Annotated in this window: 101 protein-coding genes and 1 pseudogene (1 of these 102 running past the window's edge); 64 read left to right on the top strand and 38 right to left on the bottom strand. The window is 68.0% G+C overall.

Annotated features, from left to right (window positions below; translation table 11 throughout):
• Window positions 1-50 precede the first annotated feature (50 nt).
• The 4 genes from IAI53_RS04850 (at window position 51) to IAI53_RS04865 (ending at window position 2744) form a co-directional block, all read left to right on the top strand.
• The gene (locus IAI53_RS04850; protein WP_187716997.1) at window positions 51-413 is read left to right on the top strand and encodes a NifB/NifX family molybdenum-iron cluster-binding protein; all 363 of its coding nucleotides are present in this window, start codon (window positions 51-53) and stop codon (window positions 411-413) included.
• Between the two features lie 78 nt (window positions 414-491).
• The gene (locus IAI53_RS04855) at window positions 492-923 is read left to right on the top strand and encodes a DUF2141 domain-containing protein (protein ID WP_187716998.1); all 432 of its coding nucleotides are present in this window, start codon (window positions 492-494) and stop codon (window positions 921-923) included.
• Window positions 924-973: 50 nt separating this feature from the next.
• The gene (locus IAI53_RS04860; RefSeq protein WP_187716999.1) at window positions 974-1834 is read left to right on the top strand and encodes an MBL fold metallo-hydrolase; all 861 of its coding nucleotides are present in this window, start codon (window positions 974-976) and stop codon (window positions 1832-1834) included.
• A 103-nt stretch (window positions 1835-1937) separates the two neighbouring features.
• A complete protein-coding gene (locus IAI53_RS04865; protein ID WP_187717000.1) occupies window positions 1938-2744 on the top strand; it encodes an alpha/beta fold hydrolase in 807 nt (268 codons plus the stop codon).
• Between the two features lie 125 nt (window positions 2745-2869).
• Here IAI53_RS04865 and IAI53_RS04870 read toward each other — a convergent pair whose 3' ends face one another.
• From IAI53_RS04870 to IAI53_RS04895, 6 genes are all read right to left on the bottom strand, one after another.
• Window positions 2870-3301, bottom strand: a complete 432-nt coding sequence (locus IAI53_RS04870; RefSeq protein WP_187717001.1) for a hypothetical protein — start codon at window positions 3299-3301, stop codon at window positions 2870-2872.
• A 69-nt stretch (window positions 3302-3370) separates the two neighbouring features.
• Window positions 3371-3823, bottom strand: coding sequence for a Spy/CpxP family protein refolding chaperone (locus tag IAI53_RS04875; RefSeq protein ID WP_187717002.1), 453 nt, complete (start codon window positions 3821-3823; stop codon window positions 3371-3373).
• Window positions 3820-4323, bottom strand: coding sequence for an anti-sigma factor family protein (locus IAI53_RS04880; RefSeq protein ID WP_187717003.1), 504 nt, complete (start codon window positions 4321-4323; stop codon window positions 3820-3822). Before IAI53_RS04880 ends, IAI53_RS04875 begins: the two co-directional genes overlap by 4 nt.
• Window positions 4316-4882 carry an RNA polymerase sigma factor gene (locus IAI53_RS04885; RefSeq protein ID WP_187717004.1) on the bottom strand — a complete coding sequence of 189 codons (567 nt, stop codon included), beginning with the start codon at window positions 4880-4882 and terminating at the stop codon, window positions 4316-4318. Before IAI53_RS04885 ends, IAI53_RS04880 begins: the two co-directional genes overlap by 8 nt.
• Window positions 4883-4928: 46 nt before the next feature.
• Complete coding sequence (locus IAI53_RS04890; RefSeq protein ID WP_187717005.1) at window positions 4929-5426, bottom strand: hypothetical protein; 498 nt, start codon at window positions 5424-5426, stop codon at window positions 4929-4931.
• 169 nt (window positions 5427-5595) lie between these two features.
• Entirely contained in the window at window positions 5596-5901 is a 306-nt protein-coding gene (locus IAI53_RS04895) for a PepSY domain-containing protein (protein ID WP_187717006.1), read from the bottom strand.
• A gap of 200 nt (window positions 5902-6101) precedes the next feature.
• On the opposite strand from IAI53_RS04895, the gene IAI53_RS04900 reads away from it, so the two are divergent.
• Window positions 6102-6593: a flavodoxin family protein gene (locus IAI53_RS04900; protein WP_187717007.1), complete on the top strand. Its 492-nt coding sequence runs from the start codon at window positions 6102-6104 to the stop codon at window positions 6591-6593.
• Window positions 6594-6659: 66 nt separating this feature from the next.
• Here the strand turns inward: IAI53_RS04900 and IAI53_RS04905 are convergent, their stop codons facing one another.
• Both IAI53_RS04905 and IAI53_RS04910 read right to left on the bottom strand, forming a co-directional pair.
• On the bottom strand, window positions 6660-7862 hold the full coding sequence (locus tag IAI53_RS04905) for an ammonium transporter (RefSeq protein WP_187717008.1): 1203 nt from the start codon (window positions 7860-7862) through the stop codon (window positions 6660-6662).
• Between the two features lie 346 nt (window positions 7863-8208).
• A complete protein-coding gene (locus IAI53_RS04910) occupies window positions 8209-9012 on the bottom strand; it encodes a DODA-type extradiol aromatic ring-opening family dioxygenase (protein WP_187717009.1) in 804 nt (267 codons plus the stop codon).
• Between the two features lie 117 nt (window positions 9013-9129).
• Here IAI53_RS04910 and IAI53_RS04915 point away from each other — a divergent pair, with 117 nt between their 5' ends.
• The 3 genes from IAI53_RS04915 to IAI53_RS04925 all read left to right on the top strand — a co-directional run bounded on the left by IAI53_RS04915 (window position 9130) and on the right by IAI53_RS04925 (window position 12587).
• Entirely contained in the window at window positions 9130-10029 is a 900-nt protein-coding gene (locus IAI53_RS04915) for a LysR family transcriptional regulator (protein WP_187717010.1), read from the top strand.
• 230 nt (window positions 10030-10259) lie between these two features.
• Window positions 10260-11780 (top strand): class I adenylate-forming enzyme family protein, encoded by a 1521-nt coding sequence (locus IAI53_RS04920; protein ID WP_187717011.1) that lies wholly within the window; start codon window positions 10260-10262, stop codon window positions 11778-11780.
• A gap of 21 nt (window positions 11781-11801) precedes the next feature.
• The gene (locus tag IAI53_RS04925) at window positions 11802-12587 is read left to right on the top strand and encodes a 3-hydroxybutyrate dehydrogenase (RefSeq protein ID WP_187717012.1); all 786 of its coding nucleotides are present in this window, start codon (window positions 11802-11804) and stop codon (window positions 12585-12587) included.
• A 36-nt stretch (window positions 12588-12623) separates the two neighbouring features.
• On the opposite strand, the gene IAI53_RS04930 is transcribed toward IAI53_RS04925, so the two are convergent.
• Window positions 12624-14750, bottom strand: coding sequence for a putative bifunctional diguanylate cyclase/phosphodiesterase (locus IAI53_RS04930; RefSeq protein ID WP_187717013.1), 2127 nt, complete (start codon window positions 14748-14750; stop codon window positions 12624-12626).
• Between the two features lie 69 nt (window positions 14751-14819).
• Window positions 14820-16472, bottom strand: a complete 1653-nt coding sequence (locus IAI53_RS04935) for a HAMP domain-containing methyl-accepting chemotaxis protein (protein WP_187717014.1) — start codon at window positions 16470-16472, stop codon at window positions 14820-14822.
• Window positions 16473-16867: 395 nt separating this feature from the next.
• On the opposite strand from IAI53_RS04935, the gene IAI53_RS04940 reads away from it, so the two are divergent.
• Window positions 16868-18352, top strand: a complete 1485-nt coding sequence (locus tag IAI53_RS04940) for an AAA family ATPase (protein WP_187717015.1) — start codon at window positions 16868-16870, stop codon at window positions 18350-18352.
• A 155-nt stretch (window positions 18353-18507) separates the two neighbouring features.
• Window positions 18508-20582 (top strand): annotated as a pseudogene (locus IAI53_RS18435) (methyl-accepting chemotaxis protein).
• A gap of 235 nt (window positions 20583-20817) precedes the next feature.
• Here IAI53_RS18435 and IAI53_RS04960 read toward each other — a convergent pair.
• Window positions 20818-22698, bottom strand: coding sequence for a methyl-accepting chemotaxis protein (locus IAI53_RS04960; protein ID WP_187717016.1), 1881 nt, complete (start codon window positions 22696-22698; stop codon window positions 20818-20820).
• A gap of 98 nt (window positions 22699-22796) precedes the next feature.
• Window positions 22797-24434: a methyl-accepting chemotaxis protein gene (locus tag IAI53_RS04965; protein WP_187717017.1), complete on the bottom strand. Its 1638-nt coding sequence runs from the start codon at window positions 24432-24434 to the stop codon at window positions 22797-22799.
• Between the two features lie 335 nt (window positions 24435-24769).
• Here IAI53_RS04965 and IAI53_RS04970 point away from each other — a divergent pair, with 335 nt between their 5' ends.
• From IAI53_RS04970 to IAI53_RS04980, 3 genes are read left to right on the top strand one after another with little or no spacing between them, the layout of a single operon-like run.
• Window positions 24770-26983: a putative bifunctional diguanylate cyclase/phosphodiesterase gene (locus tag IAI53_RS04970; protein ID WP_222948164.1), complete on the top strand. Its 2214-nt coding sequence runs from the start codon at window positions 24770-24772 to the stop codon at window positions 26981-26983.
• Window positions 26962-28083 (top strand): ABC transporter substrate-binding protein, encoded by a 1122-nt coding sequence (locus IAI53_RS04975; RefSeq protein ID WP_187717019.1) that lies wholly within the window; start codon window positions 26962-26964, stop codon window positions 28081-28083. Before IAI53_RS04970 ends, IAI53_RS04975 begins: the two co-directional genes overlap by 22 nt.
• Window positions 28080-30776, top strand: coding sequence for a PAS domain S-box protein (locus IAI53_RS04980; RefSeq protein WP_187717020.1), 2697 nt, complete (start codon window positions 28080-28082; stop codon window positions 30774-30776). Before IAI53_RS04975 ends, IAI53_RS04980 begins: the two co-directional genes overlap by 4 nt.
• Window positions 30777-30783: 7 nt before the next feature.
• Here the strand turns inward: IAI53_RS04980 and guaD are convergent, their stop codons facing one another.
• The 7 genes from guaD to IAI53_RS05015 all read right to left on the bottom strand — a co-directional run bounded on the left by guaD (window position 30784) and on the right by IAI53_RS05015 (window position 38366).
• Window positions 30784-32103 carry a guanine deaminase gene (gene guaD, locus IAI53_RS04985; protein ID WP_187717021.1) on the bottom strand — a complete coding sequence of 440 codons (1320 nt, stop codon included), beginning with the start codon at window positions 32101-32103 and terminating at the stop codon, window positions 30784-30786.
• A gap of 67 nt (window positions 32104-32170) precedes the next feature.
• Window positions 32171-33259 carry a BMP family ABC transporter substrate-binding protein gene (locus IAI53_RS04990; RefSeq protein WP_187717022.1) on the bottom strand — a complete coding sequence of 363 codons (1089 nt, stop codon included), beginning with the start codon at window positions 33257-33259 and terminating at the stop codon, window positions 32171-32173.
• Window positions 33260-33304: 45 nt separating this feature from the next.
• Window positions 33305-34237, bottom strand: a complete 933-nt coding sequence (locus IAI53_RS04995) for an ABC transporter permease (protein ID WP_187717023.1) — start codon at window positions 34235-34237, stop codon at window positions 33305-33307.
• Between the two features lie 11 nt (window positions 34238-34248).
• Window positions 34249-35313, bottom strand: coding sequence for an ABC transporter permease (locus tag IAI53_RS05000; protein ID WP_187717024.1), 1065 nt, complete (start codon window positions 35311-35313; stop codon window positions 34249-34251).
• The gene (locus IAI53_RS05005; protein ID WP_187717025.1) at window positions 35300-36871 is read right to left on the bottom strand and encodes an ABC transporter ATP-binding protein; all 1572 of its coding nucleotides are present in this window, start codon (window positions 36869-36871) and stop codon (window positions 35300-35302) included. Before IAI53_RS05005 ends, IAI53_RS05000 begins: the two co-directional genes overlap by 14 nt.
• A gap of 156 nt (window positions 36872-37027) precedes the next feature.
• A complete protein-coding gene (locus tag IAI53_RS05010; protein ID WP_432813912.1) occupies window positions 37028-37663 on the bottom strand; it encodes an HNH endonuclease in 636 nt (211 codons plus the stop codon).
• Between the two features lie 151 nt (window positions 37664-37814).
• Complete coding sequence (locus IAI53_RS05015; RefSeq protein WP_187717960.1) at window positions 37815-38366, bottom strand: NUDIX hydrolase; 552 nt, start codon at window positions 38364-38366, stop codon at window positions 37815-37817.
• A gap of 224 nt (window positions 38367-38590) precedes the next feature.
• Here IAI53_RS05015 and IAI53_RS05020 point away from each other — a divergent pair, with 224 nt between their 5' ends.
• The 20 genes from IAI53_RS05020 to IAI53_RS05115 all read left to right on the top strand — a co-directional run bounded on the left by IAI53_RS05020 (window position 38591) and on the right by IAI53_RS05115 (window position 63009).
• The gene (locus IAI53_RS05020; RefSeq protein ID WP_187717026.1) at window positions 38591-40561 is read left to right on the top strand and encodes a diguanylate cyclase; all 1971 of its coding nucleotides are present in this window, start codon (window positions 38591-38593) and stop codon (window positions 40559-40561) included.
• A 31-nt stretch (window positions 40562-40592) separates the two neighbouring features.
• Window positions 40593-42308 (top strand): putative bifunctional diguanylate cyclase/phosphodiesterase, encoded by a 1716-nt coding sequence (locus IAI53_RS05025; RefSeq protein WP_225433136.1) that lies wholly within the window; start codon window positions 40593-40595, stop codon window positions 42306-42308.
• 260 nt (window positions 42309-42568) lie between these two features.
• Entirely contained in the window at window positions 42569-42901 is a 333-nt protein-coding gene (flhD, locus tag IAI53_RS05030) for a flagellar transcriptional regulator FlhD (RefSeq protein ID WP_187717028.1), read from the top strand.
• The gene (flhC, locus tag IAI53_RS05035) at window positions 42898-43443 is read left to right on the top strand and encodes a flagellar transcriptional regulator FlhC (RefSeq protein WP_187717029.1); all 546 of its coding nucleotides are present in this window, start codon (window positions 42898-42900) and stop codon (window positions 43441-43443) included. The genes flhD and flhC overlap by 4 nt, the downstream gene beginning before the upstream one ends.
• A 171-nt stretch (window positions 43444-43614) precedes the next feature.
• Window positions 43615-44469 (top strand): flagellar motor stator protein MotA, encoded by an 855-nt coding sequence (gene motA, locus IAI53_RS05040; RefSeq protein WP_187717030.1) that lies wholly within the window; start codon window positions 43615-43617, stop codon window positions 44467-44469.
• A 78-nt stretch (window positions 44470-44547) separates the two neighbouring features.
• Window positions 44548-45576, top strand: a complete 1029-nt coding sequence (gene motB, locus IAI53_RS05045; protein ID WP_187717031.1) for a flagellar motor protein MotB — start codon at window positions 44548-44550, stop codon at window positions 45574-45576.
• Window positions 45577-45718: 142 nt separating this feature from the next.
• Complete coding sequence (locus tag IAI53_RS05050; protein WP_187717032.1) at window positions 45719-46084, top strand: response regulator; 366 nt, start codon at window positions 45719-45721, stop codon at window positions 46082-46084.
• Window positions 46085-46102: 18 nt separating this feature from the next.
• On the top strand, window positions 46103-48193 hold the full coding sequence (locus IAI53_RS05055; RefSeq protein WP_187717033.1) for a chemotaxis protein CheA: 2091 nt from the start codon (window positions 46103-46105) through the stop codon (window positions 48191-48193).
• Window positions 48194-48280: 87 nt separating this feature from the next.
• Window positions 48281-48784: a chemotaxis protein CheW gene (locus tag IAI53_RS05060; protein ID WP_187717034.1), complete on the top strand. Its 504-nt coding sequence runs from the start codon at window positions 48281-48283 to the stop codon at window positions 48782-48784.
• 39 nt (window positions 48785-48823) lie between these two features.
• The gene (locus IAI53_RS05065) at window positions 48824-50617 is read left to right on the top strand and encodes a methyl-accepting chemotaxis protein (protein WP_187717035.1); all 1794 of its coding nucleotides are present in this window, start codon (window positions 48824-48826) and stop codon (window positions 50615-50617) included.
• A 31-nt stretch (window positions 50618-50648) separates the two neighbouring features.
• Window positions 50649-53150, top strand: coding sequence for a methyl-accepting chemotaxis protein (locus tag IAI53_RS05070; protein WP_187717036.1), 2502 nt, complete (start codon window positions 50649-50651; stop codon window positions 53148-53150).
• A 170-nt stretch (window positions 53151-53320) separates the two neighbouring features.
• The gene (locus IAI53_RS05075) at window positions 53321-54169 is read left to right on the top strand and encodes a CheR family methyltransferase (protein ID WP_187717037.1); all 849 of its coding nucleotides are present in this window, start codon (window positions 53321-53323) and stop codon (window positions 54167-54169) included.
• 22 nt (window positions 54170-54191) lie between these two features.
• Window positions 54192-55274, top strand: coding sequence for a protein-glutamate methylesterase/protein-glutamine glutaminase (locus IAI53_RS05080; protein ID WP_187717038.1), 1083 nt, complete (start codon window positions 54192-54194; stop codon window positions 55272-55274).
• Between the two features lie 208 nt (window positions 55275-55482).
• Window positions 55483-57159, top strand: a complete 1677-nt coding sequence (locus IAI53_RS05085; protein WP_187717039.1) for a methyl-accepting chemotaxis protein — start codon at window positions 55483-55485, stop codon at window positions 57157-57159.
• 133 nt (window positions 57160-57292) lie between these two features.
• Window positions 57293-58261: a chemotaxis protein gene (locus tag IAI53_RS05090; protein ID WP_187717040.1), complete on the top strand. Its 969-nt coding sequence runs from the start codon at window positions 57293-57295 to the stop codon at window positions 58259-58261.
• Window positions 58262-58275: 14 nt separating this feature from the next.
• Window positions 58276-59223: a chemotaxis protein gene (locus IAI53_RS05095; RefSeq protein ID WP_187717041.1), complete on the top strand. Its 948-nt coding sequence runs from the start codon at window positions 58276-58278 to the stop codon at window positions 59221-59223.
• Window positions 59224-59260: 37 nt separating this feature from the next.
• The gene (gene cheY, locus IAI53_RS05100) at window positions 59261-59662 is read left to right on the top strand and encodes a chemotaxis response regulator CheY (RefSeq protein WP_187717042.1); all 402 of its coding nucleotides are present in this window, start codon (window positions 59261-59263) and stop codon (window positions 59660-59662) included.
• Window positions 59663-59696: 34 nt separating this feature from the next.
• Window positions 59697-60563, top strand: coding sequence for a protein phosphatase CheZ (gene cheZ, locus IAI53_RS05105; RefSeq protein WP_187717043.1), 867 nt, complete (start codon window positions 59697-59699; stop codon window positions 60561-60563).
• 92 nt (window positions 60564-60655) lie between these two features.
• A complete protein-coding gene (locus IAI53_RS05110) occupies window positions 60656-62554 on the top strand; it encodes a chemotaxis protein CheA (RefSeq protein WP_187717044.1) in 1899 nt (632 codons plus the stop codon).
• A gap of 134 nt (window positions 62555-62688) precedes the next feature.
• Complete coding sequence (locus IAI53_RS05115) at window positions 62689-63009, top strand: DUF3135 domain-containing protein (protein WP_187717045.1); 321 nt, start codon at window positions 62689-62691, stop codon at window positions 63007-63009.
• 22 nt (window positions 63010-63031) lie between these two features.
• Here the strand turns inward: IAI53_RS05115 and tal are convergent, their stop codons facing one another.
• Entirely contained in the window at window positions 63032-64108 is a 1077-nt protein-coding gene (tal, locus tag IAI53_RS05120; RefSeq protein ID WP_187717046.1) for a transaldolase, read from the bottom strand.
• Between the two features lie 43 nt (window positions 64109-64151).
• Window positions 64152-64904 (bottom strand): pseudouridine synthase, encoded by a 753-nt coding sequence (locus IAI53_RS05125; protein ID WP_187717047.1) that lies wholly within the window; start codon window positions 64902-64904, stop codon window positions 64152-64154.
• A gap of 135 nt (window positions 64905-65039) precedes the next feature.
• On the opposite strand from IAI53_RS05125, the gene rpsT reads away from it, so the two are divergent.
• The gene (gene rpsT / locus IAI53_RS05130) at window positions 65040-65306 is read left to right on the top strand and encodes a 30S ribosomal protein S20 (protein WP_187717048.1); all 267 of its coding nucleotides are present in this window, start codon (window positions 65040-65042) and stop codon (window positions 65304-65306) included.
• Window positions 65307-65408: 102 nt separating this feature from the next.
• Here rpsT and IAI53_RS05135 read toward each other — a convergent pair whose 3' ends face one another.
• Window positions 65409-65705 carry a DUF3579 domain-containing protein gene (locus IAI53_RS05135; RefSeq protein WP_187717049.1) on the bottom strand — a complete coding sequence of 99 codons (297 nt, stop codon included), beginning with the start codon at window positions 65703-65705 and terminating at the stop codon, window positions 65409-65411.
• A 248-nt stretch (window positions 65706-65953) separates the two neighbouring features.
• On the opposite strand from IAI53_RS05135, the gene IAI53_RS05140 reads away from it, so the two are divergent.
• The 6 genes from IAI53_RS05140 (at window position 65954) to IAI53_RS05165 (ending at window position 70517) form a co-directional block, all read left to right on the top strand.
• Window positions 65954-67126 (top strand): aspartate aminotransferase family protein, encoded by a 1173-nt coding sequence (locus IAI53_RS05140; RefSeq protein ID WP_187717050.1) that lies wholly within the window; start codon window positions 65954-65956, stop codon window positions 67124-67126.
• A gap of 16 nt (window positions 67127-67142) precedes the next feature.
• Window positions 67143-68069: an ornithine carbamoyltransferase gene (gene argF, locus IAI53_RS05145; RefSeq protein WP_187717051.1), complete on the top strand. Its 927-nt coding sequence runs from the start codon at window positions 67143-67145 to the stop codon at window positions 68067-68069.
• A gap of 133 nt (window positions 68070-68202) precedes the next feature.
• Window positions 68203-69432, top strand: coding sequence for an argininosuccinate synthase (locus tag IAI53_RS05150; RefSeq protein WP_187717052.1), 1230 nt, complete (start codon window positions 68203-68205; stop codon window positions 69430-69432).
• Window positions 69433-69445: 13 nt separating this feature from the next.
• The gene (locus IAI53_RS05155; RefSeq protein WP_187717053.1) at window positions 69446-69676 is read left to right on the top strand and encodes a DUF2788 domain-containing protein; all 231 of its coding nucleotides are present in this window, start codon (window positions 69446-69448) and stop codon (window positions 69674-69676) included.
• A 12-nt stretch (window positions 69677-69688) separates the two neighbouring features.
• Window positions 69689-70012: a pyrimidine/purine nucleoside phosphorylase gene (ppnP, locus tag IAI53_RS05160; protein WP_187717054.1), complete on the top strand. Its 324-nt coding sequence runs from the start codon at window positions 69689-69691 to the stop codon at window positions 70010-70012.
• A gap of 19 nt (window positions 70013-70031) precedes the next feature.
• The gene (locus IAI53_RS05165) at window positions 70032-70517 is read left to right on the top strand and encodes a YajQ family cyclic di-GMP-binding protein (protein ID WP_187717055.1); all 486 of its coding nucleotides are present in this window, start codon (window positions 70032-70034) and stop codon (window positions 70515-70517) included.
• 108 nt (window positions 70518-70625) lie between these two features.
• On the opposite strand, the gene IAI53_RS05170 is transcribed toward IAI53_RS05165, so the two are convergent.
• Window positions 70626-71675 (bottom strand): 2Fe-2S iron-sulfur cluster-binding protein, encoded by a 1050-nt coding sequence (locus IAI53_RS05170; protein WP_187717056.1) that lies wholly within the window; start codon window positions 71673-71675, stop codon window positions 70626-70628.
• Window positions 71676-71764: 89 nt separating this feature from the next.
• Entirely contained in the window at window positions 71765-72790 is a 1026-nt protein-coding gene (locus tag IAI53_RS05175; protein WP_187717057.1) for a diiron oxygenase, read from the bottom strand.
• A 254-nt stretch (window positions 72791-73044) separates the two neighbouring features.
• Here IAI53_RS05175 and IAI53_RS05180 point away from each other — a divergent pair, with 254 nt between their 5' ends.
• The 4 genes from IAI53_RS05180 to IAI53_RS05195 all read left to right on the top strand — a co-directional run bounded on the left by IAI53_RS05180 (window position 73045) and on the right by IAI53_RS05195 (window position 77813).
• Window positions 73045-73971, top strand: a complete 927-nt coding sequence (locus IAI53_RS05180; RefSeq protein WP_187717058.1) for a CobD/CbiB family protein — start codon at window positions 73045-73047, stop codon at window positions 73969-73971.
• A gap of 21 nt (window positions 73972-73992) precedes the next feature.
• The gene (locus tag IAI53_RS05185) at window positions 73993-75174 is read left to right on the top strand and encodes an acetyl-CoA C-acyltransferase family protein (protein WP_187717059.1); all 1182 of its coding nucleotides are present in this window, start codon (window positions 73993-73995) and stop codon (window positions 75172-75174) included.
• A gap of 238 nt (window positions 75175-75412) precedes the next feature.
• Window positions 75413-76834, top strand: coding sequence for a circularly permuted type 2 ATP-grasp protein (locus IAI53_RS05190; RefSeq protein WP_187717060.1), 1422 nt, complete (start codon window positions 75413-75415; stop codon window positions 76832-76834).
• A gap of 34 nt (window positions 76835-76868) precedes the next feature.
• Window positions 76869-77813: an alpha-E domain-containing protein gene (locus tag IAI53_RS05195; RefSeq protein ID WP_187717061.1), complete on the top strand. Its 945-nt coding sequence runs from the start codon at window positions 76869-76871 to the stop codon at window positions 77811-77813.
• Between the two features lie 14 nt (window positions 77814-77827).
• Here IAI53_RS05195 and rsgA read toward each other — a convergent pair whose 3' ends face one another.
• The 3 genes from rsgA to IAI53_RS05210 are packed head-to-tail and all read right to left on the bottom strand — an operon-like array spanning window position 77828 to window position 80316.
• Window positions 77828-78742 (bottom strand): ribosome small subunit-dependent GTPase A, encoded by a 915-nt coding sequence (gene rsgA / locus IAI53_RS05200; RefSeq protein WP_432813913.1) that lies wholly within the window; start codon window positions 78740-78742, stop codon window positions 77828-77830.
• Entirely contained in the window at window positions 78739-79056 is a 318-nt protein-coding gene (locus IAI53_RS05205; protein ID WP_187717062.1) for a cytochrome c, read from the bottom strand. The genes rsgA and IAI53_RS05205 overlap by 4 nt, the downstream gene beginning before the upstream one ends.
• Window positions 79057-79065: 9 nt before the next feature.
• Entirely contained in the window at window positions 79066-80316 is a 1251-nt protein-coding gene (locus IAI53_RS05210; RefSeq protein ID WP_187717063.1) for a M48 family metallopeptidase, read from the bottom strand.
• Between the two features lie 104 nt (window positions 80317-80420).
• Between IAI53_RS05210 and orn the strand changes: the two genes are divergently transcribed.
• Window positions 80421-80969, top strand: coding sequence for an oligoribonuclease (gene orn / locus IAI53_RS05215; RefSeq protein WP_187717064.1), 549 nt, complete (start codon window positions 80421-80423; stop codon window positions 80967-80969).
• An 8-nt stretch (window positions 80970-80977) separates the two neighbouring features.
• The gene (locus tag IAI53_RS05220; protein WP_187718017.1) at window positions 80978-81139 is read left to right on the top strand and encodes a hypothetical protein; all 162 of its coding nucleotides are present in this window, start codon (window positions 80978-80980) and stop codon (window positions 81137-81139) included.
• Here IAI53_RS05220 and pgi read toward each other — a convergent pair.
• The 3 genes from pgi to rpmE form a co-directional block, all read right to left on the bottom strand.
• Window positions 81130-82767: a glucose-6-phosphate isomerase gene (pgi, locus tag IAI53_RS05225; RefSeq protein ID WP_187717065.1), complete on the bottom strand. Its 1638-nt coding sequence runs from the start codon at window positions 82765-82767 to the stop codon at window positions 81130-81132. The genes IAI53_RS05220 and pgi overlap by 10 nt on opposite strands.
• Window positions 82760-84400: an ArnT family glycosyltransferase gene (locus tag IAI53_RS05230; protein WP_187717066.1), complete on the bottom strand. Its 1641-nt coding sequence runs from the start codon at window positions 84398-84400 to the stop codon at window positions 82760-82762. The genes pgi and IAI53_RS05230 overlap by 8 nt, the downstream gene beginning before the upstream one ends.
• A gap of 150 nt (window positions 84401-84550) precedes the next feature.
• The gene (gene rpmE, locus IAI53_RS05235) at window positions 84551-84769 is read right to left on the bottom strand and encodes a 50S ribosomal protein L31 (RefSeq protein ID WP_187717067.1); all 219 of its coding nucleotides are present in this window, start codon (window positions 84767-84769) and stop codon (window positions 84551-84553) included.
• Window positions 84770-85029: 260 nt separating this feature from the next.
• Between rpmE and IAI53_RS05240 the strand changes: the two genes are divergently transcribed.
• The 6 genes from IAI53_RS05240 to IAI53_RS05265 all read left to right on the top strand — a co-directional run bounded on the left by IAI53_RS05240 (window position 85030) and on the right by IAI53_RS05265 (window position 89780).
• On the top strand, window positions 85030-86268 hold the full coding sequence (locus IAI53_RS05240) for an ABC transporter substrate-binding protein (RefSeq protein WP_187717068.1): 1239 nt from the start codon (window positions 85030-85032) through the stop codon (window positions 86266-86268).
• An 85-nt stretch (window positions 86269-86353) separates the two neighbouring features.
• The gene (locus tag IAI53_RS05245; protein ID WP_187717069.1) at window positions 86354-87346 is read left to right on the top strand and encodes a tRNA dihydrouridine synthase; all 993 of its coding nucleotides are present in this window, start codon (window positions 86354-86356) and stop codon (window positions 87344-87346) included.
• A gap of 40 nt (window positions 87347-87386) precedes the next feature.
• The gene (gene trmB, locus IAI53_RS05250) at window positions 87387-88118 is read left to right on the top strand and encodes a tRNA (guanine(46)-N(7))-methyltransferase TrmB (protein ID WP_187717070.1); all 732 of its coding nucleotides are present in this window, start codon (window positions 87387-87389) and stop codon (window positions 88116-88118) included.
• Entirely contained in the window at window positions 88115-88825 is a 711-nt protein-coding gene (locus IAI53_RS05255) for a UPF0149 family protein (RefSeq protein ID WP_187717071.1), read from the top strand. The genes trmB and IAI53_RS05255 overlap by 4 nt, the downstream gene beginning before the upstream one ends.
• On the top strand, window positions 88822-89163 hold the full coding sequence (locus IAI53_RS05260; RefSeq protein ID WP_187717072.1) for a YkgJ family cysteine cluster protein: 342 nt from the start codon (window positions 88822-88824) through the stop codon (window positions 89161-89163). The genes IAI53_RS05255 and IAI53_RS05260 overlap by 4 nt, the downstream gene beginning before the upstream one ends.
• A gap of 257 nt (window positions 89164-89420) precedes the next feature.
• Entirely contained in the window at window positions 89421-89780 is a 360-nt protein-coding gene (locus IAI53_RS05265) for a YkgJ family cysteine cluster protein (protein WP_187717073.1), read from the top strand.
• Here IAI53_RS05265 and IAI53_RS05270 read toward each other — a convergent pair whose 3' ends face one another.
• Window positions 89781-90689, bottom strand: a complete 909-nt coding sequence (locus IAI53_RS05270) for an ATP adenylyltransferase family protein (RefSeq protein ID WP_187717074.1) — start codon at window positions 90687-90689, stop codon at window positions 89781-89783.
• A gap of 79 nt (window positions 90690-90768) precedes the next feature.
• On the opposite strand from IAI53_RS05270, the gene IAI53_RS05275 reads away from it, so the two are divergent.
• The gene (locus IAI53_RS05275; protein ID WP_187717075.1) at window positions 90769-90993 is read left to right on the top strand and encodes an RNA-binding S4 domain-containing protein; all 225 of its coding nucleotides are present in this window, start codon (window positions 90769-90771) and stop codon (window positions 90991-90993) included.
• A 418-nt stretch (window positions 90994-91411) separates the two neighbouring features.
• On the opposite strand, the gene IAI53_RS05280 is transcribed toward IAI53_RS05275, so the two are convergent.
• Both IAI53_RS05280 and IAI53_RS05285 read right to left on the bottom strand, forming a co-directional pair.
• Complete coding sequence (locus IAI53_RS05280; protein ID WP_187717076.1) at window positions 91412-93151, bottom strand: potassium channel family protein; 1740 nt, start codon at window positions 93149-93151, stop codon at window positions 91412-91414.
• A gap of 19 nt (window positions 93152-93170) precedes the next feature.
• The gene (locus IAI53_RS05285; RefSeq protein WP_187717077.1) at window positions 93171-93554 is read right to left on the bottom strand and encodes a DUF6394 family protein; all 384 of its coding nucleotides are present in this window, start codon (window positions 93552-93554) and stop codon (window positions 93171-93173) included.
• A 127-nt stretch (window positions 93555-93681) separates the two neighbouring features.
• On the opposite strand from IAI53_RS05285, the gene IAI53_RS05290 reads away from it, so the two are divergent.
• Complete coding sequence (locus tag IAI53_RS05290; protein ID WP_187717078.1) at window positions 93682-94848, top strand: glutaredoxin family protein; 1167 nt, start codon at window positions 93682-93684, stop codon at window positions 94846-94848.
• Window positions 94849-94858: 10 nt separating this feature from the next.
• On the opposite strand, the gene IAI53_RS05295 is transcribed toward IAI53_RS05290, so the two are convergent.
• Window positions 94859-95263 (bottom strand): YchJ family protein, encoded by a 405-nt coding sequence (locus IAI53_RS05295; RefSeq protein WP_187717079.1) that lies wholly within the window; start codon window positions 95261-95263, stop codon window positions 94859-94861.
• A 101-nt stretch (window positions 95264-95364) separates the two neighbouring features.
• On the opposite strand from IAI53_RS05295, the gene IAI53_RS05300 reads away from it, so the two are divergent.
• Window positions 95365-96087 (top strand): DUF502 domain-containing protein, encoded by a 723-nt coding sequence (locus IAI53_RS05300; protein WP_187717080.1) that lies wholly within the window; start codon window positions 95365-95367, stop codon window positions 96085-96087.
• Window positions 96088-96618: 531 nt separating this feature from the next.
• Here the strand turns inward: IAI53_RS05300 and acnA are convergent.
• Window positions 96619-99327 (bottom strand): aconitate hydratase AcnA, encoded by a 2709-nt coding sequence (gene acnA, locus IAI53_RS05305; RefSeq protein WP_187717081.1) that lies wholly within the window; start codon window positions 99325-99327, stop codon window positions 96619-96621.
• A gap of 324 nt (window positions 99328-99651) precedes the next feature.
• Here acnA and acnB point away from each other — a divergent pair, with 324 nt between their 5' ends.
• Window positions 99652-102249 carry a bifunctional aconitate hydratase 2/2-methylisocitrate dehydratase gene (gene acnB / locus IAI53_RS05310; protein ID WP_187717082.1) on the top strand — a complete coding sequence of 866 codons (2598 nt, stop codon included), beginning with the start codon at window positions 99652-99654 and terminating at the stop codon, window positions 102247-102249.
• 270 nt (window positions 102250-102519) lie between these two features.
• Window positions 102520-104271: an AAA family ATPase gene (locus tag IAI53_RS05315; RefSeq protein ID WP_187717083.1), complete on the top strand. Its 1752-nt coding sequence runs from the start codon at window positions 102520-102522 to the stop codon at window positions 104269-104271.
• 312 nt (window positions 104272-104583) lie between these two features.
• Here the strand turns inward: IAI53_RS05315 and IAI53_RS05320 are convergent, their stop codons facing one another.
• From IAI53_RS05320 to IAI53_RS05330, 3 genes are all read right to left on the bottom strand, one after another.
• Window positions 104584-105249, bottom strand: a complete 666-nt coding sequence (locus tag IAI53_RS05320) for a DUF2026 family protein (protein ID WP_187717084.1) — start codon at window positions 105247-105249, stop codon at window positions 104584-104586.
• Between the two features lie 36 nt (window positions 105250-105285).
• Window positions 105286-105513, bottom strand: coding sequence for a hypothetical protein (locus IAI53_RS05325; RefSeq protein WP_187717085.1), 228 nt, complete (start codon window positions 105511-105513; stop codon window positions 105286-105288).
• Window positions 105514-105709: 196 nt separating this feature from the next.
• Entirely contained in the window at window positions 105710-106699 is a 990-nt protein-coding gene (locus IAI53_RS05330; RefSeq protein WP_187717086.1) for an MBL fold metallo-hydrolase, read from the bottom strand.
• Window positions 106700-106811: 112 nt separating this feature from the next.
• Between IAI53_RS05330 and IAI53_RS05335 the strand changes: the two genes are divergently transcribed.
• The 7 genes from IAI53_RS05335 to IAI53_RS05365 all read left to right on the top strand — a co-directional run.
• Window positions 106812-107036, top strand: coding sequence for an oxidoreductase-like domain-containing protein (locus IAI53_RS05335; protein WP_187717087.1), 225 nt, complete (start codon window positions 106812-106814; stop codon window positions 107034-107036).
• A gap of 81 nt (window positions 107037-107117) precedes the next feature.
• Window positions 107118-107966 (top strand): DUF3014 domain-containing protein, encoded by an 849-nt coding sequence (locus tag IAI53_RS05340; RefSeq protein WP_187717088.1) that lies wholly within the window; start codon window positions 107118-107120, stop codon window positions 107964-107966.
• 236 nt (window positions 107967-108202) lie between these two features.
• Window positions 108203-108649: a cytochrome C gene (locus IAI53_RS05345; RefSeq protein WP_187717089.1), complete on the top strand. Its 447-nt coding sequence runs from the start codon at window positions 108203-108205 to the stop codon at window positions 108647-108649.
• Between the two features lie 79 nt (window positions 108650-108728).
• On the top strand, window positions 108729-109226 hold the full coding sequence (locus IAI53_RS05350) for a hypothetical protein (protein ID WP_187717090.1): 498 nt from the start codon (window positions 108729-108731) through the stop codon (window positions 109224-109226).
• Window positions 109223-110560: a GAF domain-containing protein gene (locus IAI53_RS05355; protein WP_187717091.1), complete on the top strand. Its 1338-nt coding sequence runs from the start codon at window positions 109223-109225 to the stop codon at window positions 110558-110560. The genes IAI53_RS05350 and IAI53_RS05355 overlap by 4 nt, the downstream gene beginning before the upstream one ends.
• Window positions 110561-110685: 125 nt before the next feature.
• Complete coding sequence (locus tag IAI53_RS05360) at window positions 110686-111648, top strand: thiamine pyrophosphate-dependent dehydrogenase E1 component subunit alpha (RefSeq protein ID WP_187717092.1); 963 nt, start codon at window positions 110686-110688, stop codon at window positions 111646-111648.
• A 13-nt stretch (window positions 111649-111661) separates the two neighbouring features.
• A protein-coding gene (locus tag IAI53_RS05365; protein WP_187717093.1) for an alpha-ketoacid dehydrogenase subunit beta crosses the window boundary here: on the top strand, window positions 111662-112493 show its 5' portion. Its footprint extends 149 nt past the window's final position; the window shows 832 of its 981 coding nt (coding positions 1-832); it begins with the start codon at window positions 111662-111664; the stop codon falls past the right edge of the window.

Consider the following 112493-nt stretch of genomic DNA (forward strand, 5'->3'; position numbering starts at 1 on the left):
CGACGCGAGCGCCGCAAGCGCAAGGCCCGAACAAGAGGAATGAACCGATCATGAAGATTGCCGTCACCAGTCAGAACTTCCGAACCGTGACCGCGCACGCAGGTCGTGCGCGGCGGTTCCTGATCTTCGACATCGCCTGCCCGTGCAGCCCGCGTGAGGTCGACCGCCTGGATCTGCCTGCGGACATGGCCTTTCACGACTTCCGTGGCAGCGCGCATCCGCTCGATGGCGTCGATGCGCTGATCACCGGCAGCGCCGGGGAAGGGCTGCAGGCGCGCTTGCTTCAGCGCGGGATCGAGCTGGTGGTATCCGGCGAGCCGGACCCGCGGCAGGCTGTGGCCGACTACATCCGGGGCTTCACCAGGCCGCCCGCGACCCGCGGGCATACGCATCATGGCGAGCGCTCTGCCTGAACTGAGCGGCCTGCAGGTCCGCCGCGTGCGAGGCCCTTGCTGACCGCATACTTGTGTGGTGAATACACTGGGGACAACATGACCGATCACATTATTGCTTTCCTGATCCTGAGCGCCGGAACGCTTGCCGCCCTGGCCCAGACGGGAGACCTGGAGGTGCACCTGCAAGGTGTCGAGCACGCGCGCGGCAGTGTCCGGGTCGGCCTGTACTCAGACCCCTCCAGTTTCCGGAAGGAGGAGCGGGCGGTGTCGGTTCTGCAGGCGCAGGCCGCGCCGGGAACGGTCGTGGTGCGCTTCCGGGGGGTGGCAGCGGGACGTTATGCGATCATGGCTTACCATGACGAGGACGGAAACGGTGAACTCAACCGTCGCTTCGGGATGGTCCCGACCGAGGGCTACGGCCTGTCCAACAACCCAAGTGTGTCGGGGCCGCCGGCCTTCGAGGACAGTGCGTTCGAAGTGGATGCCGGTCCCGCGGCGACGGTGATCGGTATCGACGTCCGCTATTGATCACCGCTTCGGCCCAGGCACACGTCAACCCGGCAGCAGGAATCAAGACCATGCAGCGAGCGCACATCCAGTCCTTCTTCGATCCGGCCACCTTCACCGTAACCCACGTGGTGTCCGACCCGGCCACGCGCAAGGCGGCGGTCATCGACAGCGTGCTCGATTACGACCCCAAGGCCGGGCGCAGTTCGCACGAGAGCGCCGACCGGGTCGTCGCCTACGTGCGCGAGTCAGGCCTGTCGGTGGAGTGGCTGCTGGAGACCCATGCGCACGCGGATCATCTCTCGGCCGCGCAGTATCTCAGGCAGCAACTGGGCGGGCGGTTGGGCATAGGTGCGCATATCCGCGAGGTGCAGGCCACCTTCCGCAAGGTCTTCAACGCCCTGGACATGAACGAGGAGGGCGCGGAGTTCGACTGCCTGTTCGAGGACGGCGAACGCTTCCGCGTCGGCGAACTGGAGGTCGAGGTCATCCACACCCCCGGCCATACCCCGGCCTGCCTGACCTACCTGATCGGTGGCGACGCCTTCGTGGGCGACACGCTGTTCATGCCGGACTACGGCACCGCGCGCTGCGACTTTCCGGGCGGCAGCGCGGCGACGCTGTTCCGTTCGATCCGCAAACTGCTGGCGCTGCCGCCGCACACCCGCCTGCACCTGTGCCACGACTACCCGCCGGAAGGGCGCGAGCCGGCCTGGGAATGCACCGTGGCGGAGCAGCGCGAGCGCAACATCCATGTCCACGATGGCGTCACCGAGGCGGAGTTCGTCGCCATGCGCAGTGCGCGCGACAAGACCCTGGCCATGCCGACCCTGCTGCTGCCCGCGGTACAGGTGAACGCGCGTGGCGGGCTGTTTCCGCCGCCCGAGGACAACGGCGTGCGTTACCTGAAGATTCCGGTGGATCTGCTTTAGAGGGCGTTGCTGCGGTTTGCGTCTGAAAACGGGGGTGTTGTTGACGTTGACGTCAACGTGGCAAAGAATCCTCCCCGCACAAGATCCCGAGAAGAAGCCCGCTATGTCCGATCCCGGCAGTCCCGACATCCGTTCCCGCGACCTGTGGGTCGAGCACCCGCAGGGGCGCATCTTCGTGCGCGAGTGGACACCGCCCGGCGCGGAGGGCGCGAGCCCCATCGTGCTGTTCCACGATTCGCTCGGCAGCGTGGAGTTGTGGCGGGACTTTCCCGCAGCGCTGTGCGCGGCCACCGGGCGCCGGGTGATCGCCTACGACCGGCCCGGTTTCGGCCGCTCGGATGCGCGCAGCGGACGGCCGGCGCTGAGCTTCGTGGCCGACGAGGCGGGCGAGGTCTTTCCGCTGCTGCGCGAGCAGCTAGGCTTCACCCGTTTCATCGCTTTCGGCCACAGCGTGGGTGGTGGCATGGCGGTGCATTGCGCCGCGGCCTTCGCGGACGATTGCGAGGCCTTGATCACCGAGTCCGCCCAGGCCTTTCTGGAAGAGCGCACGGTGCGGGGCATCGAGGCGGCCAAGGAAGCCTTCAGGGACGAGGAACAGGTGCGGCGCCTGGGCAGGTACCACGGTGACAAGGCGCGCTGGGTGCTGGAGGCATGGACCGAGAGCTGGCTGCATCCCGATTTTGCCGACTGGTCGCTGGCCGAGGTGCTGCCGCGCGTGCGCTGCCCGCTGCTGGCCGTCCACGGCGCTGAGGACGAATACGGCTCGGTCCGCCATCCGCAGACGATCGCTGAGCTGTGCAGCGGCCCCGCGCGGTTGGAGATCATGGAGGACACCTTCCATGTGCCGCACCGTGAGCAGCCCGCGCGCGTGCTCCAGATGGTCGCCGGATTCCTCCGCGGGCTGGCGTAGCGGCGTGCTTGCGCTGGCAGCTTGCCGGACCTTGCGCCGCTCGATGCCGCAGCAGGTGTAGGAGCGGCCTTGGCCGCGATTCGCCCGACGATCTGACGACGCCGCAATCGCGGCCAAGGCCGCTCCTACAGGTTCTTCCGCGCGGGCGGACAGCTCAGCCGCGCGCTGGCGGCGGTCAGCAGTTCGATGTCGCGCGCGACCTTGAGCAGACCGACGTGGCGGGCCGCCGGATGCGAGGCGGTGCGCATGAGGATGAGCCCGTCGCGCGTGTCGCTCAGGAGGAGGCTGGCAGCCGGGCCGATGAGCCGGATCACCGCTTCGTCGGCCTGGATGGTGTCGATCTGGCTGCCGATGCGCTCGCTCAGGGAGGCGTACTCGGCATCGCCGAGCCTGCCCTGCGGACGGACCGGGCCGACCGCGGCGAGCGTGCCGCCGAGCCGCTCGACCTGGGCGCCCATTCTGGCCAGTGCCCCCTGGCAGTCGGAGAGGCCGTCAGCCGTCGCGCACCCCGCCGCGACCGACAGGAGCAGCGCGGCGGCAAGGGAGAATCGATTCATCGCGTCTTCTCGAAGATCATCGGAACGCCGAGCTTGGCCTGCCGGCCCTGAATGCAGGGTGAACAGTCATCAGCGCCCATGCAGATGTTCGATCTGCGAGGGAGGCGGCGTTTGCGACAGCAGAATCTCCGCCAGGCGGGCTTGCTGCTCGGGGCTGAGGATCTTGCGTTCGGCGAGCAGCTGGTCGATCAGCAGGCCTTGCTGCTGCTGCTGCAGCGTGGCGATTGCGCCACGTTCGGCCTCGACCCTGGCCATGTCGAGCGGATCGGCGAACAGTGCGCGAATCAGTGCGGCGCGATGCGTGTCGAGCTGGCGGGCGGCGGCTCCGAACTGCTCCAGGAAGGGGCGTTCGGCTGCCTCCCAGGCCGTGCGCTGGGCTGCATCGAGTTGCAGGGTTTCGTGCACCGGGGCGATGGCGGCCGGTTCCGCGGGGCCGTGCCGGTCGAGCGCGATCGCCCCCAGGACGCCAAGGTTCACGGCGACGGACAGCAGCAGGGCCAGGCGTAGGGCGGTGGGCTTCATTGCGGGTTTCCGGTTGGGTTGCAGGCGTCCGGGCGGGGACAGAGGTTGCCGGGCGGCATGCTGCCGAACAGGCTCATGGCGCTCAGCATGACGGGCTGAGCCACGGGCTGCGGGGTGGGCGGGGCCAGCAGGATGGCGCCCAGTTGCAGCCCCAGGCCGAGGGCTGCGGCACTGGCGGCGGAGGGGACCAGGATGGCGCGCAGGAAATCCTTCCATCCCGCAAGGCGCGTCACGGGCCCGCGAGCCGGCGGGCGGGGCATCTCGTCCGGGGTGTGCGCCGTCGCGATCAGGCGCGGGAGGAGAACCGTGGCCAGGTCGGTGCCCAGCGGGGTCGGCGGCAGGCTGCCGAAGGCGGCACGCAGCGCGCGTAGATCTTCCAGCTTCGCCGAACAGCATGGGCAGGCGCTCACATGGGCGAGCACGTCCTCGCGGATGCCGGGCGTCAGCGCATCGTCGGCCAGCGCCGACAGGGTGTCGAGGGGCGGGCAGGACCTAGTCATTGCGTTCTCCGGTGCAGGGACGGAAGTGCTGCAGCACTGCGGACCGCGCCCGGGTCAGACGCGATTTCACCGTGCCTTCGGGGATGCCCAGAATGGTCGCGATGTCGCCGTAGGACAAGGCTTCGACTTCGCGCAGCAGGAGTATCTCGCGGTGTTCGGCGGCGATCCGCTGCAGGGCGGCCAGCAGGCGCTCGTGCTGTTGCAGGCTGGCGTAGCGCGCTTCGGGGCCGGGCGCGGGGTCGGGCAGGTCGATACCGTCGTCCAGCGGCGCGAACGACACCGTCCGGCGGCGCAGGTGGTCGATCGTCGCATTGCGTGCGATCTGCAGCAGCCAGGTCGAGAACCGCGCCTCGGGCCGCCAGGCGGGCAAAGCCTGCCATGCCTTCAGGAAGACGTCCTGGGTCAGTTCCATCGCCTCTTCGCGGGTATCGATCATGCGCAGGATGAAGCCGAAGACACGGTCCTGATACCTGCGCACGAGCGCGGCAAACGCGGCGGTGTCGCCCGTGCGAGCACGGGCGAGGTCCGCATCGTCGGTGGTCTGCGGTGCGTCAGGCATGGATCGGGCGCACGTCCTCGGCCTCGGGTGGTGTCGGTTTGACGGGTCAGTGGCCGGTCTCGATGTGCTCCCAGCCCGGGTGCGCAAAGTAGGTGCCGTAGTCGTCGAGTGCGCGAACCAGATGCACCACCCCGCGACTGCGGTCGTCGATGGCCTTCCTGCCGGCCACGACATCCACGCCCTTGCCGATCTCGGCGATCACGCCGTGCAGTACTTCGTCCGCCTCGGGCGTGAGCTTGCAGTTCTGCACGATGTAGGCAAGCTGCTGCTCAACTGCCTGGCCGAGGGCTTCGTACTGTGCCGCAGCGTAGCGCTTGGCATGAACGGCGGGCAGGGCCTGGGCGATTTCGCTGCGGATGGCCTCCATTCCCGAGCGCAGCGCGTCGTCGGTTTCCCACTTGGCACCATTGTTCAGCTTCAGCATGGCCGCGGCCGAGCCGTGGTCATGGCTGCCGGCGGCCACGGCGGCACCGGTGTAGGAGAATGCGCCGAGCGTGGCCAGGAGGCAGCCGGTGGCGATGCGCGTTGCGATGGCAGGTTTCATGGGGTCGGTGTCCTTTGACGGGGTTGTGGAATGCGGACGATCACGTCGTCCTGACCAATGAAACGTGCGGCGCGCAGAAATGTTCCATCGGAATCAAAAAAAGAGCGGTTCATTCCCTTGCATCAGGCGTGCCGGGGCCTGGCGTTGCCGGGCTCCGGCGGCGTCCTGATCACTTGCTGCGCTTGATCTCGGTCTTGAGGATCTCGCCGGTCATCGGATCGACGTCGAGTTCCACGCGCTGGCCCTGCATGTCGGTGGCCTTGACCTCGTACTTGTCCTTCTCGCGCTCGATCTTCTCGAAGTCGCGATAGCCGCCCGCTTCGAGTTTGACCTGCACCTCCTGCAGGCTCATCCAGCCGGCCTGGGTCGTGGTCGTTGCCGCCGAACTCTGGGCGAAGGCAGGAAGCACGCTGGCGCCAGCGGCGATGATGCCGCCCGAAACGAGCAAGGTGGCGATAAGGGTAGTGGCACGCATGATGGCATCTCCTTTGAGTCGGGTTGGCGGATTCGCTGCAACCGCAGGGCCATACTGCGAGCCGCCGCCTGAACGAGGACTGAAGGGGATGTTCACGAAGCGTTCACCGCGCGGGCGAGGGGCGTTCGCTGGCCCGGCGGATTGACGCGACCGGCGCGGCGCGGCATGGTGGGGCATCGCCCACCGGCAAGGCGCTGCACATGAAAACCCTGCTCATCGTCTATCACAGCATGACCGGCGGCACGCTGCAGATGGCGCAGGCCGCGGCGCAGGGTGCCGAGGCCGAGGATGCGGTGACGGTGCGCCTGCTGCATGCCGGCGAGGCAGGGGGAGAGGACGTGCTCGCCGCGGACGGCTACCTCTTCGCCACCCCCGAGAACCTCGCCGCCATCTCGGGACAGCTCAAGGATTTCTTCGACCGCAGCTATTACCCGGTGCTCGACCGCATCAATGGCCGGCCCTACGGCGTGCTGGTGTGTGCCGGCAGTGACGGCAGCAATGCCGCCCGCCAGATCGAACGCATCGCCACCGGCTGGCGGCTGCGGCAGGTGGCGCCGCCGCTGATCGTGTGCACCCGCGCGCAGACGCCGGAAGAGATCCTGCGCCCCAAGCAGATCGGCGCCACCGACCGCGAGCGCTGCGAGGAACTCGGTGCGGCGCTGGCAAGCGGGCTGGCGATGGGCGTGTTCTGACGCGCATAACGCGGAACGGCGCACCGCCGGGGTGCGCCGTCCGTGCAATTTCCTGACGGGGCTGCCTTACCAGTTCGGATCGCGCTCCGGCGTGGAGGTGATGCGGTGGATGGACAGGTCCGCGCCCTGGTATTCCTGTTCCTGGTCCAGCCGCAGCCCGCTGATCGCGCGGATGGTGCCGTACACCACGAAGCCGCCGATCAGCGCCACGGCGATGCCCATCAGCGTCATCAGCAGCTGCGGCATGAAGGCCACGCCGCCCAGGCCGCCGAGCGCGGTGCTGCCGAAGATGCCGGCGGCGATGCCGCCCCAGGCGCCGCACAGGCCGTGCAAGGGCCACACGCCGAGCACGTCGTCGATCTTCCAGCGGTTCTGGGTAAGGGTGAACAGCTGCACGAAGAGCACGCCGGCCACCGCACCGACCACCAGCGCACCGACCGGGTGCATCAGGTCGGAGCCGGCGCATACCGCCACCAGACCGGCGAGCGGGCCGTTATGCACGAAGCCCGGGTCGTTCTTGCCGACCACCAGCGCGGCCAGCGTGCCGCCGACCATGGCCATCAGCGAATTCACCGCCACCAGGCCGGAGATGTTCTCCAGGGTCTGTGCGCTCATCACGTTGAAGCCGAACCAGCCCACGGTGAGGATCCAGGCGCCCAGCGCGAGAAAGGGGATCGAGGAGGGCGGATGCGCGGCGATGGCGCCATTCTTGGAATAGCGCCCGTGGCGCGGTCCGAGCAGCAGCACCGCGGGCAGCGCCAGCCAGCCGCCCATCGCATGCACCACCACCGAGCCGGCGAAGTCGTGGAAGGGCACGCCGTAGGTGGCCTCCAGCCAGGCCTGGATGCCCAGGCCGCCGTTCCAGGCGATGCCCTCGAAGAAGGGGTATACCAGGCCGACGATCAGGAAGGTCGCGGCCAGTTGCGGGTTGAACCTGGCGCGCTCGGCGATGCCGCCCGAGATGATCGCCGGAATGGCCGCGGCAAAGGTGAGCAGGAAGAAGAACTTGGTCAGCTCGTAGCCGTTTTTCGCCATCAGCGATTCCGCGCCCGAGAGGAAACTCACCCCGTAGGCCACGCCGTAACCGATGAAGAAATAGGCGATGGTCGACATGGCGAAATCGCACAGGATCTTCACCAGCGCATTGACCTGGTTTTTCTTGCGCACCGTGCCCACTTCGAGAAAGGCGAAACCCGCATGCATGGCGAGCACCATGATGGCGCCGAGCAGGATGAACAACACGTCGCTACCGGACTTGAACGCTTCCATCACACCTCCTGAGCAAAAGACCGGGTGGAGAAAGCAAGCACCGTTCCAGTGCGCGGATGGGCGTCAAATCAATGGTTTGGCACAAATGCTGGGAGCGGCAACGCACCGTGCAGGTGCAATGCACCGCAACGATGCCCGTACGTGGTGCGCTGCGCCCCGCAATGGTTCGCGGCGCATGCGTTCCAGTCCAGAACCGTGCGCGGGTGGGGTGGGGACGGTGAATCGCGGGCAAGCCCGCTCCTACCGCGCTGTCGGTGGCCGCGGTCGATTGTTCGCCTGTAGGAGCGGCCTTGGCCGCGATGCGGCGGCGGTTTCGCAAAGGCCGCAATCGCAGGCAAGCCCGCTCCTACCCGACCGATGCGCCCTGCAGGTCCGTGCCGAACAGGTAGGACTCCATCGACAGCACGCCATGCACGATGCCGCCGGCCAGCACGGTGACCGGCAGGGGGGGACGGGCCGCTCCCCAGGCCACCAGCAGGGGCAGGAAGTGCTCCGCCGTGGGGTGGGCACGCCGGGCATGCGGCGCGATGTCGAGGGTGGCGGCCAGGCGGTCGCCATCGCCGGCGGTGACCGCGGCGCGCACCCAGTCCTGGAACTCGCGTGCATAGGCGGCCTCCTGCGCCTCGCCCATGCGGAATTCGTAGAGGTTGTGGGTGAGGCTCCCTGAGCCGACGATCAGCACGCCTTCATCGGCCAGCGGTGCGAGCGCGGCTCCGTAGTCCCGCGCCTCCGCCGCGGTGAGCGAGGCGGGCAGGGAGACCTGGAAGACCGGAACCTCGGCCTGCGGATAGAGATGGCGCAGCGGCACCCAGGCGCCGTGGTCCAGCCCGTGCCGTGGGTCGGCCTGTGCCGCCCAGCCCGCTGCCTGCAGCAGGTCGAGGGCCCGTTCGGCCAGTTCCGGGTGGCCGGGGGCGGGGTAACTGAGTTCGTATAAGGCGGGGTCGAATCCGCCGAAGTCGTGAATGGTCTGCGGCTGCGCGGTCGTGGCGACGCGCGGCTGCGCCGTCATCCAGTGGGGCGACACCACCAGCACCGCCTCGGGGCGCGGCAGGCGGGCGGCCGCCGCCGCCAGCTGGGCGCCGGCCAGGCCGGGCTCGAGTGCGTAGGTCGGGGCGCCGTGCGAGACGAACAGGGTGGGCAGGCGGTTCATGGGGCGGGCTCCTTGTGTCCGGTCGTGCCGCTGCGGGCGGTGAGGGACACTATAGGAAGTGAGGTGTCAGAGATAAACTCGTAAAAATCTCATTCACTGTTTCGCTGAGCGATACAAATGAACAAGCTCCTCGAGATGCGCAGCTTCGTCACGGTGGTCGACGCCGGCAGTTTCGTCGGCGCCGCCGAGGCGCTGGGCCTGTCCAAGCCCGCGGTGTCCCGCCATGTCGCCGAACTGGAGGCGCGGCTCGGGGTGCGCCTGCTGCACCGGACCACGCGCAAGCTGTCGCTGACCGCCGAGGGCGAGATCTTCGACGCCCGCTGCCGGGAACTGCTGGCCGGCGTGGATGAAGCCGAGGCCGAGATCACCGCACGTGCGGGTGAGGCGGTGGGCGTGCTGAAGATCAACGCCCCGGTCACCTTCGGTGTCCGCCACCTGGCCCCGCTGTGGGGCGGCTTCATCGCGCGCCATCCGCGGGTGTCGCTGGACGTGAGCCTGTCGGACCGGGTGGTGGACCTGGTGGAAGAGGGCTATGACCTGGCGATACGCATCGCCAGCCTGCCGCCTTCCAGCCTGATCGGCCGCCAGCTCGCGCGTACCCGCGTGATCCTCTGCGCCTCGCCGGCCTATCTGCGCGAGGCCGGCACGCCGGTCCATCCGTCCGAACTGGCGCGGCATCGCGTGCTTGCCTACAGCTACTGGGCCCTGGGCGATGAGTGGCGTTTCGACGGCCCCGAGGGCGAACTGCGGGTGCACACCCGGCCCTGTCTGCGCAGCAACAACGGCGATACCTGCCTGGCCGGCGCGCTCGCCGGGCAGGGGCTGATCCTGCAGCCCAGCTTCCTGGTGCACGAGGCCTTGCGCGACGGCTCCCTGGTGGAGGTGCTGCCGCAGTATCGCGCCATCGAGCTGGGCATCCACGCGCTGTATCCGACGCGCAGGTTCGTCGCGCCCAAGGTCCGCCTGATGATCGACTACCTGGTCGAAGCCTTCCGTCAGCCGCCCTGGCAGGACTGAGCGGGTTCAGCGCACGCCGGCAAGTCTCGGGATCGTCTCGCCGGCGAGCGGGGTGTCCTCGTGCATGCAGGTGCGTGGCCGGTACGGGGAAGCCCTTACGTAGTCCTACGCTAGGGTAGCCCTGCGACTGTGCTCGCGTCGCCGGCGTTCTTAGAATGTCGCCCTCGCAGACAACAATCGAGGAGACCTGCGATGGGTGCCTGCATCGTCAGCTTCCCGGAGTGTGTCCGATGAACATTGCCGAGTTCCTGGCCCGTACTGCGCGTGTTTCCCCCGAGCGCCCGGCCTTGTTCCATGGCGAAACATGCCTGTGCGACTACCGTGAATTCGCCTCCCGCGCGGCGCGCATCGCCGGCGCGCTGACCCGTCGCCACGGCCTGGCCGAAGGCGAGCGGGTGGTGGTGTTCATGGGCAACTGTGCGGAATACCTCGAAGTGCTCTATGGCATCTGGTGGGCCGGGCTGGTGGCGGTACCGGTGAATGCCAAGCTGCATCCGCGCGAAGTGGCGTGGATCGTCGAGGACGCGCAGGCTGCGGCGATCTTCCTGTGCCCCGAGCGCGCGCCGGGCATGCTGGCGCTGCTGCCGGATCTGCCGGGCGTGCGCCAGACCTTCACCGCGGGGTCGTCCGCCTACACCGGTCTGCTCGCCAGCGAGCCGCTGCCGCTGTGCCATCGTGCGCCGGACGACCTCGCCTGGCTGTTCTACACCTCCGGCACCACCGGGCGGCCCAAGGGCGTGATGCTGACGCATCGCAACCTCGCCAACATGGTGGCCTGCTACTTCATGGATGTGGACGAAGTCAGCCCGGACGACGCCATCGTCTACGCCGCGCCGATGTCGCACGGCGCCGGACTGTACAACTTCATGCACGTCATCAAGGGCGCGCGCCACGTGGTGCCGCGCTCGGGCGGCTTCGACGAGGCCGAGCTGGTGGAGCTGGCCGCGTGCGTCGGCCGCCTGTCGATGTTCGCAGCGCCCACCATGGTCAAGCGCCTGGTCGAGCATGTGGCGGCCAGCGGCGCGGACGTCTCCGGCTTCAAGACCATCGTCTATGGCGGCGGGCCGATGTACGTGGCCGACATCCGCCGCGCGCTCGCCGTGATGGGCGACCGCTTCGTGCAGATCTACGGCCAGGGCGAATCGCCGATGACCATCACCGCGCTGTCGCGCGCGCAGCTGGCCGGGCGCGATCACCCGCGTTGGGCCGAGCGCATCGCCTCGGTCGGGGCGGCGCAGTCGCTGGTGGAGGTCCGTGTCGCCGGCCCGGACGGCGAGCCCCTGCCCGCGGGCGAAGTGGGCGAGGTACTGGTGCGCGGCGACGTGGTCATGAGGGGCTACTGGCGCAACGAGGCGGCCACCACCAGGGCGCTGCGCGAGGGCTGGTTGTGGACCGGCGACATGGGCAGCCTGGACGAGGACGGCTTCCTCTCCCTGCGCGACCGCTCCAAGGACGTGATCATCTCCGGCGGTTCCAACATCTACCCGCGCGAAGTCGAGGAGGTGCTGCTGCGCCACCCCGGCGTGCGCGAGGTCTCGGTGGTCGGCAAGCCGGACCCGGAGTGGGGCGAGGTTGTCGTGGCCTTCCTGGTCGCCGGCGCGGACGTGGACGAGCGCGCGCTCGACGCCCTGTGCCTGGCCGAGATCGCCCGCTTCAAGCGTCCCAAGGAATACCGCTTCGTCGACGCGCTACCCAAGAACAACTACGGCAAGGTGCTGAAGACCGAACTGCGCCGGCAACTGCAGGCATAAAACTCGAAAGGGAGACGAACCATGAGCTTGAACAACCGAATCGCGCTGGTCACCGGCTCGAACCAGGGCATCGGCCTGGCGATCGCCGAAGTGCTGGCGCGCCACGGCGCGGACATCGTGCTGCACGGCCTGTGCGCGGTGGAGGAGGGTGAGCGCCAGGCGAGGGAACTGACCGAAGCCTGGGGAACGGGGGTGAGCTTCCTGCCCGCCGACCTCGGCGTGCCCGACGAGGCCGCCGGCCTGGTCGAGGCAGCGGTCGCCCGCCACGGCCGGCTGGACATTCTGGTGAACAACGCCGGCATCCAGTACACCGCGCCGCTGGACGAATACCCGCTGGCGCGCTGGGACGCCATCCAGGCCATCAACCTGCGCGCGCCCTTCCTGCTCACCCAGGCGGCGCTGCCGCACATGCGCCGGCAGGGCTGGGGGCGCATCGTCAACATCGCCTCGGTGCACGGCCTGGTGGCCTCGGTGAACAAGTCCGCCTACTGCGCGGCCAAGCACGGCCTGGTGGGGCTGACCAAGGTGGCCGCGCTGGAAACCGCCACCGACGGCATCACCGTGAACGCCATCTGCCCGGGCTGGACCGAAACCCCGATCCTCGAACCGCAGATCGCCGCGCGTGCCGCCCAGCTCGGCACCGGCCGCGATGCCGCGATCCGCAGCCTGGTGGCGGAGAAGCAGCCCAACCAGACCCTGATGCCGCCCGCCTGGATCGGCGAGATGGCGGCCTTCCTGTGCAGCGACGCCGCCGCCGGCATCACCGGTACGGCACTGCCGGTGGATGGCGGCTGGACCGCCCAGTAGAGCCCGGCGGCCATCCCGCGACCCGCAGCCTGCGGGTCAGGATGAGACCGGGGCAGGGGACGGCACCAGGCGCCCGTCGCGCAGCAGCGGCGTGATCTGCTCGGCCGGTGCGGCCTTGCCGTACAGCCAGCCCTGCACGATGTTGCAGCCCATGCCGACCAGTTTGCGCAGTTGCGCGGGAGTCTCGATGCCCTCGGCCACCGTGAGCATGTGCAGGCTGTTGGCCATGGCGACGATGGCGCGCACCAGGTTGGCCTGGTTGCGGTCGGTGGCGATGTCGCGGATGAAGCTGCGGTCGATCTTCAGCTTGTCGAAGGGGAAGCGCTGCAGGTAGCCCAGGGCGGAGTACCCGGTGCCGAAGTCGTCCAGCGCGAAGCGCACGCCCAGCGTGCGGAGCTGGCGCAGCACCAGCGCGATCTCGCCGCTGTCGCCGATCAGGGAGCTCTCGGTGATCTCGAGCTCGATCAGGCCGGGTTCGATCCGCTCCGCCTGCAGCGCGGCGGTGACCTGGTCGACCAGGCCCCCGTCGACCTCCTTGACCGACAGATTGACGCTCACCGGCACCGGTGCGAGGCCCTGGTCTAGCCATGCGCGCAGCTGGCGGCAGACAAGGAGCAGCACCTGCCGCCCGAGGGGGCGGATCAGCCCGCTCTCCTCGGCCACGGCGATGAACTCGCCGGGCAGTATCTCGCCGCGTTCGGGGTGCTGCCAGCGCACCAGTGCTTCAAGGCCGACCAGTTGGGAGGTCAGCGGATCGACCTGGGGCTGGTAATGCACTGTCAGCTGCCCGCCGTGGATGGCGGCGCGCAAGGCGCGCTCCAGCGAAGCGCGTGCGGCCATGCTGTCGCTCATGTCCGGGGAATGGAAGGCCAGTTGGGCGCAGCCGTCGCTGCGGGCGCGGTGCAGGGCGGTCTCGGCGCTGCGCAGCAGCTGCTCGGCGTCGCCGCCGTCGGCCGGATAGACCGATACGCCGATGCTGGTGGTGAGGTGCAGGGTCTCGTCGGCGACCCGGTAGGGCATGGCCAGCACCTCCGAGATCCGGCGCAGCAGGGGGAGCGCGCTGTCGGCGCCGGCGCGCGCGGGCAGCACAACAAGAAACTCGTCGCCGCCGAGGCGGGCTGCGGCGTGGCCCCAACACAGCTCGCGCCCCAGCCGCTGTGCCACCTCGACCAGGATGCGGTCGCCGGTCTCGATGCCATGCGTGGTATTCACGTACTTGAAGCGGTTCAGGTTGATCGCGGCGATCACCACGTTCAGGGCTCTCTCGCGCGCTTCCTGCAGCTGGGCTTCGAGACGCTCGCGGATCAGGCGCCGGTTGGCCAGGCCGGTCAACTGGTCGAAGCTCGCCAGGCGCTGCGCGCGCTCCTCGGCCGCCTTCTCCCTGGAGATGTCGAAGGCCACGCAGTCCCATTGCACGCTGCCGTCGGCCAGGGCCGTGGGGCGCGACACGGTGCGTACCCAGCAGTAGCCGCCGCTCGCCCGGCGGGTGCGTAGTTCCATGTCCAGGGGGGTGAGCGTGGCGGCCGACTTGCGTACCCGTTCCATGTAATGCACCCGGTCCTCCGGGTGCATGCGTTCGATCACGACATCCGCCCCGAAGGACACGCCTTCGGGGTCTATGCCCATCTCGCCGGCCAGGGCGCCGCGGAAGAAGGGGATGCTCACCGTGCCATCCGGCGCCAGCATGCGCCGGAACACGCCGCAGGGCAGGTTGGTCACCACCGCGCTCAGCAGGGCCTCCTGCTCGCGCAGCCGGTCCTCGGTGCGCAGCCATTCCGAGCGGTCCTGGATGACGCTGACCGAAGCGATGAGGCGATGCTGCTCGTCGTAGATGGGGCTCAGCGTGTGGCGCGTCTGGATGACCGTGCCATCGCGGCACAGCATCGGGAAGGTGCCGCGGAAGGCATTCGCGTGCTCGAAAGCCGCTGCGCTTTCCCGGCCGCCGCGCAGGAACACCTCGCGGTCGGGGTAGAGGAACTCGGTGGTGCGCCCCAGCACCTCCTCGCGGCGGTAGCCGAAGGTGTGCTCGAAAGCGCGGTTGACCACCAGAATGCGGCGTGAGTCGCGCTCCACGACGATGACGACGTCGTCCATGCTGTCGAAGGTTTTCGCCAGCAGGGTCTCCGCGGCGAACGGCTGCGGAATGCGGTTACGTTCTTTCATCGTATGGGCTGGTGGTCAAGCCATCTCCGAGCGAGCGCGCTCGCCGGTCCGGAACGAGGCGGGCGCGGCTCACAGGCTGAAGCGCGCCACCGCCTGGCGCAGTTCGCCGGCCAGGCCGGCGAGTTCGCGGGCGGACTGCGCGGAATCGCGCACCGCACCGCTGTTCTGCTCGCCCATGCTGGCGATGCGCTCCACGTTCTGCGCCAGCTCGGTGCTGGCCGAGGACTGCTCGCCCAGCGCCACCGATATCTCGCCGACCGCGGCCACCACCTTGCTGGAGGAGGCGTTGATCAGGCCGATGGCGTCGCCGGCCTTGGCGGCCAGCTCCACGCCGCTCTTCACCTGGTCCACCTGGCGCTCCATGCTGCCCACCGCGCGGTCGGTGCCCGAGGTGATCAGTTCGACGATGCGGGCGATGTCCTGGGTGGAGGCCGCGGTGCGCTCGGCGAGCTTGCGCACCTCGTCGGCCACCACCGCGAAGCCGCGACCCTGCTCGCCGGCGCGGGCGGCCTCGATGGCCGCGTTGAGCGCCAGCAGGTTGGTCTGATCGGCCACTTCGCGGATCACGTTCACCACCGAGGCGATCTCGCGCGAGTGCCCGCCCAGTTCGCGCACCACGTTGGCGGCGCTGTTCACCGAGTCGGCGATGCGGCTGATGTCCTGCACCACCTCGTTGATCACGCCTTCGCCCTCGCGCGAGGCCTGGCCGGACTCTTCCGCCATGCGACGGGCGTCGGCGGCGAAGTCGGCCACGTGGTTGATGCTCACCGTCATCTGCTCCACCGCCGCGGCCATCGACGAGGCGGCCTGCGACTGCTCCTCGCTGGCTTCGGCGATGTGGGCCGAGGCGCCGGACAGTTCGTCGGACGATGCGGCGATGCGTTCGGCGTTGTGGCCGATCAGCCGCACCATGTCGCGCAGCGCGCCGCGCATCTCGCGCAGCGCTTCGGACAACTGGCCGATTTCGTCCATGCGATGCACCCGGATGTCGGCGGCAAGGTCGCCCGCGGCGATACGGCGCGCAAAGCTGCGTGCCTCGTCCAGCGGCCCCATGATTACCTTGCGCACGAACCACCCCGCCGCCAGGGCGCTCAGCGCCACGGCGGCGACGATGACCGCGATGATGGTCAGGCGCAGGCGTTGGTAGGCGGCGTGCTGGGCCTCGAAGGTGGAATGGGCGAGTTCGAGCTGCAGTTCGGTGAGTTCCTGGATCACCTGGGCGATCGGGTCGATGGCCGGGTAGAGCTCGCTGGAGGCGATGGTGGTCACCTCGCTGGTGATGCCGCCTTCCAGCGAACTGGCCATGCGGTCGATCAGGGCGTTGCCCTGTTCGAGCAGCGGCTCGGCACGGGCCACGAGTTCGCGTTCGGCCGGGCTCATCGAGGTCGCCCGGTAGGCGGTCCAGCGTTCGTTGATGCTGGCCTGCGCCTTGCGCATGCGCTCGGCCGCCTGGTCGGGGGTGAGCGCCCAGTCGCGCACCTTGTGCACCGCATCCACCACCGATACCGAATACTGGTCGGAGATCACCTTGAGGTCGCGCAGCGGCACCACGCGGTCCTTGTAGACCGCGTCCAGGCCGCCCAGGCTACGGCTCATGCCGTCGAGGCCGAGCACGCCCAGGCCGGCGCCCACCAGACAGAGCGCGGCGAAGGCGAGGTAGAGCAGGGTGCGGACGCCGAGCGGCGTGCGGGGTGTGGACGCTGGGCGCGTGGCAGGGCTCATCTGGCCTGTCTCCTGTAGTTATCCGTTTCGTCATAGGCTGGCGCCGGCGTTCTGCGACGCCTGGCCGCAGGCGCGGGACACCCCGGCGCATGCGCAGCGGCCGAAGTATTTCCGCTGCGCGCGCGGCTGGCGAGCGGGGTTTTCCCTAGTCCGGTGCTGCGCGCGGGGTGGAGGCACCGCTGCACCCAGCCTCTTCAGCCTCCGTAGGAGCGGCCTTCGCCGCGATGCAGCGGTTGTTTGATCGAAGGCCCCATCGCGGCCAAGGCCGCTCCTGCGGGAGCATGATGGCGCGGCGTTGCAGACCGGGCGCCGCGCTGGCAGCATCGGACTTGTGTCATATCGGGCAACTATCGAAGCGCCCGTCTGCGCACGGCAGAACTCGACCGGGGATCACCATGAAGCTCGCCCTTTCCCGCCTGAACCAGGCCCTCGATGCGGGATACCCGCTGGTGTATGTGCGCAGCGACGACGAGGCGCGCGTCGAGCGCCTGCTGGCCGCGCTGGCGGAGGCCCGCTTCGCCGCCGGCCGCCCGGTGGTGTGCTGGACCCAGACCCGCGGCTTCACCGTGCAGGGGCGGGAGATCGCCGCGGTGTTCGATCCGCTCGAGGCGCTGCGCCACATCCGCGCCAGCCGGCAGGAGGCCTTCTTTCTGCTGAAGGACTTCCCGCTGCTCCTGGCGCAGCGGCCGGAACTGGTGCGCGGGCTCAAGGACCTGGCCCAGGATCTGGCGGGGCGCGAGAGCTGCGTGTTCCTGTCGTGCGCGCAACTGCAGGTACCCGAAACCCTGACCGAGGCGCTGCGGGTGATTGAAGCCGGCGTGCCGGACGACGAGGAGATCCTTGCCGAAATGCATCGCGTGGCGGCTGCGCTGCCGGCAGCCGCGAGCCTGTCCGAGGACTGGTTTGCCCGCACCGCGGGGGCGATGAAGGGCATGACGCTGGCGCAGGCGGGGCATCTCGTCCGCCGCCTGGTGGCCGAAGGCCGCCTTGCGCCCGACGAGGTGCTGGCCGAGGTGCGCAGCGAGAAGGCCGCGCTGCTGATGCGCGAGGCCTGCCTGAAGTACATCGACCAGGTCGTGGACATCGACCGCGTCGGCGGGCTGGAGAACCTCAAGGAATGGGTGCTCAACCGCCGGGCCTTCTTCTCCGGGGAGGCGCCGACCGGGGTGCCGATGCCGGCCGGCGTGCTGTTCATGGGGGTGAGCGGCTGCGGCAAGAGCATGGCGGCTAAGGTGGTGGCCAGCGCCTGGCGGCTGCCGCTGGTGCGCCTGGATATGAACCTGGTGCTCTCGGGCGCGCATGGCTCGCCGGAATATGCCTTCGACCGCGCGCTGCGCATGGCCGAGCAGATCGCGCCGGTGGCGTTGTGGATAGACGAGATGGAGAACAGCTTCGGCTACGACTCGGACTTGCGTGGCGGCAACAACCCCAACATCTTCTCCAGCTTCCTGACCTGGATGCAGGAGAAGCCCGCAGGCGTATTCGTGGTGGCCACCGCCAACCGCATCGAGAAGCTGCCCGCCGAGGTGATCCGCAAGGGACGCTTCGACCAGCTCTTCTTCCTGGACCTACCGACCGAGGAGGAGCGCATGCGCATCGTGGACATCCACCTGCAGGCCGCGGGCGGCGATCCGGCTACCTTCAACCTCAAGACCCTCGCGGTGGTGACCAAAGGCTGGAGCGGTGCGGAGATCGAGCAGGCGGTGCGCGCCGCGGTGGTGCATGCCTGGCAGGAGGGCCGCGCCTTCACCGAGCGCGACGTGCTGTGGAGCACCTCGCGCATGGTGCCGCTGTCGCGCACCATGGCCGAACAGATCAAGCAGCTGCGCATCTGGTCGCAGGACCGGGCCACGCCCGCGTCCGCCAAGGGCACCCCCTGAGCAATTTTTGCGGGAAATCCGCTCATTCCTTGCGCATACTGAAGCGAGGCCCCCGGATTTCTTCATCAGCAAATGCTAAAGTTGTCCGCGTCTGCAGCCGTTAGCTGGCGCAGCAAATTCAGACGTGGCCGGCCTGCCGGGTAGCGAGGTGCAGCATGAGAAACAATCAACCGGTCACCGCCGTTGAAACCGAAGTGCCCGAGGGGCGCATCATCCACAGCCGCACCGACCTCAAGGGGCGCATCGTCGAGGCGAACGACCTGTTCGTCGAGCTCTCCGGCTTCAGCCGCGAAGAGCTGATCGGCCAGCCGCACAACATCATCCGCCATCCCGACATGCCCCCGGAAGCCTTCGCCGACCTCTGGGACCACCTCAAGCGCGGCGAGGCCTGGCGCGGGCTGGTGAAGAACCGGCGCAAGGATGGCGGTTTCTACTGGGTGGAGGCCTTTGCCTCGCCGGTCCGCGAAGATGGCCAGGTGGTGGGCTACGAGTCGGTGCGCCGGCGGGTGGACCCCGCCACCGTGCGGGTGGTGGACAGGCTGTACCGGCGGTTCCGCCAAGGCCGTGCGCGTGGGCTGGCGATCCGCCACGGCCAGGTGGTGCGCACCGGCCTGCTGGGGCGCATCCTCGGCATGAGCATGCGCGAACGGCTGGCCGCCAGCAGGGGCGCCATCCTGCTGGCGGTGCTCGCGGTTGGCGCCACCGGCTACCTGGGCATGCAGGCTTCCAATGCCTCGCTGCGCACCGTCTACGACGACCGCCTGGTGGTCATGGGCCAGCTGGCCTCGATACGCGACGCTGGCGGCGATGCCCGGCTGGCGATGGCGACGGCCGAGGCGGCGGACGCCGCCCAGCGCGTGGCGGTGCTCGAGGAGTCCGCCGCACGTATCGAGTCGGCATGGAAGGCCTTCCGCGCCACCTACCTGGTCGAGGACGAACGCCGCCTGGCCGATGAGCTCGATCCGCTGCTGGGCGGCTTTGCCGGCTATCTTGCCGAAGGCCGGCGCCTGCTCGCCGCCGGCGCGGCCGACGAGGCCCGTGCGCTGGCGCGCGACGAGCGCCGCTTCGACCATGCTGGGCTGGAGGATCGCCTTGACCGCCTGATCGCCGTGCAGTTGCGGGTCGGCGCGGAGGAAATGAACGCCGGTGAAGCGCGCTATCGCAACGCACTGCTGGTGTTCGGCGTGCTGATCGGCCTGGTGCTGGTCCTCGAGGCCTATCTGCATTTCTACGTGCACGGCATGGTGCGCGACCTGCGCGAACTCGAGCAGATGGTGGCGCGGGCGCAGAAGGAGGGCGACCTGCGCAGCGTGGTGCACGTGAATCGCAACGACGAGATCGGCCATCTGGCCGATGCCTTCAACTGCATGGTGGCCAACATGCAGACCATACTGGTCTCCATCCACCAGACCACGCAGCGCGTGTCGACCCAGTCCGGGGTGCTGGCGAGCAGCAGCGAGCAGGTGTCTGCCGGCGCCGCGGCATCGAGCGAGGCGGCATCCTCGACCGCGGCGGCGGTCGAGGAGGTGACGGTGGCGATCAACGAGGTGGCCGAACACGCCCGCCGTGCCACCGAGGTGGCGCGCGAATCCTCGGCGCTGGCCACCGAGGGCATGCGCACGGCGAGCAACGCCGCGGCAGAAATCGGCAAGGTGGCGCATACCGCGGAGAGCACTGCGCGGGCCATGGAGCGCCTGGCCGCCTCCTCCGAGGATATCGGCCGCATCGCCACGGTGATCCGCGAAATTGCCGACCAGACCAACCTCCTGGCGCTCAATGCGGCCATCGAGGCCGCCCGACGGGCGAACAGGGCCGCGGCTTCGCGGTGGTGGCCGACGAGGTGCGCAAGCTGGCCGAACGTACCGGCGCTGCGACCGCCGAGATCTCCCAGATCCTCGAAACCCTGCGCGACGAAACCCGCGAGGCGGCCGGTGGCGCCCAGCGCGCCGAAGAGCAGGTGCAGAGCGGGGTCGCGCTGGCCGAGGCGGCGCGCGACGCGCTGTCGGCCATCCACGGTGCGGCCGAGCGTTGCGTGACCCTGGTGGGCGACATCGAACTGGCCACCAACGAGCAGTCGGAAGCGGCCACCTCGATTGCGCGCAACGTCGAGCGGATCGCCGAAATGTCCGAGGAAGGCGCCGCCTCGGTGGCCAGCGTGGCCGGCTCTTCGCGCGAACTGGCGGAGGTCTCCGGCGTGCTCGCCCGCGCCGTGTCGCGCTTCAGGATCTAGCCCGGCTCAGAGATCTCAACCGAACACTTGCCCGGTATCGCATTTGCATCGGGCATGGCATCCCCCGTAGGAGCGGCCTTGGCCGCGATTGCGCGGTTCGGGTACCAACGCACCAATCGCGGCCAAGGCCGCTCCTACCAACCCTTCGCGGGCCTCGGCGGTAGGAGCGGGCTTGCCCGCGATGCGACGGTTCCCGCAGCAACGCACGACTCGCGGCCAAGGCCGCTCCTGCTGCTCAGAGCTTGAAGCCGGAGAGCAGGCGCTCGGTGGCGTCGGCGACCGCGCTCATCTCCGAGAGCGTCCGGCGCGAGGTCTGCAGCGCGTCGTCGGCGGCCAGCAGGCGGGCGTTGATCTGCTCGGTGCTCTGCGCCATCAGCGTGGTGGCGTTGGTCTGCTCGCGGGTGGACAGGGCGATTTCGCCGATGCGCTCCACCGCCTCCTGCAGGCGGGCCTGCATCTCGGCGATGCGTTCGGCCGCCGCATTGCTCAAGGCCACGCTGGTTTCCACTTCGCTGGTGGTGGTGCGCATGCGCGAGGCGGCCTGGCCGGTCTCGGTGCGCACGCGCTCGATCATCTTGCCGATCTCCAGCGTCGCGCCGGCGGTGCGCTCTGCGAGCTTGCGCACCTCGTCGGCCACCACCGCGAAGCCGCGGCCCTGTTCGCCGGCGCGCGCGGCCTCGATGGCCGCATTGAGCGCCAGCAGGTTGGTCTGGTCGGCGATCTCGCGGATCACCTCGACGATGCCGCTGATCTGTTCGGAGCTGGTTTCCAGCTGTTCGAGCACGGTGGACAGGGCGTTGACCTCGTCCATGGTGCGGGCGGCATTGCTCGCCGCCTCGCGCACCTGCTGCACGCCGTTGGCCGACAGGTCGCCGGTCTCGTGCATCAGGCGGTCGGCGTCGCCGGCATTGTCGGCGATGTGCGAGACGGCCACGGTAATCTCCTCGATGGTGGCGGCGTTGGAGCTGGAGATGTCGGCAAGCTGGCTGGACTCCGCGGCGATGGTGCCCATGGTGTCCTCCAGGCTGCGTACCCCGCCGGTGAGCCGGGCGGTCTCGTCGTTGAGCGAGCGGAACATTTCGTGCAGACGCCCGAGAAAGGTGTTGAAGGCCTGGGCGACCTTGCCGATCTCGTCCTCGCTGCGGATGTCGAGGCGGGCGGTCAGATCGCCTTCGCCCTGAGCGATCTCGGCCAGCGCGTTGCGGATGCGACGCAGGCCGGAGAGCAGGCGCGAGAGCACCATGGAGGCGATGCCGGCCGCCGCCGCGGTGGCCAGCGCGAGCACCGCGACGATGCCGAGCAGCAGGGTGTCGAGCGGGGCGAGCACCACCTCGCGCTTCATCGCGATGCCCAGCACCCAGTCGGTGTCCGGCACCGCGCGGGCCAGCATGAAGTAGTCGGTGCCGCCTGCGCGGATCGCCGCCAGCGCGTCGCCGCCGGCGATCCGTTCGACGCGGGCCGGATCCAGGTCCGCGGAAAACTCGCCGACCGGCTTGAGCACCAGGTCCGGCGTGGCATGCGCCAGGATGGTGCCGTCGCGGTGCAGCAGGAAGGCCTGGCCTTCGCCGGGGATGGGGTTGTCGAGCAGGGCCTTGACCAGCTTGTCCATCGACACGTCGGCGGCCACCACGGCGGCGGTGCGCCCGCCTTCGCGCACGGCGGCCGACAGCGACACCACCAGCAGGCCGGAGGAGGCGTCGGTGTAGGGCTTGGAGACGAAGCTGCGGTCGCCGGCGGCCTCGGCGCCCTGATACCAGGGTCGCCCGGTGGGGTCGTAGCCCGCCGGCAGGTTCTGCGGCGAGCTGAACACCGTGCGGCGGTCCTCGTAGCCGACATAGACCAGGTCGAAGCCGCCACCCTGCTGGAAACGCTGCAGCCACGGCAGGATGTCCTCGTCCAGCGCGACCTCGCGCAGCGCGGCGACCTGGCGCGCTCGCGAGCCCACCCATTCCGACACCAGCTGCACGTAGCCGGCGGCAACCCCGCGGCCCTCGCGCTCCACGCTGTCGAGCAGCAGGTTGCGCAACTGGTAGTAGGAGACCGCGCCGCTGACCGCGGCGGTGAGCAGGATCATCAGCGCCACGAAGGCGATCAGGCGTGCTTGCAGCGATTTCATCGTCGGCCTCCTGTGCGGCGTCGCTTGCCGCGGGTGGATGCTGTGTCGGTTCGGTTACGGCATTGCGTGGGCGACCTTGCTGTGCGGGTGGCGGGCGATCAGACCTGGAAACGGGCTGCGGCGTCGTGCATGCGCGCGGCCATGGCCTCGAGATCGCGCACCGAGCCGGAGGTCTGCGCCAGCGCGGCGGTGCTTTCGTCGCTGGATCGCGCGATGGTCTCCAGCTGCCGCGCGATGGTGTCGCTGGCCACCGCCTGCTCGCGCAGTGCGCTGGTGATGTCGCTGGCCACGCCGACCACGCGCTGTGCGCCCTGTTCGATGCGCACGATCACCTCGCCGGCCTCGCGGGCCAGCTCAGCGTCTTGGTTCACCTGTTCGACCATGCGCCGCATGTCGGCCACCGCGCGGTCGGCCTGTGCCTGCACCGCGTCGATCTTCTCGCCGATGTCCTGGGTGGCGAGCGCGGTGCGTTCCGCGAGCTTGCGCACCTCGTCGGCCACCACCGCGAAGCCGCGGCCCTGTTCGCCGGCGCGGGCGGCCTCGATGGCCGCGTTGAGCGCCAGCAGGTTGGTCTGGTCCGCCACCTCGCGGATGGTCTGCACGATACCGGTGATCGCCGCCGACTGTTCGCCGAGCTGCTCCACCCGCCGCGCGGCGGCGCGTACCTCTTCCACGGTGCCCAGCATCTGGGTGACGGTGCGGCTCACCACGCGGCCGCCGTCGCTGGCGAGGTCGGCCGATTCGCGGGTGATGGCCAGGGTCTGCTCGGCGTTGTCGCGCACGTGGTTGATGGATACGGTGAGCTCTTCGATCGAGGCCGCCACGGTGGCGGTCGAATCATTGAGCACGGAGACGCTGGCGTCGATTTCGCCAACGGCGCCCGACACCGCCGCGGCGTTGCCGGCGACGCTTTCGGCCTGGCCGCCGATCTCGCGCACCAGGGCCTGGAAGCTGTCGAGCATGGCGTTGAAGCCACGCCCGGTGGCGGCGATCTCGTCACGGCCCTGGGCCTCCGCACGCATGCGCAGGTCGTGCTCCGCCGCCACGCGGGTCATGGTGCGCTCCAGAGCCGACAGGCTGCGGGCGATGCGCCGTACGATCACCGTGGCCATCAGTGCGACACCGGCAATCACTGCCGCGGCTGCGATAAGGAGGGCTGCGCGTACCGTTTCATAGCTGTCCTGCGCGCGTGCGAGCGCGAGTTCATGGTTGGCGGCCTCCTGCTTCTGGATCGACTCGACGATCTCCGCCAGGCCCTTGGAGAACTCGCGGTCCATGCCGCGCACCGCGCGGTCGACCGTCTTGCCGGCCTCGGGATCGTAGCGGTCGAACTGGGCCAGCGCGGCGCGGTAGCGTTCGCCCATCTGCTTGTGCTCGGCGAGCAGGGCGTTGAGGTTGGCGCTCACCGCCGGTTCAATCGCGAGATAGGGGGCGAGCTTGCCGAGTTCGTCGGCGACCTCGGCCTCGGCCTCGCGGAAGCCTTTCTGGTAGCGCTCGAAGAGTTCGGCGTCGTTGCCGCGGATCAGGATGTTCTTCCACTCCTGGATCTGCGTCTTGAAGGCGGAGTCCGCCCGGCCCACCGCGACCAGCGCGTGCTGGCCGGTCTCGATGCGCTCGAGGACCCCATTGAGGTCGCGGTTGAACTGCGAGAGCGTGAACAGAGAGAACAGCCCCACCAGCAACACCCCGGCGGAGGCGAGCAGCGAGAGCAGGATCAGGCGGGTCTTTACGGTCATGGCTCACCTCGGAAACGGATAGTAGGGGTTGCGATTCCATATCGGCCGCGAACAGTTCCGACTTTAGACAGGTCCGGCGAGCGGGCACCGGCTGTCCGGCAAGTGCTTCGTGGCTGGCTCAGGCCGGGATTGGGCTTCATGACGCAAGCGCACCGTCGTCATTCATATGTAGTACAAAAGTGTTATCAACGCGCTCCTTGCGCGGCGCTGCAGTTCCCGATTGACAATTTGTAAGGCTCTGTTTCACAGTTGGCGGTGAACTAATTGTCGCTGCGATGCAGACAGGCATCGGCAAACCGGGCCGCGAACAGGCCGAGCTTCGCCATGGAGACAGCGTGACGGACGAATTCCATTACAGCGACGAGATCCTTGCCGACGATCTCGCGGATGCGCCGCAGGTATGGCGGGTCCTGGTGGTCGATGACGACCCCGACGTTCACGCCTCCACCCGTTTCGCGCTCAGCGGCCTGCGCGTGGTCGAGCGCCCCCTGGAACTGCTCCATGCCCACAGTGCCGCGGAGGCGCTGGTCGTGCTGGAGCGCGAGCGCGACATCGCGGTGATGCTGCTCGACGTGGTGATGGAACAGGAGGACGCCGGGCTGCGCCTGGTGGACAAGGTCCGGGCGATGCCCGGCCTGCAGAACCTGCGCATCATCCTGCGCACCGGGCAACCCGGCTACGCGCCCGAGGCCGAGACCATCGCGCGCTACGACATCAACGACTACAAGACCAAGAGCGAACTGACGCGCGCCAAGCTGTTCGCCTCGCTCACCGCCGCGGTGCGCTCGTACGAGCAGCTGCAGCGCATCGAAGGGGGGCGGCGTGGACTCGCGCAGATTCTCGATGCGAGTCACCAGTTGGTGAGCCAGGAAGGGCTGGAGGCCTTTGCCGCGGGCGTGATCACCCAGTTGGCGAGCTTCATGGGGACGCAGCCGGACGGCGTGGTCTGTGCCCGCAAGGACGAGCAGGAAACCGGTAGCGGCGCGGGCTATGAGATCGTGGCCGCGGCTGGCCGATACAGCGCACTGATGCGCTGCCGGCCGGAGGCGCTGACCGGTGATCCGGTGGTGAGCCTGTTGCGGCAGTGCCTGGATGAGCGGCGCAACGTCAGGACCGCGCACGGCATCTCGCTGCACTTTCCGGCCAACGGGGCCTCGTTTGCGGCCTATGTGGACACCGGACGCCGCGTGCCCGAGGTCGACGAGCAGTTGCTGCAGATGTTCTGCTCGCACATCGCCCTGTGCGGACGGAACGTGAAGCTGATGAGCCGGCTGAGCGAGCTTGCCTTCCGCGACCAGCTGGTCGGCCTGCCCAACCGCGTGTCCTTCCTGCAGGAGGTGGAGCGCAGGCTGGACGCGGGCGAGGAGGGACTGACGGTGGCGCTGGTGGATATCGACCACTTCGGCGCACTCAACGACCTGCTCGGGCACCGCTACGGGGACATGCTGCTTCAGGACGTTGCGCGACGTCTTTCCGCGATGGCGGCCGGCATGGGTGCCGTGGCACGCGTTGCGGGCGACGTCTTCGGGCTGGCGGGAAGCGATGCGCTGCTCGGCGCCGAGCGCATTGCTGCCCTGTTCGCGCAGCCCTTCGAGATCGAGGGGGGCGAGCAACGCATCTCGGCCTCGATCGGGCTGGTGCGTGCCGAACGGGGCGGCGATGCCGCGTCCCTGCTCAAGGACGCCTACATCGCCCTGAAGCGTGCGAAGAGCGAAGGCATGGGGCGCTGCGCCTACTTCAGCCCCGAGGTGGGCGTGGAGACGCGTGAGCGCACCCGGCTGCTGCATGGGCTGCGCGACGCGTTCCAGCATGAACGGCTGTTCCTCGCCTACCAGCCGCAGGTCGATCTCGCCAGCGGGCGCGTGCTCGGCTTCGAAGCGCTGCTGCGCTGGCGCAACGACGACGGCACCTTCGTGCCGCCGGACCGCTTCATTCCGCTGGCGGAGCAGTCCGGGCTGATCGTGCCGATCGGGCAATGGGTGCTGCGCTCCGCGCTGCACGTGCTGGCGGTGCTGGACCGCGAGGGCTTCCCTGGGCTGCGTGCGGCGGTGAACGTGTCGGTGGTGCAGTTCCGCGAGCCGCAGTTCGTCGAATCGGTGGACCGCGCCCTGGCCGATACCGGCATGAGCGCCGACCGCCTCGAGCTGGAGGTCACCGAATCGGTCTGCGTGCTCGGACAGGAGTCGGTGGCGGTGCAGCTCGGCGCGCTGACCCGGCGCGGCATCCAGGTGGCAATCGATGACTTCGGCACCGGGTTTTCGTCCCTGTCCTACCTCGACCGGCTGGGGGCCGACCGGCTGAAGATCGACCGCTCCTTCGTGCAGTCGCTCGAACAGGAGTGCGGCGGGGCGCGCATTGCCGAGATGATGATCGCGCTGGCACGCAGGCTGGGCATGCGCTCGATTGCCGAAGGCATCGAAACCGAGGCGCAGCGCCAGCGCCTGGCCGAGCTCGGCTGCGACGAGGGGCAGGGCTACCTGTTCGGCCGGCCGATGGCGCTCGATGACTTCAAGGCCTGGCTGAAGGCATGGCAGCCTGGCATCGCCTGAGCGCAGGCCTTGCTGCCGCGCTGGCCGTGCTCCTGCTGTCCGCTTGCGGCACCGATGGCGGACAGCCCCTGCGCATAGGCTTCATCGGCAGTTTCACCGGCGGCGGGCACGACCTGGTGATCGGTGCGCGCAACGGCGTGCAGCAGGCAATCGACGAGTTCAATGCGGCCGGCGGCCACCGGGGCAGGATGGCCGAACTGGTCCTGGCGGACATGGCGGTCGATCCGCCGGAGATCGTCATCGAGCACCTCAGGCGGCAGGGCGTGGAGTTCGTCATCGGGCCGCTGCTCAGTGGCGAGGCGCTCAGGCTCATGGCCTCGCCGGGGGCCGAGGCGCTGGTGTTCGTCAGTCCGTCGGCGACCACGCCCGATCTGGCCGGGCGGACCGACAGCTTCTTCCGCGTGGTGGCGACTACCGCGGAGTACGCGGCGTCCATGGCGCAGCGCCTGCATGCGCGCGGCCTGAGGACGGCTGCCGTGGTCCGCGAGACGACCAATCCGGAGTACAGCCAGAAGTGGCAGGAGAGTTTCGAGGCGCGCTTCGCCGCGCTTGGCGGGCGGGTGGTGGTGAGCGCCACGCTGGAGCCGGATGATCCCGGGACCTTCGACGCAGTGGCCCGTCAAGTCGCGTCGGCCGGGGCGGACGTGGCAGTGGTGATCGGCCGGCCGCTGGACGTCGCCCGCCTCGCCCAGCGGCTGCGCGCGCAGCCGGGACGGCAGCCGGTGCTGGCCAGCGCCGAGTGGGGCGGCGGCGAGAGCCTGCCCGAACTGGGCGGTCGCGCGGTCGAGGGCGCGCTCGTCCAGCAGTTCTTCGATCGCGACTCGAACGCCCCGCGCTATCTGCATTTTGCCGAGGCCTACGCGGAGCGCTACCGTCAGGCGCCCGGGTTCGTGGCGGTCATGGCCCACGATGCCGCGACCGCGGTGCTGGAGGCGATCCGGCAGCGGCGGGCGGGCGAGTCCGCGCTCGAGGCGATGCGCGGCGTGGACGGACTGGAGGGCTTGCAGCAGACGCTGCAGTTCGACATCCATGGAGACAGCTCCCGTGCGGCCTTCCCGAACCGGGTCGAGGCGGGGCGCTTCGTGAGGGATGGCGAATGAGCGCCTGGCGGCAGCGGCGGCTGCGCACCTCGCTGACCCTGCTGATCGTCGCCGCGGCGATGATGGTCATCAGCCTCACCGGCGCCATTCTGCTGCTCTATCGCCTGCCGCTCCTCGGTGAACGGGCCGATGCGCAGGCGGACAACTCGGTGCGACAGGGGGCGCATGTGCTGGCCCATCTGCTGGGCGTGATGGAAGACGACCTGGAGCCGCTCGTTCGCCTGGTCGCGGCAGGCGAGGTGGACGCCGCGGCCCGTCTGTTGGCGCAGGGGCCGGCGTCGCTGAGCGGCTTTCTTGCGGTGTACGTGGTCGAGCCTTCGGGCCGGGTGCTCTTCGGCATGCAGTCCGACCCGCGGAGGGCGGCGCCAGGCCCGGTGCCCGAGGGCTGGTCGGTCGATGGCAACCGCTTGTTCCAGCGTGCCCTGAATGCGGACGGCTACCTGTGGGAAGAGAACTACCCCTCGCTCGTCTCCGGTCAGCGCACGCCGGGTGTCGGCGCGCGCGCCGGGGCGTACGTGGTGATCGGCGAGTTGGCGGTCGATGTGCTGATGCGGCGGATGCGCGAGTTCATCGACGGATCGGCCTTCCCATTGCTGGTGCTCGACAGTCGCGGCGACTGGGTGCTCGACAACCTCGGCGGGCAGGAACAGCGTCTGCGCAGCTGGGCGGCGGACCCGGTGCTCCGCGCCACCTGGAGCGGCAAGCCACCGCCGGCTACCGCGCTACTGCACGGCGTGACGGTGAGGCCGGTGGTTGCCAGCGATGCGCACCTGGGCTGGACCTTGATTGGCGGTGCGCCGGTCGGCATGGCCAATCCGGACATCCGCATCCTTGTCTGGATGCTGCTGGGCGCGGTCTGCATCTCGGCGGTGATCGCTTTGATACTGGGCCCCTTGTGGGCCCGCAAGCTGGAGCGCCCGCTGGCCAGGCTGATGCGCCTGAGCGGCGAAGTGGCCAGCGGCAACTATCGAACCGCCTGGCGCTCCCAGAAGATCGTCGAGCTGGACGAACTGGCTGCAGACCTCCAGCGCACCGCGACGATGATCGAAGCGCGCGAGAACGAACTCAAGCTGAGCGAACGGCGCCTGAAGGACACCTTCGAACTGTCACCGACCGTGGCCATCCAGTGGATAAACCGCGAAGGCACGGTACTGCGCTGGAACCGGGGGTCGGAGATCATGTACGGCTACAGCGCGGCCGAGGCGGTCGGCGCCAGGCTGGACGCCTTGATGTTTTCGGCAGATCAGTTCCGCGGCTTTCTGGACCTGCTGGGCCGGGTCGAGCGCAGCGGCGGCAGCGAAGGGCCGTACGAGGCCGTGATCGAACACCGTGACGGCACGCCCCGCAACATCCTGTACACCACCTACGGCATCCCGGACAACCACGGCGGTACGCAGTTCGTGTGCATGGATGTGGACATCACCTCGCTGCGGCGCTCGGAAGCCGAGGAGGCTGCCCGCGAGAAGGAGCTCCAGCTCATCTTCAATCTGTCTCCGGCGCCGATCACCGTGTCCACCCCGGTCGAGGGCGAGTTCCGTGCGCTGGCGGTCAACGAGGCCTGCCTGCGCCAGTTCGGTTTCAGCAGGGAGGAACTCATCGGCAAGACCGGGGCGGAGATCGGCTGGTGGGAGGACGTCCGCGACCGTGCGCGCTTCATCGAGCGCATTCGTGCCGAGGGACGGGTGGCCGATTTCGAGACCTGGATGCGTGCGCGGGACGGTCGCAGGGTGCTGTGCGCGGTGTCCGGCGCGCTGGCGACGATCGGTGGGCGGGAACTGCTGATCATCGTCACCGTGGATGTCACCGAGGAGCGCCGCATGCAGGACGAACTGCGGGCGCTGAACGATGAGCTGGAGCAGCGGGTGGTTGCCAGAACGGAGGCCCTGGCGCGAGCCAACCAGGAGGTGGCACAGACCCTGGAGTCGCTACGCCAGACGCAGGACCAGCTTGTCCAGTCCGAAACGCTGGCTGCGCTCGGCCGTCTGGTGGCCGGCGTGGCACACGAGCTCAACACGCCGATCGGCAACGCCCTGATGGCGGTGAGCACCCTGCGCGAGAGCAGCAACGGATTCCAGCGCGAGATCGAGCGCGGGCTGCGCAAGTCGGTGCTGGAGGCCTTCGTCCGCGATCTGGCCACCGGGCTGGACATCTCCGAGCGCAACATGCACAAGGCCGGCGAACTGATCGCCAGCTTCAAGCAGGTGGCGGTGGACCAGACCAGCCTGCAGCGGCGACGCTTCGAGGTGCAGGAGATCGTGTCGGAAACCCTGATGACCCTGCACCCCACGCTCAAGCGCATGCCCTACGAGGTGGTCGCCGACGTCCAGCCCGGCCTGTCGATGGACAGCTACCCCGGCCCGCTGGGGCAGGTGCTCGCCAACCTCATCAACAATGCGGTGACGCACGCCTTCGACGGACGCGACCACGGTGTGGTGCGCATCCTTGCCTGTGCGCAGGGAGAGGACCGGGTGAGGATTCGCGTCGCCGATGACGGCGTGGGCATTCCGGAAGCGGAGCGCAAGCGGGTGTTCGACCCTTTCTACACGACCCGTCTGGGGCGCGGCGGCACCGGACTGGGGCTGCACATCGTCCATGCGAACGTCACGCGGGTGCTGGGCGGCGCGGTGCGGCTGCTGGACGAAGAGGCGGGCGGCTCGGTGTTCGAGCTGGATCTGCCGCGGGTCGCGCCCTGAGCGGCGCTCAAGGGTTCGCAGCGTCGCGCCGCCAGGCGGCCTGCCCCAGCACCCAGGTCTCGGCCACGCAACGGTCGTCGCCGAGCATCATCAGCAGGAACAGGCGCTCGACCAGGGTGGCGGCGGTGGCGTTGCGGCGGGCGAGCAGGGCAGTGGCGGATGGATCGAGCACGACGAAATCGGCCTCGCGCCCGGCGCTGAAATTGCCGATGCGCCCGTCGAGGTACAGGCTGCGGGCACCGCCCAGGGTGGCGAGGTAGAAGGCCTGCTCGGGGCTGAGGTCCTGGCCGTTCAGGCGCAGCACCTTGTAGGCCTCGTTGAGCGTGGCCAGCATCGAGAAGCTGGTGCCGCCGCCGACGTCGGTGCCCAGGCCGACCCGCAGGCCATGCGCCTGCGCCGCGGCAAGGTCGAACAGGCCGGAGCCGAGGAAGAGGTTGGAGGTGGGGCAGAAGCTCACCGCCGTGCCGGTGGCCGCCATGCGCGCGCGGTCGGCGTCGTCCAGCCAGATGCAGTGCGCGTAGATGCTGCGCGGGCCGAGCTGGCGGTAGTGCTCATAGACGTCGAGGTAGCTGCGCGCGGCGGGATAGAGCTGCGCCACCCAGTCGACCTCGGCGCGGTTCTCGGCGACATGCGACTGCAGGTACACGCCCGGGTGCTCGGCGAACAGGCGGCCGGCGGCCTGCATCTGCGCTGGCGTGGAGGTCGGGGCGAAGCGCGGGGTGAGTGCGTAGAGCAGGCGGTCGCGCCCGTGCCAGCGCTCGATGAGCCGGCGCGAGGCCTCGACGCCCAGCCCGGCGTCGTCGCGCAGGAAGTCCGGGCAGTTGCGGTCCATCAGCACCTTGCCGGTGATCAGGCGCATGCGGCGCAGTCGGGCGGCCTCGAACAGCGCATCGACCGAGGCCGCATGCACGGTGGCGAAGGCCATCGCCGTGGTGGTGCCGTTCCTCAGCAGTTCGTCGCAGAAGAACCCTGCGACCTCGGCCGCGTGTGCGGGGTCTTCGAAGCGCCGCTCGGCCGGGAAGGTGTAGCGCGTCAGCCAGTCGAGCAGTTCTTCGCCGTGGCTGGCGATGATGTCGGTCTGCGGGTAATGGACGTGGGTGTCGATGAAACCCGGCATGATCAGCATGCCGCGCCGGTCGGCGACGGCGGCCTCCGGCGGCAGCCGTGCCAGCAGCTCGGCCGCTGGGCCGCATTCGGCGACATGGCCGTCGCGCAGGATCAGCAGGCCGTCGGCGAAGTGCTCCAGCGCCGCAGCGCCGCGTTCGGCAGGGTCGGCGAGAAAGTGCACGATCTCGCCGCGAACGGCGTGCAGCCTGCCTGAGTCCATGGTGTCGGTCGGGTCCGGGGCCGGGAGTGATGCCGCCTGCGCGGCATGCCGCGCAGGCGGGCTGGCTTCAGCGTGCGTTGGGCAGCCTGGAGGCCACGCCCTGGACGAAGAAGTCCATCTTGCCGAGGGCCACGTCGTCCATCACCGCGCCGGCCGACAGGCGTTCCTTGCCGGCCTGGTCGACGATGGGGCCGGTGAAGGGATGGAAGCTGCCGGCGCGGAGCTTGTCGGCCAGAGCCTCGACCTCGGCCTTCACCGCGGCCGGAACCGCCGGGTTCAGCGGCGCCAGGCGCACCATGTCGTCCTTGAATCCGCCCCAGATGCGGGTGGGCTTCCAGGTGCCGGCGATCACCTCCTGCACCGTGCGGGTGTAGAAGTCGCCCCAGTGATGGGTGGTGGCGGTGAGGTGCGCCTTGGCGCCGTACTTGGACATGTCCGAGTGGTAGCCGAAGGCGTATACGCCGCGCTCTTCGGCAGCCTGCACCACGGCGGTGGAATCGGTGTGCTGGGTGACCATGTCCGCGCCCTGGCTGATCAGCGTCATCGCCGCCTCGCGCTCCTTGCCCGGGTCGTACCAGCTGTTCACCCAGATCACCCGCACCTCGATGTCCGGGTTCACGCTCTTCGCGCCCAGGGTGAAGGCGTTGATGCCCTGCAGCACCTCGGGAATCGGGAAGGCGCCGACATAGCCCAGCACCTTGGACTTGGTCATGCGCCCGGCGATCACGCCGTTGAGGTAGCGGCCTTCGTAGAAGCGCGCGTTGTAGGGGGCGAAGTTCTTCGCCGACTTGTAGCCGGTGGCGTGCAGGAAGGTGACGTTGGGGAACTGACGGGCCACGCGTTCCACGTAGTTCATGTAGCCGAAGCTGGTGGCGAACACGATCTTGTGGCCGCTGGCGGCGAATTCGCGGATCACCCGTTCGGCGTCGGCGCCTTCGGCGACGTTCTCGACGTACTTGGTCTGCACCTTGGCGCCGAGGTTGGCCTCCATTTCCTTGCGGGCGAGGTCGTGCTGGTAGGTCCATCCGGCATCGCCGATGGGGCTGACGTAGACGAAGCCGATGCGCACCGCCTCCTCGGCAAAGAGGCTGCCGGGCAGGGCGGCGGCCAGGGCGGTGGCCCCGGCGGACAGCATGAACTGGCGACGATCGGTCATGAGCTTCTCCTGGTTGGTTGTGCGGCTTGTGGCCGGAAGACGGGGTCAGGCTTCGGGGCGGTAGGGCTTGCCCAGCGAGGCCGGCGAGTTGAGGCGTATGGTATTCGGATTGCGCGAGATCGCCACCAGCACCACGATGGTGGCCCAGTAAGGCAGCGAGGAGAGCAGTTGCGAGGGGAAGTCGAGCTGCAGGCCCGAGCCCTGGATGAACAGCTGGGTGATCATCACCCCGCCGAACAGGTAGGCGCCGACCAGCACGCGCAGCGGCCGCCAGGTGGCAAAGACCACCAGCGCCAGCGCGATCCAGCCGCGCCCGGCGACCAGGCCTTCCACCCACATCGGCGTGTAGAACACCGACAGGAAGGCGCCGCCCACGCCCGCCATCGCGCCACCGAACAGCACCGCGAGATAGCGGATGCGGATCACCGGATAGCCGATGGCGTGCGCGGACGAGGGCGATTCGCCCACCGCGCGCAGCACCAGCCCCGCGCGGCTCCTGGCGAGGAACCACAACACCGCCCAGAACAGCGCCCAGGAGAGATAAACCAGGGCCTGCTGGTTGTAGAGCGCCTCGCCGATCAGCGGGATGTCCGCGACGAAGGGAATGCGGATGGGCGGCACCGCCGGCAGGGCGACGGATTCGAAGGGGCGGCCGATGAAGGCCGACAGGCCGACCCCGAAGATCGCCAGCGCCAGCCCGGAAGCCACCTGGTTGGCCTGCAGAGTGATGGCGAGGAAGCCGAACAGCAGCGCCATCGCCGTGCCGGTGGCCATGCCGGCGAGCACGCCGAGCCAGGGGTTGCCGCTGCCGTGGGTGACCGCGAAGGCGGCGACCGCGCCCATCGCCATCATGCCTTCGGCGCCCAGGTTCAACACACCGGCGCGCTCGCTCACCAGCAGGCCGAGGGCCACGATGATCAGCGGCGTGCCGGCCACCACGGTGGCGAACAGCATCGAGGAGAACAGGGAAGCGTCCACGCCGTCCTCCCTCAGGCCGTCGCCCGGCCGAAGCGCAGGCGGTAGTTGATGAACACGTCCGAGCCCAGCAGGAAGAACAGCAGCAGGCCCTGGAACACCATGGAGATCGAACTCGGCAGGTTCATGTACTGCTGCGCCTGTTCGCCGCCGATGAACAGCAAGGCCATCAGCAGGCTGGCCAGCAGGATGCCGAAGGCGTGCAGCCGGCCGACAAAGGCGACGATGATGGCGGCGAAGCCGTAGCCCAGGTTCACCTTGTCGGTGAGCTGGCCCATCGGTCCGGCCACTTCCGCCATGCCCGCCACCCCGGCCGCCGCGCCGCCGGCCAGCAGGCCGATCCATACCGCGCGGCGCGCGGAGAAGCCGGCGTAGCGCGCGGCCTCGGCCGCCTCGCCGGCCACGCGCATCTTGAAGCCGGCATGGCTGCGGTGCATGAACAGGTAGCCGGCCACCAGCAGGCCCAGGGCGAAGAGTACGCCCAGGTGCAGGCGGGTGCCGTCGACCAGAGTGGGCAGCAGCGCGGCCTCGTGGAACATGGCGGTCTGCGGGAAACCGAAGCCCATCGGGTCGCGCCAGGGGCCGAACACCAGCCAGGAGACGAAGAGCTGGGCCACGTACACCAGCATCAGCGACACCAGGATCTCGTTGGCGTTGAAGCGGGTGCGCAGCAGCGCGGGAATCGCCGCCCACAGGGCGCCCGCGACGGCGCCGGCGAGCAGCATCGCGGGCAGGATCAGCGCGCTGTCCGATTCGGCGAAATGCAGCGCCACGCCGGTGGCGCCCACCGTGCCGAGCATGAACTGTCCTTCCGCGCCGATGTTCCACACGTTGGCGCGGAAACCCACCGCCAGGCCGATGGCGCACAGCATCAGCGGGGTGGCCTTGAGCAGCAGTTCGGACAGGCCGTAGAGGTTCTTCAGCGGATTGAGCAGGAAGTAGCGCAAGCCCTCCAGCGGGTCCTTGTCGAGCAGCCAGAAGATCACCAGGCCGGCGACCAGCGTGAGCACCGCGGCCAGCAGCGGCGAACACCACTGCATCAGCCGCGAAGGTTCGGTGCGTGCCTCAAGCCGCAGCACGGTCCACCTCCGCATCCACCGGGTCGGCGCCCGGCCACAGGCCGCTCATCCACACGCCGATGTCCTCCACGCTGGTTTCCGCCACCGGGCGGGCGGGCGACAGCCGGCCCTTGGCGATGACCGCGATGCGGTCACAGATCTCGAACAACTCGTCCAGTTCCTCGGAGACCACCAGCACCGCGCAGCCGCGGTTGCGCAGGTCGATGATGGCCTGCCGGATGAAAGCCGCCGCGCCCACGTCCACGCCCCAGGTGGGCTGGGCGCAGACCAGCAGGCGGGGCGCCTGCAGGATCTCGCGGCCGACGATGAACTTCTGCAGGTTGCCGCCCGACAGCGAGCGTGCCGCCGCCTGCGGGCCGCTGCAGCGTACGTCGAAGCGTTCGATGCACTCGGCGGCGAAGCGCCTGGCGCGCGCGAAGGCGAGCAGGCCGCCGCGCACAAGTCCGGCGCTGCGCGCGGCGGTGAGCACCGCGTTGTCGGCCAGCGACATGGACGGCACCGCGCCGCGCCCGAGGCGGTCCTCGGGTACGAAGCACAGGCCCAGGCCGCGGCGCCGCGCGGCGCTCATGCGGCCGGCCTCGACGCCGCAGATCTGCACCGGAAACTTCTCGGCGATCACCTCCTCGCCGGAGATGGCCTGCAGCAGTTCCTGCTGGCCGTTGCCGGACACGCCGGCGATGCCGACGATCTCGCCGGCATGCACGTCCAGGTGGATGTCCTTGAGGTCGGTGCCGAAGGGGTCTTCGCTCGCATGCGACAGGCCGGCGAGGCGCAGGCGCAGTTCGCCGCCGGTCGCGGCCGGGCCGTGCTCGCAGACCGGCAGGTCCCTGCCGATCATCAGCCGCGCCATGGACTGGGCGGTTTCCTCGGCCGGACGGCAGTGGCCGGTCACCCGCCCGCCGCGCAGCACGGTGGCGGTGTCGCACAGCGCCTGGATCTCGTCCAGCTTGTGGCTGATGTAGAGGATGGAGCAGCCTTCCGCCGCGAGCTGGCGCAGGGTCTCGAACAGCTTGCGTACCGCCTGCGGGGTGAGCACCGAGGTGGGTTCGTCCATGATCAGCAGCTTGGGGTTCTGCAGCAGGCAGCGGATGATCTCCACCCGCTGGCGTTCGCCCACCGACAGCGCATGGACGCGGCGGCGCGGGTCCACCGGCAGGCCGTAGCGCTGCGAGACCTCTTCGATGCGGCGGGCGAGTTCCCCCAGGGGCGGATCGCCGGCCAGGGCCAGGGCCACGTTCTCGGTGACGGTAAGCGTCTCGAACAGGGAGAAGTGCTGGAACACCATGCCGATGCCCAGCGCGCGCGCGCGCGCCGGGCTGTCCACCGTGACCGCTTCGCCCTCCCAGCGGATCTCGCCGGCGGTGGGGGCGGTGACGCCGTAGATGATCTTCATCAGCGTCGACTTGCCGGCGCCGTTCTCGCCCAGCACGGCATGGATCTCGCCGGGTTCGACGGTGAGGTCCACGCCGTCGTTGGCGATCACGCCCGGATAGACCTTGCGGATACCGGTCAGGCGCAGGCGTGGCTGCTTGCCTGCGGGCGGACTGGATGAACTCATGCTGTGAGACAACTCCCTGCTGATCCCTTGGTCGCGTTCCCGGGCGATTCATGGCCCCGCGAGCGCTGGCGGTCTGGTCGTCAGCGCCCCCTGGGGGTCGGGCGGTCAAGCGGCGGATATTACCCCGAGCGGCGTGGCCGCGGGGTGGCGAAACCGTCAGCCGGGCAGGTGCAGGCGGCTCTGCCGGGGAACGTGGCGGGTGAGGAAATCCATCTGGTCTGCAAGGATGTTGCGGTTGCAGAGGATGAGGTACTCGGCCTTGTTGGGTACGTAGGGCGCGTACAGCAGGGGCATGCGGGCCTGCTCCGGGGTGCGGCCGCTCTTCTTCTGGTTGCAAGGCCGGCAGGCGGTGACCACGTTCATCCAGATGTCGCGCCCGCCCTGGGAAACCGGGTGGACATGGTCGCGGGTGAGGGCGGCCGCGCCGAAGCGGTTGCCGCAATAGGCGCACACCTGGCGGTCGCGGTGGAACAGTTCGCGGTTGTCCAGATGCGGCACCTGCTGCAGGGCGCCGGGGCGCAGGGCGCGCCCCTTGATCGCGATGATGCTGTTGGCGGTGATCTCGGAGCGCAGGCCGGTGGCGCGGCTGACCCCGCCGCGGATCAGGAAGTGGCGGTCGCCGATGCTCCAGGCCACCATGTCGCGTGCGTAGTAGTGGCAGGCGGCCTGCCAGCTGATCCAGCGGTGCGGCAGGCCGTGCATGTCGAGCGTGAGGATCCATGGCCAGTTGCCGGCGGCATGGCCATCCATGAACTCGAACTGCGACAGGGCTGGAGCGGTGTCGACCTGCACGGCGCCTCCCGTGGGTTCGGCCGGCGCATGTTGGGGCGTCCGGCGTGAGCGCAATCAGAACAGATTCCGGCGCGGCGATGCAAGCGCTGCCCGAACGCCCGCGCCGGATCGCCGTAAGACTCTGATTTTGAGCGCAGGACGCGCGCGTGGTTCAAACGGGCCGGTGGTCCGCGGGCGGCAGGATGCTGCCGGTGTGCAAGGGCCAGTCGCCCCGCCGGCGATCTTCATAGTAGTGGCGCAGGGTGCGTTCGATGGAGCGGAAGGCGATCTCGCTCCAGGGAATGTCGGCCTCGTCGAACAGCGCGACCTCGAGCGATTCCTCGCCGGGACGGAAGTCGAGGTCGAGCAGGCGTGCGCGATAGACGATGTGCACCTGGCTGATGTGCGGGATGTCGAACAGGGTGTAGAGCTCGCCCACCTGGATGCGCGCGCAGGCCTCTTCCAGGGTTTCGCGGGCCGCGGCCTCGGCGGTGGTCTCGGCGTTCTCCATGAAGCCCGCCGGCAGGGTCCAGAAACCGTGGCGCGGCTCGATGGCCCGCCGGCACATCAGGATGCGTCCCTCCCATTCGGCCAGCGCACCGACCACCACCTTGGGGTTCTGGTAATGGATGCTGCCACAGGCAGGGCATACATGCCGTGGCAGCGAGTCGCCGGGCGGGACGAGGAGGTCCACTTCGGCACCACAGTTCGAGCAGTACTTCATGGAGAGCGTGGCGGGCAATGAATGACCGGATTCTAGCGCGCCTGCGTCCCGCGTGACGATGCGCCCGCGTTCCGCACGCACGCTCCGGCGCACAGGGGTTTTCCCCTACAAACGCCTTGCTCTTGATCCAGATGCTTCACAGCGATCGTGCGCGCACTGTAAAGTCGTGGGCGTTTTGCACGCCGGGGGCTCATTGTGCAGTGCAGCGCCTGAAACGGAAGCCAATGACGAACAAATTCGATTCGAGTCGCTACGAGAAGCTCAAGGCATCTGGCGACCTGCCGTCGCCGCGCGGCGTCGCGCTGGCCATCATCCGCCTGACCCAGCAGGAAGAGGTGTCGATGGCGGAACTGGCGCGCGTCATCCGCAGCGATCCGGCCTTCGTCGGCCGGCTGATCAAGGCCGCCAACGGCATCGTCGCCATGACCCGGCGGCCGGTCGTTTCGGTGCAGGAAGCGCTGATGGTGCTCGGCCTGCCTGCGGTGCGCACCATGGCGCTGGGGTTCTCGCTGCTGTCGAACTACCGCCGCGGCGCCTGCCACGGCTTCGACTACGACGCGTTCTGGTCGGCCTCGCTGGCGGCGGCGCTGGCGGTGCAGGTCTTTGCACAGCGCAACAGGGCCGGGGCGCCGGACGAACTGTTCAGCCTCGGGCTGCTGTCGGATGTCGGCTCGCTCGCGCTGGCCACGCTCTATCCGGCCGAGTACGCGCAGATCCTCGCCGAAGCCCGGCGTTACCCGGAACGACGACTGGCGGACCTGGAGCATCGTGCCTTTGCGATGACCCACACCGATCTCGCCGCGGCCATGCTTGCGGACTGGGGTGTGCCCAAGGTGCTGATCGAACCGGTCAAGCTCTACGAGACCCCCGAACGTTCTGGCGCCACGGCCGGAACCCGCGACTTCATGCTGCTCAACACGCTGGTCGCAGGCCGTCTGCTCGCCGAGTTGTGCCATGCGCCGGAAGCGGATCGGCCGGCGCTGCTGTCCCGCCTGATCGAGACCGCCGGCAAGGTGGACATGAGCGCGGACGAGGTGGTCTCGGCCGGCGATCACATCGTTTCCCTGTGGCGCGACTGGGTGGCGGCGCTGGAATTGCCGGCGGGCAATCCCCCGGTGTTCGCCGACCTGATCGAGGCCGGCGAACGGGACGGGCGGGACGCGGCGTATCCGGCTCAAGTGTCCGACGAGGCTGACGAAGCCGTCGAGCCGGTGCCCGAGGACGACGCTGGTGACAGCCCTGTGCGGGTGCTGGTGGTGGAGGACGATCCGGTCATCCGCGCCCTGTTGCGCGAAGTGCTGGAGGAGTCCGCCTGCGAGGTGCATGAAGCCGCCGACGGACGCAGCGGGCTGGAGATGGCGCTCGAAGTCCAGCCGCACATCCTGCTGAGCGACTGGGCGATGCCGCAGATGGACGGCATGGAGCTGATCCGTGCGCTGCGCGCCACGCGCATCGGCCGCAACGCCTACATCCTGCTGCTGACCGACCTGGAAGAGGACGAGCGCCTGATCGAGGCCTTCGAGACCGGCGTGGATGATTTCGTCGGCAAACCGGTCAAGCCGCGGGTGCTGGCAGCCCGCCTGCGTGCCGGTCTGCGCGTGGTCCGCCTGCAGCAGGAACTCGAGCGCGACCGCGAGGAGATCCGCCGTTTCGCGGCAGAGCTGGCAGTGAGCAACCGGCGCCTGCAGGAGGCCGCGCTCACCGATACGCTGACCGGCTTCCCGAACCGCCGCTACGCCATCGACCGCATCCAGCAGGAGTGGCTGGCCTCGACCCGTAGCGGCCGGCCGCTCTCGTGCATGATCATCGACATCGACAACTTCAAGCGGATCAACGACACCTACGGTCACGATGCCGGCGACAGCGTGCTGCGTGCGGCTGCCGATGCGCTGCGCAGCGCGCTGCGCGGCCAGGACGTGATCTGCCGGACCGGCGGCGACGAGTTCCTGGTGATCTGCCCCGAGACCGAGCTGACGGCGGCACTCAGCTGCGGCGAGCGCCTGCGCGGGGCCGTCGATGCGCTGAAGGTGGCTGCAGGCGATGTGGAACTGCAGGTCAGCATCAGCGTCGGCGTGGCGGTACGCGACACGTCGATGGCGGATCTCGACGCGCTGATGAAGCGTGCCGACGAAGGGGCCTACCTCGCCAAGCAGCGCGGGCGCAATCGCATCGAAGCGATGCAGCAAGAGCGTTAGCCGGGTGCGGGGGCGAATGCCGATGGGCAAGATGAGCGAGGAGATCTTCGTGCGCAACGACGCACCGGTCCGCGCCCTGATCGTGGACGATTCCGAGGACGACACCTATCTCGTGCGAGCCGAGCTCGGCCGCCGCGGTCTGCTCGTCGACTGCCGGCGGGTGGATTGCGCGCTGGACATGGCCGCGGCCCTGGCCAGCGAGGACTGGGACATCATCCTGGCCGACCACGACATGCCCGGCTTCGATGCGCTTGCCGCGCTGGACGTGCTCAAGCGCAGCGGCAAGGACGTTCCCTTCATCATCCACTCCGGGCAGATTTCCGACCGCCAGGCGGTATCGGCCATGTACGACGGCGTGGACGACTTCATCGCCAAGGGCGACTACGAGCGGCTAGTGCCGGTGGTCGAGCGCGAGCTTCGCGGGCTGCGGGCGCGGCGCGCGGTGCGCCACGCGGATTCGCGCATCGAGCAGCTGGCCTATTTCGACGGCCTCTCGGCCCTGCCCAACCATCACCTGTTCTGCAGCAAGGTCGCGGACGCCATTCAGGAGAGCCGCGAACGCGGACGTCCGCCGGGCGGCGCCGTACTGGTGGTCGACCTCGATCGTTTCCTGCGCATCAACGCAAGCTTCGGCTACGAGGCCGGCAACGAACTGCTGCGCCAGGTCGGCCGCCGGCTGCGGGCCGGACTGGGGCCGGAGATCGTCCTGGCCCGCCTGGGGGGCGACGAGTTCGGGGTGTTCGTGCCCGGGGCGAGCGACCGCAGCGCGGTCGAGATGCTCGCCCGCTGGATCGTGCGCAGTTTCGACGAGCCGCTGCTGAAGGACCGGGTGGAGTTGTTCCTCACCGCGAGCGTCGGCATTGCCATGATTCCCACCGACGGCGACGTGGTGCTCGAGCTGTTGATGAATGCCGAGACCGCCATCGGACAGGTCAAGCTTTCGGGTGGCAATGGGCTGCGCTTCTACGAGCGCACCATGAACGCGGCATCCGCCGAACGCCTGTCCATGGAGGCGGACCTGCGCCATGCGGTGGAGCGCGGCGAGCTGCTGCTGGAGTACCAGCCGGTGGTGGCGGCCGCCCAGCTGAAGCCGGTCGGCGCCGAAGCGCTGGTGCGCTGGATGCATCCGCGCCTGGGCAGGTTGTCGCCGGACCGCTTCATTCCGCTGGCCGACGAGACCGGGCTGATCGCCGAGATCGGCGCCTGGGTGCTGTTCGAAGCCACGCGCCAGGCGCGGCAATGGATCGATGCCGGGCATGAACGCGCGCGCGTGTCGGTCAACGTATCGGCGGTCCAGTTCGCCCAGCCGCGTCTGCTAGAGGTGGTGTCCGAAGCCCTGCGGGCGAGCGGCTTGCCGGCGGGCAGCCTGATCCTGGAGATCACCGAGAGCTCGCTGATGACCGACGTGGAGTCGGCCGCCGGCATGCTGCGCGCGCTCAAGAACATGGGCGTGAAGGTGGCGGTGGACGACTTCGGTACCGGCTACTCCTCGCTGTCCTACCTCAAGCGGCTGCCGATCGACATCATCAAGATCGACAAGTCCTTCGTGCGCGAACTGTGCGACAACGCCGAGGACGCGGCGATCGTGCGGGCGATCATCGCCCTGGCGAGCAGCCTGCAGCTGTCCACCATCGCGGAAGGCGTGGAATCCGCCGGCCAGGCCGAAGTGCTGCGCGAGGCGGGCTGCGATTGCCTGCAAGGCTTCCACTTCGGACGCCCGGGTGCCGCCGGGTTGATACGTCTGTAGGGGTTTCTGCAACACTTTTCCGGCGAGATCGGCCGTAGATGCGGCTCGCAGGCACACGAAGCCGCCGAAACTGGCTAAAGTCGGCTTGCGACTTGCCGTTGATGCGATAGGCGGTGAGTGCGCTTGTAAGGAAATTCCCTACAAGCGTTTTCTTTTTTTTGTTACTGTAAATTTCTGATGCCCCTGATGTGCAGCTTATCGGGCTTTCTTCAGAATTCACTTTAACTTCGTGTAGCTAGTCCCTGATAGGGAGCTTATTAATGGACCGCCCCGACTTTCAGGCCGAAATCCGCGAGCTGAACCTCGCCTATCTCATGCTCGCGCAGCAGATGCTGCGCAGTGATCGCGAAACCGCGATGTACAGGCTGGGCATCGGCGCCGAGGTGGCGGACCTGGTGGAGGGGCTGAGTGCCGCGAAGCTGGTACGCATGGCCAGCAGCCAGGTGCTGCTGCCGCGCTTCCGCTTCGACGACAGCTTGCTGGCCGGTTTGATGGCGGGCAACGGGCGCGACGCGACGACGTCCGGCCTGCACGCGGCGATCATCGCAGCGTCGCGTTCGGCCGCAGAGCAGTGTGAGGGAGCAGAACAATGAAGAACAAGAGCATCATCCAGGAAGCCGAGGACATCCAGCGCGCAGTGGAAATGGTGCGTCTGGGTGCCCGCATGCAGATGCTCGAGGCGGAGACCAAGCTCAGCCGCGAACGCTTGCTGAAGATCTACAAGGAAGTGCGCGGCGTGTCGCCCCCGAAGGGCATGCTGCCGTTCTCCACCGACTGGTTCATGACCTGGCAGCCGAACGTGCATTCCTCGCTGTTCATGGGCTTTTACCGCTTCTTCAGCGAGCGTGCCGGGCTCAAGGGGCTGGAATCCATCCTCAAGGCCTACCACCTGTACCTGGACCACATCGAGTCCGACGGCCTGGAGCCGGTGCTCAGCCTGACGCGGGCCTGGACGCTGGTGCGCTTCTATGACGCCGACCTGATCCAGATGGCGCCGTGCACCTGCTGCGGCGGCCACTACGTCGCCCACGCCTACGACCCCACGCAGAACTTCGTCTGCGGGCTGTGCAACATGCCTTCGCGTGCCGGCAAGACCAAGCGCGCGGCGAAGAAGGCCAAGGCCGAGATCGCCTGACGGATCGCTACGCCATACGGTCGATAGCCGCACAAGACACCGGGGCCGCCTGCAATGCAGGCGGCCCCGGTGTTTTTTGGCGATCCGGTTCAAGTTTCACTTTGCAGCGTCGTTAGAAAAACAGTATTTTCACGGGCTGCCGCCGCGGGGGCGGAACAACAGGGGTGCCTGGTGCTACTGATTGTCGGATATGTGATCATCCTTGCCGCATCGGTCGGCACGTACGCGGTTCACGGCAGCCTGATGGCGCTGTGGGTGCCGTTGGAATACCTCGCCATCTTCGGCCTCATGATCGGCGGCTTCGTTGCCAGCAACACCGGCCGCAGCATGAAGGCGACGCTCAAGGCCATACCCTCGGCGCTCAAGGGTTCGCCCTACAACAAGGCCATGTACATGGACCTGCTGGCGATGATGTACGAGATCCTCGCCAAGGTCCGCAAGGAAGGCCTGATGTCCATCGAGAACGATGTGGACAACCCCGATTCGAGCCCGATCTTCTCCAAGTATCCAAGCGTGATGGCCGACCATCACGCCATCGAGTTTCTCACCGACTACCTGCGCATGATGGTGGGCGGCAACCTCAACGCCTTCGAGATCGAGAACCTGATGGACATGGAGATCGAGACCCATCACACCGAGGCGCACGGCCCGGCGCATGGCGTCGCCAAGGTGGGCGACGCGCTGCCGGCCTTCGGTATCGTGGTGGCGGTGATGGGCGTGGTGAACGTCATGGGCTCGGTGGGCGAACCGCCCGCCGTGCTGGGCAAGATGATCGGCGGCGCGCTGGTCGGCACCTTCCTCGGCATCCTGCTTTCCTACGGCTTCGTGCAGCCGATCGCCGGCCAGCTGGAGCAGAAGGTGGAAGAGGGCGGCAAGATCTACCAGTGCATGAAGGTGGTGCTGCTCGCCAGCATGAACGGCTACGCCCCGCAGGTCGCGGTGGAATTCGGCCGCAAGGTGCTGTTCTCCACCGACCGCCCGACCTTCTCCGAGCTGGAGGAGGACATCAAGGCGCGCAAGGGTTGAGCGCCGGGTGAGTATCGCGCCATGTCCGCCGCCTGTCGTCCGCCGCTGTTCCCCGTCCGTTTCGTGGATGCCTGAAGCATGAGCGACGATTCCCAGCAGCCTATCGTCGTCAAGCGCATCAAGAAGGGCGGCGGCGCGGCGCACGGCGGCGCATGGAAGATCGCCTACGCGGACTTCGTGACCGCGATGATGGCCTTCTTCCTGCTGATGTGGCTGCTCGGCTCCACCGCGCAGGGCGACCTGGAAGGGATTGCCGACCACTTCCAGAATCCGATCAAGGTGTCGCTGCAGGGCGGCAGCGGCGTGGGCGACAGCTCCAGCGTGATCCAGGGCGGCGGCGAGGACCTGACCCGTTCGCTCGGCCAGGTCAAGCGCGGCGACGTGCAGGACCGGCGGACGATCAACCTTGATGCGGCCACCGGTCGGCAGCGCGTTCCGCCCGATGTCGACGACCTGCTTGCGCAGGAGCAGCGCAAGGAGCGTGCGCGGCTTATCGACCTGAAGGGGCGCATCGAGGCGATCATCGAGGCCGATCCCGCCCTGCGCCCGTTCAAGGACCAGATCCTCATGGACATCACGCTGGAAGGTTTGCGCATCCAGCTGATCGATGAGCAGAACCGGCCGATGTTCCTGAGCGGCAGCGCCAACGTCCAGCCCTACACGCGCGACCTGCTGCGCGCCATCGGCCGCGCGCTCAACGACGTGCCAAATCGCGTGAGCCTGTCGGGGCATACCGACTCGGCGCCCTACGCGGGCGGCGAGCGCGGTTTCTCGAACTGGGAGTTGTCGAGCAACCGCGCCAATGCCTCGCGCCGCGAGATGCTGGCCGGCGGGTTGGACTCCGGCAAGGTTCTGCGCGTGGTGGGCCTGGCCGACACCATCCACCTGAATCGCGAGGATCCGCGCGATCCGGCCAACCGGCGGATCAGCATCATCGTGATGAACAAGCAGACCGAGGAGGCCTTGCGCGGCGAGGGTGCCGGCCAGCGGTCGGTCGAGGTCGGGGCGGACGCCCCGCTCGGAGGCGGCGCCCTGCTCAATGGCGCGCCGCCCTCGATGCCCTCGACGTCGCCGGGCGGAGCCGGCCTGCCGGCGATCTCGCGCTGAGGCCGGCCGGGCGGGGCCTGCGGTTCCGGCGGGCAAGGCCTAAAGTTCAGCACCCGGCGCGTCGATAAGACCTTGGCGACCTTCCCGATTCCGCGACTGCGTGCGGACTCCGGGGAGCCGACGACCAACCTCGGAACCCAGCATGTCCAGACACATCCTCGTGGTCGACGACTCACTCGCCATCCGGCAGGTGGTCGGCTACACCTTGCGCTCCGCCGGCTACACGGTCACCGAGGCGGTCGACGGCGAGGATGCCTACGACAAGGCCAGTGCCGGCGCATTCGACATGGTGCTCACCGACATCAACATGCCGCGGCTGGACGGCCTGGAACTGATTGCCCGCCTGCGCGCCCACCCGAACTACCGCGCCACGCCCCTGCTGGTGCTGAGCACCGAGTCCTCCGTAGAGGCCAAGGCGCGGGGCCGGGCGGCGGGTGCCACGGGCTGGCTGGTCAAACCCTTCGAGCCGCGGCGCCTGCTCGAACTGACCGCACGCGTGTTGTGCTGAGAACGGGCGGAGCCGACGATGAGTCTCGACATGAGCCAGTTCTACCAGGTGTTCTTCGAAGAGACCGAAGAGCATCTGGCCAGCATCGAAAGCCTGTTGCTGCGCGTCGACGAGCAGCAGCCCTCGGCCGGCGACGTGGCGGAAATCTTCCGCGCGGCGCATTCGATCAAGGGCTCCAGCGCCACCTTCGGCTTCGACGACATGGCGGGGCTCACCCACGAGCTGGAGGACTTGCTCGACCGCGTGCGCAAGGGCGCGCTCGCCCTGACGCGGGCGATGATCGATGCCGGGCTGGAAGCGGTGGACGTGCTGCGCAACCTGCTCGATGCCCATCGCGGCGAGGTCCGCCCGGACACCGAGCGCGCCACGCGGGTGCGCCAGCGCATCGCCGCCCTGGCAGCGGGGACGCCGGGCGTGGCCGTCGCGCCGCAGGCGCCGCCGGTGGAGGACGGCTTCCGCGGGTATGAACTGGCGTTCCGCCTGACGCGGGTGGTGGCCGGCAGCGAACTGCTGGTGGGCAACATGCTCGACGAGCTCGGGCGTCTCGGCGAACTCGCGATCATCGAACGTCCGGACGACCTGCAGCCCGACGGACCCTGGCGTGTGCACCTGCGCACGCGGGCCGGTGAACCGGCGGTGCGCGCAGTGCTCGAACTGGTCACCGATCCGGGAGAGCTGCAGATCGCGGAAACGCTGCTGAGCGCACCGCAGCCGGCAGTGGCGGCACCGGCGACCGAGGAATTCGCAGAGGAAGCCGAGGACGGCAGTTACACCCTGTTCGAGCCTTTTCCGTCTGCCGAGGTGCGACAGCCGCCCCTGGCCGCCGAAGCGCCTCCGGCCCTACCCGCCAGCGCATCGGCCGTGGACGCGCAGGCGGCGGTCGCGGACGCGCCGGCCGGCACCTTGCCCGCAGCGGGCCGGACAGCGCAGGATTCGTCCATCCGGGTCAGCGTCGACAAGGTGGATCAGATGGTCAACCTGGTCGGCGAGCTGGTGATCACCCGCTCCATCCTGCAGGAAGTGGCCAGCCAGGTGGACGCCGAGGTGTTCGACCGCCTGATGAACGGGCTCGGCCTGCTGGAGCGCAACACCCGCGAGCTGCAGGAATCGGTGATGTCCATCCGCATGGTGTCGGTCTCCATGGTGTTCGCGCGTTTTCCGCGCCTGGTGCGCGAGCTCGGCGCCCGGCTCGGCAAGCGGGTCAGGCTGGAGATGGAAGGCGAGCACAACGAGCTGGACAAGAGCCTGGTGGAGCGCATTGCAGACCCGATCACGCATCTGGTGCGCAATGCGCTCGACCACGGCATCGAGGCGCCGGCGGTGCGCCGGGCCGCAGGCAAGCCCGAAGAGGGGCGGCTGGTGCTGCGCGCCGCGCACCAGGGCAGCTACATCCTGATCGAGGTCGAGGACGACGGCGCCGGCCTGCCGCGGGACCGGATACTCGACAGCGCGCGGGCGCGCGGACTGCAGGCGCATGAGGGCATGAGCGACGGCGAGATCTGGCAGCTGATCTGCGAACCCGGCCTGTCCACCGCGGATGCGGTCACCGAGCTGTCCGGGCGCGGCGTGGGCATGGACGTGGTCAAGCGCAACATCGTCGCCCTGGGCGGTCAGCTGGACATCCGCTCCACGCCCGGGCGCGGCACGCGCATCGGTGTGCGCCTGCCGCTCACCCTGGCCATCGTCGACGGGCTCACCGTGGGCATCGGCGACGAGCTCTACGTGCTGCCGCTCGGCTTCGTCGGCGAGACCCTGCAGGTGCAGCCCGAGGCGGTGATCAAGGTCGGCGGCGAAGCGCGCATGATCCGCGTGCGCGGCGACTATCTGCCGGTGCTCGAACTCGGCCGGGTACTCGGCGTCGAGGGCGCGCAGACCGACTGGTGTGCCGGCATCATGGTGCTCATCGAAGCCAACGGCGTGCGCGCGGCGCTGTTCGTCGACAGCCTGATCGACCAGCAGCAGGTGGTGATCAAGAGCCTGGAAGATCACTTCCGCCGCCTGCCGGGCTTTTCCGCCGCAACAGTGTTGGGCAATGGCAAGGTGGCGCTGATACTCGACGTCGCGGTGCTGGTCGAACGGCTGCGGGCCGGGCAGACGATGGCCGCCTGAGCGCGGCTCGCACGGCGGGCCAAGGCGCTACAGATGCCCGTCCGGCTGCCGTAAACCTGCTTGTAGCCCCGTAACGACAAAGCCGACATGACCCACGATCCGTCCGTTTCCGCCGCCAGTGCCCAGCCGGGACCCGCGCCGCGGGAGTACCTGAGCTTCATGCTGGCGGATGAAACGTATGCGATCGATATCCTCGCCGTGCGCGAGATCCGTGCCGACGAGCCGACCACCCGCATCGCCGGGGCGCCCGATCACGTGCGTGGCGTGCTGAACCTGCGCGGGGTCATCGTGCCGGTGGTCGACCTGCGCCGGCACTTCGGGCTGGGCGCCACAGCCGCTGGCGGGACCACGGTGATCGTGGTGCTGGAACTGGAAACGCGGCTGGTCGGCATGCTGGTCGATGCGCTGAACGACGTGATCCCCTTGCGCGAGGAGGACATCCGTCCGGCGCCGGAGCTCGCTTCCGCGGCCGGCGCCGGCTACATCCGCGGGCTGGTTGTAGCGGACGGCCGCATGTTGATCGTGCTCGACGTCGTCGGCCTCCTGCAGTCGCCCGAGATGGCGCTGTTCGGCCCACGGGAGGAAAGCTGAGATGTGTCCGCACCGCTACCCCGACACAGGAGCCGGATCATGAAGTGGCTCGACCGACTTTCCCTGTCCGCCTGCCTGATGCTGCCGGTGGCTGCGGCCGCGGTGCTCGCTGCCCTGGCCGTGCCGGCGCTGTCGGCGAGTGGGGCAGGCGGCATGACCGCGCTGCTCGGCGGCCTCCTGCTCGCGCTCCTGCCCGCGCTTGCGCTGGCCGCCTGGCTGGCGGGGCACATGCGCGCGCGACTCGCGCAGGCCCGCCGGGTGGCCGGGGAGGTAACGGAAGGGCGCTTCGACGCCCGTCAGACGATCGACGGCCGCAACGAACTGGGGCGCCTGCTCGCCGCGCTCGGTAGCATGCAGCGCAGCCTCGCCCAGCGCTGCGATGCCGAGCGGGCCGAGGCCGAAGCCAACCTGCGCATCCGCAATGCGCTCGATACCGCCACGGTGAGCATGATGCTGGCCGACGCGGACGGCGTGATCACCTACATGAATGCTTCCGCGCACAACATGCTTGGCCGTGCCGAGCGCAGCATGGGCGGCAGCCTGCCCGGCGGCGTGCGTGCCGCGGACATCGTCGGCAATACCTTCGACGTCTTTCATCGCAATGCGCCTTCGCAGCGCGAGCGCATCGCCGCGCTGCGTACGACCTACAAGGCCGAGATCCGCCTCGGCGAGTTCACCTTCCAGCTGGTGCTCAATCCGGTGCTCGATGCAGACGGCCGGCGCCGTGGCACCGTGCTGGAGTGGTACGACCGTACCGACGAGGCGGCGCTGCGCGGTGCGCTGGGCGATCTGATCGACCGCGCGGCCTCGGGCGATTTTTCCGGCCGGGTGCCGCCGGAGGGCAAGAGCGGCTTCTTCCTGCAGCTGGCCGAGGGCCTGAACCGGCTGATGGGGGTGATCTCGGGCAGCGTGGAGGAGGTGGCGCGGGTGCTCGACGCGGTAGCCCGGGGCGAGCTGACCGAGCAGATCGCCGGCGAGTATCGCGGCACCCTGGGCCGGCTGAAGGACGACACCAACGCCACGGTGGCGCGGCTGCGCGAGGTGGTCGAGCGCATCAAGGAGTCGGCCGAGACGATCAGCGCGGCCTCGCAACAGATCGCCGCGGGCAACGGCGAACTCTCCGCGCGCACCGAGGCGCAGGCCGGCTCGCTGGAGCAGACCGCCAGTGCGATGGAGGAGCTGAACGCCACGGTGCACCAGAACGCGGACAATGCGCGGGTGGCGCAGGAACTGGCGGCCAGCGCGAATACGGTGGCCGAGCGCGGCGGGGCGACCATGCACAAGGTGGTGTCCACCATGGGCGACATCCAGAGCGCGGCGCGGCGCATCGAGGACATCATCGGGGTGATCGATGCGATCGCCTTCCAGACCAACATCCTGGCGGTCAATGCGGCGGTGGAGGCGGCGCGCGCGGGCGAATCGGGGCGCGGCTTCGCGGTGGTGGCGAGCGAGGTGCGGGCGCTGGCCAAGCGCAGCGCGCAGTCGGCGCGCGAGGTGAAGGGGCTGATCGCCGACTCGGTGGGCAAGGTCGAAGGCGGGGTGCGGCTGGTCGATGAGGCGGGGCGCACGATGGAGGAGATCGTCGAGGCCTTCCACCGGGTCTCGGGGCTGGTGAGCGGGATTGCGGAAGCCAGCCGCGAGCAGAGCCTGGGCATCGAGCAGGTGACCGCGGCGGTGGGGCAGATGGACGAAATGACGCAGCACAACGCGGCGCTGGTGGAAGAGGCGGCCGCGGCGGCGGCCAGCCTGGAAGAACAGGCCCGCGGCCTGGTCGAGGCCGTCGGGGTGTTCACCACCGCGGCGCCGGCCGATGGGCGACGGGTGCGCGCATGAGCGCGGCGCGAAAGGCGAGAAAGGATCGAGCATGAAGCACAAGCAAGCAGTGACCGGCAATGAAGTCGAGGTCCAGCTGCGCCACGTGATCGTCTCGCGCACCGACCCCGATGGCCGCATCACCTATGTAAACCGCGATTTCATCGAGGTCAGCGGTTTCGCCGAGGCCGAGCTCATCGGCGCCGATCACAGCATCGTGCGCCACCCGGACATGCCGGCGGCGGTGTTCGAGGACATGTGGTGCGACCTCAAGGCCGGCCGGCCGTGGTCCGGGCTGGTCAAGAACCGTTGCCGCAACGGCGACCACTACTGGGTGGTGGGCAACGTGGCGCCGATCATGGAGGACGGCCGCATCGCCGGCTACATCTCGGTGCGCGGGCGCGCCCCGCGCAATCGCATCGACGAGGCCGAGGCCGCCTACCGCAGCTTGCGCGAGGAGCCGGACAGCGGCCTGGTGGTGCGCCACGGGCGGGTGGTCTCCAACGGACTGGCGGCGCGTTTCGCGCGCTGGTACCGCGACATCACCCTGGTCGGCAAGCTGTGGTGGTCGCTCGCCCTGGCGATGGCGCTGGTGCTCGCGCTGGCGGCCGTCGGCTGGCAGGGCAGCGCCGCCATGCTGGCCGACCTGCTTGGCCTGGCCGATCCGGGCGGCGCCGGAAATGCAGCGCTGCGGCAGGCGGCCCAGGCGCGCATGGATGACATCCGCCTGCTGCTCGGTGCCGGCGTGCTGGCGATCGCAGCGGTGTGCGGCGGGCTGATCTGGCTGGTCGCCACCACCATCACCCGTCCGCTGGCGGAGGCGCGCAGCGCGCTGGAGAAGCTCGCCGCGGGCAATTTCCAGGGCGAGTTCTCGGCCATCCGCAACGACGAACTCGGCCGCCTGCTGCAGTACCTCAAGTCGATGAAGATCCGCCTCGGCTACGACCTCGAGGAGCGGCGGCGGGTGGCGGCCGAGAACCTGCGCATCCGCCAGGCGCTGGAATGCGTGGAAACCAATGTGCGCATCGCCGACATCGACGGCCGGGTGATCTACGCCAACCCGGCGCTGCTGCGCACCCTGCGCCGCGTGGAGGCGGAGATCCGCCGCGACCTGCCCGGCTTCGACGCCTCGCGCTTCGTCGGCAGCAACATCGGCGAGCTGTATCCCGACCCGCAGGCCGCAGTGCGCCGGCTCGCGAGCCTGCGCGAGCAGGCGCGCATCGACATGAAGATAGGCGGGCGGCACTTCGTGGTGACCACCAACCCGATCATCGATGGCGCCGGCAGCATGCTGGGCACCGTGGGCGAATGGCGCGACCGCACCGAGGAGCTGATGGTCGAGGCCGAGCTCACCGGCCTGGTGGAGAGCGCGGCTTCGGGCGACTTCTCCGGCCGGGTGCCGCCGGAAGGCAAGAGCGGCTTCTTCCTGCAGCTGGCCGAGGGCCTGAACCGGCTGATGGGGGTGATCTCGGGCAGCGTGGAGGAAGTGGCGCGGGTGCTCGACGCGGTGGCGCGTGGCGAGCTGACCGAGCAGATCGCCGGCGAGTACCGCGGCACCCTGGGCCGGCTCAAGGACGACACCAACGCCACGGTGGCGCGGCTGCGTGAGGTGGTCGAGCGCATCAAGGAGTCGGCCGAGACGATCAGCGCGGCCTCGCAACAGATCGCCGCGGGCAACGGCGAGCTCTCCGCGCGCACCGAGGCGCAGGCCGGCTCGCTGGAGCAGACCGCCAGTGCGATGGAGGAGCTGAACGCCACGGTGCACCAGAACGCGGACAATGCGCGGGTGGCGCAGGAACTGGCGGCCAGCGCTAACACGGTGGCGGAGCGCGGCGGGGCGACCATGCACAAGGTGGTGTCCACGATGGGCGACATCCAGAGCGCGGCGCGGCGCATCGAGGACATCATCGGGGTGATCGATGCGATCGCCTTCCAGACCAACATCCTGGCGGTCAATGCGGCGGTGGAGGCGGCGCGCGCGGGCGAATCGGGGCGCGGCTTCGCGGTGGTGGCGAGCGAGGTGCGGGCGCTGGCCAAGCGCAGCGCGCAGTCGGCGCGCGAGGTGAAGGGGCTGATCGCCGACTCGGTGGGCAAGGTCGAAGGCGGGGTGCGGCTGGTCGATGAGGCGGGGCGCACGATGGAGGAGATCGTCGAGGCCTTCCACCGGGTCTCGGGGCTGGTGAGCGGGATTGCGGAAGCCAGCCGCGAGCAGAGCCTGGGCATCGAGCAGGTGACCGCGGCGGTGGGGCAGATGGACGAAATGACGCAGCACAACGCGGCGCTGGTGGAAGAGGCGGCCGCGGCGGCGGCCAGCCTGGAAGAGCAGGCCCGCGGCCTGGTCGAGGCCGTCGGGGTGTTCGATGTCGGCGGCGCTCCGCCCGTGGCGTCGCAGCCTGTGGCGAAAACGCCTGCCGCAGGAGCCGGCCGTGTTGCTAAACTGGCGTCCCGGCCGGCGACGGGGGCTGCACGCCCCGCGCGCGGCGCACCGTTGCCCAAGGTCCGCAAGCTCGCTTCGGTGAGGAAAGCCTTGCAGGATGAATGGGAGGAGTTCTGAGCATGACCACCGGCGATCGACCCCGCGCACCGTTGCGGCCCCCTGCGGTTGCCCCTGCGCGACCGGCCACGCCGGCCCGGCCTGCCAGTCCGCCGGCCTCGTCCACCGCGTCCAGGCCGGCGGCTCCGCCTCCGCGGCCTGCCGCACCGGGTGGCCTGCAGTGGCCGAGCATGCCTGCGCCGGTGGCCCGCGACCGCGAATTCGAGTTCACCGCGGCCGACTTCGAGCGCGTGCGCAAGCTCATCCACCAGCATGCCGGCATTGCGCTGTCGCCGGCCAAGCAGGACATGGTCTACAGCCGTCTCGCGCGGCGCCTGCGCAGCTGCGGTGACAAGACTTTCGCGCAGTATCTCGAGCGCCTCGAGCGCGACCGCGGCGAGTGGGAAACCTTCGTCAACTCGCTGACCACCAATCTCACCTCCTTCTTCCGCGAGGCGCATCACTTCGACATCCTCGCCGACCATCTGCGCAAGCTGGCGGAAAAGGAGAAGCGGCCGATCAAGATCTGGTGCTGTGCGGCGTCCACCGGCGAGGAACCCTATTCACTGGCGATCACCGCCTGCGAGGCCTTCGACACGCTCAATCCGCCGGTGCAGATCCTGGCCAGCGACATCGATACCAACGTGCTCGCGCAGGGCGAACGCGGGGTGTTCCGCCAGGACCGCGTCGAGCGATTGTCGCCGCAGCGCATCCAGCGATACTTCCTGCGCGGCGCGGGCAGTCAGGACGGCCAGGTGCGGGTGCGCCCGGAACTGCAGCGGCTGATATCCTTCCGCCGCATCAACCTGCTCGATCCGGTCTGGTCGGTGCAGGGGCCGCTGGATGCGCTGTTCTGCCGCAACGTGATGATCTACTTCGACAAGCCTACCCAGTACGGCATCCTCAAGCGCTTCGTGCCGCTGCTGCGCCCCGAGGGGCTGCTGTTCGCCGGGCATTCGGAGAGCTTCATGCACGCGGCGGACCTGTTCCGTTCGCTCGGCCGGACGGTCTACAAGCGCGCCGACGGCGTGCGGGGCTGAACGGGCGCACGCCGGGGTCCAGATGACGATACGGGTGCTGATCTGTGACGACTCGGCCTTGATGCGGGCGCTGCTGTCGGAACTCATCGGCCGACAGCCGGGGATCGAGGTGGTCGGTACGGCGGCCGATCCGCTGGTGGCTCGCGAATTGATCCGCACGCTCGCTCCCGACGTACTGACCCTGGACGTCGAGATGCCGCGCATGAGCGGCCTGGAGTTCCTCGCGCAGCTGATGCGCCTGCGGCCGATGCCGGTGGTGATGGTTTCCAATCTCACCGAGAGCGGCTCCGAGGCCAGCCTGCGGGCGCTCGAACTGGGCGCGGTCGATGTGCTGGCCAAGCCGCAGAATCGCTCGCCGCAGGCCATGGAGGAGTATGCCCAGCGCCTGGGCGAGAGCCTGCGCGCGGCCAGCCAGGCGAGGGTGGGGCGTGCGCCGCTGCCCCGCGCCGCGACGCCTGCATCCGCACCGCCCACCGCGACGCGCAGCGCCCCGGCGGCGTTGCCGCGGACCGGCAACGGCCGGCTGGTGTTCATCGGCGCCTCGACCGGCGGCACCGAGGCGATCAAGACCGTGCTGCTCGGCCTGCCGGCGAGCATGCCGCCGATCTTCATCGTCCAGCACATGCCGGAGATGTTCACCGCGTCCTTTGCGCGCCGGCTCGACGGGATCTGCGCGCTGCACGTCAAGGAAGCCGAGGACGGCGAGAAGGCCCAGCCCGGTATGGTGTATCTGGCGCCCGGGCATTCGCACCTGTCGGTGCAGCGCATGGCCGGCGGCGGCTGGCAGTGCCGGCTGGCGCGCTCGGAGCCGGTCAACCGCCACCGCCCGTCGGTGGATGTGCTGTTCGATTCGGCGGCGCAGGTGGGGGCGGCTGCCGTGGGCGTGCTGCTCACCGGCATGGGCAAGGACGGCGCCCGCGGCCTGTTGTCGATGCGCAGCGCCGGCGCGTGGACGATGGCCCAGGATCAATCGAGCTGCGTGGTCTACGGCATGCCGCGCGAAGCGGTGAGCATCGGCGCGGCCTGCGAGGTGGTGCCGCTCGGCGAGATCGCCGCCCGGCTGCAGCAGCGGCTCAGCGGTGTCCGCGGCACGATGACCGCGTGAATCCTGCCTCGCCCGGGGCAGTCAGCGCGCTGAAGCGACGGAGCGAAAGCGCGAGGAATGGCGGCGATATTGCCGTCTATTCCTCAAGTGGTAGCGGTGCACGGCCGATACAATTCAGTACAGGCGCCAATAGGCGTTGCCAGGGCGCGGCCGCCCCACCGTCAGCCGCGATCCGTCGTCGGGCCTTTTCATTCGGGAAGTGATTGCCATGGGAGCCATGCTCATCAGTGTCGCAGCGGGCCTGCTCGCCGCCCTCGGCGGCATGGCGGTGTCCGCGCTTGCGGGCGCCCCCAACCTGCCGACGCTTATCGCCCACGGCGGCATCGGCCTGCTGGTGTTCGCGCTGACCTGGCTGGGCTGGCGCCATGTGGTCACCGCGCCGCTGGCGCGTTTCGGCGAGACCCTGCAGGCCATGCAGCGCGACGGCGACCTGTCGCGCCGTGCCGAAGTCGGTGCCGGGCCGGTGGGCGCGTGCACCGCGCGCTTCAATGCGCTGATCGAGAGTTTCCAGGGCATCGTCGGCAAGGTGATCTTCGATGCCCAGCGGGTGGCCGACACCGCGGACCAGTTGTCCTCCCATGCGGGTGCGGTGGCGGACGGCTCTGCGCAGCAGCGTGCGGCGTCCGAGAACATGGCGCGCGCGATCGAGGACATGACCGGCGGGGTCGCCGCCGTGGCCGACCACGCCAGCCTGACCGCGCAGAACGCCCAGCAGGCGCGCACGCTTTCGCTGGAGGGCGCGCGCATCGTCACCCAGGCGTCCACCGAGATCGAGCGCATCGCCCGCTCGGTGGAGCAGTCCGCGCAGGTGATCTCGGCGCTCGGCGAGCGCTCGGAGGCGATCAGCGGCATCGTCAAGGTGATCCGCGAGATCGCCGACCAGACCAACCTGCTGGCGCTCAACGCCGCCATCGAGGCCGCCCGCGCGGGCGAGCAGGGCCGCGGTTTCGCGGTGGTGGCGGACGAAGTGCGCAAGCTGGCCGAACGGACCTCGGGTGCGACCACCGAGATCAGCACCATGATCGCCGCGATCCAGGACGAGACCCGCAGCGCCATCGAATCGATACACGGCGGCAGCGAGCAGGCCCGGGCCGGCGCCGAACTGGCGCGGCAGGCGGCCGGATCGCTGGAACTGATCAACCAGGGCGCGCAGGAAACGATGGAGAAGATCGACAGCATCGCGGTCGCCATCGCCCAGCAGAGCCGCGAGGCGGAGAACGTCACCGGCTACGTCCGCCAGATCATGGACATGGTGGAGCGCAATTCGGAAGGCGCCACCGAGACCCTGAACGAAGCCAAGAAGCTGGAAAGCCTGGCCGCGAACCTGCACGAGATCAGCAAGGTGTTCCGCCTCGGCGCGCAGGGCGAGCAGGCGATGGCGGTGCACAAGCGCATGCCGGCGCTGGTGCAGCAGGCTGCCGCCGAGATCGGCGCATTGCTCGAGCGGGCCGTGGCCTCGGGGCAGATCGCCGAGAAGGATCTGTTCAACGACCAGTACCGCCCGATCGCCAACACCCGCCCGCAGAAGTTCAACACCGCCTTCGACACGCTCACCGATCGCCTGCTGCCGCCGCTGCAGGAGCCCCTGCTGGAGCGCAACGGAGAGATGGTCTACGCGATCGCCTGTGACCGCAAAGGTTACGTGCCGACCCACAACAAGCGCTTCTCGCTGCCGCTGACCGGTGACTACGACAAGGATTTCGTCGGCAACCGTACCAAGCGGGTGTTCGACGACCCGGTAGGCAAGCAGTGCGGCGCGCACCAGTTGCAGTTCCTGATCCAGACCTACCGGCGCGATACCGGCGAGATCATGCACGACATCTCCGCGCCCATCTACGTGAATGGCAGGCACTGGGGCGGGTTCCGCATCGGCTACCGTGCCTGAGGCTGCATGAGCGGCGCCGACGATGCGAGAATGGCAGACGCTAAAGAAAACGACGTAAGCTGTCGATAAACTCAATAACCCGGCGGCGGCCGGCCAATCCGGCAACTGCGAGCCCGCTTCAGCGGAGATGGAAATGTCCGAACTGTTCAAGAATATCGATGCCCGTAGCAAGCTGGCGGGAACCAACAAGCTGGAGATCCTGCTGTTTACGCTCGGCACGGATCAGCGCACCGGCCGGCGCGAGACCTTCGGCATCAACGTGTTCAAGGTTCGCGAGGTGATGCGCACCCCGGCGATCACCGCCGCGCCCGAGATGCCCTCGTCGGTGGAGGGCATGGTCAGCCTGCGCGGTGTGCTGGTGCCGGTGGTCGACCTCGCCAAGTACGTGGGCATCGGTGCGGACACGCCGCGCGACATCATGATCGTCACCGAATACAACGGCCACACCCAGGGTTTCCTGGTCGAGGCGGTGGATACCATCCTGCGCCTGGACTGGGCGCAGATGCGCGTGCCGCCCGACATGCTGGTGGCCAACATGGGCGGCCTGGTCACCGCGGTGACCGAACTGCCGGGCAACAAGCTGGTGATGATGCTCGACGTCGAGAAGGTGCTCTCCGAGACCACGCGCTACGACGACGAGTTCATGTTCCAGAACATCGAGCCGCTGGCCCAGGAGCATGGCGAGCACACCGTGTACTTTGCCGACGATTCCTCGGTGGCGCGCAAGCAGATCACCCGCACGCTGGATGCGCTGGGGGTGCGCTATGTCAGTTCCGTGAACGGGCGCGCCGCGTGGGAGGAACTCAAGAAGGTCGCCGCCTACGCGGAGTCGAGCGGACGCAAGGTCAAGGACCTGGTCAGCCTGGTGCTCACCGATGTCGAGATGCCCGAGATGGACGGCTACATTCTGACCAAGAGCATCAAATCCGATCCGCGCTTCGAAGGCGTTCCGGTGATCATGCACTCCTCGTTGTCCGGCATGTCGAACCAGAGCCTTGGCAAATCGGTCGGTGTAGACGAGTACGTACCCAAGTTCGAGCCGCAGCGCCTGGCAGGCACGCTGCGCCGCCTGCTCCACGTCAAGGGCGCTCCCAAGGACTGAGACCGAGGTAATCCATGAAGCTCGACAAACCCGAAAACACCTTCCTGGAAGCGGTCGATGGGCGCACCATGCTCGCCGGCTCGAACCGCATGGAAATCCTGCTGTTCTCGCTCGGCACCAAGGAAACCTTCGGCATCAACGTGTTCAAGGTGCGCGAAGTGTCCAAGACGCCCTTCATCACCCGCGCACCCAACATGCCGGGCGGGGTGGAAGGCCTGATCTCGCTGCGCGGCAACGTCATTCCGGTGCTGTCGCTGGCCAAGGTGCTCGGCATCGCGGCACCCGGCGACGCGCTTGGCGGCTCGATGATGGTCACCGAATACAGCAAGCGCACGCTCGGCTTCCTGGTCGAGGAGGTCGACCGCATCATCCGTGTCGAGTGGGACAAGGTGCGCACGCCCGAGAACGTCTCGTCCAGCGTGCACAACTTCATCACCGCGATCACCGAACTGCAGGACGGCGGACTGGTGTCCATCCTGGATGTCGAGACCATCCTCGCCAACACCTTCGGTGAGGCGGTGATCGGCAATATCGCGCCGATTGCCGGCGGTCACGAGGTCAACGTCTTCTTCGTCGACGACTCCGCGGTGGCCCGGCGCAAGATCGCCGAGGTGCTCGACAAGCTGGGCGTCAAGCACAAGCACGCGCAGAACGGACTGGAAGCCTGGACCCGCCTGGAAGGCATGGCCAGCCATGCGCAGCAGACCGGCCGGCCGCTGGCCGAGGAGATCGACATGATCCTGGTCGATGCCGAGATGCCGGAGATGGACGGTTATGTGCTGACCCGCAACATCAAGAACGATCCCCGCTTCGAGGGTATCCCGGTGGTGATGCATTCCTCGCTCTCGTCCGAAGCCAACCGGGCGATGGGAAAACGGGTTGGCGTCGATGCTTACGTGGCAAAATTCGACGCGGACGTGCTGGCCGATACCCTGCGCCCCATGCTCAACCGCGGACGCTGAACGCTTCGGCCGCAGCAAGAAAACCGGAGATCGAACAATGGCTGACCCCAAGATGAAATTCCTCGTAGTCGACGACTTCTCGACCATGCGCCGCATCGTGCGCAACCTGCTCAAGGAACTCGGCTACACCAATGTCGACGAAGCGGAAGACGGCGCCGTGGCGCTGCAGAAGCTCAACAGCGCGCAGTTCGACTTCGTCGTCACCGACTGGAACATGCCCAACATGGATGGCCTCACGCTGCTGCAGACCATCCGCCAGACCCCGCATCTCAAGCATCTGCCGGTGCTGATGATCACTGCCGAGGCGAAGAAGGAAAACATCATCGCCGCCGCGCAGGCAGGTGCCAGCGGCTACATCGTCAAGCCGTTCACCTCGGCGACGATGGCCGAGAAGCTGGAAAAGATCTTCGAGAAGCTCGGCAAGAACGCAGTCGCCTGAGCCGGGCCCGGAAAACGAACAAGGGAGTTTGCAGATGGCGAAGAAGCTGAAGTTCGACGAGTCGGGTGATTCGGACGATCTCCAGGCCCTGTTCGACAGCATCGCCGCCAGTCCGGCCAAGCCGGTGGTGCAGGTGGTCGAGCCGGCTGCCAACAGCGATGACGGAGACAACGACGAGTTGCAGGCCCTGTTCGACGCGGTAGCGGGGCAGTTCGACACCGTGCCGGAGCCGGCGCCTGCCGTGGCACCTGCACCGGCGCAAGCCCCGGCAGCGGCAGCGGTCAAGGCGGACCCGAGCCCCGAGGCGGTGTTCCAGCGCATCGGCCAGATGACCCGCCAGGTGCATGACACCTTGCGCGAGCTCGGCTACGACGACGCGTTGCAGGAAGCCGCATCGGCGATTCCCGATGCGCGCCAGCGGCTGAACTACATTGCCCAGCTCACCGAACAGGCCGCCAGTCGCGTGCTCAACGCCACCGACATCGCCCGTCCGATCCAGGACAAGGTGGAAACCGATGCGGCGGCCCTGCAGGCACGCTGGGACAAACTGTTCGCCAACCAGTTGTCGGTGGACGAGTTCAAGACCTTGAGCACCGACACCCGCCAGTTCATCGGTGGCGTCGCCGAGAGCAGCCGCGCCACCAACGCGCAGCTGATGGAAATCATGATGGCGCAGGATTTCCAGGATCTGACCGGCCAGGTGATCAAGAAGGTCATCGACATGGCACAGGCGCTGGAGAGCCAGCTGCTGCAGGTGCTGCTCGAGGTTGCTCCGTCCGACCGGATGACCGAAAAGCACGCCGGCCTGATGAACGGCCCGGTGATCTCCGCCGAAGGACGCGACGACGTCGTCACCAGCCAGGAGCAGGTGGACGACCTGCTCGAGAGCCTCGGCTTCTGACCGGCGGACCAGCATGAAACGCCAGCCGCAACGCATGCTGCGGCTGCAAGGGTACGGCGCAGACCGTGCCGCGAAAGAGGAGCAAGAGGATCATGAGTGACTTTGCCGGCATGGAAGAGTTGCTGCAGGACTTTCTGATCGAGGCGGGTGACCTGCTCTCGGGTGTCGACAACAAACTCGTCGACCTCGAACGCGCGCCCGACGACCGCAGCCTGCTCAACGACATCTTTCGCGGTTTCCACACGATCAAGGGTGGGGCCGGGTTCCTCAATGCCACCGAACTGGTGACGCTCTGCCACCTGACCGAGAACCTGTTCGACAAGCTGCGTAACGGCGAACTCGAGATCACCCCCGAGGCGATGGACGTGATTCTCGCCGCCACCGGTTCGGTACGCGACATGTTCGGTTTCCTGGAGCAGGGCGTCCAGCCTCATGCGGCCGATCCCGCGTTGATCGCCAGTCTCAAGCAGGCGATCGCCGGAGAACTTGGCAGCGCCAGCGCGCAGTCCGAGCCTGCGGTCGAGGTTCAACCGGCTGCCGCGGGCGGCAGCGAGCCCGACTGGAACAACCTCTTCAATGCGGTGACCGGCCTGCCCGTGCCGGTCGCAGGCAAGCCGGAAGCGGCCGCGGCGCCCGCCGACAAGCTGCCGGCGGCCCCGGCCAAGAGTTCGGAAGAGGTGATCCAGCAGGCCATCGGCCGCCGCGTCACCGACAAGCCGGGTTCGTCCGCACCGGTCGGTCGTCGCGACAGCGAGAAGACCCGCGACAACTCGATCCGCGTCGACACCGCGCGCCTGGACCAGGTGCTCAACCTGTCCGGCGAGATCGGCCTCACCAAGAACCGTCTCAACGCGCTGCGCAGCGACATCCTCAACGGCCTCAACGACACCGAGACGCTGCACGCGCTCGACGTGGCGGTCAGCCAGCTCGACCTGCTGGTCTCCGACCTGCAGAACGCGGTGATGAAGACCCGCATGCAGCCGATCGGCCGCCTGTTCCAGAAATACCCGCGTATCGCGCGCGACCTGGCGCGCAACCTGGGCAAGGACGTCGAACTGGTGCTCGCCGGCGAGGAAACCGAAATCGACAAAACGATGATCGAGGACCTCTCCGACCCGATCATCCACCTCATCCGCAACGCGGTGGACCATGGCGTCGAGTCCGCCGCGGATCGACGTGTGGCCGGCAAGCCCGAGAAGTCCATCCTCAAGCTCGAGGCGCGCCAGGAAGGCGATCACATCCTGATCATGGTGGCCGACGACGGCCATGGCATGAACGCCGAGAAGCTGCGCGCCAAGGCGGTGGAGAAGGGCCTCATCACCGATGAGGAAGCCAACACCATGGACGAGCGCCAGAGCTACAACCTGGTGTTCCTGCCCGGCTTCTCGACCGCTGCGCAGGTGTCCGACGTTTCCGGTCGCGGCGTCGGCATGGACGTGGTGCGCACCAATATCCAGAAGCTCAACGGCTCCATCGAGATCCGTTCGCAGCTCGGCAAGGGCACCACCTTCATCATCAGCCTGCCGCTCACCCTGGCGATCCTGCCGGTCTTGCTGGTACGCCTGGGCGAGCAACCCTTCGCGGTGCCTCTGTCGATGGTGCGCGAGATCCTGCCGATCGAGATCGAGCAGGTCCAGGAAGTCGGCGGGCGTGCCACCATGGTGGTGCGCGGCGAAGTGCTGCCCATCCTGCCGCTGTCTTCGATGCTCGGCTGGCCGCAGGAGCGGCCGCCCGAATACGGCGTGCTGATGCACACCGCGGAGCTTTCCTTCATTCTCGCCATCGACAGCTTCGCAGGCCGCGAGGATGCGGTGATCAAGTCGCTGGACGACTTCCGTCCCAAGGGCGTGGCCGGCGTGACCACCCTGTCCAACGGGCAGATCGTGCTGATCCTCGACATGAAGGAGCTGCTCGGCGGTGCCGGCGAGTTCCGCGGGGTGACGCGCTCGGCGCTGTTGCAGGGCGGGTCGATGCCCACCGTCACGAGCTGATCGCCTGCGTGCCGTTCCGTTGCCCGAGGCGGGAAACCGTCACGGGCACCGGCAAAAAGTCCGCTTGTTCCCCTTTGCCCCCTTACCTAGGATGAAGGCACGGGGTCGCCTTGTGTACCCCGTGAGGGGGCAGCGTGGCGGATTTCGATTTCGATCACTGGCGCAGGCTTGCGGAGCAGGACCCGGAAGCCTACTTCCGAGCCCGCCGTAGCGCGATCGAGCGCTTCATCGGCACGCATCCGGCAAATGAAGCCCGGCGCTTGAGGGAAATGCAGGGCTATATCGACTGTGTGCGCCTGTCGGCCGGCACGCCGATGAATGCCCTGCTGACCGTCTCGAAGCTGATGGAAGAACATCTCGCCGCCCTGGGCGAGCAAAGCGTCGCGCTGCGCGAAGCCACCGAGCGGCTGGATGCCGCGGTGGCCCACCTCGATCGCCTGGAACGCATTCTCTGACAAGCGCCCGTTGCGGGAGCGCCTACTCGGTCAGGACGAGCAGCTTGGCGAAGGCTTCCTCGAACTGCCGCAGTCCGTCGGCCTGAAGCGTCTCGCCGACTGCGTCCATGTCCACCCCCAGTTCGTCCAGTGCGCGAAAGCACGCCGCTGCGTGCTCGGTGCCTTGGGACAGGGTGTCACTCACCTTGCCGTGGTCGATCAGCGCCGCCAGGGTGGCGTCCGGCAGGGTGTTGACCGTTTCCGCGCCGATCAGCGCTTCGACATAGAGCAGATCGCTGTAGGCCGGGTTCTTGGTGCCGGTGCTCGCCCAGAGCATGTACTGCGGCCTCGCCCCGGCTGCGCGCAAACGCTCGAAGCCTGCCCCGTGGAAGCGCTCGCGATAGCGTTCGTAGGCCAGTTTGGCCATGGCGACTGCGCTGTGGCCCAGCCAATCGCGCGCCGGTCCGCCCTGGGTCTCCAGTTGCTTGTCGACCAGGGTGTCCACACGGCTGAGAAAGAGGCTGGCTACCGACATCACCCGCGTGAGATCGCCACCGGCGTCGCGCAGGCGGTCGAGCCCGCGAAGATAGGCCTCCGCTACCGCATCGACATGGGCGAGCGAGAACATCAGGGTCACGTTCACGCTCACGCCTGCGGCGATCAGGTCCTCGATCGCGCCCAGGCCGGCGGGGGTGGCCGGCACCTTGATCAGCAGATTGTCCCGGCCCACGGCCTGGCGCAGGCGCAGGCCGGCCGCTACCGTACCGTCGCGGTCATGAGCAAGCGCGGGGGATACTTCCAGGCTGACATAGCCCATGTCGCCGCCGCTCGCTTCCCAGGTGGGGCGGAGCAGATCGCAGGCCGACTGCACGTCGGGGATCACCAGGGCTTCGTAGCGTGCCTCCGCGCTCAGCGGCTGGGCCCGCAGGGCCGCGAGGTCCTCCTCGTAATACCGTCCGTCCGCGATCGCCTTGTGGAAGATCGCCGGATTGGTGGTGATGCCGCTGACGCCGTCGTCGTGGATGAAGCGGCTCAGGTGGCCGTCCCGGATCAGCGAGCGGGAGAGATTGTCCAGCCAGATCTGCTGGCCGAGTTCGCGGACTTGAAGCAGGCGGTTCATCGGGGTTCTTCGTTCGGACAGTGTTGGTCAGCGGGTCATTGTGCTACGAATCGATGACAGTCGAAAGACCGGTGCGCAGCGCCTCGCCCCAGCCGAGCGCATCGACCACCTGCATGAAATCGCCGTCAGGCGCGGCTTCGATCCGCAGCGCCGCGCCGCTCCACGGGTGCTCGAAAGCGAGCAGGGTGCTCGCAAGCAATAGCCGCGAACTGCCGAAAAGCTGCTGGAACAGCCGGTTGTGGCGGCCCTTGCCGAAAGTGGCGTCGCCGATGATGGGGTGGGCGATGTGCTTCAGGTGGCGCCTGAGCTGATGGCGCCGGCCGGTTTCCGGGTTCAGGGAAACCAGGGCGTAGCGGCTGGTGGGGTAGCGGTCGACCCGGTGGGGCAGTTCGACGGTCGCCAGCGTGTCGAAGCGGGTCAGGGCGGGGCGCGGGTCTTCGAGCGCTCCGCTGGGCCGGTGTTCGGCATCGTCATGCCGCCGGCTCAAGGCGTGGTCGATCAGCCCGCTTGCGGGCGGATGGCCGCGCACCACCGCGAGGTAGCGCTTGGCGACGGTGCGTTCCTCGAAGTGGCCGGCCAGCCGGGTCAGCGTTTCCCGATCGAGCGCGAACAGCAGCACGCCCGAGGTGCCCTTGTCCAGTCTGTGTACCGGGAAGACATGGCGCCCGAGCTGGTCGCGCAGCATCTGCACTGCGAAACGGGTTTCGTGGGCGTCGAGCGCCGAGCGGTGGACCAGCAGGCCGGCCGGCTTGTGGATGGCGACCAGATGGTCGTCCTGGTAGAGAATGGGCAGCATTCGCAGCGTCGGTGAGAGGGGCGCCGAGCCTCGGCGGTGAGCGGTGGCAGCCGGGGGCGCGCATTGCACTTGCATGCGTCGCGCGGCGCCGCTAGAATGCCGTGTTTTCTAAACCTGTACAACGGAAGTAAATCTATGGCCAACTCCGCACAAGCCCGCAAGCGTGCCCGTCAAGCGGTCAAGGCTCGCGCTCACAACGCCAGCCTGCGCTCGCGTTTGCGTACCGCGATCAAGGCCGTTCGCAAGGCCATCGTGGGTGGCGACAAGGCGGCGGCTCAGTCGGTGTTTCGCACCTCGATGAGCACCATCGACAGCATCGCCGACAAGAAGATCATCCACAAGAACAAGGCTGCTCGCCACAAGAGCCGCCTGTCTGCCGCCGTGAAGGCGATGGCCGCCTGAGTCTTTTCGACTCGGTGGTACGAGAACGGCGACCCGCGGGTCGCCGTTCTGTTTTCTGCGTGCCGCGCGCTGCGCGCGGCTTGATCGCGCAGGCCGCTGCGCTCAGGGCGCGGCCTGGTCGTCGTCGATCGGCTCCATCTGCAGATCGTTGTCGTTGGCGAAGTTGATCAGGAACTTGTAGGCCAGCGGCTCGATGTCGTAGAGGCGGGCGTCCACGAGCACCGTCTTGTCGCCTTTGAGGGTGCAGCCGGGGCGCACGTAGGGGGAGTACATCATCCGGTGGTCGGCGCCGAAGGCCGACATGATGCCGCACAGTCGGTCCGCCCAATCGCTGGGGCGGAACTTCTTTCCCTCTCTCGTGACCCCGATGATGACAAAGCTTTCGATCTTCTGATTCATGTGTCACGCCGTTTGGGCTTCGGGAATCGGGGTGTGGCGCCGCGGCCTGCGGGTATGCGGGGGCGCCTCGCAAAGCGGGGCGGATTCTAACAGAAATCGGCGGTTCGCGATGCGGAACGTCCCCGGGATGGCGCTCGGCGCAATATATACAACCCGGTCGGATTCCCTTACCATCCCTCCTTTGCCAATCCCACGGCGGCGTCTGCCGCCGTGTGCGTTTTTGTGGTTCATCCTTATCGGGGATTTCCATGTCGCATCTGATGAATACCTACGCCAGGCAGCCCGTGGCCTTCACCCACGGGGAAGGCGCGTGGATTTACGATGAGACGGGCAAGCGCTATCTGGACGCCTTGGCCGGGATCGCTGTATCGACGCTGGGCCATAACCATCCGCGCCTTGTCCGCACGATTGCCGAGCAGGCGGCGAAGGTGCTGCACACCTCCAACCTGTACCGCATTCCGCTGCAGGAGCAACTCGCCGACCGGCTGGCTGCGCTGTCCGGCATGGACGAGGTCTTCCTGTGCAACTCCGGTTGCGAGGCCAACGAGGCGGCGATCAAGCTGGCCCGCTTCTACGGGCACCAGAAGGGCATCGAACTGCCCACCATCATCGTGATGGAGAACGCCTTCCACGGCCGCACCCTCGCCACCCTGTCCGCTACCGGCAACCGCAAGAGCCAGGCGGGCTTCGAACCGCTGGTCAGCGGTTTCGTGCGCGTGCCCTACAAGGATATCGGCGCGATCCGCGCGATCGCGGAGCACAACCATGGCATCGTCGCCGTGATGCTTGAGATGATCCAGGGCGAAGGCGGCATCAACGTGGCCGACGACCAGTTCCAGCGCGAACTGCGCGAGATCTGCGACCAGAACGGCTGGCTGATGATCTGTGACGAGGTGCAGTGCGGCATCGGCCGTACCGGGCGCTGGTTCGGCTGGCAGCACGCCGGCGTGAAACCGGATGTAATGACGCTGGCCAAGGGGCTGGGTTCGGGTGTGCCGATCGGCGCGTGCCTGACCTCCGGCCGGGCTGCCGGGCTGTTCGGTCCGGGCAACCACGGCTCCACCTTCGGCGGCAATCCGCTGGCCTGCGCGGCCGGGCTGACCACGCTGGAGGTGATCGAAAGCGACGGGCTGATGTCCAATGCGCTGAAGGTCGGCGAGGCGATCCGTGCCGGTATCAGCGAAGCGCTGTCGGATGTTGACGGCGTGGCCGACATCCGCGGCCGCGGGTTGATGATCGGCATCGAGCTCGATCGCCCCTGTGGCGTCCTGGTCGGCAAGGCGCTGGAGGCGGGCCTGCTGATCAACGTGACCGCCGAGCGCGTGGTGCGTCTGCTGCCGCCGCTGACCCTGACCGAAGCGGAAGCGCAGACGCTGGTCGGCAAGCTCGCCCCGCTGATCCGCGACTTCCTGTCGCAATGAGTGAGGCGGCGTACCGATGACGGCACTCAAGCACTATCTTCAGTTCAAGGACTTCACCCGCGAGGAGTACGAGTACCTGTTCGAGCGCACCCGCTGGATCAAGGACAAGTACAAGCGCTACGAGCCCTACCATCCGCTGTTCGACCGTACGCTGGTGATGATCTTCGAGAAGGCCAGCACCCGCACCCGCCTGTCCTTCGAGGCCGGCATGCATCAGCTCGGCGGCTCGGCGATCTACCTCAACACCCGCGATTCGCAACTGGGGCGGGGTGAGCCGGTGGAGGATGCTGCGCAGGTGATCTCGCGTATGAGCGACGTGGTGATGATCCGCACCTTCGAGCAGGACATCATCGAGCGCTTCGCGGCGAACTCGCGCGTGCCGCTGATCAACGGCCTGACCAACGAGTATCACCCCTGCCAGATCCTCGCCGACATCTTCACCTTCATCGAACACCGCGGCTGCATCCAGGGCAAGACCGTGGCCTGGGTGGGCGACTCCAACAACATGTGCAACACCTGGCTGCAGGCGGCTGAGGTGCTGGACTTCAACGTCCACGTGTCCACGCCCCCGGGCTACGAGGTGGAGCCGGAGCGCGCCGGTCTGTATGGCACCGACCACTTCGAGCAGTTCGCCGATCCACTGGAGGCCTGCAAGGGCGCCCACCTGGTCACCACCGACGTGTGGACCTCGATGGGCTTCGAGGCGGAAAACGAAGAGCGCATGAAGGCTTTTGCCGACTGGTGCGTGGACGCCGAGATGATGGCGGTGGCCGACCCGCAGGCGGTCTTCATGCACTGCCTGCCCGCGCATCGCGGCGAAGAGGTGACCGCCGAAGTCATCGACGGCGCTCAGTCCGTTGTATGGGACGAGGCCGAAAACCGACTGCACGTGCAGAAGGCCCTGATGGAGTACCTGGTGCTCGGCAAGGTGGAAACGAAATAACCGGCAGGAGCGGGCTTGCCCGCGATACGGCGTTCGGACCGTTCGACGAATCGCGGGTGAGCCCGCTCCTGCGCGAACATCACGGCGTCCACGGGCGTGGGCGCCGGCAACACAGCAGAAAACAGGAAAGAGCATGAGCGACGTCAAGAAAGTGGTGCTCGCCTACTCAGGCGGGCTGGATACCTCGGTGATCCTCAAGTGGCTGCAGGACACCTACCAGTGCGAGGTGGTGACCTTCACCGCCGACCTCGGCCAGGGCGAGGAGCTCGAACCGGCGCGCACCAAGGCGCTGAAGTTCGGCATCAAGCCGGAGAACATCTTCATCGACGACCTGCGCGAGGAGTTCGTGCGCGACTTCGTCTTCCCGATGTTCCGTGCCAACACCATTTATGAAGGCGAATACCTGCTGGGCACCTCGATCGCTCGCCCGCTGATCGCCAAGCGTCAGATCGAGATCGCGCGCGCCACCGGCGCCGACGCGGTGTCGCACGGCGCCACCGGCAAGGGCAACGACCAGGTGCGCTTCGAACTCGGCTACTACGCGCTGATGCCGGGCGTGAAGGTCATCGCCCCGTGGCGCGAGTGGGACCTGCTGTCGCGCGAGAAGCTGCTCGCGTATGCCGAGAAGGCCGGCATCCCGATCGAGATGAAGCACAAGCAGGGCGGTTCGCCCTACTCGATGGATGCCAACCTGCTGCACATCTCCTTCGAAGGCCGTCACCTGGAGAACCCGGCGGCGGAAGCCGAGGAAGACATGTGGCGCTGGACGGTGTCGCCGGAAGCGGCGCCGGATGCCGCCGAGTATGTCGACCTGGAGTTCGAGAAGGGCGACGTCGTCGCGATCAACGGCACTCGCCTCAACGCCCACGAGGTGCTCGCCAAGCTCAATGAGCTCGGTGGCAAGCACGGCATCGGTCGCCTGGACCTGGTAGAGAACCGCTACGTCGGCATGAAGAGCCGCGGCTGCTACGAGACCCCGGGGGGCACCATCCTGCTCAAGGCCCACCGCGCCATCGAGTCGATCACGCTCGACCGCGAAGTCGCCCACCTCAAGGACGACCTGATGCCGCGCTACGCCAGCATGATCTACAACGGCTACTGGTGGAGCCCGGAGCGCCAGGCCCTCCAGGCGCTGATCGACCACACCCAGCAGACCGTCAACGGCTGGGTGCGCCTCAAGCTCTACAAGGGCAACGTCATCGTCACCGGGCGCGACTCCAAGACCGACTCGCTGTTCGATCCGACCATCGCCACCTTCGAGGACGATGCCGGCGCCTACAACCAGAAGGACGCCCACGGCTTCATCCGCCTGAACGCGCTGCGCATGCGCATCGCCGCCAACGCGAAGGCCAAGCGGGGTTGAGCGGAAGCCGGGAATGGATAACGAAGTCCTGATCTTCGGCCTGACTATCGCGGAGTTCGAAGACATCTCGCTGAAGGTGTGCTTCACCGCGCTGATCATCTACATGCTGTTCATCATCGGCAACCTGGCCAAGGAGTCCAAGGCCGGGAAGTACGGCACGGTGTGGATGTTCGTCGCCTTGGGCCTGGGCTTCGTCGGCTTCGTGGCCAAGGGCCTGATCCAGAAGTTGATGGGTATCGAGTAAGCAGGGGAAGCAATGAGCGTTACCGAGAAGTTCGACGGCGCGGCCGTCACCACCAAGGCCAACGTGTATTTCGACGGCAAGTGCGTCAGTCACGGCATCGTGCTGGCCGACGGTACGAAGAAGTCGGTCGGCGTGATCCTGCCGGCCAGCCTCACCTTCAACACCGGCGCACCGGAGATCATGGAAGGCGTGGCCGGCAGCTGCCGCGTGCGCCTGAAGGGCGAGAGCGAGTGGAAGACCTATGGCGCGGGCGATTCCTTCGACGTGCCGGGCAATTCCAGCTTCGACATCGAAGTGAGCGGCGAGCCCTACCACTACATCTGCCATTTCGGCTGAAACGGAGGAGGGGAGCGCCATGCCGTCTTTCGACATCATGTCCGAGGTCGATGAGGTCGCCCTGCGCAACGCGGTCGACGTGGCCAATCGCAAGATCGGCAACCGCTACGACTTCAAGGGCAGCGACGCGCGCATCGAGCAGGCCGACAAGGTGCTGACCCTGTTCGCCGACAGCGACTTCCAGCTCGAACAGATGACTGCGGTGCTGCTGCCCGAGATGACCGGCAAGAAGGTCGACGTGCGCTGCCTGGACTATGGCGACGTGCAGAAGGTCTCCGGCAACAAGGTCAAGCAGGACGTGAAGGTGCGGGTGGGCGTCGAGCAGGACTTGGCGAAGAAGATCGTCAAGCTGATCAAGGACAGCAAGCTCAAGGTCCAGGCCGCCATCCAGGGTGATGCGGTGCGTGTTTCCGGCGCCAAGCGCGACGTGCTGCAGGACGTGATCGCGCTGGTGCGGAAGGAAATCACCGACTTCCCGCTACAGTACGGCAATTTCCGAGACTGAGCAGAATCCCTTGCAGGAGCGGCCTTGGCCGCGATGCGGCGGTAGTCAACACAACGCTCGCATCGCGGCCAAGGCCGCTCCTACATGGTGACCGGGTAGCGGACTCGCTTACGCCGCCACCAGATGACTGGGCGGGGCGGTCTGCGGAATCGCCTGGCCGAAGTAACCCTCGGTGTGAATCAGTTCGTCCTGCGCGCCGAGCGCCTTGGCGGCCTCGACGCAGGCAGTGACGAACTCCGGGCTGCCGGCGACGAACACGCTGTGCTTGGACAGGTCCGGGAACAGGCCGGGCAGCACCGCCGGGATGCGCCCGTGCAACATGCCCTCGCGGCTTTCGCCGGTCAGTGTCGGCCGGTAGGTGAAGTTGCGGTGGCGGGTCTCCCAGTACTTCATCATGCCGAAGTCGTAGAGATCGGCCTCTTCCCGCGCCGAGAACAGCAGGGTGACCGGCTTGCGGTAGGAGCGCCGCAGCGCTGCCTCGGTGAGCGACAGGATGGGCGCGAGCCCCGAGCCGGCCGCCATGCACAACACCGGCGTATCCACCGAAGGGTCGCCGATGAAGGTGCCATAGGGGCCGGAGATCTTCACCAGGTCGCCGATCTTCAGGGTGTCGTGCACCCAGCGGCTGGTCTGGCCGTCTTCCACACGGGTGATCTGCAGCACGATCTCGCCATCGGGCCGCGGCGCGTTGGCGATCGAGTAGCAGCGTGCCGGGGCGCCGGCGCGCTCGTCGCCCAGGGTGACGTATTGCCCCGGCCAGTAGCGCATCGGCTGGCCGACCGGACGGAAGTGCAGTTCGAGGATGCGCGGGGTGCGCGCGATGCGGTCGGTGAGCACGAAGCGCTGGTCCTCGCGCGGCGGAAAGAGCTTGGGCTTGGCGTCCTCGGTCCCCCATTCGATGACCAGCTCCGGTGACAGGGGCTTGGCCATACACATCAGCCCGTATCCCTGCTTGCGCTCGTCCTGCGAGAGCGCCATGTCCAGCACCATGCCCTGGTCGAACTGGCCGGACAGCACCTTGACCTTGCATTCGCCACAGGCGCCCGCGCGACAGTTGTTGGGCAGCGCGTAGCCGGCTTTCTCCAGCGCGCCGAGCACGGTGTCTCCGGCGGCGCATTCGACCTCGCGGCCGGAGGGGTGGAGGCGGATCTTCTGCATTCTTGTCTCCCGATCGGGGTAGCTGTCGAGGATGTGCAAAGGGCCGCGGGTACATTGCCCGCGGCCCGTCGTCATGCGTGTTGCGACGTTCAGAACACCGGGATGATGTCCTGCATGTCGATGTCGGACACTTCCTGGCCGGTGATGCCCACTTCCGGAATGGCCGGGAAGGGGATGTCGTAGCGGTCGAGCACGCCCTTGAGGTTCAGCATGGCGTTCTTCCAGTTTTCCTTCTTCGCTTCATAGCTCGGCACGCCGAAGCCGGCGCCGCGCGCCACTTCCTCGGCCTCGCGCTGGTTGTCGATGAAGTCGTTCGGCAGGTCCCAGAACTCCATCGGCGGCTCGAACAGCACGGCCGAGAGGAAGAGATAACCGGCGCGGATCTGCTTGGTGACCAGGGCCTTGTCCTCCTGCGGCAGGCGCGGGTAGTCGCGCTCCATCAGCGCCATGCAGATCGCCATGTGGCGGCCTTCGTCGCGGCCGATGTTGCGGAAGGCTTCCTTGAACACCAGTTCGCGCGAGTTGTCGTGCATCTGCTTGAAGATCGTCGCCGCGGCGATCTCGCCCATCAGGAAGGAGCTGAACAGCACCGCCAGCGAATACTTGGGCACCGCCTGCTTGTAGCCGGTCCAGTAGCGCCCGCCGTTGTAGTACAGCCACTTGGCGTTCTTCTGCAGGCGACGGCCGAGTTCGGTCTTGGGTTCGTAGGTCAGCGGGTCCGGGTGCTCCAGGAACTTGGTGACCGCCAGGCCGCACATCTGCTCGTGGTTCTGCTCGTCGCGGGTCACCGAGAAGAAGCAGCGGCGCACCGGATCTTCTTCATGCACTTCATAGGTCTTGATAAAGGCTTCGGCAAACACCGGGGGGGCGGAGGCGTCGAATACCGACAGCAGCGTCCACCAGTAGGCGATCGCCTCGCGCTCCTCCCAGGAGTAGGACTCGACGTCCAGGGTGTCCCAGGGCAGCTTCTTGGGGTCCCAGTTCTCGCGCTGGGCAGCGTCCCAGACTTCCTCCATCTTCGCGGTCTGGGCGTGCCAGCTCAGCGGGTAGACGTTGGGTTGCTGGGTCTCGGGTGGAAACTCCATCTGTTGTGCGAGCTTCTCGTTGCGGGCCATTCGTGTCTCCTCATTCTCTTGTGGATAGCGGCCGACCGCCGCTTGAAGCGAAAGATGAGGCCAAAGAGCCGGCGAAAAGTTGACCTAGATCAATAAAACACAAAATTGATCGACCGGTCGGTCAGCGAAAGAAAGGGGCTCGTTCAGCGTGATGGCATCAGCGAGGCAGCGATGAACTGACCCGCAGTTGTGGTATCGTCGCCAACACAGCCGCAGCGCGGGCTGTCCGCCTGATTTCACCCTGACGATCCCGAATGACGCTCTTCTCGCTGATCATCGCCCTGCTCATCGAGCAGGTGCGTCCCTTGCCTGCGCAGCAGGTCGTGGCAGGACCCCTGGGCCGTCTCTCAACCCTGCTTGTGGAACGCTTCAACGACGGGCGCGCGCGCAACGGCCAGGTGGCGTGGCTGCTGGTGGTGATCCCGGCCACTGCGGTAGCGGGGCTGGCCTTCTACCTCCTGTGGCAGCTTCATCCGCTGCTCGCCTTCCTGTTCAACGTCGCGGTCCTCTACGTGACCATGGGTTTCCGCCAGGAAAGCCATTTCTTTACCGACATTCACCTGGCCCTGCGCATGGGCGAACTCGATCGCGCCCGCAGCCTGCTGGGCGAATGGCGTGGCGGGCAGTATCGCGAGGCCAGCTCCAGCGAGGTGGCCCGCCTGGCCATCGAGCAGGCGCTGGTGTCGGCACACCGTAACGTTTTCGGCGTAGTGTTCTGGTTCATCGTGCTGCCGGGTCCGTGTGGGGCGGTGTTCTACCGCCTGACCCGCTATTTCGCCGAGGACTGGGGCACGCGGCGCGATGCCGAGTTCGGCGACTTCGGCCAGTTCGCCCGCAAGGCCTTCGAGGTCATCGACTTCGTGCCGGTGCGCCTCACCGCCGCGTCCTTCTCGGTCATGGGCGACTTCGAGGACGCCGTGTTCTGCTGGCGTACCCAGGCCATCCTGTGGCCGGACAGGGCGTCCGGTATACTGCTGGCCAGCGGTGCAGGCGCCATGGGCGTGCGCCTCGGCATGCCGGTTCATGAATCGGGCGAGATCCTCGAGCGCCCGGAAGTGGGGGTCGGCGAAGAAGCCGATGCCGATTACATGCAGAGTACGGTCGGCCTGGTGTGGCGCGCGCTGTTGCTCTGCCTGGTGTTGCTGGCCCTGGTCGGAATTGCCGGCTGGGTCGGTGCTTGATTGACGTGGAGGGAGTATCAGATGGCAAATCGTGAAGTTGTGGTGCTGAGCGCAGTGCGCTCGGCAATCGGTGCCTTCGGGGGTTCGCTGAGCAGCATCGAGCCCGCGGAACTCGCCGGCACCGTGATGCGTGAGGCGGTTTCCCGCTCCGGCGTCGATCCCCAGCAGATCAACTATGTGACGGTGGGCAACTGCATTCCCACCGACTCGCGTTACGCCTACGTGCCGCGCGTGGCCTCCATCCAGGCCGGCCTGCCGATGGATTCGGTGGCGATGCAGGTCAACCGCCTGTGCTCTTCCGGCCTGCAGGGCATCGTGTCCACCGCCCAGGCGATCATGCTGGGCGATTGCGACTACGGTATCGGCGGCGGCGTGGAAGTCATGTCGCGCGGCGGCTACATGATGCCGGCGCTGCGCTCCGGCGCGCGCATGGGCGACACCAAGGCCATCGACATGATGGTCGCGGTGCTGACCGACCCGTTCGGCGTCGGCCACATGGGCATCACCGCCGAGAACCTGGCCACCAAATGGGGCATCAGCCGCGAGGAGCAGGACGCCTTCGCGCTTGAGTCGCAGAATCGTGCGGCCAAGGCCATCGCCGAGGGCTACTTCAAGTCGCAGATCGTGCCCATCGTCCAGCAGACCCGCAAGGGCGAGACGGTGTTCGACACCGACGAGCACCCGCGCATGACCACGCTGGAAGCGCTGGCCAAGATGAAGCCCGCCTTCAAGAAGGACGGCAGCGTGACCGCCGGCAACGCCTCCGGCATCAACGACGGTGCGGCCTTCTTCGTGCTGGCCGATGCCGCGGTGGCGGCCAGTGCCGGTTACAAGCCGATGGCCCGCCTGGTGTCCTACGCGGTCGCCGGCGTGCCCAACGACGTGATGGGCGAAGGCCCGATCCCGGCCTCCAAGCTGGCGCTCAAGCGCGCCGGCCTGAGCCTGGACCAGATGGACGTCATCGAGTCCAACGAAGCCTTCGCCGCCCAGGCGCTGGCCGTGGCCAAGGGCCTGGAGCTGGATCTGGCCAAGACCAACCCGAACGGCGGCGCGATCGCGCTGGGCCACCCAGTGGGCTGCTCCGGCGCCTTCATCGCCACCAAGGCGGTGTACGAGCTGCAACGCACCAACGGCCGCTATGCGCTGGTCACCATGTGCATCGGCGGCGGTCAGGGCATCGCGGCGATCTTCGAGCGCATCTGATCGCGCCGCAAGCCGCAGTACGAAAAACCCGCTTCGGCGGGTTTTTTTTTCGCCTGTCGCCGCCGCTCCGGCGCCGCATGCACCATCGTTACAGCCGGCCTTGGCAGGCATGCACCGATACGGTGCGCAAGGGCGTCCAAAGCGGCTGCGGAGGGGGTGGAAATGCCTCTGAACGCTGGCACGTTTCTAGCTGTCACAAAGGCATTCCTTCCTTCTTCGACCAGGCAGGCCCAGTGTCATGACGATCAATAATTTCTACAACGAGATGACCGACGAGGCGGGGCGCGTGCGACCGCACTATGCGGCCTACGCCAGCTGGCTGTCGGAGATGCCCGAGGAGCGCCTGGCGCAGAAGCGCGCCGAGGCCGATGCGCTTTTCCACCGCCATGGCATCACCTTCGCGGTGTATGGCGAGAAGGACGCAGGCACCGAGCGGCTGATTCCCTTCGACATCATCCCGCGCATCATTCCGGCCGACGAATGGCAGATGCTCGCCGCCGGGCTGCGCCAGCGGGTGAAGGCGCTGAACCTCTTCATCCGCGATATCTACCACGACCAGGACATCCTCAAGGCCGGGCGCATTCCGGCCGAGCAGGTGCTCAACAACGCGCAGTACCGCAAGGTGATGCAGGGTGTGGACGTGCCGGGCGACATCTACGCCCACATCGCCGGGGTGGATATCGTGCGCGCCGGCAAGGGCGAGTACTACGTGCTGGAAGACAACCTGCGGGTGCCCTCCGGGGTGTCCTACATGCTGGAGAACCGCAAGATGATGATGCGGCTCTTTCCGCGGCTGTTCTCGCGCTACCGGGTGGCGCCGGTGGACCGCTACCCGGACATGTTGCTCAACACGCTGCGCAGCGTGGCGCCCACCGGGGTGACCGACCCCACCGTGGTGGTGATGACGCCGGGCGCCTACAACAGTGCCTACTTCGAGCACGCCTTCCTCGCCCAGCAGATGGGCGTCGAGCTGGTCGAAGGGCAGGACATGTTCGTGCAGGACGACCAGGTCTTCATGCGCACCACGCGCGGCCCGCAGCGGGTGGATGTGATCTACCGCCGGGTGGACGACGACTTCCTCGACCCGCTCGCCTTCCGGCCGGATTCGGTGCTGGGCGTACCGGGGCTGCTGCAGGCCTACCGGGCCGGCCGGGTGACCCTGTCGAACGCGATCGGCAGCGGGGTGGCCGACGACAAGTCGATCTACCCCTACGTGCCCGAGATGGTGCGCTTCTATCTGGACGAGGAGCCCATCCTGCACAACGTACCCACCTACATGTGCCGCAAGCCGGACGACCTGCGCTACGTGCTCGACAAGCTCCCCGAACTGGTGGTGAAGGAGGTCCATGGTGCCGGCGGCTACGGCATGCTGGTCGGCCCCGCCGCGACCAAGGCCGAGATCGAGGCCTTCCGCGAGATCCTCGTCAAGCATCCGGAACGCTACATCGCCCAACCCACCCTGGCGCTGTCCGCCTGCCCGACCTTCGTCGATGCCGGCATCGCGCCGCGCCACATCGACCTGAGGCCCTTCGTGCTGTCGGGCGAGGAGGTGCAGCTGATCCCCGGCGGGCTGACCCGGGTGGCGCTGCGCGAGGGCTCCCTGGTGGTGAACTCCTCGCAGGGCGGCGGCACCAAGGACACCTGGGTGCTGGAAGCCTGAACGCGGTACACGAGAGAACGAAGGGAGAACCGAAATGCTGAGCCGTACCGCCGACCACCTCTACTGGATGGCCCGCTACATGGAGCGCGCCGAGAACATCGCGCGCATCCTGGATGTGAACCACCGCATGTCGATGATGCCGCAGTCCGCGGTGCAGGAAGAGCAGGCTTGGGGCGCCACGCTGCGCATCATGGGGCTGGAGGGCGCCTTCCACCAGCGCTATGCGGAGATCAGCCCGGATTCGGTGCTGGAGTTCATGGTCTTCGACGCCGAGAACCCCTCCAGCGTGCGCAACTGCCTGCGCGCCGCGCGCGAGAACGCCCACGCGGTGCGCGGCACGCTGACCTCCGAACTGTGGGAGACCACCAACGGCACCTGGCTGAAGATGCGCGATTTCACCCCGGAGATGCTGGCCGACGCCGGGGCGGGCGAATTCTTCGAATGGGTGAAGTACCGCTCGCACCTGTCGCGCGGGGTGACCATCGGCACCATGCTGCAGGACGAGTCGCTGCGCTTCATCCGCATCGGCACCTTCCTGGAGCGCGCCGACAACACTGCCCGCATCCTCGACGTGAAATACCAGCTGCTGCTGCCGGCCGGCGAGGTCGAGGGCGGTGCGGCCGACTACCACCAGTGGAGCGCGCTGCTGCGCTCGGTGTCGGCCTTCGAGGTGTATCGCAAGGTCTACCGCGACCTGATCACCCCCTCGCGGGTGGCCGAACTGCTCTTGCTGCGGGTCGACATGCCGCGCTCGATCGCGCGCTGCATGAAGGAGGTCTACGCCAACCTGCGCGAAGTGGCCAACGACCAGTCGGCGGAGACCGAGCGCCGTGCCGGCGAGATGGAGGCCCAGTTGCGCTTCGGCCGCATCGAGGACATCGTGCGCGACGGCCTGCACAACTACGTGGTGCGCCTGCTCGGTCGTGTGCAGGACCTGGGTAACCGGATCGCCGACGACTTCCTGGTGCCGGTTTCCTGAACGCTTCCGCGGCCTTACCAGCCGGGGTTGAGCCGTTTTGCCTCGGCAATCTCGGTGCGGATGGCGCGGTAGTGCTCGAAGCGTCGCGGGTGGATGACGCCCGCGGCCAGCGCCCCCCGCAGGGCACAGCCCGGCTCGGCGTCGTGCCGGCAGTCGCGGAAGCGGCATTGGCCGAGGTAGGGGCGGAATTCCACGAAGCACTCGGCCAGATGGTCCGGGTCGAGATGGGCCAGCCCGAAGGCCTGCAGGCCGGGGCTGTCGATCAGCCAGCCGTCTCCGGGCAGCGGGTAGAGGCGGGCGAAGGTGGTGGTGTGCTTGCCGGTGTCGAGCGCGGTTGATATCTCGCGGGTGGCGGCGTTGGCTTCCGGGATCAGCGCGTTGGTGAGAGTGGACTTGCCCATGCCGGACTGGCCCACCAGGATGCTGCGTTCGCCCTGCAGGTAGGCGCCCAGCGCGTCGGCGCCGTCCAGCGCCGAGAGTTCGACGACCCGGTAGCCCAGCGCGGTGAACATGGCTAGCGACTCGCGCGCGGCCGGCAGCCGCTCGGCCAGATCGGCCTTGTTGAGCACGATCAGTGCCTTCAGGTCCTGCGATTCGGCCGCGCACACGCAGCGCGACACCAGCAGGTCCGAGAACGCCGGTTCGGTGGCCACCACGATCACCACCTGGCTGAGATTGGCGGCGATCAGCTTTTCGCGGAAGGCGTCCGAGCGCCACAGCAGGTTGCGGCGCGGATGCAGGTGCTCGATGGCGCCCTGGCCGTCGCCGCGCGGGGCGATGTCCACCTCGTCGCCACAGGCGAACACGCTCTTCTTGCCGCGCGGATAGCCCTGCAGGCAGCCGCTGTCGGTGATCACTTCGTAGTGGCGGCCGAAGGCCGCGGTGACAAGGCCGTGCAGCGGTTTGCCGGCGTGGGCGGAGCGACTCACTTGAACTTGTAGTAGTGGGTGTTGAGGTAGCCGGCGATGTTCAGTTCATCTTCCGGGAACAGCGCGAGGTTGAGCTGGGTGGTGCAGGCGGTGATCTGCTGCGCCAGCCCGTCGGCGGTGGTGATGCGGCGCTCGAAGCGGGTGTAGATGTCGGAGCCGTCATCGCCGCCGAACTGGCGCGCATGACAGGCCACGCAGTTTTCCGCGTGCAGCTCGCGGCCGGCCTGCAGGTCGGCGCCGGGGAAGGGGTCGGCCAGGGCCGGTGCGGCGTGCAGCACGGCGAGGGCGCCAAGTGGCATCAGCAGCTTCTTCATCGCAGCCTCCTAGGTCTGTGATTGCAGCCGGGCCACGCGGATGGCGGCCGGCGGATGTGAGTCGAAGAAACGCGAATACAGCGGGTCCGGTGTGAGCGTGGCGGCATTGTCGCGGTAGAGCTTGACCAGCGCGCTGACCAGGTCGCCGGCGCGGGTCTGCCGCGCCGCATAGCGGTCGGCTTCGAACTCGTGGGCGCGCGACCAGTAGCTCATCAGCGGCGCGAACGGGAAGGTGAAGGCTGGCAGCACCAGCGAGAACAACGCCAGCGCCATGGCGGTGCCGGTGCCGCTCACGCCGAGTCCGGCATAGAACCAGGGCTGCTCGATCAGCATGCCGAGCAGGGCGAGCACCGCCAGGCTGCCGCCGCCCATCACCGCAATGCGCTTCAGCACGTGGCGATGGTGGAAGTGGCCGAGTTCATGGGCCAGCACCGCTTCGACTTCCTGCGGCGCGAGCTTGTCGAGCAGGGTGTCGAAGAACACGATGCGCTTGGCCGCGCCGAAGCCGGTGAAATAGGCGTTGCCGTGCGCGGAGCGGCGCGAACCGTCCATCACGTACAGCCCGCGCGAGCGGAAGCCGCAGCGCTCGAGCAGGCCTTCGACGCGGGCGCGCAGGGCCTCGTCCGCCAGCGGGGTGAACTTGTTGAACAGCGGCGCGATGAAGGTCGGCCAGATCAGCAGTGCGAGCAGGTTCACGCCGAACCAGAAGGCCCACACCCACAGCCACCAGCGCTCGCCCATGGCCCCCATCAGCCACAGCACCGCGGCCAGGATGGGCAGGCCGAGCACCACCGCGAGCAGGATCTCGCGCGCGGTGTCGGCGGCGAACAGCGCAGGGGTCATGCGGTTGAAGCCGAAGCGCTTCTCGATGCCGAAGATGCGCGTCAGCGCGAAGGGCAGGTCGATCAGCCAGCTGAGCACGCCCAGCGTGGCGAGCAGGGCGATGCCGTGCGCCAGCGTGCCGGGCGCGAAGTAGGCCTGCCAGGCGTCGGAGACGGCCTGCAGGCCGCCGCCCAGGGTCAGCCCGAGCACGAAGAGCAGCGACACCGCGAGCTCGGCGAGCCCCAGGCGCATGCGCGCCCCGGTGTAATCGGCGGCCTTCTGGTGCGAACTCAGGTTGATCGAATCGGCGAACGCCGCCGGCACGGCGTCGCGCCGCGCCCGCACATGACGCATCTGGCGCAGCATCAGCACCGCCTTGAGCAGGGCGCCGGCCAGCAGGACGAGGACGAAGAGCAGGGAAAAGGCTGAAGCCGTCATGGGGAATCGTGTCGGGGCAGGAAAGGCGGCGCAGCAAGGGCGAGGCGCGCTGCATTCTGTGACACAATCGGCGCCTCGATTGTTTCGCTTATGGCCGAAGGATTATGGCACAGGATCAGAACCACCTCATCTGGCTGGACATGGAGATGACCGGGCTGGAGCCCGACCGTGACCGCATCATCGAAATCGCCGTCGTCATCACCGATGGGCAGCTCAACGTGGTCGCCGAGGCGCCGGTGATTGCGGTCCACCAGCCCGATGCGGTGCTCGACGCGATGGACGAATGGAACCGCAACACGCACGGCAAGTCCGGGCTGACTGCGCGGGTGAAGGCGTCCACCGTGGGCGAGGCCGAGGCCGAGCAGCAGATGCTGGCCTTCCTCAAGGAGTGGGTGCCGGCGCGCACCTCGCCGATGTGCGGCAACTCGGTGTGCCAGGACCGCCGCTTCATGGCACGCTACATGCCGCAGCTGGAAGCCTGGTTCCACTACCGCAACCTGGACGTGTCCACCCTGAAGGAACTTGCCAAGCGCTGGCGGCCGGAGGTGTACAAGGGCGTGGAGAAGAAGGGCAAGCACGAGGCGCTCGCGGACATCCACGAGTCGATCGCCGAACTGCGCCACTACCGCGACAACTTCCTGCGACTGTCCTGAGCGCGGTCGTGGGCCACTCCCCGCGTGTCATGCTGGCCCGCGCCACCGGGTGGCTGCGGGCGCGCTGGCGCAGGCTGCTGGCGATTGCGCTGGTGGTGGCCTTCTTCTATCTGCTGGGCTATTTCACGCCACGGGTGAGCAGCCCGGGCATGTGCCTGATCTACGGGTAGGGATCGCCGCGGCGCAATGCGGCGATGGCCCGCTGCAGGCCGATCGTCGCGCCATCGCGGCGGGCCGAGGAGGTGGCGTCCGACAGGCGCCGTGCCATCTCCTTGCCCAGTTCCACCCCGTACTGGTCGAAGCTGTTGATCCCCCAGATCCAGCCCTGCACGAACACCTTGTGCTCGTAGAGCGCCATCAGCGCGCCGAGTGAGTAGGCATCGAGGCGCGGCAGCAGCACCGTGGTGCTGGCCTGGTTGCCGGGAATCGCCAGATGCGGCGCCAGGCGGCGGATCTCGGCGTCGTCCGCGCCGCGCTCGCGCAGGGCGGCGACCGCTTCGTCCAGGCTGCGTCCGTGGGTGAGGGCGGCGGCCTGGGCGAGCGCGTTGTTGGCCAGGGCCTGGCGACGCGCGTCCTCACCGCCGGCGACCACGATGAAGTCCACCGGAATCGCCCGCGTGCCCTGGTAGAACAGCTGGTGGAAGGCATGCTGGCCGACGGTGCCGGCACCGCCCCAGACCACCGGCGAAGTCATCACCGCGGTGCTGCTGCCGTCGCGCAGCGTGCGCTTGCCGTTGCTCTCCATTTCCAGCTGCTGCAGCCAGGCCGGGAAGCTGCGCAGCCCGTGGGCGTAGGGCAGCACCGCCAGGGTTTCCTGGTCGAGGAAGTCGGTGTTCCACAGGCCCAGCAGTCCCATCAGCACCGGCAGGTTGGCGGCCAGCGGCGCACTGCGGAAGTGCTCGTCCATCGCCCGTGCGCCGGCGAGCAGCGCGTCGAAGCCGTCTTCGCCCAGTGCGATCAGCAGCGGCAGGCCGATGGCCGACCACACCGAGTAGCGTCCACCCACCCAGTCGGGCATCGGCAGCAGGCGCTGTTCGGCGATGCCGAAATCCACCGCGGCGGCCACGGCGTTGGTCACCGCGGCGAAATGCGCGCCGATGTCGGCGTCCGCGCCCAGTGCGGCGCGCAGCCAGGCGCGCGCGGCCTCGGCGTTGGCGAGGGTTTCGGCGGTGGTGAAGCTCTTGGAGGCAACGATGAACAGCGTCTCGGCCGGATCGGCGCCGGACAGCACTTCGTCCAGTTCCTGGGGGTCGATGTTGGCGGCGAAGTGCACCGTGACCGGGTGCTTCGCCGCCGGGCCGGCGAGCGCCTCGGCGACCATGCGCGGGCCCAGGTCGGAGCCGCCGATGCCCAGATTGACCACCCGGCGGATCGGCCGGCCGCTGGCGCCCTTGAGTGCGCCGGCGCGCAGTTCGCGGGCCAGGGTGCGCATGCGCGTGGCGGTGTCCTGCAGTTGCGCGGCGTCGGCGGCCGGTGGCGGGCAGCCGCCACGCAGGGCCATGTGCAAGGCTGCGCGGCCTTCGGTGTGGTTCAGGCGCTCGCCGCGGAACAGGGCGTCCACCCCTTCCGGGAGTCGCGCCTGGTGGGCCAGTTCGATCAGGGCGTCGAGTGCGCTGCGGTCGATGCGCTGGCGGGAAAAGTCGGCCAGCAGGCCGCAGGCGCTCAGGGAGAGGGTGTCGAAGCGTCCCGGGTCCGCATCGAACAGGTCTGCCACCCGCGCGGCGGCCAGACGTTCGCGATGGGTTCTCAAGGCCTGCCAGGCGGGCAGGCGATCGGGCGGCAGGAAGGTATCAGTCACGTCGATAGAGTCTGAAGATGTCCAGTTGCTTGCCGCCGCCGCGGCGGTGTTCCCACAGCAGCGTCCAGTCGTCGGGCAGCTTGCGCGGCCCCTCGCGGCGGTCGTCGTGCACCAGCAGCAGCCTGCACGGGCTGCCGGCCGGGCTCACCGCCTCGGGGCGGAGTCCGGCGTAATAGTCGAGCGATGCGCGCACCGCGGGAGACAGGCCGGTGGCCGCCACGCAGTCGGAGTGTTCGTCCGCCAGCACGCCGGCCAGCGATTCCACCGGCGGGCGGTAGCTGCGGCCGTGGTCGAACCAGGGCATCAGCAGGGTGACTGCCAGGCACCAGAGCATGGTCATGCCCAGCGCCCAGTTGCCGGGCGCGCGGTTGGGGCTGCGCGGCAGGCGCCAGGCCAGCACCAGCCAGACGAGCGTGATGATGGCGCCGATCGCCGCCAGCGTGGTCGAGCCGTGCAGCACGAAGTCCGCGCCGTAGCGTTCGACGTGGCGCGCGAGCCCGGGCGGCCAGGCAAAGACCTGTGCGCTCCAGCCCAGCCATACCAGGATGCCGAACACCCCGAAGGTCATCACGCCGAACCAGTCGAAGGCGTTGGCCGCGCCGCGCCGCAGTTGCGGCACGCCGGACGCCGCCAGCAAGGCGAGGGGCGGAATCAGCACGAGCAGCGCGGCGGGGCGGTCGTAGTCGTCGATGAACAGCCAGATCGCGGCCAGTATCACGGCGGCCACCGGCAGTACGATCGGCAGGCCCAGCAGGCGGCGGCGCCCGATCCACAGCCCCCACAGCGCGATCGGCCACAGCGGCCACACGAACCAGCCGATGTCCTCAAGGACCCTGCCGTACTCCGCGACCGGTATCGGGTTGCTCCCGAGCGCCCCCCAGTCCCCGGTCCACCAGAGCCTGAACAGCTCGGGTTCCTGGTAATGCAGGGCCAGCGGCCAGGCCGCACCGAGGGTCAGCGCGAGACACAGGCCCAGCAACAGGGCGCCGCTGGTACGCGGCGTGTGACATTCACGGCTGACCAGCAGGACCAGCACGAAAAGTGGCAGGGTCAGCAATGCAGCGGCAAAGCCGCCGGCCAGGAAGGCCAGCGCCGCGCCGAGCGATGCCTGCAGTGCGCCGGCGAGCGGCGCGCTGCGCAGATGCGCCAGGCCGGCCAGGGTGAGCGCCTGCATGGCGATCAGCGCCAGCATGGGCTGCGTCTCGTGCGCGTGAATGACCAGGCCGAGCGTGCCGAGGGTAAGCAGCACGGCGGGCGTGCGCGCCTCGCGGCCATGGAGTTTCTCGGCTGCGCGGGCGATCCAGTACAGCGTCAGCGCGGCAAACAGCGCGCTCGCCAGTCGCGCGCCGTCGTGCAGCGGCAGCAGCCACGAGAAGAGTCTGGCCAGCAGCGCTGCGGCCCAGTAGTAAAGCGGCGGAAAATCGGTGACCGGTTGGCCGGCCAGGCGCGGGAACAGCAGCCCCTCGCCCTGCAGCATGCCGAGCACCGGGCCGAAGTGGGCTGCGTCGTCGCCGCGCCAGGGGTCGTGCCCGGTGAGGCCGACCAGCAGGTACAGCGCTGCCAGCGCGATCAGGCCGAGCGGGCTGAACAGCCGGTGGATCAGCGAAGTGGAGAATGCGGGGGTGCTGGACATCTGCGCGTCGGAGTGTCTGCAGGGGCGCCGGTGATGACCGGAGAATCAAGCAGGCGATTGTATCCTGCCTGGATGGCCAGCGCCGGCAGCGTACGGTACGGACAACAAAAAAGGCAGCCGTAGCTGCCTTCCTCGCGGAACGCTGTCCGATCAGCCGAGGCGCTGGACGTTGCCGTACTTCTGGCGGAAACGCTCGACGCGGCCGGCGGTGTCGACGATCTTCTGCTTGCCGGTGTAGAACGGGTGGCAGGCGGAGCAGACTTCGACGTGCAGGCTGGGCTTGCTCATGGTGGAGCGGGTCGTGAAGGTGTTGCCGCAGGAGCAGGTCACCTCGACGTCGTTGTAGCTGGGATGGATGTCCGCTTTCATGTTCGGTCCTTGGTACAGGCGGGCGGTGAATGTGGCCGCCCTGGGTGGTGAAAGGCGGGGATTATCCCGCAGCGCGGGAATTACCGCAAGGCCGGCGAGCGGCAAGGGCGAGGCGCGTGCGGGATGGCGGCAGCTTGACGCCCTGAAAGGCGGTTCGGGTCGATCCCGATGGGGTAAGCCCGAATGCCGCTGCGCTGCCCCTGCTGGGTAAAGTCCAGCCCGATCATTGCCTTGGAAGCGATGACGTGGAGGAGACCGACATGTTTCGCAGCTGCAATCGTTTCACCCGCTACCTTGGCCGTGCCAGCCTGGCGCTGTGCCTGAGCATTCCGCTCGTCGCCGGGGCACAGGAAAGCTTGAAGATCGGACTGTCCGGTCCATTCACCGGCGGTAGTGCGCCTATGGGCAACAGCATGCGCCTCGGCATACGCATGGCGGTCGAGGAGATCAACGAATACGTCGGCGGCGTGCTCGGGCGGCGCATCGAACTGGTCGAGCGCGACGACGAGGCCAATCCGCAGAAGGGCGCGGCGATCGCCCAGGAGCTGATCGAGCGCGAGAAGGTGGTGGCGACCGTGGGCATCGTCAATACCGGCGTGGGGCTGGCGTCCATCGACCACTACCAGAAGGCGCGGGTGCCCTTGCTCGTGGCGGTGTCCACCGGCTCCGAGCTCACCGCCCGGCACGCGCCGACCGCCGAGCGCAAGAGCTTCGTTTTCCGGGTTTCGCCACGTACCGGGGTCAGCAACCTCTTCCTCGCCCGCCATCTGGTCAAGGACCGTGGACTGCAACGGATTGCGATCCTCGCCGACGACACCGGCTATGGCGAGGCCGAGCGCGCGGATCTCGAGGCGGCGCTGGCCGGGTTCGGCGTGCAGCCGGTCGCGGTGCAGCGTTTTGCCATCGGCGACCGCGACATGAAGAAGCAGCTTGCCGCCGCCCAGCGTGCCGAGGCGCAGGCGGTGGTGATGTTCGGCATCGGCCCCGAACTCGCGGCGATTGCCCGCGACCGCGCGGCCATGGGCTGGTCGGTGCCGCTCTATGGGAGCTGGACGGTGCAGATGCGCAACTTCCTCGACCAGGCCGGCGCGGCGGGCGAGGGCGTGATGGCGGTGCAGACCTTCATCCCCGGCAGCCAGAACACCCGTCACCGGCAATTCATCGAGGACTTCCGCCGCCGCTATGGTGACGAGGCAATGGAGTCGGCGATGTCCGCAGCGCAGGGCTACGACGCCATGCGCCTGCTGTTCAGCGCGCTGGTGACCGCGGGCTCTGCCGATGGCGAGCGCATCCGCGCGGCGCTGGAACAACTCGATCGCGGTGTCGAAGGCGTGGTGACCACCTACATCCGGCCCTTCTCCGATCGCGATCACGACGCCATCACCGAGAACATGCTGGTGCTCGGCGTGGTGCGCGACGGCAGGGTCGACTACGCCTTCGCGGAAGATGCGCGGCGCAGCGTGGCCCTGCGACGCAAGCAGGCCGCCGAAGCGCGCTGAGCCGCGAGCGGGTGGAGCCGGCGGTGCGCGGGGAGGCGGGCCTTGAACTACAATCGCGCGTCTTGCCAACGCCCGGATCGTCATCTTGCGCCTGCTGCTCGCGCCCATGGAGGGCCTGCTCGATTTTCCCTTGCGGGACGTCCTCACCCGCGTCGGCGGCTACGACCATGCGGTGACCGAGTTCGCCCGCGTGTCGGGTACGGTCCTGCCCCGGCGCTACTTCCGCCGCATAAGCCCGGAGCTGGCCAGTGCCGGCCGGACCTCGGCCGGCACGCCGGTGCGGGTGCAGCTGCTCGGCTCCGATCCCGCGCTCATGGCCGGCAGCGCCGGGGTGCTGGCCGCGCTCGGGCCCGCGGGGATCGATCTCAACTTCGGCTGCCCGGCGCCCACTGTGAATCGCCATCGCGGCGGGGCGGTGCTGCTCGACGAGCCGGAACTGCTGCACCGCATCGCCGGCGCGGTGCGTGCCGCAGTGCCGCGCGGCATGCCCTTCAGCGCCAAGATGCGCCTGGGCGTGAGCGAAACAGCGCGGGCGGTCGAGTGTGCCCAGGCCCTGGTCGACGGCGGCGTGGATGAACTGGTGGTGCATGCCCGCACCAAGGCTGACGGCTACCGGCCCCCCGCGCACTGGGAGTGGGTGGGGCGGATCGCCGACGCCGTGCCGGTGGCGGTGGCCGCCAACGGCGAAGTCTGGTGCGAGGCCGACTGGCGGCGCTGCCGTGCGGTGAGCGGTGCCAGCGACGTGATGCTCGGCCGCGGCGCGGTGGCCGACCCCTTCCTCGCGCGCCGCATCCGTCTGGGCCTGACCGACGAGGCGGCAGCCGACCCGGCGCTGCGCGAGCGCGAATGGGCCGAACTCCGACCACTGCTGGCGCACTTCTGGCAACTGGTGCGCATGCGGGTGGCGGCCCGCCACGCCCCCGGCCGTCTCAAGCAGTGGCTGGGGCTGCTGCGGCGCAACTACCCGGCAGCCCAGCGCCTGTTCGACGATGTCCGCGTGCTGCGCCTGCCGCAGGAAGTGGACGTGGTGCTGGCGCGCCACGGTATCCTTGCCGCACCGGAAGCGCTGGCGGCCTGAGCCCGCCCCTTCCGCACCCTCCGCCATCGACGCCGAACACGTGAGCTACGCCAATTCCCGCATTCCCTCCAGCGCCCAGCAGGGCGTGCATGACAAGCTCGCCGAACGGGTGGCGCGCCACCTGCGCGAGCCCTTCCGCAAGCCCTATGCCGATTACAACCGCGCCGCCTTCGAGATCAGCCTGGCGGGCTGGGACCGCCGCGCCCCGCTGATCCTGGATGCCGGCTGCGGCGTCGGCCACAGCACCATCCAGATCGCCCGCGAATACCCGGACCACTGGGTGATCGGCGTCGACCAGTCGGCCGACCGGCTCAACCGCCGCAAGCCGTATCCCGATGCGCTGCTGCCCACCAACATGGTGTTCGTGCGCGCGGATCTGGTCGACTACTGGCGCCTGCTGGCCGACCAGGGCCTGCAGCTGGCGCGGCACTACATCCTCTACCCCAATCCCTGGCCCAAGATCGGCCATCTCGCACGGCGCTGGCATGCGCACCCGGTATTCCCGTGGATACCGAAACTGGGTGGCGTGCTCGAGTGCCGCAGCAACTGGCAGGTCTATATTGAAGAGTTCGCCCTTGCGCTTGGCATGGCCTGCGGACGGCAGATCGCCTGGGAACAGTTCCAGGCGGAGGTGCCGCTGACGCCCTTCGAGCGCAAGTACCGCGATTCGGGCCAGGCCCTGTTCCGCCTGGGCTGCGATCTCGGCAGCGGGGCGGGGCAGGCGAGCGCAGGACCAGGCATGCAGACAACAACCACCGGAGTGCAGCAATGAACCAGAACGAGATCGAGGCCCACATCCTCAGCGATGACGAATTCGAGGCGCTCGAAGAGCTGCTGACCTCGGACGTGGTGCCGGAGGACTGCATGGACCTGGAGATGCTCGACGGCTTTCTCGCCGGCGTGATCGCCAGTCCGCACCCGATAGCGCCGGGCGGCTGGCTGCCGGCGGTATGGAGCGCGCATGAGGACGAGGTCTCCTTCGGTTCCGGCCGGCAGATGCAGCAGGCCATCCGCCTGGTGCTGCGCTACCACAACGAACTGGTGGCCACCATCGGCGCCGAGGAGAGCTGGGAGCCGTTCTGCTATGCGGCCGGCGAGGGCGACACCCTGGCCATCGGCGAAGAATGGATGGCCGGCTTCACCCAAGGCCTGGAGCTGTGGCCGGAAGACTGGGAAACGCTGGTGCCCGAGGAGGCCGCCACCGCAGTGCGCGAGGAGATCGCCCAACTGGCCGCTACCTGGGGCAGCCCCGCGGCCGAAACCGCGGACGAGGAAACCCGCCTGCTGTGGCTGGAAGAGGCCGGCCAGGCGGTGGCGCGCATCCGCGGGCGCTGGCAGGCCGCGGGCTTGAGCGGCCCCGCGCTGCTGCAGGTCGAGCAGTCCGTTTCCGCCGCACCGGCCGGCCCGGGGCGCAACGATCCCTGCCCCTGCGGCAGCGGCAAGAAGTACAAGAAGTGCTGCGGGGCCGACAAGGCGTGAGCGCGGCCGCGGGCAGCGACCCGTGCACGCGCTGCGGCGCGTGCTGCGCCGCTTTCCGGGTGGATTTTCATCCGGCCTGCCTGGCGAGCCGCGAGGCAGACGGCGTGCCCGATGCGCTCACCGTGCCGGTCACCGCCCAGCTGGTGCGCATGCGCGGCACCGACGCCGCGGAGCCGCGCTGCATCGCGCTGCGGGGAGAGATCGGCGTGGCGGTCGAGTGCGGCATCTACGACCGCCGCCCGCCGCCGTGTCGCGACTTCGCGCCCTACGCGCCGCTGGGCATGGGCGACGAGGCCTGTGCCCGCGCCCGCAGGCGGCATGGCCTGGCGCCGCTCTGAAGATTTCGGCAATAGTCGTTTCCGGCAAATACAATTTGCACAAAACGTTCGTTAAAACAACGGCTTAGGGCGCTATTTGGCGCTTGATTTCGGCAGGCGAATCGCTAGAATCCGCGCGCCGAGGTCGATAGGCCGCCCGAACAATTCCTTCCCGTCCCGCGTTCCGCGGGGCAGATGTCCAGCAGGCGCGCAGCGCGTCGTCGATCCGGTGGGTGTGCCCCGGCACGCCCTCGCGTATCCGAGCGTGTGTGTTGGGCATGGAAACCTACAATCCCTGTATCGAGTGCGGCATCTGCTGCACCCATTTCCGTATTTCCTTCTACTGGGCGGAAGCCGACGATGCCCCTGGTGGCTTCGTGCCGGCCGAGATGACCGAGAAGCTCACGCCGCATCTGCGCTGCATGAAAGGCAGCAACGACGTGCCGCGCCGCTGCAGTGCGCTGTCCGGCACGCTGGGTGAAGCGGTGGCGTGCACCATCTACGAGAACCGGCCGACGCCCTGCCGCGAATTCCCGGTGTACTTCGACGACGGCACGCCCAATCCCAAGTGCGACGAGCTGCGGGCCACCATCGGCCTGCCGCCGCTGCCCTTCTTTCCCCTGCCGCAAGCGGCCTGATCAGGCCGCCTCGCCGACGGCAGCGAGCAGGGCCAGCGGGCCGACCGCGCGGATCTGCTCGATCTGCGCGGGCCGGCGCACGAACAGCGAGCCGGCAAATCCCAGCGCGTTCACCGAGATGTCCTGCCAGTGCTCGTGGCGCCGGGGGACCACCATCAGCCAGTCGCGGTCGAGCAGCAGGTTGTAGGGCGGCATCGGGTCGGCGTTCGGAGGCAGGTCCAGCGCCGTGCAGGCGGCCGCGAAGGCCTCGTGCAGCCGGGGGCCGGCCTCGTCCGGAAGCGTCCAGTCGACCGCGGCCAGCGAGACGAAGGCGTGGCGGAAGGGCAGGCCGGCAAGCGTGCGCGTGCCGGTGTGCGGCGGCTGCTGCGCGAGCCGGTCGGCATAGGCGCGCAGCGAGGCCTCGCCCGCCGCGGCGGGAATCCATTGCAGATGCTTGTGATGCTGGCTGGCGCCGGCCGTCGCCCCGCCGTTGTAGAAGCCCAGTCCGCCGAGCGGCCCCATCACCCGGGCCAGCGCGGCAAAGTCCGCCGCGGTGAGCGGGGCGGTCTGCGCCTCGTAGGCGCGGGTGATCACCAGCAGATGGCGGTCGATCACCGGAAACTTGTTCAGCACCGCCAGATGCGCCTCGCCGAGCGGGCCGACGGTGAGTTCGGGTTCGGGCGGCAGAAAGGGGTTGAAGTTGCCGTCCCGCCGTCCGGCGGCCTGTTCGCGCGCCGCGTGCTTGCGTTCGATGCTGGAGATCCAGCGCACGGTGAAGGGCAGGACCACGGGCTCGAGCGCGGCCTGTTCCGTGTGGATGGGCTGCAGGATGTCCTGCGCGAGCGCGCCGGCACGCGTCCGGTCGATGTCCGCGAGTAGCCCGGACGGGTGCGCGGCGGGAGAGGGAGCGAGGGAGGCAGGCGAAGACATGGCAGCGGGCAGGGTTCTCGGCGACAATCCGGGTCCGCGCAATTTTACGCGCTGCCGCCGGGCGGCGCCGGAGCACAGCATGTCACAGAACTTCGCCGTACGGGGCGACCACATCCAGCTCGACCAGTTGCTCAAGACACTGGGCCTGGTGGACTCCGGCGGCGCCGCGCACGCGGCGGTCGAGGCCGGCCAGGTGCAGGTGGACGGCAAGGTCGAAAGCCGCAAACGCGCAAAACTGCGCCCCGGCCAGCGGGTGAGCTTTGCCGGCGAAACAGTGGTGCTGGTGGCAGAAGGCGAAGCCTGAACGCCCGCGAGCGCGGCAGGGGTGCTGTAGGAGCGGCCTTGGCCGCGATTGCAGCGGTGGTAGCTGCACATGCCGCATCGCGGCCAAGGCCGCTCCTACAGGGGATGCGGTGTTCAGCCGGGCAGGCGGCGATGTACGCGAGCCTTGCGTCGGCCGGACAGCTTCTCCCAGATCCATCCGCAGGGCAGGTCCTCGCCGATGAGTATCGCGGCCAAGGCCGCTCCTACACGGGGGATGGTGCGTGCTGGATGCGGGTGAGCTTTGCCGGTGAAAGAGTGGTGCTGGTGGCAGAAGGCGAAGCCTGAACGCTCGCGAACAGGGCGGGGGTGCTGTAGGAGCGGCCTTGGCCGCGATCACGGCGGTGGTAGCTGCACATGCCGCATCGCGGCCAAGGCCGCTCCTACAGGGGATGCGGTATTCAGCCGGGCAGGCGGCGATGTACGCGAGCCTTGCGTCGGCCGGCCAGCTTTTCCCAGATCCATCCGCCGGGGAGGTCCTCGCCGGTGAGCACGTAGGTCAGCGCATGCTCGTTCGCCAGGCATAGCGCAAGGTCGCTGCGCGCGGCGCGGCGGCCGACCAGCAGCAACTCGTCTCCCGCACGCACCACCGTTTCGCCGCGCGGCATGATCAGATGGTCGTCGTCGTCGCGCTCCATGTACACCGCCTCGCAGGCGAGGTATTCGTTGCGGTTGTGCGGCGAACGCAGCAGGGCGTCCAGGGTGATGTCCTCGCCGGCCATCAGCCGGCGGTAGAGCGCGGGCGTGCGGGACAGGTTGATGCGCTCGCTCCACACGGTGGGCACGTCCCAGCCGAAGCGGCCGGTCAGGCGCTTGAGCAGCCAGTTGCACCATTCCTCGTCGCGCTGCTTCATCTCCTCCAGGAAAGGCACCAGCAGCGGGGTGGTGAGGATGGCCAGGCACTCATGGGCGATGATCTCGCTCGGCACCATGTTGAAGTCGGCGTCGAAGGCGTCGAACAGCGCGTGGTTGCTGTAGTGGTTCTGCCGCAGCACGATGAACAGCTCGCGGTTCAGTTCGCGCGCGGTGACGGCGATGGACAGGTTGTCCACGTCCGAGCTGGTGCCGGCGACGATGCCGACCGCGTCCTTCACGCCGGCGGCGTTGAGCGCCGGCGCCCCGGTGCCGTCGCCCTGCACCCAGCGGTGGTCGACGTCGTCCGGCGGGTGGCGGTCGATGATGGTCAGCGGCACTTCCTTGCGGTCGAGCGCCTGCACCATGACCCGGCCGAAGCGCCCGTGCCCGCACAGGATCCACTTGCCGCGCGGCGGCTCGCGGTGGTGCTCCACCGTGGTGCCGGGCAGGCCGGTGAGCCAGGCCAGCAGCTGCCAGGCGGGCGGCGACTGCAGCGCCAGCCCGAGGTAGTCGCCGAACTTCTCGAAGGGGTTGATGATGTGGCGCGTGCCGAAGGAGGCCATGTTGGCCGCGGTTTCCGCCGATTCCGCGCGGCACAGGGCCGGCAGGCGGGGGGCCAGCAGGCGGGCGGCGATGGCGATGGCCAGGTTGGCGCTGTCGTCGTTGGTGAGCGCGATCACGCCCACGCAGTGCGGGCTGGTCAGGCCGGCGAAGCGCAGGGTCTCGGGGTTGGAGGCGTCGGCCGCCAGGGCCGGTACGTCGGCGGCGTAGCCGTGCAGGTCGACTTCGCCGACCTTGTTCTCGTCCATCTCCACCACTACCGCGCGCTGGCCGAGGCGGTCGAGCGCGCTGCAGATCAGCCGGCCGGTCTCGCCATAGCCGCACACCAGGAAGAAGGGCTCGCGCAGGCGCCGCACCGCGCGCATGAAGCGCTGGGTCTGCACCGCCTGGCGCAGGCTGCGGTCGGAGAGCAGGGAGAACACCGTGCCCACGGTGTAGGCCCAGCCGACCACCGACAGGTAGATGCAGATCGTCACCCACAGGCGCTGCTGGTCGGAGAAGTCGTAGAGGATCTCGCCGAAGCCGATGGTGGTGGCGGTGTAGCTGATGAAGTAGAAGGCGTGGAAGAAGCTCAGGTAATGCACCCGGCCGTCGGCGTCCACGCCCGGCGACAGCGTCAGCCCCAGCACCGAGATGGCGATGATGGAGATCAGCAGGATCAGCGGCGCGCGCAGGCGCCGCATGATCAGGAAGAAGATGCTCTGATGGCGGGGCAGGGGCGTCATCGCGGATGCCCGGCGGCGTTCAGCGCCGCTGCATGATGGTCTCGGCGATCAGGATGACCACCGAGATGAAGTTGGCGAGCAGCGCGCCGCCGGACAGCGAGACGATCTTGGCGGTCATGTCCGGGGTGAGGCCGGCCGGGGCGATGTGTGCCGCGTAGCCCCACACCATGGCGGCGGCGATCAGCTGCAGGTCGGCCACCAGGCTGGTGGACAGATGCACCGCGCCGATCTGCGTGCGGTCGCCGAACTTGAGCACGGTGGCGATCAGGCTCACCACGATGGCGGCGAACAGTTCGTATATGTCGTGATGTGACGGATTGTCGATGTCGCCGATGAAGAAGCCGAAATTGAGCGTGGCGGCGAGTACGATGAAGAAGCCGAAGATGACTTTTTCCAGGTTCACGATGGCATCCGGGTGGCTTGGGGCCCGGCCATTATAGGGGCTCCCCCGGCGCCTTGCCGTGCTCCCGGGCACGCAGTGCTTGCCGCCGGTCAACATCCTCGCGGGAGGGCAGCGTTAGCATCTGCTCATGAACAGCTTGCGTGCGTGGCTGCTTGGCCTTCTGCTTTCCTTCGTCGTGGCGCCGGCCGCGGCGGAGGTGGGCGTGCACGTGTTCTGGCAGCAGGGCTGCCCGCACTGCGAGCGGGCAATCGCCTTCCTCGCGCCGCTGGCCGGCGGCGAGGTCGATCTGCGCACCCACGAGATCAGCGCCGAAGGGCCGGCCCGCGAGGCCTTCATGGCCATCGTCGAGGCGGTGGGCATCGAACGGCCCAGCGTGCCCATGGTGGTGATCGGCAACCAGGTCTTCCTCGGCTTCGACGGTCCCGAGGGCAGCGGGCGGGCCTGGCTGGCGGCCATCGAGCACTGCAGGGCCAACGACTGCGTGGATCTGCTCACCGGCTTGCAGACCAACGCGCCACAGGGCGAACTTGCGCCGCCTTCGCCGCCGCCCTCGGTGCGCCTGCCCATGCTCGGCGAGTTGCAGCTGCAGGGCCTCTCCTTGCCCGCGCTGACCGTGCTGCTCGGCACGCTCGACGGCTTCAACCCGTGCGCGATGTGGGTGCTGGTGTTCCTGCTCGGCCTGCTGGTGCCGATGCAGGACGCCCTGCGCCGCTGGACGCTGGGCGCGGCCTTCCTGCTGGCCTCCGCCGGGGTGTATTTCCTGTTCATGGCCGCCTGGCTCAATGCCCTGCAGTTCATGGCCGCAACGAACTGGGTGCGCAGCGCGATCGCCGTGGTGGCGCTGGCTGCGGGTGGCTATTACCTGATCGACGTGCTGCGCAATCCGCAGATGGCCTGCCCGGTCGGCCAGTCGGACGGGCGCCGCAAGGTGTTCGAGCGCCTGCGCGGTGCGGCGGCCGAACCGCGCTTCCTGCTCGCGCTGGCGGGCATCGTCGGGCTGGCGGTGGCGGTGAACCTGGTCGAACTGCTGTGCTCGGCGGGCCTGCCGGCGGTCTATGCCCAGGTGCTGGCGATGAACGAACTGCCCGCCGGGCAGCACTACGCCTACCTGGCGCTCTACCTGTTCTTCTTCATGCTCGACGACCTGGCGGTGTTCGCGGTGGCGATGATCACGCTGCAGGTCACCGGCCTGTCGGCGCGTTTCGCGCGCGTCCTGCGCGTAGGCGGTGGGGTGCTGTTGCTGGGGATCGGGCTGGCGATGCTGTTCCGTCCGGAGTGGCTCAGCATCGCCTGAGCCGGCGGTTTCAGCCTTCGTGCAGGTCGCCGTCCACGTAGTACCAGTGTCCGTCCTCGCGGACGAAGCGGCTCGTCTCATGCAGGCGCGAAGCCCGGCCGCCGACGCGACAGCGGGCGATGAACTCGACGATGGCCTCGTCCGGGCCGGTCTGTTCGTGGCGCAGCACCTGCAGGCCTATCCACTTGGCCGCCGCCAGCTCGGCAGGGTCGATCGATTCCGGGCGGGTGGACGGATGTGCGGTGGCCAGCAGCCAGTCGGTCAGGCGCAGCGCGTAGGCGCTGTACCGCGAGCGCATCAGCGCTTCGGCCGTGGCAGGCGGGCGGCTGCCGTCATGGGCGGGCCCGCAACAGTCGGCGTAGGGCAGGCCGGACTGGCAGGGGCAGGCGGGGGAGGCGGTGCGCTTGGCGGGCATGGCTGTGGTCAACGGTGCTGCGGCAAAGCGCGCATCATAGCGCCGGAGGGGCTTGTTACACTTGTGGCGCTTACCGCCACCGATCGCAGGGCCATGACACGATGACCGCCAAGTCGCATGAACGCATCAAGCACACCCGCCGCTACCTGATCGTCGGCGTGCTGACCGCCGCGCCGCTGTGGGTGACCTGGCTGGTGTTCGATTTCCTGTTCTCGCAGTTGTCCAAGATGGGCATTCCCTGGGTGGTGGCGCTGGCGCGCGCACTGCGCGGCCCCGCCCCCAGCGTGGCGGACTTTCTGCTGCAGCCGCTGTTCCAGTCCTTCCTCGGCCTGGTGTTCACCGTGCTGGTGTTCTACCTGCTGGGCTGGTTCGCCACCCAGGTGATCGGCCAGCGCATCATCGACTGGATGGAACGCCTGGTGCAGGGCATCCCGCTGGTGGCGGCCATCTACGGCGGCACCAAGCGTTTTCTCGCCGCGGTCAAGGAGAAGCCCGCCGGGGTACAGCGCGTGGTGCTGATCAACTTCCCGTCGGAGCAGATGAAGGCGGTGGGCTTCGTCACCCGGGTGATCCGCGACGAGTCCAGCGGCGAGGATCTGGCCGCAGTGTATGTGCCGACCTCGCCCAACCCCACCTCGGGCTACATCGAGATCGTGCCCATCTCCCAGGTGGTGTCCACCGACTGGACCATGGACGAGGCGATGAGCTTCGTGATGACCGGCGGCGCCACCTCGCCCGAGCAGATCCGCTTCAGGAACCCGCCCTCGGTCGATGCCGACGCCCTCCGGCCGGAACCGCCGGCAGAAGGGGCAGCGAAGGGCTGATGTTTGAACTGGCCCCGTCGCCGCGTGACGACGGCACGAAGCCCGGCGCGCATGTAGGAGCGGCCTTGGCCGCGATGCGGTTCTCGTTGTTCCGCACGCCGCAATCGCGGCCAAGGCCGCTCCTACAGGGGGCGAGGGCCGATCCGCCGGCAAGGCGCACAGCGACCGGGAGGTCTGGCGTGTGAACTGGCACCGTCGCCGCGTGACGGCGGCACGGAGCCCAGCGCGCATGTAGGAGCGGCCTTGGCCGCGATGCGGCTTTCGTTGTTCCGCACGCCGCAATCGCGGCCAAGGCCGCTCCTACAGGGGGCGAGGGCTGATCTGCCGGCAAGGCGCACGGCAACCGGGACGTCTGGCGTGTGAACTGGCACCGTCGCCGCGTGACGGCGGCACGGAGCCCGGTGCGCATGTAGGAGCGGCCTTGGCCGCGATGCGGTTCTCGTTGTTCCGCACGCCGTAATCGCGGCCAAGGCCGCTCCTACAGGGGGCGATGTCGCATCGGCCCCGGTCGTCGCTTAAATTAACGCCTTGTCAGGCCAGGATCTCCCTCAGCACGTAGGGCAGGATGCCGCCGTGGCGGTAGTAGTCCACCTCGATGGGCGTGTCGATGCGGCACAGCACCGGCACTTCGCGCCGGCTGCCGTCGGCGCCGTGGATCACCAGGGTAAGGTCCTGCTGCGGCTGCAGGTCGGCCGAGACGCCGAGCACGTCAAAGCTTTCCTCGCCGGTGAGGCCCAGCTTCTGCCAGCTGTCATCGTTCTTGAACTGCAGCGGCAGCACGCCCATGCCGACCAGGTTGGAGCGGTGGATGCGCTCGAAGCTCCTCGCCACCACCGCCTTCACGCCCAGCAGCGCGGTGCCCTTGGCCGCCCAGTCACGGCTGGAGCCGGTGCCGTATTCCTCGCCGGCAAAGACGATGGTCGGCACGCCGCGCTTCTGCCAGGCGCTGGCGGCCTCGAACACCGTGGTCTGCTTGCCGTCCAGCAAGGTGTGGCCGCCTTCCACCCGCGAGCCGTCCTCGCGCGGCGGGATCATCAGGTTCTTCACCCGCACGTTGGCGAAGGTGCTGCGCACCATCACGTCGTGGTGGCCGCGCCGCGAGCCGTAGGAGTTGAAGTCCTTGCGCTCCACGCCCTGCGATTTCAGCCATTTGCCGGCGGGCGTGGCCTCGCCGAAGGAGCCCGCGGGGGAGATGTGGTCGGTGGTCACCGAGTCGCCGAGCAGCAGCAGGGTGCGCGCGCCGGTGATGTCGCCGATGCCGCCGGGCTTCATGCCGAAGCCGTCGAAGAAGGGCGGGCGGGCGATGTAGCTGGAGGCCGGCCAGTCGTAGACCTGGCCGGTCGGGGCCGGAATCGCGTTCCACAGGTCGTGGTCGCGGGTGAAGTCGGCGTACAGGCGGCGGAAGGTGGGCGGGTCCATGGCGTAGGGCATCACCGCGTTGATCTCCTCGGAGCTCGGCCAGATGTCGCGCAGGTAAACGTGGTGGCCGTCGCTGCCGGTGCCGAGCGGCTCATTCACCAGGTCGGCATTCGCGCGCCCGGCGATGGCGAAGGCCACCACCAACGGCGGCGAGGCGAGAAAGTTGGCGCGGATGTTCGGGTGAATGCGCGCCTCGAAGTTGCGGTTGCCGGAGAGCACCGCGGCGGCGATCACCTTGTTGTCGTTGATCGCCTCGTTCAGCTCCGGCGCCAGGTCGCCGGAGTTGCCGATGCAGGTGGTGCATCCATAGCCCGCCAGCGCAAAACCCAGCTTGGCCAAGGGTTCGAGCAGGCCGGCCTTCTCCAGGTAGTCGGTGACCACGCGCGATCCCGGCGCCAGCGAGGTCTTGATGTGCGGCGCCACCGCCAGGCCCTTGTCCACCGCCTTCTTCGCCAGCAGGCCGGCGGCGATCAGCACCGCCGGGTTGCTGGTGTTGGTGCAGGAGGTGATAGCCGCGATCAGCACGTCGCCGTGCCCCAGGCTGACGCCGGGCAGGCGGGTGGGGAAGCGCGTGCCGAGCGAGGCTTCCGGCACGCCGAAGCCGTCGTCCACCTCGGGCGTTTCCAGCAGGCGGTCGAAGGCGTCTTCCATGTCGGCCAGCGCAATGCGGTCCTGCGGGCGCTTCGGCCCGGCCAGCGAGGGCACGATGTCCGCCAGGTCCAGGCTAAGCACGCGGGTGTAGTCCACCTCGCCGGCACGCGGCACGCCGAACAGGCCCTGGGCGCGGAACCAGGCCTCGAACAGCTCGCATTCCTCCTCGCTGCGCCCGGTGCCGCGCATGTAGGCCACGGTCTTGTCGTCCACCGGGAAGAAGCCCATGGTCGCGCCGTATTCCGGGGCCATGTTGGCGATGGTGGCGCGGTCGGTCACCGACAGGCTGGCGGTGCCTTCGCCGAAGAACTCGACGAACTTGCCCACCACCTTCTCGCGGCGCAGCATCTCGGTAACGGTCAGCACAAGGTCGGTGGCGGTCACGCCTTCGTTGAGACAGCCCTTCAGTTCAACGCCGATCACGTCCGGGGTGAGGAAATACACCGGCTGCCCCAGCATCGCCGCTTCCGCCTCGATGCCGCCCACGCCCCAGCCCACCACGCCCACGCCGTTGATCATGGTGGTGTGCGAATCGGTACCCACCAGGGTGTCGGGGAAGTAGAGCGTGCCGTCTGGCGTGTCCGCACTGCGCACGCCGCGGAACAGGTATTCCAGGTTCACCTGATGCACGATGCCGATGCCCGGCGGCACCACCTTGAAGGTGTCGAAGGCCTGCATGCCCCATTTCATGAACTGGTAGCGCTCGCGGTTGCGCTCGAACTCCAGTTCCATGTTCTGGCGCAGGGCCTGCGGGGTGCCGTAGTGGTCCACCTGCACCGAGTGGTCCACCACCAGGTCCACCGGCACCAGCGGCTCGATCTTCTTCGGGTCCTGGCCCATGTCGGCGGCCACGTTGCGCATCGCCGCAAGGTCGGCGAGCAGGGGTACGCCGGTGAAGTCCTGCAGCACCACGCGGGCGACCACGAAGGGAATCTCCTCGGTGCGCGGCGCGTCCGGCCGCCAGCCGGCCAGTTGGCGCACGTGCTCGGTGGTCACCTTGCGACCGTCGCAGTTGCGCAGCACCGCTTCCAGCACGATGCGGATGGACACCGGCAGGCGCGAAACGCGGCCCAGGCCGGCGCGTTCCAGCGCGGCGAGCTCGTGCAGCAGGCCGCTGCGCCCAGAAGGGGTGGAGAAGGTCTTCAGCGTGTCGAAGGATTTGTCAGGCATGGCTTGCTCCCGGGCAAGAGTGGATTGTTCGGGATGACGTGTGAAATCGGACCGCGCGCGGCCGCGGGGTGTTCCCCGCCGCATCGGGTCTGTCCCTTTGTCTTGTAGTGCAGGCGGACGCATTTCGCGATGTCCGTTTTCCCTGCGCCGGGGGTGCAAGGGGCTGATGCGCGGCGGGGCGGCGGCGGGTAGAATTCGGCCTGACCCGCGTTTCGATGTTGCGTTGCACCGCAAGTCTTATAAAAGACATATAATCTGCGCGAGCCGTCTCCGGGCGATCCCCGGACCATCCCGTCACCGTCACGAATAAGGAAGGAAGTCGCCGTGCTTGAAGCCTACCGTGCCCATGCCGCCGAGCGTGCCGCCCTCGGCATCCCCGCCCTGCCGCTGAACAAGCAGCAGACCACCGAACTGGTCGAACTGCTCAAGAACCCGCCTGCCGGCGAAGAAGCCTTCCTGGTCGAACTGCTCACCCACCGCGTGCCTGCCGGCGTGGACGACGCCGCCAAGGTCAAGGCCGAGTTCCTGGCCCGCGTCGCCAAGGGCGAAGAAGCCTGTGCCCTGGTCTCCCGCGCCAAGGCCACCGAACTGCTCGGCACCATGCTGGGCGGCTTCAACATCAAGCCGATGATCGACCTGCTGGGCGACGCCGAAGTGGGCGCCATCGCCGCCGAGGGCCTGAAGAAGACCCTGCTGATGTTCGACTACTTCCACGACGTCAAGGAACTGGCCGCTGCCGGCAACGCCAACGCCAAGGCCGTGATGCAGTCCTGGGCCGACGCCGAGTGGTTCACCAGCCGCCCGGAAGTGCCGGCTTCGCAGAAGCTCACCGTGTTCAAGGTCACCGGCGAAACCAACACCGACGACCTCTCCCCCGCGCCGGACGCCTGGTCCCGCCCGGACATCCCGCTGCACGCGCTGGCCATGCTCAAGAACCCGCGTCCGGGCATCACCCCGGAAGAGCCGGGCGTGCGTGGTCCGGTGAAGTTCCTGGAAGAGCTGCGCGCCAAGGGCAACCTGGTGGCCTACGTCGGTGACGTGGTCGGCACCGGTTCCTCTCGTAAGTCCGCCACCAACTCGGTGCTGTGGTTCACCGGCGAAGACATCCCCTTCGTGCCGAACAAGCGCTTCGGCGGCGTGTGCCTGGGCTCCAAGATCGCCCCGATCTTCTTCAACACCATGGAAGACGCCGGCGCGCTGCCGATCGAGATCGACGCCGGCCAGATGGACATGGGCGACGAGATCGAACTCAAGGTCGACGCCGCCTCCGGCAAGGTCACCGCGCTGAAGAACGGCGCCGTGATCGCCGAATCGCAGCTCAAGACCCTGGTGATCCTCGACGAAGTGCGCGCCGGTGGCCGCATCCCGCTGATCATCGGCCGCGGTCTCACCGCCAAGGCGCGTGAAGCGCTGGGCCTGCCGCCCTCCACGCTGTTCCGCCTGCCGCAGAACCCGGCCGACTCCGGCAAGGGCTTCTCGCTGGCGCAGAAGATGGTCGGCCGCGCCTGCGGTCTGCCGGAAGGCCAGGGCATCCGTCCGGGCACCTACTGCGAACCCAAGATGACCACCGTGGGTTCCCAGGACACCACCGGCCCGATGACCCGTGACGAACTGAAGGACCTCGCCTGCCTCGGCTTCTCCGCCGACCTGGTGATGCAGTCCTTCTGCCACACCGCGGCTTACCCCAAGCTGGTCGACGTGCGCATGCACCGCGAGCTGCCGTCCTTCATCTCCACCCGCGGCGGCGTGGCCCTGCGTCCGGGCGACGGCGTGATCCACTCCTGGCTCAACCGCCTGCTGCTGCCCGACACCGTGGGCACCGGCGGCGACAGCCACACCCGCTTCCCGATCGGCATCTCCTTCCCGGCCGGCTCCGGCCTGGTGGCCTTTGCCGCCGCCACCGGCGTGATGCCGCTGGACATGCCGGAATCCGTGCTGGTGCGCTTCAAGGGCACCATGCAGCCGGGCGTCACCCTGCGTGACCTGGTCAATGCCATCCCGCTGTACGCCATCCGCCAGGGCCTGCTGACCGTCGAGAAGAAGGGCAAGAAGAACATCTTCTCCGGCCGCATCCTGGAAATCGAAGGTCTGCCGGACCTCAAGGTCGAACAGGCCTTCGAGCTGACCGACGCCTCCGCCGAGCGCTCCGCCGCCGGTTGCACGGTCCACCTCAACAAGGAACCGATCGTCGAGTACATGAACTCGAACATCACCCTGATGAAGTGGATGATCGCCAACGGCTATCAGGACGCCCGCACGCTGAAGCGCCGCATCAAGGCCATGGAAGAGTGGATCGCCAACGGCGAACTGCTCAAGGGCGATGCCGATGCCGAATACGCCGCCGTGATCGAGATCGATCTGGCCGACATCAAGGAGCCCATCGTCGCCTGCCCGAACGACCCGGACGACGTCAAGCTGCTGTCCGAAGTCGCCGGCGACAAGATCGACGAAGTGTTCATCGGCTCGTGCATGACCAACATCGGCCACTTCCGCGCCGCCGGCAAGGTGCTGGACGGCAAGTCCGACATCCCGACCCGCCTGTGGATCGCCCCGCCCACCAAGATGGACGCGATGATCCTCAACGAGGAAGGCTACTACGGCGTGCTCGGCAAGTCCGGCGCCCGCATGGAAATGCCGGGCTGCTCGCTGTGCATGGGCAACCAGGCGCAGATCCGCAAGGGCTCGACCGCGATGTCCACTTCGACGCGCAACTTCCCGAACCGCCTGGGCATCGACACCCGCGTGTACCTTGGTTCGGCCGAACTGGCCGCCGTGTGCGCGCTGATGGGCAAGATCCCGAGCGTGCAGGAGTACATGGCGCAGGTCGAGGTGGTGAACAAGAAGGCCGCCGACATCTACCGCTACATGAACTTCGACCAGATCGAAGAGTTCAAGAGCGTTGCCGACACGGTTGAAGTGTGAGGTAGGGAGCCGGAGCGGGGCGCCCACGTAGCGCCACCGCCCACCCGGTAGTGAAAACGCCCCTGTCCGGGAAGCCGGCGGGGGCGTTGTTTTTGGGGTGGCGGGTGATCGGCCGTAGCTGACGGTCAGCTGTCGCCGAATGAGCGACCGGAAAGCTCTTTAGACCTGACGCCAAGCTCTGAGTCTTACCGGAAACGTCTGTAGCATCGGCGCTGGGATGGGTCTTGCCCCAGGTGTATGATTTGTTCATGTGGTTCTCTCGCGCCCGTCATGATCCTGAAGAAAGTCATCCTTAAGAAGTTCAAGAGAGTCGACACGGTCGAGCTCGACCTCTCGGCTTCCCCCATAAGCGTCCTTATCGGCCCGAACAACTGTGGCAAGAGCAGCGTCCTCCAGGGAATTCATTTCTCGGTCACAGCAGCGATCGCGTCCCGAGAAGCGGATCGCAGCACGTACGCTCAGGACGCACTCCTATACTGCCCCGCGCGAGATTTCAAGCAGCTTCGGCACGGCGACGGGTACGCGAACCAGTCTAACTTTGGGCACCTTCAGGTGTTTGCTGATTTTCCGGACGACGAGGGCGAGGAGAACTACTCCATCCGTATCTATCGGGGCAGAAATGAGGGAAACGTCGGCTGCCAGCGATCAGGAAGCGCGAAGATCAATGCCCACGTGGCGAACTCAGATAACCTGTTCAGCGTATACGTGCCCGGGTTGGCCGGCATCCCGCAGACTGAGCAGTTCCGGTCAGAGAGCGTAATCCGGCGTGGCGTCGCGAGTGGCGACGCCAACCTCCACCTCAGGAACGTTCTTTACATCCTCAGCCGTCGCGACCGGGGCAATATGCTCGAAACGCTGAAGAAGCGTATGCGCGCCCTCTTCCCCCAGTTCCATCTCTGGGTCGATTTCAACCCAGCGAAGGACGTTTATATTGGCGTCGAAATATCCACAACGGGGCAATACGGGCGGAGATGCCCGCTTGAACTGGTGGGGACCGGCGTGCTGCAGGCTCTTCAGATTTTCTCCTACGTGACCCTTTTTTCCCCGAAGCTCCTCCTACTGGACGAACCGGACTCCCACCTTCATCCCGACAACCAGGTTTTACTCGCTGAAGCGCTCCGTTACATAACGTCGGAATCCGGCACCAAGGTCGTCATCTCGACCCACAGCCGGCACTTGGTCGAAGCCATGTACGGTGAGGCGAATTTCGTTTGGCTGAAGAATGGCTCCGTCTTCAAGCAGGGCGTTGAACTTGAGCGCTTGCCCCTGCTCCTCGATATCGGGGCGCTTGACTCCTTCGACAAGCTGATGGCGGGCACAATCAGCTTCGTCTTCCTTACCGAGGACACCGACAAACGGATGCTCCAGGCTTTGGTCGCACGCTCCGGGTTCCCGATGTCCAAATGCCTCATCTATAGCTATAAGACCTCCACCAACCTCGAATCCGCGAAGATCCTAGCTGCCTTCATCCTGAAAAGCGCGCCGAAAACGACGGTGGTGATCCACCGCGACCGGGACTTCATGACGGACGAGGAGGTAGGTACCGTGTCCGCCAAAATTTCCGACGTCGGCGCGGTTCCTTTCATCACGGAACACAGCGATGTCGAAGGGTACTTCATTGTTCCCGGGCACATTGCCGAACTTACCGGCAAGGATCCTTCCGAAGTAGCCGAGTGGCTCAACAGTATCGCTAGGGAAGAGCACGTCGCGATCCAGCACGACTTCACAAGAAAGCGGGACGAGTTGAAACAGCTCCTCTACAAGGGCGCAGCCAAATTTCCGGATACCATTGCTCTACTCGGGAAGGAAATCCCCCTTCCGCCCGAAAAGAGAGTCGGAAAAGCAATGCTAAGGAGAGTCAGAAGCCAGATTAAGGATTTCGCTGGAACGGTTCCCGATTTCCTGAAGCCTACTGTTCATATCTGGTCGCCGGGGTTAAAACTGATCCTCGAATCCATAACAGACGCTCCAGTCTATTCTCCCGTATCCAGAGGCCGGCCGATACGGGTCTCAAAGCTCTAATATACGCGGACTTACCAACGCGAGCAGAGTTTGTCGGTAGGTTTAGGCGGTATCTCCGCCACGTCTTCTTGGACAGTTGGACGTCTGCTGAGGCCGAGGTACTGCCGTTTGCGGTCAGCATGAGACAGGTGCTCGGCCGAAGCGGTCTGCCAGGGAAGAGTCGAACAATGTCCGGTTTACACAAAACTGCGGACACGCCCGGGCTTGATGTAGCGGCCAACCCATACGGATTCGACAGCGAAAATGCTTAACGACTCGACAAGTCTCCTGCATGACCACGTTGACTGGCATAGATCGTCGTACGACGATTGATCACCATTTGCCGACGAGTTCCAGTTTTTCCAGCTTCATCACTCTCTGTGTTCCGTCGCTACTTGCCAGGCCAAGCTCAGAAAGAATTGCCTTTGGGGTCGGCTTGAACCACTGTCGGCAGACATCTGCCAGGTCACCATTCTCAGCTCGGCTCATGAACAACTTGATCAACTCATTGGTCAGTGCCGGATTCACTTGCAGATAGAAGTCGCCCTCTCGTACCAGTTCGAATGGGGAATTGGCCATTTCTGACTTGGGTCTCTGGAACATTTTCCGTGGCAGGCGCAGTTTCGAGTCCGGGATTTTCTTCAGAAGGTTCTCCCGGAAGATCGGTGCCATGAGGTCAATCACAACGCCATTGCATTCGATCCACGCATGAAAGGCTTCGTTGTGGCTGGCGACTTCTCCATTTTCGAAAGTCTCCATGTCCGTAAAAGCCATCACAAGGTCAGTTGCATCATCGACACGGAAGAAGGCAGAGCCACAGACGGGTTGAGTTCTAAGCCCGAATGCCTTGTCGAGGACATAGCTACCAACCATCGTGAAAAATACGCACCCGTTGGCGGTATGGGCATCCACGCTGTTTAGGACGGTAACCAGAATACGGCTCAGCCGTTCGTAGTCGACAAAGGAGAGCGGGAGTGGTGTTGATTTGGTTTTTTTCATTGCTAAGCCAATTCTGAGGTTCAGTAGCTACTCAGGTCATACAGCGCAAAGCAGCGGCCAGCCGTTGGCAGATCGCCACATCTGCTCGCCCAGCTTCAAAATGGTGTCTGAGTCGTGGCAATGTTCGAACTGGGCATCGAGGCGCAGGAAGCTGAAAGTCCAGTTGTAGTCGGCCAGCGCAGGATAGCGATAGAGAGCCAGGCCACCTGTGCCGGGATCACCAAACGTGTGTTCCCTGGCACGGTTTCTCAGGCTTGATGCCATCCCGAAATAGACAATCGTCGTATTCCAGAACCGCGCCAGATCGTCTGGAGCATAATAGGGGACAGACCACGATTCTCGGCAGCTGTACATACATGAAGCTACCCCTCGGCCAGGTATGTCTGTCCGACGGCATTGGCCGATCAGCCGCCCTCGGGGATGCGCCCAGCCCGGGAAACGGGCCGGAGGCGCCCGCCTCTCACGGCTTCGCCGGCAAGGGCGCAAACTCCACCGGCACCCACGCATAGCCTTTCTTCTCCTTTCGCACATGACCCATGCCCGGGAAGGGCAGATGCATGCCGGCGACCATCAGCCGCTCTTCAGCCGCCCGCGCGAACAACGCCAGGCGGGCGGCCACGGCCTTGGCCGGGTCCACGTCGAACTCGATGGACACCACCGGCCTTGCGAACTGCACCGCGTGGTTGTGCACCAGGTCGCCCCAGATCAGCAGGCGTGCGTCGCCGTCGCTCACCAGATAGGCGCTGTGGCCCGGGGTGTGGCCGTGGGCGGCGATGGCGGTGATGCCGGGGATGATCTCGCGGTCGCTCGCGAAGGTGTGCCACTTGCCGGCGGCGAGGTAGGGCGCGGCGGCGTCGCGGGCCATCTTGAAGAAGGGTTTGGCGCCTTCGGGCGCCGCGGCGGCGACTGCTTCGCTCAGCCAGTGGTCGTTGTCGGCCTGGGCGGACCAGACTTCGGCCTTGGGGAAGGCGGGTTGGCCGTCGGCGGTGACGAGTCCGTTCACGTGGTCGCCGTGCAGGTGGGTGACCAGCACCAGGTCGACCTGCTCGGGCTGGTAGCCGGCGGCGCGCAGGTTGTCGGCGATGTGGCCGAGCGAGGGGCCGAAGAGCTTGGCGGCGCCGGCGTCGACCAGCACCAGTTTGCTGCCGGTGTTGATCAGGTAGGCGTTGACCGCGGTCTGCACCGCCGGGCCCTTGAGGAACTTGCGCGCCAGCAGGGCGCGGATCTCCTGCTCGTCGATGTTCTTCAGCAGCGCGCTGTCCAGGTCGATGGCGCCGTCGTAGAGCGCGGTGATCTCGTAGCTGCCGACCGCCATCCGGTAGTAGCCGGGCACCTGGTTCATCTGCTGCGGGGCGGCGGCGGAGGCCAGCCCTGTGCAGGCGAGGAGGGCGGCGGCGAGCAGGGCGCAGAGTGGGCGGTGGAGGCGTGCGAAGGGGCGGCTGGCGGGCATGGGGCGCTCCGTGGATGCTGATCGGGTGGTATCGATTTCGAGTATCCCATGATTCAAGCGTGCTTACAGTCTCCGCGGCGGGGGTGTGCCCGGTTCTGTTACCCTGCGGGTCATGGACGTCCTCGACCCTTTCACGCATCGACCTGCCAATCTCGATGAGGCACAAGGCCTGATCGCCGCCGTGCGGCAACGCCTGGAAGCGCGTGGCATTGCGCATCGCGCGCCGCCGCCGGTGCCGACCAGTTGCTGCGGGCGCGGTTGTCACGGCTGCGTGTGGACGGGTTACTTCGAGGCCTTGTCCTGGTGGCGGGAAGACGCCCGGCGGCTGCTGGGCTGAGCGGGGCGCAGGCGCGGCCGGAACGCCGCGCGGCTTGCACCACTCCTACCGCGGTATTTCATTTGGCACAAAGGGGGCGACATGGCGATGAACGAACTGCGCTACAGCGGCGGTAAATGGCTGCCGGTGCTGGGGCTGGTGCTGGTTGCTGCGGCGGTTGCGGCTTTCCTGTGGCTGCGGCAGTCGCCCCCGCCGGTGGTGGAGCAACCGGTGGCCACAAGCCCGGCACCGCTGCCCGACGCCGCCATGCCGCCGGGCAACCAGGCGGGCGGGGTGATCGAGCCGCCGGAAAGCCTACCGCCCCCGCCCGTGCCGCCGGAACTGGCTGCCGAGCCGCTGCCGGTGCTGGACGAGAGCGACGGCGCGTTTGGCGAGGCGCTCTCCGCCCTGATGGGCGAGCGCGCCGGCATGCTGATGGGCAGTCACCTGGTGCGCCGCATCGTGGTCATCGTGGACAACCTGCCGGGCGAGCGCCTGCCCCTGTCGCGCTCGCCGCTGCGCCCGGCCGAGGGGGCATTCAGAGTCTCCGACGAAGGCGGCGCTATGACCATTGCCGCGGACAACGTCCAACGCTACACGCCCTATGTGGCGCTGGCCGAGGCGATTCCGGCCGAGCGTCTGGTGGCGCTGTATGCGCGCTTCTATCCGCTCTTCCAGGCGGCCTATGCCGAGCTCGGTTACGGTCCGGATGCGCAGTTCAACGACCGTCTGGTGGCGGTGATCGACCACGTGGTGGCAGCGCCCGAACCCGGCGGGCCGATCCAGCTCGTCCAGCCCAAGATCCGCTACCGCTTTGCCGATGCGCGGCTGGAGGCGCTTTCCGCCGGGCAGAAGATCATGATCCGCATGGGCAAGGAGAACGCCGGGCGCATCAAGGCCCGCCTGCGCGAAATCCGCACGCTGCTGACCGAGGCGGGGCGCCAGCGCTGAACGCAGGCGCCGTATACGCGCGGCGCTTTCCTGCATCCGCTTAGCAAATTCTTAGCGAACCGGCACGAAGCATTTAGCAAGCCGCCACCCGGTGGCGGCGCACACTGCGCGGCACGTCGGCAGCGGCTCGTCCCGGGCCGACCGGCGAGCGATGGATGCAGGAGAGTACGATGCGCAGTGTCAGTTCTATTGTTTCGATTCTTCCGATTGTTCCCGTTGTTCTCGCGGCCGGCGCTATGCTGGCCGCACCGGCCGCAGCGCAGGCCGGCGACGAGGCGGCCGCGACCCTGGTGGAGCGGGGCCGTTACCTGGCGCGGATTGCCGCGTGCAACGATTGCCACACGCCCAACTACGCTGCTACCGAAGGCAAGGTGCCGGAAGCCGAATGGCTCACCGGCGACCGCCTGGGCTGGCAGGGGGAATGGGGCACCAGCTACCCGGCCAACCTGCGCCGCTTCTTCGCCCGCACCAGCGAGGCGGACTGGCTGCGCATCGCGCGGGGGCGCGAGTTCCGCCCGCCGATGCCCGGTGTGATCCTGCGCGACATGAGCGACGACGACCTGCGAGCGCTGTGGCACTACGTGCGCGCACTCGGCCCGGCGGGCGAGGAGATGCCGGCCTGGTTGCCGCCGGGGCAGGAACCGACCGGCCCGGTGGTGCGTTTCCCGATGGCGGGGCACTGAGAGCCCATTGCGCGCAGGCGGACGGGGGCGGGATTTCGCCAATGGCGAAGGCAGGAATGATGACTATCATTCCTGCACCATGCCGGATACCTCTTCCTCACTGCTCGATGCCGCCCACGTCGCCTTCATCACCGGCACGGTGGGCATCAACCTGGCCGCCTGCCGCCCGGGTGGCTTTCCCGCGCTGTCGCGCGCGGTGGGCTGCCGGGTGTCGGCCGATTGCGGCCAGGTCAGCGTGCTGGTGGGCGCGGCCGCCGCGGCAGACGTGATCGACGCGGTGCGGCGCAGCGGGGCGGTGGCGGTGGTGTTCAGCGACCCGCCCACCCACCGCACCCTGCAACTCAAGGGCAGCAACGCCCTGGTGCTGCCGCCCGAGCCCGGCGACGTGGCCCTGGCGCACGCCTACCGCGATGCCTTTGCCGCCATCCTGGCGCCGTTCGGCTTTGCCGAAGGGGTGGTGCGCGCCTTCCTCTCCTGCCCGGACGACGACCTGCTGGCGGTGCGCTTTTCGCCCTCGGCAGCCTTCTCCCAGACGCCCGGCCCGCACGCCGGCGAACCGCTCCCGGGGCGGTCGTGAAGATCCGCCTGGAATCCATTCGCGCCTGCCTGGAAGGGGTGATTCCCGGGACCATCGCCACCCGCGCGGCGGACGGCACGCCCAACATCGCCTACCTGTCGCAGATCGAATACGTCGATTGCGAGCACGTCGCGCTGTCCTACCAGTTCTTCAACACCACCCGGCGCAACATCCTGGCTTCGCCCTACGCCCGTGTGGCGGCGGTGGACCCGCACACCGGCGCGCACTACCGCCTGAGCCTGCAGTACCTGCGCACCGAAGAGAGCGGGCCGCTGTTCGAGCGCATGAAGGTGCGGCTGGCCGGCATCGCCTCGCACACCGGCATGTCCGGGGTGTTTCGCCTGCTGGGGGCGGACATCTACCGCGTGCTCGACATCGAACAGGTGCCGGGCGACACGCTGCCTCCGCCGCCGCAGCCGTGCAACCTGCTGGCCTCGCTGCGCGCCTGCACCGAGAGCCTGTGCGGCGCACCCGACCTGGACGGCCTGCTGGCGCGCCTGTTCGATGGTCTGCAGACGCACTTCGGCATCGAGCACGCCATGATGCTGATGTTCGACGAGGCCGCGGGGCGGCTGTACACCGTGGCGACCCGCGGCTATGCGGATTCCGGCGTGGGTTCGGAGATCGCCCTGGGCGACGGGGTGATCGGCGTGGCCGCGCGCGAACGTACGCCCATCCGTATCGGCCACTTCACCGCGGAATACAGCTACGGCCGCGCGATCCGCGACAACATGGCGCGCAACGGCGTGGACGGCATCGACACTGAGATCCCGCTGCCCGGCCTGGCCGATTCGCGCAGCCAGCTGGCGGTGCCGGTGATGGCCTGCCGCCAGCTGGTCGGCATGCTGTACGTGGAAAGCACCCAGGATCTGCGCTTCGGCTACGACGACGAAGACGTCCTGGTGGCGCTGGCCGGCCAGCTCGGCGCGGGCATCCGTCTGCTGCAGCAGATGCAGGAAACACCCGAGGAGGCGCCGCCCGCCGCACCGCCGATGGCGCCGGCGGGCCGTCCGCTGAGCGTGCGCCATTACGCCGAGAACGACAGCGTGTTCCTCGACGGCGACTACCTGATCAAGGGCGTGGCCGGCGCCATTCTGTGGGCGCTGGTGCGCGACTACGTGGACAGCGGACGCTGCGAGTTCAGCAACCGCGAGCTGCGCCTGGACCGCCGCATCCGCCTGCCGGATCTCTCCGACAACCTGGAGGCGCGGCTGATCCTGCTGGCACGCCGGCTGGTGGAGCGCGACGCCCCGCTGCGCATCGAGAAAACCGGCCGCGGCCGCTTCCGCCTGTGCGTGAGGCGTCCGCTGGAGCTGGTGGACGTGCCGGTTTAAGAGTTTCCTCAGCGCATCCTAAATATTCCCTAAGCATCGTCCCGCCCGCGCCGGGCAGCGCTACAGTGCGCCGCCATGGAGCGCTGCCGTGTTGCGGCCTGCGCTCCGCATGCGAGGAGACGAAGATGGGCATCAGGCTGTATGACGGACGGGCGGAGGAGCTGCTGCAGGCCATGTGGCTGATCCGCGCCTACGAGGAACGCGCGGTGGCGCTGCAGGCCGAACAGGGCGTGCCGGGCACCTGCACCGCGGTGGGGCAGGAGGCGGCGGCGGTGGGCGTGGTGTCGGCGCTCGGCGCGGACGACCTTATCCTCACCAATCACCGCAGCGCCGGCCACCTGCTGGCGCGCGGTGCTGACCCCGGGCGCATGCTGGCCGAGGTGATGGGCCGGCGCGACGGCTACTGCAAGGGCAAGAGCGGCTCGCTGCACATCTCCGCCAAGGAGCTCGGTGTGGTGCTCACCTCGACCATCGTCGGCGGAGAACTCGCGCTCGCCACCGGGGTGGCGCTGTCGCAGCAGATGCTCGGGCGTCGCGGCGTGGTGGCCTGCTTCTTCGGCGATGGCGCGGCCTGCGAAGGGCGCTTCCACGAGTCGCTCAACCTGGCCGCGGTGTGGCGCCTGCCGGTGCTCTATGTATGCGAGAACAACCAGTGGCAGGCCTTCGTGCACCGGCGCGAGACCATGCTGGCCGACAACATCGCCGCGCGCGCCGTGGGCTACGGCATGGACACCGCGGTGGTCGACGGCAACGACCCGGAGGCGGTGCGCGCCGCGGCGCTGGAAGCGGTGGAGACCATCCGCGCCACCGGCCGGCCGTACTTCCTGGAGGCGCGCACCTACCGCTTGCGCGGCCATTTCGAGCCGGACGACCAGGCTTATGTCGACCAGGACGAGCTCGCCGCCTGGCGCGCGCGCGATCCGCTGGCCTTGCTCGAAGCCCGCCTGCTCGCCGCCGGCCGCATCGATGCGGACGCCCTGCAGGCGCTGCGCGCCGAGGCCTACCGGCGCATCGACGCGGGCTGGCGCTTCGCGGTCGATTCGCCGTATCCGGCCGCGGCCGAACTCATCACCGACGTCTACGCCTGAGAGGAAAACCGCCATGACACGAATCACCGTAATGGACGCCATCGACCAGGCGCTGGCCGAGGAGATGGCGCGCGACCCCGCCGTGCTGCTGATGGGCGAGGGCGTGGCCACCAAGCGCCGCGCGCTGGTCGAAGCCTTCGGCAGCGCGCGGGTGCGCAACACCCCGCTGGCCGAAGGCATCATCGCCGGCACCGCGGTGGGTGCCGCGGCCACCGGCCTGCGACCGGTGGTGGACCTCTTGTTCGCCCCCTTCCTGTGCTACGCGATGGACGAGCTGGTGAACAGCGCCGGCAAGCTGCGCTACCTCTCCGGCGGGCAGTTCGACTTCCCGCTGGTGGCGATCGCCATGACCGGCGCCGGCTGGGGCGTGGGTGCGCAGCACAACCACAACCTGGAGGCCTGGTTCGCCCACGCCCCCGGGCTGAAGGTGGCGATGCCGTCCACCGCGGCGGACTTCAAGGGCATGCTCAAGAGCGCGATCCGCGACCCCGATCCGGTGCTGTTCTTCGTGGACATCGCCCTGGCCTACACCGACGGTGAAGTGCCCGCCGGCGAGCATCTGGTGCCGCTCGGCCGCGCCGCGCGGCGCCGCGAAGGGCGCGACGTGACGCTGATCTCCTACGCCAAGACGGTTGCGGTGTGCGAGCAGGCGGCCGAACTGCTGGCCGTGCAGGGCATTTCCGCCGAGGTGCTGGACCTGCGCTGCATCAAGCCGCTGGACGAGGCCGCCATCCTCGCCTCGGTGCGTCGCACCGGACGCGCGGTGGTGGTGCACGAGGCGAGCCGGACCTGCGGCGTGGGTGCGGAAGTGGCCGCGCTGATCGGCGAACACGCCTGGGACGCGC

The organism is Thauera sedimentorum, from assembly GCF_014489115.1.
GTDB classification, from domain to species: Bacteria; Pseudomonadota; Gammaproteobacteria; order Burkholderiales; family Rhodocyclaceae; genus Pseudothauera; species Pseudothauera sedimentorum.

Excerpts from the sequence above, each read along its gene's own strand:
- IAI53_RS04850 (WP_187716997.1), top strand. The coding sequence starts at position 51 with ATGAAGATTGCCGTCACCAGTCAGAACTTCCGAACCGTGACCGCGCAC.
- IAI53_RS04855 (WP_187716998.1), top strand. The coding sequence starts at position 492 with ATGACCGATCACATTATTGCTTTCCTGATCCTGAGCGCCGGAACGCTT.
- IAI53_RS04860 (WP_187716999.1), top strand. The coding sequence starts at position 974 with ATGCAGCGAGCGCACATCCAGTCCTTCTTCGATCCGGCCACCTTCACC.
- IAI53_RS04865 (WP_187717000.1), top strand. The coding sequence starts at position 1,938 with ATGTCCGATCCCGGCAGTCCCGACATCCGTTCCCGCGACCTGTGGGTC.
- IAI53_RS04870 (WP_187717001.1), bottom strand. The coding sequence starts at position 3,301 with ATGAATCGATTCTCCCTTGCCGCCGCGCTGCTCCTGTCGGTCGCGGCG.
- IAI53_RS04875 (WP_187717002.1), bottom strand. The coding sequence starts at position 3,823 with ATGAAGCCCACCGCCCTACGCCTGGCCCTGCTGCTGTCCGTCGCCGTG.
- IAI53_RS04880 (WP_187717003.1), bottom strand. The coding sequence starts at position 4,323 with ATGACTAGGTCCTGCCCGCCCCTCGACACCCTGTCGGCGCTGGCCGAC.
- IAI53_RS04885 (WP_187717004.1), bottom strand. The coding sequence starts at position 4,882 with ATGCCTGACGCACCGCAGACCACCGACGATGCGGACCTCGCCCGTGCT.
- IAI53_RS04890 (WP_187717005.1), bottom strand. The coding sequence starts at position 5,426 with ATGAAACCTGCCATCGCAACGCGCATCGCCACCGGCTGCCTCCTGGCC.
- IAI53_RS04895 (WP_187717006.1), bottom strand. The coding sequence starts at position 5,901 with ATGCGTGCCACTACCCTTATCGCCACCTTGCTCGTTTCGGGCGGCATC.
- IAI53_RS04900 (WP_187717007.1), top strand. The coding sequence starts at position 6,102 with ATGAAAACCCTGCTCATCGTCTATCACAGCATGACCGGCGGCACGCTG.
- IAI53_RS04905 (WP_187717008.1), bottom strand. The coding sequence starts at position 7,862 with ATGGAAGCGTTCAAGTCCGGTAGCGACGTGTTGTTCATCCTGCTCGGC.
- IAI53_RS04910 (WP_187717009.1), bottom strand. The coding sequence starts at position 9,012 with ATGAACCGCCTGCCCACCCTGTTCGTCTCGCACGGCGCCCCGACCTAC.
- IAI53_RS04915 (WP_187717010.1), top strand. The coding sequence starts at position 9,130 with ATGAACAAGCTCCTCGAGATGCGCAGCTTCGTCACGGTGGTCGACGCC.
- IAI53_RS04920 (WP_187717011.1), top strand. The coding sequence starts at position 10,260 with ATGAACATTGCCGAGTTCCTGGCCCGTACTGCGCGTGTTTCCCCCGAG.
- IAI53_RS04925 (WP_187717012.1), top strand. The coding sequence starts at position 11,802 with ATGAGCTTGAACAACCGAATCGCGCTGGTCACCGGCTCGAACCAGGGC.
- IAI53_RS04930 (WP_187717013.1), bottom strand. The coding sequence starts at position 14,750 with ATGAAAGAACGTAACCGCATTCCGCAGCCGTTCGCCGCGGAGACCCTG.
- IAI53_RS04935 (WP_187717014.1), bottom strand. The coding sequence starts at position 16,472 with ATGAGCCCTGCCACGCGCCCAGCGTCCACACCCCGCACGCCGCTCGGC.
- IAI53_RS04940 (WP_187717015.1), top strand. The coding sequence starts at position 16,868 with ATGAAGCTCGCCCTTTCCCGCCTGAACCAGGCCCTCGATGCGGGATAC.
- IAI53_RS04960 (WP_187717016.1), bottom strand. The coding sequence starts at position 22,698 with ATGAAATCGCTGCAAGCACGCCTGATCGCCTTCGTGGCGCTGATGATC.
- IAI53_RS04965 (WP_187717017.1), bottom strand. The coding sequence starts at position 24,434 with ATGACCGTAAAGACCCGCCTGATCCTGCTCTCGCTGCTCGCCTCCGCC.
- IAI53_RS04975 (WP_187717019.1), top strand. The coding sequence starts at position 26,962 with ATGGCAGCCTGGCATCGCCTGAGCGCAGGCCTTGCTGCCGCGCTGGCC.
- IAI53_RS04980 (WP_187717020.1), top strand. The coding sequence starts at position 28,080 with ATGAGCGCCTGGCGGCAGCGGCGGCTGCGCACCTCGCTGACCCTGCTG.
- guaD (WP_187717021.1), bottom strand. The coding sequence starts at position 32,103 with ATGGACTCAGGCAGGCTGCACGCCGTTCGCGGCGAGATCGTGCACTTT.
- IAI53_RS04990 (WP_187717022.1), bottom strand. The coding sequence starts at position 33,259 with ATGACCGATCGTCGCCAGTTCATGCTGTCCGCCGGGGCCACCGCCCTG.
- IAI53_RS05005 (WP_187717025.1), bottom strand. The coding sequence starts at position 36,871 with ATGAGTTCATCCAGTCCGCCCGCAGGCAAGCAGCCACGCCTGCGCCTG.
- IAI53_RS05015 (WP_187717960.1), bottom strand. The coding sequence starts at position 38,366 with ATGAAGTACTGCTCGAACTGTGGTGCCGAAGTGGACCTCCTCGTCCCG.
- IAI53_RS05020 (WP_187717026.1), top strand. The coding sequence starts at position 38,591 with ATGACGAACAAATTCGATTCGAGTCGCTACGAGAAGCTCAAGGCATCT.
- IAI53_RS05025 (WP_225433136.1), top strand. The coding sequence starts at position 40,593 with ATGAGCGAGGAGATCTTCGTGCGCAACGACGCACCGGTCCGCGCCCTG.
- flhD (WP_187717028.1), top strand. The coding sequence starts at position 42,569 with ATGGACCGCCCCGACTTTCAGGCCGAAATCCGCGAGCTGAACCTCGCC.
- flhC (WP_187717029.1), top strand. The coding sequence starts at position 42,898 with ATGAAGAACAAGAGCATCATCCAGGAAGCCGAGGACATCCAGCGCGCA.
- motB (WP_187717031.1), top strand. The coding sequence starts at position 44,548 with ATGAGCGACGATTCCCAGCAGCCTATCGTCGTCAAGCGCATCAAGAAG.
- IAI53_RS05050 (WP_187717032.1), top strand. The coding sequence starts at position 45,719 with ATGTCCAGACACATCCTCGTGGTCGACGACTCACTCGCCATCCGGCAG.
- IAI53_RS05055 (WP_187717033.1), top strand. The coding sequence starts at position 46,103 with ATGAGTCTCGACATGAGCCAGTTCTACCAGGTGTTCTTCGAAGAGACC.
- IAI53_RS05060 (WP_187717034.1), top strand. The coding sequence starts at position 48,281 with ATGACCCACGATCCGTCCGTTTCCGCCGCCAGTGCCCAGCCGGGACCC.
- IAI53_RS05065 (WP_187717035.1), top strand. The coding sequence starts at position 48,824 with ATGAAGTGGCTCGACCGACTTTCCCTGTCCGCCTGCCTGATGCTGCCG.
- IAI53_RS05070 (WP_187717036.1), top strand. The coding sequence starts at position 50,649 with ATGAAGCACAAGCAAGCAGTGACCGGCAATGAAGTCGAGGTCCAGCTG.
- IAI53_RS05075 (WP_187717037.1), top strand. The coding sequence starts at position 53,321 with ATGCCTGCGCCGGTGGCCCGCGACCGCGAATTCGAGTTCACCGCGGCC.
- IAI53_RS05080 (WP_187717038.1), top strand. The coding sequence starts at position 54,192 with ATGACGATACGGGTGCTGATCTGTGACGACTCGGCCTTGATGCGGGCG.
- IAI53_RS05085 (WP_187717039.1), top strand. The coding sequence starts at position 55,483 with ATGGGAGCCATGCTCATCAGTGTCGCAGCGGGCCTGCTCGCCGCCCTC.
- IAI53_RS05090 (WP_187717040.1), top strand. The coding sequence starts at position 57,293 with ATGTCCGAACTGTTCAAGAATATCGATGCCCGTAGCAAGCTGGCGGGA.
- IAI53_RS05095 (WP_187717041.1), top strand. The coding sequence starts at position 58,276 with ATGAAGCTCGACAAACCCGAAAACACCTTCCTGGAAGCGGTCGATGGG.
- cheY (WP_187717042.1), top strand. The coding sequence starts at position 59,261 with ATGGCTGACCCCAAGATGAAATTCCTCGTAGTCGACGACTTCTCGACC.
- cheZ (WP_187717043.1), top strand. The coding sequence starts at position 59,697 with ATGGCGAAGAAGCTGAAGTTCGACGAGTCGGGTGATTCGGACGATCTC.
- IAI53_RS05110 (WP_187717044.1), top strand. The coding sequence starts at position 60,656 with ATGAGTGACTTTGCCGGCATGGAAGAGTTGCTGCAGGACTTTCTGATC.
- tal (WP_187717046.1), bottom strand. The coding sequence starts at position 64,108 with ATGAACCGCCTGCTTCAAGTCCGCGAACTCGGCCAGCAGATCTGGCTG.
- IAI53_RS05125 (WP_187717047.1), bottom strand. The coding sequence starts at position 64,904 with ATGCTGCCCATTCTCTACCAGGACGACCATCTGGTCGCCATCCACAAG.
- rpsT (WP_187717048.1), top strand. The coding sequence starts at position 65,040 with ATGGCCAACTCCGCACAAGCCCGCAAGCGTGCCCGTCAAGCGGTCAAG.
- IAI53_RS05135 (WP_187717049.1), bottom strand. The coding sequence starts at position 65,705 with ATGAATCAGAAGATCGAAAGCTTTGTCATCATCGGGGTCACGAGAGAG.
- IAI53_RS05140 (WP_187717050.1), top strand. The coding sequence starts at position 65,954 with ATGTCGCATCTGATGAATACCTACGCCAGGCAGCCCGTGGCCTTCACC.
- argF (WP_187717051.1), top strand. The coding sequence starts at position 67,143 with ATGACGGCACTCAAGCACTATCTTCAGTTCAAGGACTTCACCCGCGAG.
- IAI53_RS05150 (WP_187717052.1), top strand. The coding sequence starts at position 68,203 with ATGAGCGACGTCAAGAAAGTGGTGCTCGCCTACTCAGGCGGGCTGGAT.
- IAI53_RS05155 (WP_187717053.1), top strand. The coding sequence starts at position 69,446 with ATGGATAACGAAGTCCTGATCTTCGGCCTGACTATCGCGGAGTTCGAA.
- ppnP (WP_187717054.1), top strand. The coding sequence starts at position 69,689 with ATGAGCGTTACCGAGAAGTTCGACGGCGCGGCCGTCACCACCAAGGCC.
- IAI53_RS05165 (WP_187717055.1), top strand. The coding sequence starts at position 70,032 with ATGCCGTCTTTCGACATCATGTCCGAGGTCGATGAGGTCGCCCTGCGC.
- IAI53_RS05170 (WP_187717056.1), bottom strand. The coding sequence starts at position 71,675 with ATGCAGAAGATCCGCCTCCACCCCTCCGGCCGCGAGGTCGAATGCGCC.
- IAI53_RS05175 (WP_187717057.1), bottom strand. The coding sequence starts at position 72,790 with ATGGCCCGCAACGAGAAGCTCGCACAACAGATGGAGTTTCCACCCGAG.
- IAI53_RS05180 (WP_187717058.1), top strand. The coding sequence starts at position 73,045 with ATGACGCTCTTCTCGCTGATCATCGCCCTGCTCATCGAGCAGGTGCGT.
- IAI53_RS05185 (WP_187717059.1), top strand. The coding sequence starts at position 73,993 with ATGGCAAATCGTGAAGTTGTGGTGCTGAGCGCAGTGCGCTCGGCAATC.
- IAI53_RS05190 (WP_187717060.1), top strand. The coding sequence starts at position 75,413 with ATGACGATCAATAATTTCTACAACGAGATGACCGACGAGGCGGGGCGC.
- IAI53_RS05195 (WP_187717061.1), top strand. The coding sequence starts at position 76,869 with ATGCTGAGCCGTACCGCCGACCACCTCTACTGGATGGCCCGCTACATG.
- IAI53_RS05205 (WP_187717062.1), bottom strand. The coding sequence starts at position 79,056 with ATGAAGAAGCTGCTGATGCCACTTGGCGCCCTCGCCGTGCTGCACGCC.
- IAI53_RS05210 (WP_187717063.1), bottom strand. The coding sequence starts at position 80,316 with ATGACGGCTTCAGCCTTTTCCCTGCTCTTCGTCCTCGTCCTGCTGGCC.
- orn (WP_187717064.1), top strand. The coding sequence starts at position 80,421 with ATGGCACAGGATCAGAACCACCTCATCTGGCTGGACATGGAGATGACC.
- IAI53_RS05230 (WP_187717066.1), bottom strand. The coding sequence starts at position 84,400 with ATGTCCAGCACCCCCGCATTCTCCACTTCGCTGATCCACCGGCTGTTC.
- rpmE (WP_187717067.1), bottom strand. The coding sequence starts at position 84,769 with ATGAAAGCGGACATCCATCCCAGCTACAACGACGTCGAGGTGACCTGC.
- IAI53_RS05240 (WP_187717068.1), top strand. The coding sequence starts at position 85,030 with ATGTTTCGCAGCTGCAATCGTTTCACCCGCTACCTTGGCCGTGCCAGC.
- IAI53_RS05255 (WP_187717071.1), top strand. The coding sequence starts at position 88,115 with ATGAACCAGAACGAGATCGAGGCCCACATCCTCAGCGATGACGAATTC.
- IAI53_RS05265 (WP_187717073.1), top strand. The coding sequence starts at position 89,421 with ATGGAAACCTACAATCCCTGTATCGAGTGCGGCATCTGCTGCACCCAT.
- IAI53_RS05270 (WP_187717074.1), bottom strand. The coding sequence starts at position 90,689 with ATGTCTTCGCCTGCCTCCCTCGCTCCCTCTCCCGCCGCGCACCCGTCC.
- IAI53_RS05275 (WP_187717075.1), top strand. The coding sequence starts at position 90,769 with ATGTCACAGAACTTCGCCGTACGGGGCGACCACATCCAGCTCGACCAG.
- IAI53_RS05280 (WP_187717076.1), bottom strand. The coding sequence starts at position 93,151 with ATGACGCCCCTGCCCCGCCATCAGAGCATCTTCTTCCTGATCATGCGG.
- IAI53_RS05290 (WP_187717078.1), top strand. The coding sequence starts at position 93,682 with ATGAACAGCTTGCGTGCGTGGCTGCTTGGCCTTCTGCTTTCCTTCGTC.
- IAI53_RS05295 (WP_187717079.1), bottom strand. The coding sequence starts at position 95,263 with ATGCCCGCCAAGCGCACCGCCTCCCCCGCCTGCCCCTGCCAGTCCGGC.
- IAI53_RS05300 (WP_187717080.1), top strand. The coding sequence starts at position 95,365 with ATGACCGCCAAGTCGCATGAACGCATCAAGCACACCCGCCGCTACCTG.
- acnA (WP_187717081.1), bottom strand. The coding sequence starts at position 99,327 with ATGCCTGACAAATCCTTCGACACGCTGAAGACCTTCTCCACCCCTTCT.
- IAI53_RS05315 (WP_187717083.1), top strand. The coding sequence starts at position 102,520 with ATGATCCTGAAGAAAGTCATCCTTAAGAAGTTCAAGAGAGTCGACACG.
- IAI53_RS05320 (WP_187717084.1), bottom strand. The coding sequence starts at position 105,249 with ATGAAAAAAACCAAATCAACACCACTCCCGCTCTCCTTTGTCGACTAC.
- IAI53_RS05325 (WP_187717085.1), bottom strand. The coding sequence starts at position 105,513 with ATGGCATCAAGCCTGAGAAACCGTGCCAGGGAACACACGTTTGGTGAT.
- IAI53_RS05330 (WP_187717086.1), bottom strand. The coding sequence starts at position 106,699 with ATGCCCGCCAGCCGCCCCTTCGCACGCCTCCACCGCCCACTCTGCGCC.
- IAI53_RS05335 (WP_187717087.1), top strand. The coding sequence starts at position 106,812 with ATGGACGTCCTCGACCCTTTCACGCATCGACCTGCCAATCTCGATGAG.
- IAI53_RS05340 (WP_187717088.1), top strand. The coding sequence starts at position 107,118 with ATGGCGATGAACGAACTGCGCTACAGCGGCGGTAAATGGCTGCCGGTG.
- IAI53_RS05345 (WP_187717089.1), top strand. The coding sequence starts at position 108,203 with ATGCTGGCCGCACCGGCCGCAGCGCAGGCCGGCGACGAGGCGGCCGCG.
- IAI53_RS05350 (WP_187717090.1), top strand. The coding sequence starts at position 108,729 with ATGCCGGATACCTCTTCCTCACTGCTCGATGCCGCCCACGTCGCCTTC.
- IAI53_RS05360 (WP_187717092.1), top strand. The coding sequence starts at position 110,686 with ATGGGCATCAGGCTGTATGACGGACGGGCGGAGGAGCTGCTGCAGGCC.